General features: G+C 71.0%; 89 protein-coding genes, 10 tRNA genes, 1 other RNA gene, 3 pseudogenes and 1 riboswitch (1 of these 104 only partly in view). Of the genes and pseudogenes, 46 read left to right on the plus strand and 57 right to left on the minus strand.

Translation table 11 applies throughout. From position 1 onward, the window contains the following. The 8 genes in view from ACFZAT_RS25790 to ACFZAT_RS25825 are tightly spaced (at most 46 nt apart) and all read right to left on the minus strand, a layout consistent with a single transcriptional unit that may run on beyond the window. Positions 1-584, minus strand: partial view of a histidine phosphatase family protein gene (locus tag ACFZAT_RS25790; RefSeq protein WP_391267557.1) — the 5' portion only. 10 nt of this gene lie to the left of the window's left edge; 584 of the gene's 594 nt are visible here — the first part of the coding sequence; its start codon is at positions 582-584; its stop codon lies beyond the left edge, outside the window. Further along, positions 577-1,326, minus strand: coding sequence for an SDR family oxidoreductase (locus ACFZAT_RS25795; RefSeq protein WP_391267559.1), 750 nt, complete (start codon positions 1,324-1,326; stop codon positions 577-579). The genes ACFZAT_RS25790 and ACFZAT_RS25795 overlap by 8 nt, the downstream gene beginning before the upstream one ends. Continuing rightward, on the minus strand, positions 1,311-2,447 hold the full coding sequence (locus tag ACFZAT_RS25800) for a hypothetical protein (protein ID WP_391267560.1): 1,137 nt from the start codon (positions 2,445-2,447) through the stop codon (positions 1,311-1,313). The genes ACFZAT_RS25795 and ACFZAT_RS25800 overlap by 16 nt, the downstream gene beginning before the upstream one ends. Further along, positions 2,444-3,547 carry a glycosyltransferase family 9 protein gene (locus tag ACFZAT_RS25805; protein ID WP_391267561.1) on the minus strand — a complete coding sequence of 368 codons (1,104 nt, stop codon included), beginning with the start codon at positions 3,545-3,547 and terminating at the stop codon, positions 2,444-2,446. Before ACFZAT_RS25805 ends, ACFZAT_RS25800 begins: the two co-directional genes overlap by 4 nt. A gap of 41 nt (positions 3,548-3,588) precedes the next feature. After that, the gene (locus tag ACFZAT_RS25810; RefSeq protein ID WP_391267562.1) at positions 3,589-4,164 is read right to left on the minus strand and encodes a phosphoribosyltransferase family protein; all 576 of its coding nucleotides are present in this window, start codon (positions 4,162-4,164) and stop codon (positions 3,589-3,591) included. A gap of 46 nt (positions 4,165-4,210) precedes the next feature. Then, a complete protein-coding gene (locus tag ACFZAT_RS25815) occupies positions 4,211-6,010 on the minus strand; it encodes a DUF4254 domain-containing protein (protein ID WP_391267563.1) in 1,800 nt (599 codons plus the stop codon). Beyond that, on the minus strand, positions 6,007-6,654 hold the full coding sequence (locus ACFZAT_RS25820) for a hypothetical protein (protein ID WP_391267564.1): 648 nt from the start codon (positions 6,652-6,654) through the stop codon (positions 6,007-6,009). Before ACFZAT_RS25820 ends, ACFZAT_RS25815 begins: the two co-directional genes overlap by 4 nt. A 3-nt stretch (positions 6,655-6,657) precedes the next feature. Beyond that, positions 6,658-7,125 (minus strand): NUDIX domain-containing protein, encoded by a 468-nt coding sequence (locus ACFZAT_RS25825; protein ID WP_391267565.1) that lies wholly within the window; start codon positions 7,123-7,125, stop codon positions 6,658-6,660. A gap of 213 nt (positions 7,126-7,338) precedes the next feature. Between ACFZAT_RS25825 and ACFZAT_RS25830 the strand changes: the two are divergent. The 4 genes and pseudogenes from ACFZAT_RS25830 to ACFZAT_RS25845 all read left to right on the plus strand — a co-directional run. Next, positions 7,339-7,719, plus strand: a pseudogene (locus ACFZAT_RS25830) (helix-turn-helix domain-containing protein); the annotation flags it as partial. A 133-nt stretch (positions 7,720-7,852) separates the two neighbouring features. After that, a complete protein-coding gene (locus ACFZAT_RS25835; protein WP_391267567.1) occupies positions 7,853-8,494 on the plus strand; it encodes a hypothetical protein in 642 nt (213 codons plus the stop codon). Between the two features lie 90 nt (positions 8,495-8,584). Then, positions 8,585-8,770, plus strand: coding sequence for a hypothetical protein (locus ACFZAT_RS25840; protein ID WP_391267569.1), 186 nt, complete (start codon positions 8,585-8,587; stop codon positions 8,768-8,770). 141 nt (positions 8,771-8,911) lie between these two features. Continuing rightward, positions 8,912-10,159, plus strand: coding sequence for a hypothetical protein (locus ACFZAT_RS25845; RefSeq protein WP_391267571.1), 1,248 nt, complete (start codon positions 8,912-8,914; stop codon positions 10,157-10,159). A gap of 90 nt (positions 10,160-10,249) precedes the next feature. Here the strand turns inward: ACFZAT_RS25845 and ACFZAT_RS25850 are convergent. Beyond that, positions 10,250-10,337: transfer RNA gene (locus ACFZAT_RS25850), tRNA-Ser, on the minus strand. 110 nt (positions 10,338-10,447) lie between these two features. Here ACFZAT_RS25850 and ffs point away from each other — a divergent pair. The 6 genes from ffs (at position 10,448) to ACFZAT_RS25880 (ending at position 18,816) form a co-directional block, all read left to right on the plus strand. Further along, an RNA gene (ffs, locus tag ACFZAT_RS25855) (signal recognition particle sRNA small type) lies at positions 10,448-10,544 on the plus strand. Between the two features lie 63 nt (positions 10,545-10,607). Beyond that, positions 10,608-12,803, plus strand: a complete 2,196-nt coding sequence (locus ACFZAT_RS25860) for a DNA polymerase III subunit gamma and tau (RefSeq protein WP_391267573.1) — start codon at positions 10,608-10,610, stop codon at positions 12,801-12,803. A gap of 106 nt (positions 12,804-12,909) precedes the next feature. Then, entirely contained in the window at positions 12,910-14,178 is a 1,269-nt protein-coding gene (purD, locus tag ACFZAT_RS25865) for a phosphoribosylamine--glycine ligase (protein WP_391267575.1), read from the plus strand. A 241-nt stretch (positions 14,179-14,419) separates the two neighbouring features. Next, positions 14,420-16,138, plus strand: coding sequence for a hypothetical protein (locus ACFZAT_RS25870; RefSeq protein WP_391267577.1), 1,719 nt, complete (start codon positions 14,420-14,422; stop codon positions 16,136-16,138). A gap of 194 nt (positions 16,139-16,332) precedes the next feature. Continuing rightward, entirely contained in the window at positions 16,333-17,784 is a 1,452-nt protein-coding gene (locus ACFZAT_RS25875) for a N,N-dimethylformamidase beta subunit family domain-containing protein (RefSeq protein ID WP_391267579.1), read from the plus strand. Positions 17,785-17,901: 117 nt separating this feature from the next. Then, on the plus strand, positions 17,902-18,816 hold the full coding sequence (locus tag ACFZAT_RS25880) for a phosphoribosylaminoimidazolesuccinocarboxamide synthase (RefSeq protein ID WP_391267581.1): 915 nt from the start codon (positions 17,902-17,904) through the stop codon (positions 18,814-18,816). Positions 18,817-18,866: 50 nt separating this feature from the next. Here ACFZAT_RS25880 and ACFZAT_RS25885 read toward each other — a convergent pair. From ACFZAT_RS25885 to ACFZAT_RS25920, 8 genes are all read right to left on the minus strand, one after another. Further along, positions 18,867-18,939 (minus strand) — tRNA-Gly (locus ACFZAT_RS25885). Between the two features lie 22 nt (positions 18,940-18,961). Next, positions 18,962-19,573: a response regulator gene (locus ACFZAT_RS25890; RefSeq protein WP_391267584.1), complete on the minus strand. Its 612-nt coding sequence runs from the start codon at positions 19,571-19,573 to the stop codon at positions 18,962-18,964. 2 nt (positions 19,574-19,575) lie between these two features. Then, positions 19,576-20,907, minus strand: coding sequence for a histidine kinase (locus ACFZAT_RS25895; RefSeq protein WP_391267753.1), 1,332 nt, complete (start codon positions 20,905-20,907; stop codon positions 19,576-19,578). 19 nt (positions 20,908-20,926) lie between these two features. Further along, the gene (locus ACFZAT_RS25900; RefSeq protein ID WP_391267586.1) at positions 20,927-21,727 is read right to left on the minus strand and encodes an ABC transporter permease; all 801 of its coding nucleotides are present in this window, start codon (positions 21,725-21,727) and stop codon (positions 20,927-20,929) included. Then, on the minus strand, positions 21,724-22,668 hold the full coding sequence (locus ACFZAT_RS25905) for an ATP-binding cassette domain-containing protein (RefSeq protein WP_391267588.1): 945 nt from the start codon (positions 22,666-22,668) through the stop codon (positions 21,724-21,726). The genes ACFZAT_RS25900 and ACFZAT_RS25905 overlap by 4 nt, the downstream gene beginning before the upstream one ends. A gap of 159 nt (positions 22,669-22,827) precedes the next feature. Next, positions 22,828-22,900: transfer RNA gene (locus ACFZAT_RS25910), tRNA-Gly, on the minus strand. Between the two features lie 79 nt (positions 22,901-22,979). Then, positions 22,980-23,051 (minus strand) — tRNA-Gly (locus tag ACFZAT_RS25915). A 133-nt stretch (positions 23,052-23,184) separates the two neighbouring features. Beyond that, the gene (locus tag ACFZAT_RS25920) at positions 23,185-23,520 is read right to left on the minus strand and encodes a histone-like nucleoid-structuring protein Lsr2 (protein ID WP_391267589.1); all 336 of its coding nucleotides are present in this window, start codon (positions 23,518-23,520) and stop codon (positions 23,185-23,187) included. 386 nt (positions 23,521-23,906) lie between these two features. On the opposite strand from ACFZAT_RS25920, the gene purS reads away from it, so the two are divergent. Genes purS through purL form a run of 3 tightly spaced genes read left to right on the plus strand, consistent with a single transcriptional unit; the run spans position 23,907 to position 27,090 of the window. Further along, positions 23,907-24,167: a phosphoribosylformylglycinamidine synthase subunit PurS gene (gene purS, locus ACFZAT_RS25925; protein WP_018101738.1), complete on the plus strand. Its 261-nt coding sequence runs from the start codon at positions 23,907-23,909 to the stop codon at positions 24,165-24,167. Beyond that, on the plus strand, positions 24,164-24,844 hold the full coding sequence (purQ, locus tag ACFZAT_RS25930; protein WP_391267592.1) for a phosphoribosylformylglycinamidine synthase subunit PurQ: 681 nt from the start codon (positions 24,164-24,166) through the stop codon (positions 24,842-24,844). The genes purS and purQ overlap by 4 nt, the downstream gene beginning before the upstream one ends. Beyond that, positions 24,841-27,090 (plus strand): phosphoribosylformylglycinamidine synthase subunit PurL, encoded by a 2,250-nt coding sequence (gene purL, locus ACFZAT_RS25935; RefSeq protein WP_391267593.1) that lies wholly within the window; start codon positions 24,841-24,843, stop codon positions 27,088-27,090. Before purQ ends, purL begins: the two co-directional genes overlap by 4 nt. Before the next feature lie 123 nt (positions 27,091-27,213). Here purL and ACFZAT_RS25940 read toward each other — a convergent pair whose 3' ends face one another. Next, positions 27,214-28,773 carry an MFS transporter gene (locus ACFZAT_RS25940; RefSeq protein ID WP_391267594.1) on the minus strand — a complete coding sequence of 520 codons (1,560 nt, stop codon included), beginning with the start codon at positions 28,771-28,773 and terminating at the stop codon, positions 27,214-27,216. A 125-nt stretch (positions 28,774-28,898) separates the two neighbouring features. Between ACFZAT_RS25940 and ACFZAT_RS25945 the strand changes: the two genes are divergently transcribed. The 4 genes from ACFZAT_RS25945 (at position 28,899) to purM (ending at position 33,472) form a co-directional block, all read left to right on the plus strand. Next, positions 28,899-29,537: a TetR family transcriptional regulator gene (locus ACFZAT_RS25945; RefSeq protein WP_391267595.1), complete on the plus strand. Its 639-nt coding sequence runs from the start codon at positions 28,899-28,901 to the stop codon at positions 29,535-29,537. Between the two features lie 110 nt (positions 29,538-29,647). Then, a complete protein-coding gene (locus ACFZAT_RS25950) occupies positions 29,648-30,448 on the plus strand; it encodes a sterol carrier family protein (protein WP_391267597.1) in 801 nt (266 codons plus the stop codon). A gap of 363 nt (positions 30,449-30,811) precedes the next feature. After that, positions 30,812-32,338, plus strand: a complete 1,527-nt coding sequence (gene purF, locus ACFZAT_RS25955) for an amidophosphoribosyltransferase (RefSeq protein ID WP_073966781.1) — start codon at positions 30,812-30,814, stop codon at positions 32,336-32,338. A gap of 60 nt (positions 32,339-32,398) precedes the next feature. Then, a complete protein-coding gene (gene purM, locus ACFZAT_RS25960; RefSeq protein WP_391267599.1) occupies positions 32,399-33,472 on the plus strand; it encodes a phosphoribosylformylglycinamidine cyclo-ligase in 1,074 nt (357 codons plus the stop codon). Between the two features lie 126 nt (positions 33,473-33,598). Here the strand turns inward: purM and ACFZAT_RS25965 are convergent, their stop codons facing one another. Further along, positions 33,599-33,856: a DUF3073 domain-containing protein gene (locus ACFZAT_RS25965; RefSeq protein ID WP_073966783.1), complete on the minus strand. Its 258-nt coding sequence runs from the start codon at positions 33,854-33,856 to the stop codon at positions 33,599-33,601. A gap of 290 nt (positions 33,857-34,146) precedes the next feature. Beyond that, the gene (locus ACFZAT_RS25970) at positions 34,147-35,238 is read right to left on the minus strand and encodes a Glu/Leu/Phe/Val dehydrogenase dimerization domain-containing protein (protein WP_391267600.1); all 1,092 of its coding nucleotides are present in this window, start codon (positions 35,236-35,238) and stop codon (positions 34,147-34,149) included. 177 nt (positions 35,239-35,415) lie between these two features. Between ACFZAT_RS25970 and ACFZAT_RS25975 the strand changes: the two genes are divergently transcribed. Together ACFZAT_RS25975 and bldC are read left to right on the plus strand one after the other, a co-directional pair. Beyond that, complete coding sequence (locus ACFZAT_RS25975) at positions 35,416-36,261, plus strand: hypothetical protein (RefSeq protein ID WP_391267601.1); 846 nt, start codon at positions 35,416-35,418, stop codon at positions 36,259-36,261. 534 nt (positions 36,262-36,795) lie between these two features. After that, positions 36,796-37,002, plus strand: coding sequence for a developmental transcriptional regulator BldC (gene bldC, locus ACFZAT_RS25980; protein WP_003949541.1), 207 nt, complete (start codon positions 36,796-36,798; stop codon positions 37,000-37,002). A 778-nt stretch (positions 37,003-37,780) separates the two neighbouring features. On the opposite strand, the gene ACFZAT_RS25985 is transcribed toward bldC, so the two are convergent. The 6 genes from ACFZAT_RS25985 to ACFZAT_RS26010 all read right to left on the minus strand — a co-directional run bounded on the left by ACFZAT_RS25985 (position 37,781) and on the right by ACFZAT_RS26010 (position 43,866). Beyond that, positions 37,781-37,855: transfer RNA gene (locus ACFZAT_RS25985), tRNA-Asp, on the minus strand. Positions 37,856-37,960: 105 nt separating this feature from the next. Next, positions 37,961-41,881: an ATP-dependent RNA helicase HrpA gene (hrpA, locus tag ACFZAT_RS25990; RefSeq protein WP_391267604.1), complete on the minus strand. Its 3,921-nt coding sequence runs from the start codon at positions 41,879-41,881 to the stop codon at positions 37,961-37,963. A 103-nt stretch (positions 41,882-41,984) separates the two neighbouring features. Next, a tRNA-Phe gene (locus ACFZAT_RS25995) sits at positions 41,985-42,058 on the minus strand. Positions 42,059-42,082: 24 nt separating this feature from the next. Further along, positions 42,083-42,157, minus strand: a tRNA-Asp gene (locus tag ACFZAT_RS26000). 38 nt (positions 42,158-42,195) lie between these two features. Continuing rightward, positions 42,196-42,268: transfer RNA gene (locus ACFZAT_RS26005), tRNA-Glu, on the minus strand. Between the two features lie 80 nt (positions 42,269-42,348). Beyond that, positions 42,349-43,866: a metallophosphoesterase gene (locus tag ACFZAT_RS26010; RefSeq protein ID WP_391267606.1), complete on the minus strand. Its 1,518-nt coding sequence runs from the start codon at positions 43,864-43,866 to the stop codon at positions 42,349-42,351. A gap of 85 nt (positions 43,867-43,951) precedes the next feature. Here ACFZAT_RS26010 and ACFZAT_RS26015 point away from each other — a divergent pair, with 85 nt between their 5' ends. The 6 genes from ACFZAT_RS26015 to ACFZAT_RS26040 all read left to right on the plus strand — a co-directional run bounded on the left by ACFZAT_RS26015 (position 43,952) and on the right by ACFZAT_RS26040 (position 53,077). Next, a complete protein-coding gene (locus ACFZAT_RS26015) occupies positions 43,952-44,302 on the plus strand; it encodes a metallopeptidase family protein (RefSeq protein ID WP_018101725.1) in 351 nt (116 codons plus the stop codon). Positions 44,303-44,469: 167 nt separating this feature from the next. After that, entirely contained in the window at positions 44,470-45,051 is a 582-nt protein-coding gene (locus ACFZAT_RS26020; protein WP_391267608.1) for a hypothetical protein, read from the plus strand. A 241-nt stretch (positions 45,052-45,292) separates the two neighbouring features. Continuing rightward, positions 45,293-47,359 carry a DEAD/DEAH box helicase gene (locus tag ACFZAT_RS26025; RefSeq protein WP_391267610.1) on the plus strand — a complete coding sequence of 689 codons (2,067 nt, stop codon included), beginning with the start codon at positions 45,293-45,295 and terminating at the stop codon, positions 47,357-47,359. 268 nt (positions 47,360-47,627) lie between these two features. Next, positions 47,628-50,714, plus strand: coding sequence for an FG-GAP-like repeat-containing protein (locus tag ACFZAT_RS26030; protein ID WP_391267612.1), 3,087 nt, complete (start codon positions 47,628-47,630; stop codon positions 50,712-50,714). Between the two features lie 47 nt (positions 50,715-50,761). Continuing rightward, positions 50,762-52,891 carry an FG-GAP-like repeat-containing protein gene (locus ACFZAT_RS26035; RefSeq protein WP_391267756.1) on the plus strand — a complete coding sequence of 710 codons (2,130 nt, stop codon included), beginning with the start codon at positions 50,762-50,764 and terminating at the stop codon, positions 52,889-52,891. A 112-nt stretch (positions 52,892-53,003) separates the two neighbouring features. After that, positions 53,004-53,077: transfer RNA gene (locus ACFZAT_RS26040), tRNA-Lys, on the plus strand. Positions 53,078-53,245: 168 nt separating this feature from the next. Here the strand turns inward: ACFZAT_RS26040 and ACFZAT_RS26045 are convergent. The 3 genes from ACFZAT_RS26045 to ACFZAT_RS26055 are packed head-to-tail and all read right to left on the minus strand — an operon-like array spanning position 53,246 to position 56,701. After that, entirely contained in the window at positions 53,246-54,463 is a 1,218-nt protein-coding gene (locus ACFZAT_RS26045) for a hypothetical protein (RefSeq protein ID WP_391267614.1), read from the minus strand. A gap of 40 nt (positions 54,464-54,503) precedes the next feature. Further along, positions 54,504-56,015: a tyrosine-type recombinase/integrase gene (gene xerC / locus ACFZAT_RS26050; protein ID WP_391267618.1), complete on the minus strand. Its 1,512-nt coding sequence runs from the start codon at positions 56,013-56,015 to the stop codon at positions 54,504-54,506. Then, positions 56,012-56,701 carry a helix-turn-helix domain-containing protein gene (locus ACFZAT_RS26055; protein ID WP_391267620.1) on the minus strand — a complete coding sequence of 230 codons (690 nt, stop codon included), beginning with the start codon at positions 56,699-56,701 and terminating at the stop codon, positions 56,012-56,014. The genes xerC and ACFZAT_RS26055 overlap by 4 nt, the downstream gene beginning before the upstream one ends. A 94-nt stretch (positions 56,702-56,795) precedes the next feature. Here ACFZAT_RS26055 and ACFZAT_RS26060 point away from each other — a divergent pair, with 94 nt between their 5' ends. The 5 genes from ACFZAT_RS26060 to ACFZAT_RS26080 all read left to right on the plus strand — a co-directional run bounded on the left by ACFZAT_RS26060 (position 56,796) and on the right by ACFZAT_RS26080 (position 62,028). Next, positions 56,796-57,026 carry a hypothetical protein gene (locus ACFZAT_RS26060; protein ID WP_391267758.1) on the plus strand — a complete coding sequence of 77 codons (231 nt, stop codon included), beginning with the start codon at positions 56,796-56,798 and terminating at the stop codon, positions 57,024-57,026. Positions 57,027-57,145: 119 nt separating this feature from the next. Next, a complete protein-coding gene (locus ACFZAT_RS26065; protein ID WP_391267622.1) occupies positions 57,146-58,513 on the plus strand; it encodes a DUF3631 domain-containing protein in 1,368 nt (455 codons plus the stop codon). 185 nt (positions 58,514-58,698) lie between these two features. Further along, entirely contained in the window at positions 58,699-59,532 is an 834-nt protein-coding gene (locus ACFZAT_RS26070) for a DUF2637 domain-containing protein (RefSeq protein ID WP_391267625.1), read from the plus strand. A gap of 230 nt (positions 59,533-59,762) precedes the next feature. Then, positions 59,763-60,338, plus strand: coding sequence for a hypothetical protein (locus ACFZAT_RS26075; protein ID WP_391267760.1), 576 nt, complete (start codon positions 59,763-59,765; stop codon positions 60,336-60,338). Beyond that, the gene (locus tag ACFZAT_RS26080; RefSeq protein ID WP_391267628.1) at positions 60,328-62,028 is read left to right on the plus strand and encodes a relaxase/mobilization nuclease domain-containing protein; all 1,701 of its coding nucleotides are present in this window, start codon (positions 60,328-60,330) and stop codon (positions 62,026-62,028) included. The genes ACFZAT_RS26075 and ACFZAT_RS26080 overlap by 11 nt, the downstream gene beginning before the upstream one ends. A 133-nt stretch (positions 62,029-62,161) precedes the next feature. Here ACFZAT_RS26080 and ACFZAT_RS26085 read toward each other — a convergent pair whose 3' ends face one another. The 7 genes from ACFZAT_RS26085 to ACFZAT_RS26115 form a co-directional block, all read right to left on the minus strand. Then, entirely contained in the window at positions 62,162-62,812 is a 651-nt protein-coding gene (locus tag ACFZAT_RS26085; RefSeq protein ID WP_391267632.1) for a hypothetical protein, read from the minus strand. A gap of 50 nt (positions 62,813-62,862) precedes the next feature. Then, positions 62,863-63,285, minus strand: coding sequence for a hypothetical protein (locus tag ACFZAT_RS26090; protein ID WP_391267635.1), 423 nt, complete (start codon positions 63,283-63,285; stop codon positions 62,863-62,865). A gap of 284 nt (positions 63,286-63,569) precedes the next feature. Further along, positions 63,570-63,893 (minus strand): hypothetical protein, encoded by a 324-nt coding sequence (locus tag ACFZAT_RS26095; protein WP_391267637.1) that lies wholly within the window; start codon positions 63,891-63,893, stop codon positions 63,570-63,572. A 73-nt stretch (positions 63,894-63,966) separates the two neighbouring features. Then, positions 63,967-64,329, minus strand: a complete 363-nt coding sequence (locus ACFZAT_RS26100; protein WP_391267639.1) for a hypothetical protein — start codon at positions 64,327-64,329, stop codon at positions 63,967-63,969. 21 nt (positions 64,330-64,350) lie between these two features. After that, positions 64,351-65,256 (minus strand): radical SAM protein, encoded by a 906-nt coding sequence (locus tag ACFZAT_RS26105; RefSeq protein WP_391267643.1) that lies wholly within the window; start codon positions 65,254-65,256, stop codon positions 64,351-64,353. A gap of 711 nt (positions 65,257-65,967) precedes the next feature. Continuing rightward, the gene (locus ACFZAT_RS26110) at positions 65,968-66,450 is read right to left on the minus strand and encodes a hypothetical protein (protein ID WP_391267644.1); all 483 of its coding nucleotides are present in this window, start codon (positions 66,448-66,450) and stop codon (positions 65,968-65,970) included. Further along, on the minus strand, positions 66,447-66,710 hold the full coding sequence (locus tag ACFZAT_RS26115) for a hypothetical protein (RefSeq protein WP_391267646.1): 264 nt from the start codon (positions 66,708-66,710) through the stop codon (positions 66,447-66,449). Before ACFZAT_RS26115 ends, ACFZAT_RS26110 begins: the two co-directional genes overlap by 4 nt. A 363-nt stretch (positions 66,711-67,073) precedes the next feature. On the opposite strand from ACFZAT_RS26115, the gene ACFZAT_RS26120 reads away from it, so the two are divergent. Together ACFZAT_RS26120 and ACFZAT_RS26125 are read left to right on the plus strand one after the other, a co-directional pair. Further along, a complete protein-coding gene (locus tag ACFZAT_RS26120; RefSeq protein WP_132900362.1) occupies positions 67,074-68,420 on the plus strand; it encodes a tetratricopeptide repeat protein in 1,347 nt (448 codons plus the stop codon). 304 nt (positions 68,421-68,724) lie between these two features. Next, positions 68,725-69,523: pseudogene (locus tag ACFZAT_RS26125) on the plus strand (serine hydrolase domain-containing protein). 18 nt (positions 69,524-69,541) lie between these two features. Here the strand turns inward: ACFZAT_RS26125 and ACFZAT_RS26130 are convergent. The 7 genes from ACFZAT_RS26130 to ACFZAT_RS26160 form a co-directional block, all read right to left on the minus strand. Next, positions 69,542-69,823, minus strand: coding sequence for a hypothetical protein (locus ACFZAT_RS26130; RefSeq protein WP_391267649.1), 282 nt, complete (start codon positions 69,821-69,823; stop codon positions 69,542-69,544). 59 nt (positions 69,824-69,882) lie between these two features. Then, positions 69,883-70,242, minus strand: a complete 360-nt coding sequence (locus ACFZAT_RS26135) for an anti-sigma factor antagonist (protein ID WP_391267652.1) — start codon at positions 70,240-70,242, stop codon at positions 69,883-69,885. Then, positions 70,239-71,489 carry a SpoIIE family protein phosphatase gene (locus ACFZAT_RS26140; RefSeq protein WP_391267655.1) on the minus strand — a complete coding sequence of 417 codons (1,251 nt, stop codon included), beginning with the start codon at positions 71,487-71,489 and terminating at the stop codon, positions 70,239-70,241. The genes ACFZAT_RS26135 and ACFZAT_RS26140 overlap by 4 nt, the downstream gene beginning before the upstream one ends. After that, positions 71,489-72,298 (minus strand): alpha/beta fold hydrolase, encoded by an 810-nt coding sequence (locus ACFZAT_RS26145; protein WP_391267658.1) that lies wholly within the window; start codon positions 72,296-72,298, stop codon positions 71,489-71,491. Before ACFZAT_RS26145 ends, ACFZAT_RS26140 begins: the two co-directional genes overlap by 1 nt. 269 nt (positions 72,299-72,567) lie before the next feature. Then, on the minus strand, positions 72,568-73,611 hold the full coding sequence (locus ACFZAT_RS26150; RefSeq protein ID WP_391267660.1) for a fatty acid desaturase: 1,044 nt from the start codon (positions 73,609-73,611) through the stop codon (positions 72,568-72,570). A gap of 317 nt (positions 73,612-73,928) precedes the next feature. Continuing rightward, positions 73,929-74,789, minus strand: coding sequence for a SigB/SigF/SigG family RNA polymerase sigma factor (locus ACFZAT_RS26155; RefSeq protein WP_391267662.1), 861 nt, complete (start codon positions 74,787-74,789; stop codon positions 73,929-73,931). A gap of 1,629 nt (positions 74,790-76,418) precedes the next feature. Beyond that, the gene (locus ACFZAT_RS26160; RefSeq protein ID WP_391267665.1) at positions 76,419-77,198 is read right to left on the minus strand and encodes a response regulator; all 780 of its coding nucleotides are present in this window, start codon (positions 77,196-77,198) and stop codon (positions 76,419-76,421) included. Between the two features lie 113 nt (positions 77,199-77,311). Here ACFZAT_RS26160 and ACFZAT_RS26165 point away from each other — a divergent pair, with 113 nt between their 5' ends. Further along, a complete protein-coding gene (locus ACFZAT_RS26165) occupies positions 77,312-78,943 on the plus strand; it encodes a CHASE3 domain-containing protein (protein WP_391267667.1) in 1,632 nt (543 codons plus the stop codon). Between the two features lie 246 nt (positions 78,944-79,189). On the opposite strand, the gene ACFZAT_RS26170 is transcribed toward ACFZAT_RS26165, so the two are convergent. The 4 genes and pseudogenes from ACFZAT_RS26170 to ACFZAT_RS26185 all read right to left on the minus strand — a co-directional run bounded on the left by ACFZAT_RS26170 (position 79,190) and on the right by ACFZAT_RS26185 (position 82,520). Beyond that, complete coding sequence (locus ACFZAT_RS26170; protein ID WP_391267669.1) at positions 79,190-79,765, minus strand: rhodanese-like domain-containing protein; 576 nt, start codon at positions 79,763-79,765, stop codon at positions 79,190-79,192. 102 nt (positions 79,766-79,867) lie between these two features. Continuing rightward, positions 79,868-80,611, minus strand: a complete 744-nt coding sequence (locus ACFZAT_RS26175; RefSeq protein WP_391267671.1) for a TSUP family transporter — start codon at positions 80,609-80,611, stop codon at positions 79,868-79,870. Positions 80,612-80,778: 167 nt separating this feature from the next. Further along, positions 80,779-81,120 (minus strand): annotated as a pseudogene (locus ACFZAT_RS26180) (rhodanese-like domain-containing protein); the annotation flags it as partial. A gap of 41 nt (positions 81,121-81,161) precedes the next feature. After that, on the minus strand, positions 81,162-82,520 hold the full coding sequence (locus tag ACFZAT_RS26185; protein ID WP_391267674.1) for a rhodanese-like domain-containing protein: 1,359 nt from the start codon (positions 82,518-82,520) through the stop codon (positions 81,162-81,164). Positions 82,521-82,672: 152 nt separating this feature from the next. Between ACFZAT_RS26185 and ACFZAT_RS26190 the strand changes: the two genes are divergently transcribed. Further along, on the plus strand, positions 82,673-83,092 hold the full coding sequence (locus ACFZAT_RS26190; RefSeq protein WP_391267676.1) for a DUF302 domain-containing protein: 420 nt from the start codon (positions 82,673-82,675) through the stop codon (positions 83,090-83,092). 47 nt (positions 83,093-83,139) lie between these two features. Here ACFZAT_RS26190 and ACFZAT_RS26195 read toward each other — a convergent pair whose 3' ends face one another. Continuing rightward, complete coding sequence (locus ACFZAT_RS26195; RefSeq protein WP_391267678.1) at positions 83,140-84,564, minus strand: ATP-binding protein; 1,425 nt, start codon at positions 84,562-84,564, stop codon at positions 83,140-83,142. Next, positions 84,561-85,298 (minus strand): winged helix-turn-helix domain-containing protein, encoded by a 738-nt coding sequence (locus tag ACFZAT_RS26200; RefSeq protein WP_391267682.1) that lies wholly within the window; start codon positions 85,296-85,298, stop codon positions 84,561-84,563. The genes ACFZAT_RS26195 and ACFZAT_RS26200 overlap by 4 nt, the downstream gene beginning before the upstream one ends. Positions 85,299-85,471: 173 nt before the next feature. On the opposite strand from ACFZAT_RS26200, the gene ACFZAT_RS26205 reads away from it, so the two are divergent. The 3 genes from ACFZAT_RS26205 to ACFZAT_RS26215 are packed head-to-tail and all read left to right on the plus strand — an operon-like array spanning position 85,472 to position 88,172. Continuing rightward, positions 85,472-86,836 carry a ferric reductase-like transmembrane domain-containing protein gene (locus tag ACFZAT_RS26205; protein ID WP_391267684.1) on the plus strand — a complete coding sequence of 455 codons (1,365 nt, stop codon included), beginning with the start codon at positions 85,472-85,474 and terminating at the stop codon, positions 86,834-86,836. 12 nt (positions 86,837-86,848) lie between these two features. Next, the gene (locus tag ACFZAT_RS26210) at positions 86,849-87,292 is read left to right on the plus strand and encodes an FMN-binding protein (RefSeq protein ID WP_391267689.1); all 444 of its coding nucleotides are present in this window, start codon (positions 86,849-86,851) and stop codon (positions 87,290-87,292) included. Continuing rightward, on the plus strand, positions 87,285-88,172 hold the full coding sequence (locus ACFZAT_RS26215) for an FAD:protein FMN transferase (RefSeq protein ID WP_391267692.1): 888 nt from the start codon (positions 87,285-87,287) through the stop codon (positions 88,170-88,172). The genes ACFZAT_RS26210 and ACFZAT_RS26215 overlap by 8 nt, the downstream gene beginning before the upstream one ends. On the opposite strand, the gene ACFZAT_RS26220 is transcribed toward ACFZAT_RS26215, so the two are convergent. Continuing rightward, positions 88,126-88,530, minus strand: a complete 405-nt coding sequence (locus ACFZAT_RS26220) for an SHOCT domain-containing protein (protein WP_391267694.1) — start codon at positions 88,528-88,530, stop codon at positions 88,126-88,128. The genes ACFZAT_RS26215 and ACFZAT_RS26220 overlap by 47 nt on opposite strands. 169 nt (positions 88,531-88,699) lie before the next feature. Here ACFZAT_RS26220 and ACFZAT_RS26225 point away from each other — a divergent pair. The 4 genes from ACFZAT_RS26225 (at position 88,700) to ACFZAT_RS26240 (ending at position 92,777) form a co-directional block, all read left to right on the plus strand. Continuing rightward, positions 88,700-88,773 (plus strand) — tRNA-Met (locus tag ACFZAT_RS26225). Between the two features lie 206 nt (positions 88,774-88,979). Continuing rightward, on the plus strand, positions 88,980-90,104 hold the full coding sequence (locus tag ACFZAT_RS26230; RefSeq protein WP_391267697.1) for a SpoIIE family protein phosphatase: 1,125 nt from the start codon (positions 88,980-88,982) through the stop codon (positions 90,102-90,104). A 209-nt stretch (positions 90,105-90,313) separates the two neighbouring features. Continuing rightward, positions 90,314-90,467, plus strand: a riboswitch (cyclic di-AMP (ydaO/yuaA leader). An 11-nt stretch (positions 90,468-90,478) separates the two neighbouring features. Next, entirely contained in the window at positions 90,479-91,645 is a 1,167-nt protein-coding gene (locus ACFZAT_RS26235; protein WP_391267700.1) for a peptidoglycan DD-metalloendopeptidase family protein, read from the plus strand. A gap of 187 nt (positions 91,646-91,832) precedes the next feature. Continuing rightward, positions 91,833-92,777, plus strand: coding sequence for an aldo/keto reductase (locus tag ACFZAT_RS26240; protein ID WP_391267703.1), 945 nt, complete (start codon positions 91,833-91,835; stop codon positions 92,775-92,777). Positions 92,778-92,805: 28 nt separating this feature from the next. Here ACFZAT_RS26240 and ACFZAT_RS26245 read toward each other — a convergent pair whose 3' ends face one another. The 4 genes from ACFZAT_RS26245 to ACFZAT_RS26260 form a co-directional block, all read right to left on the minus strand. After that, positions 92,806-94,428 carry a PrsW family glutamic-type intramembrane protease gene (locus ACFZAT_RS26245; RefSeq protein ID WP_391267706.1) on the minus strand — a complete coding sequence of 541 codons (1,623 nt, stop codon included), beginning with the start codon at positions 94,426-94,428 and terminating at the stop codon, positions 92,806-92,808. Between the two features lie 50 nt (positions 94,429-94,478). Then, complete coding sequence (gene trmB, locus ACFZAT_RS26250) at positions 94,479-95,315, minus strand: tRNA (guanosine(46)-N7)-methyltransferase TrmB (protein WP_391267709.1); 837 nt, start codon at positions 95,313-95,315, stop codon at positions 94,479-94,481. Between the two features lie 50 nt (positions 95,316-95,365). Beyond that, positions 95,366-96,616 carry an L-2-hydroxyglutarate oxidase gene (gene lhgO, locus ACFZAT_RS26255; protein ID WP_391267711.1) on the minus strand — a complete coding sequence of 417 codons (1,251 nt, stop codon included), beginning with the start codon at positions 96,614-96,616 and terminating at the stop codon, positions 95,366-95,368. 112 nt (positions 96,617-96,728) lie between these two features. After that, the gene (locus ACFZAT_RS26260) at positions 96,729-98,306 is read right to left on the minus strand and encodes a sporulation protein (protein WP_391267713.1); all 1,578 of its coding nucleotides are present in this window, start codon (positions 98,304-98,306) and stop codon (positions 96,729-96,731) included. Between the two features lie 1,267 nt (positions 98,307-99,573). Between ACFZAT_RS26260 and ACFZAT_RS26265 the strand changes: the two genes are divergently transcribed. Both ACFZAT_RS26265 and ACFZAT_RS26270 read left to right on the plus strand, forming a co-directional pair. Then, a complete protein-coding gene (locus ACFZAT_RS26265) occupies positions 99,574-101,685 on the plus strand; it encodes an asparagine synthase-related protein (RefSeq protein WP_391267716.1) in 2,112 nt (703 codons plus the stop codon). Positions 101,686-101,864: 179 nt separating this feature from the next. Then, positions 101,865-105,425 (plus strand): BTAD domain-containing putative transcriptional regulator, encoded by a 3,561-nt coding sequence (locus ACFZAT_RS26270; protein ID WP_391267718.1) that lies wholly within the window; start codon positions 101,865-101,867, stop codon positions 105,423-105,425. A gap of 45 nt (positions 105,426-105,470) precedes the next feature. Here ACFZAT_RS26270 and ACFZAT_RS26275 read toward each other — a convergent pair whose 3' ends face one another. Together ACFZAT_RS26275 and ACFZAT_RS26280 are read right to left on the minus strand one after the other, a co-directional pair. Further along, positions 105,471-107,510 carry a sigma-70 family RNA polymerase sigma factor gene (locus ACFZAT_RS26275; RefSeq protein ID WP_391267762.1) on the minus strand — a complete coding sequence of 680 codons (2,040 nt, stop codon included), beginning with the start codon at positions 107,508-107,510 and terminating at the stop codon, positions 105,471-105,473. 221 nt (positions 107,511-107,731) lie between these two features. Then, positions 107,732-108,610 (minus strand): TetR family transcriptional regulator, encoded by an 879-nt coding sequence (locus tag ACFZAT_RS26280; RefSeq protein WP_391267720.1) that lies wholly within the window; start codon positions 108,608-108,610, stop codon positions 107,732-107,734. 419 nt (positions 108,611-109,029) lie between these two features. On the opposite strand from ACFZAT_RS26280, the gene ACFZAT_RS26285 reads away from it, so the two are divergent. Beyond that, positions 109,030-110,346 (plus strand): FAD-dependent oxidoreductase, encoded by a 1,317-nt coding sequence (locus ACFZAT_RS26285; RefSeq protein WP_391267765.1) that lies wholly within the window; start codon positions 109,030-109,032, stop codon positions 110,344-110,346. Positions 110,347-110,525: 179 nt separating this feature from the next. Beyond that, on the plus strand, positions 110,526-112,187 hold the full coding sequence (locus ACFZAT_RS26290) for a SpoIIE family protein phosphatase (RefSeq protein WP_391267723.1): 1,662 nt from the start codon (positions 110,526-110,528) through the stop codon (positions 112,185-112,187). A 9-nt stretch (positions 112,188-112,196) separates the two neighbouring features. Here the strand turns inward: ACFZAT_RS26290 and ACFZAT_RS26295 are convergent, their stop codons facing one another. Continuing rightward, positions 112,197-113,492: an MFS transporter gene (locus tag ACFZAT_RS26295; protein ID WP_391267767.1), complete on the minus strand. Its 1,296-nt coding sequence runs from the start codon at positions 113,490-113,492 to the stop codon at positions 112,197-112,199. A 155-nt stretch (positions 113,493-113,647) separates the two neighbouring features. Here ACFZAT_RS26295 and ACFZAT_RS26300 point away from each other — a divergent pair, with 155 nt between their 5' ends. Further along, positions 113,648-114,202 (plus strand): MarR family winged helix-turn-helix transcriptional regulator, encoded by a 555-nt coding sequence (locus tag ACFZAT_RS26300; protein ID WP_018101704.1) that lies wholly within the window; start codon positions 113,648-113,650, stop codon positions 114,200-114,202. Positions 114,203-114,554 lie beyond the last annotated feature (352 nt).

The raw sequence follows: 114,554 nt of genomic DNA on the forward strand, positions 1-114,554 counted from the left end.
TGACTTCTGAGGCGGGGTGTCGCTCGTTGAGGTGTGGGAAGAAGCCGGAGTTCGCCGAAGCGCCAGGGGACCTTCGCGGCGGTGACGAATGCGGCGGGGCCTTCTGGGATGTGCGTGAGGACGCCCAGGAAGAGGGTATGGGAGACCGCCAGGAGGGGGCCGTGGCGTTGGGCGGTGTGGTGGAGGAAAGTGGCGCAGTGGCGGGCGCGGGTGTGGAGGTCGGTGAGGCTTTCGCCGTCTTCGCAGCGTAGAGACGGGTTGGCGTGGCGTCGGGCCCGCCAGGCGCGATAGGCGGGCGGGTAGGTCTCGGCGCTGCGGCCGAGGACGATGCTCGGGGCGCGCCACTCGGCGAGGAGGCCGGAGGTGGCCACGATCGGCAGGCCCGTGAGGTGCGAGACGAGGGTGGCGGTCTGGCGGGCACGGGGAATCGGGCTGGTGACGATCGCGCTGATGCCCTGGGGGAGGGGGAGCGAGCGGCACACCTGGTTGCGGCCCTCCATGGTGAGAGCGGCCTCGTGTGGGGCGTGGTAACCGGGGCGGTGGCCCTCGTAGGCGCCGTGGCGCATGAGCCAGATGTCAGCCAAGGATCCAGCCTCCGTCGACGCGCAGGGTCTGGCCGGTGATGAAGCCGGCGTCCTCAGTGGCGAGGAAGGCGACGGCCGCGGCGACGTCTTCCGGTCGGCCCCGGCGTTGGACGCACTGGCGGGCGAGCTGGCGGACGGTCATGGCTTCCGGGTCGTCGACGACGGCGTCTTCGGCGGGGACGCGGATGGAGCCGGGAGCGACGCAGTTCGCGGTGACGCCGGCGGGGCCGAGTTCGCGGGCGAGGGCGCGGGTGAGTCCTTCGAGGCCGGCCTTGGCACTGATGTAGCCGGCGAGCTCGTGGCGGCCCGCAGCGGCGAGGACGGAGCCGATCGTGATGATCCGGCCCCAGCCGGCTGCCGTCATGCCGGGGGTGAGTTCGTGGGCGAGGAGATAGTGGCTGGTCAGGTTGGTGGCCAGAGTGTCCTCCCAGTGGGTCGGTGTCGTCTCCGGCCACGATTGGCGCGGGTAGGCGCCGGCGTTGCTGACCAGGATCTCCACCGGGCCCAGGGCCTCTTGGGCTCGACTGCACAGGGACCGTACGGCCTCGGCGTCTCGAAGGTCTGCCGAGAGGGAGATGCAAGAGGGGAGGGAGGCTGAGAGCTCTCCTGCCGTTCGGTCGTCGTCGAAGTGGGCGAGCGCGATGGTGGCGCCGTCGGCTGCGAGGCGGCGGGCGATGGCCGTGCCGAGGCCGCCGGTGGCTCCGGTGACCAGGGCGGTGCGGCCGTTCAGGGGGCCGGGCATGCCGACTCCAGGGGGCAGAAGTAGGTGGCGGGGTCGAAGGCGGGGCTCATCGCTTCGGCGAGCCGGGTGAGGAGGACGAGTCGGTCCGCTGGGGCCAGGTCGGCGAGGTTGTAGACGCCGAGGATGCGCATGGCCAGGTAGGGGCGGAGAAGGTTCGCGAGGTCCGCACCGGGCCAGAGACGGTCGGCGACCGGCCGTACGAGCTGGTTCCAGTACGTGGTCACGGCGGCACGCCGGGGAGCCGCGAGCCGTGGGGCGTAGTCGATGCGGATGGTGCTCGTGGTGTGCTCGATGTCCGCTCGTCGGATCTCGGGGGTGTTGTCCGGGACGCGGGCGAACGTGGCGGGGTGGTCGGCGAAGGCCGCCGGGTTGTACATGGGCACGAGCCAGCCGCCGAGGGCGGAGGCGTACCAGAGGAAGTTGGCGAACTCACCGGGGATGCTGTTCATCCCGGCGGTGTCGTAGTCGAACCAAGCGAGCGGGTGGGCGAGGTTGACGTCGGTGGGATCGCCCTGGGTGAGAGCTGCCCAGACCGGCTCGGTCGCGTCGAAGTGGGCCCGGAGCCAGCGGAGGGTGGCAACCCAGTCCAGGTGGTGCCGAAGGCCGTTGATGTTCAGGGTGTAGGTGTCGAGGCGGGAGACCAGGACGTCGATGAGGCCGTCGGCGATCGGGAAGTCCCTACCGCCGTAGTACTCGTCGAGTCGGCCGCCGGGGGCCGCACGGTCCCAGTACAGCTTGCGTACCACGCGTGTCGGGTCGGTGGGCCTCGCCGTCGCGAGGATGGCCTCGCGGTACGCGGCGGTGAGTTGATCCAAGTACGCGCGGAGGCCGTCGCTCGCCTGGCTCGCGTTGAGGAGGTCGAGCAGGAGCCCTCGGTCAGTGCCGCCGGGCAGACGTTCGTACGCGAGAAGCCGACCGCCCGGCACACGCAGGTGGGCGTGGAGAGTAGGCACCCGGTAGTGCTGGGCCAGACGTGCGTGCCCGCTAACCTCGGCGAGGCTTCCCACCGGGTCGCGCGTGTACTTCAGGAGCAACGGGCGGCCGAGGAGGTCGACGGGGCAGAGCAGGTTGCGAGTGAAGCGCCGCACCGGGCCGAGCCGCAGAGGGCTGCGGAGGGTCATGGCCGCACCCCGTTGAGCAGGTCGAGGCACACTCGGGCCAGTTCGGCGGGCGGGAAGGCGTCCATGTGCATGTCGACGTCCGGGGGAATGGCGTCTCGGACGGGGCAGAGGTCGCCCTGGTGCATGCGGTCGGACAGGTCGGTGGCGACGGCGTGGTGGTGGGGGAGCCCGGTGCGCCACTTGCTGTGGCTGTGGCGCGCGTACAGGCCGATGACGGGCCTCTCGGGACTGCGCGTCATCGCGGCGAGGTGGGTGAGGCCGGTGTCGTTGCCGACGACCAGGTCGCAGTGCGGGAAGAGATCGGCGAGCTGGTCGGCCGGCACCCCGTCCAGGTGGAGCACCTGAACGTGGCGTCGAGGGGCTTCTGCGCTGACGCGAAGGCCGATTTCCGCGTTGCCGCCGATGAGCAGCAGCCGGGCCCGTGCTTGCTGGGCTTCGGCGACTTGCTCGGCGAGGGCGATGTACCGCTGGGCGGTGTAGTCCTTGCGCTCCGGCCAGCTGGTGGCGGTGATGGCGGCGATGATCAGGCCGCCCAGCCAGCCCACCGATCGCAGCTCCTCCACGAGATCATTCGGGCCGGTCGCGAGGGTCGGCGCGAAGGGAGCCGTGCCGGGCAGGCGGATGCCTAGGCGGCGTTCCAGCGCCAGGTAGTGGCGGGCTGGCAGGTCCGGGTGGGCGCGGCCGTCGCTCGACCAACAGGGCGGGGCCGCTGGATCGAGTACCAGGCTCACCACGGCTTCGGAGCCGTGCGCCTCGATCCTCGCGCGGTCTCCGATCACAGCGCGTCGACCGTGGGGCGTGGTGACTGGGGGTTGAGTGATCAGCCCGGTCCGGGCGATCAGCCCTGCGTACGGCCCCACCGCCCGGACGGACGTACGAACAGACCGCAGCCGCAGCCAGTCGAGCACCGCGCGTACCCCCGACAGGGCGAGGAGGGTGTCTCCGAGCTTCCCCTCGAAGGCCACCACGACCTCGCCGCACCCGCTCAGGCGGTGGACGAGCTCGGCGGAGGCAGTCAGCGGGAGCGGCGCGCCGAGGGGGACGCTGCCACGGTCGTACCCCAGCGGGGTGGTGTGGACGGCCCCGGCGGGGACGACCACGGAACCATGGTGGAACCGGACCCCTGGCGGCGCGACCGAGCTCACGCCGGACCGTCGATCGTGGTGAGCGCGACCAGCGGCAGCTCCAGCTCGTCGAGCAGGGCGCGGGCTCCGCGCGTGGTGTCCTCCACCAGGCAGGCCGCCGCCAGCGGGACGGCGCCGGCCTCGCGGAGGCGGCGGGTGAGGTCGGCCAGGGTCCGACCGGTGGTGATCTCGTCGTCCACGATGACGATGCGCTGTCCCGGAGCGATGCCGTAGGCGAAGACGTCGGTGCGCATGGCGTGCGGCTCGCAGAAGCGGACCGCGCCGTCCAGGGGGAGGTGCAGCTTCCAGGCGATCTTGTAGGGGAGGCGGGCGGCGTCGGCCAGGGAGACGGTGGGCAGGATGCCGCCCGCGTCCAGGCCCAGGAGGAAGTCCACGGAGCCGGCGCCCTCCGGCAGCTGCTTCTGGAGCAGACGCCACAGATCGGCCCCCGTGCTGGCGAGGGTGTCGGGATGCACCGGGCTTTCCAGGCCGTCCAACGAGTGGATGACCCGCTCGCGGCGGCTCGTGGCTCCGACGCTGAGCCGCTTGACGATTCGGGCGGAGAAGGGCGGCACGGTGAGGGTTTCGGGCATGACGAAGCTCCTGTCGGTGGAGAGGGGAGAAGGAGAGGTGCCTGGTTCAGGCGGCGAGCTGGAGGGCGTACCAGGTGAGGAGCTGGTCGACCGCCGCGGTGACGGGCTTGAGCACGAGCTCGGTGTCACCGGTACGCCAAGCGTTCGCGACCTCGGCCAGAGGAGGGACCGCGAGGGCCGTCAGACCCGGCATCCGGGAGGCGGCGGCGAGGATCCGGTCGGGGCCGGACTCCCACTGGTTGTGCTCGCGCAGGAGAAGTCGGCAGGCGAGCACGAGGTGCTTGTAGAGCTGCCGCAGGGCGGGCGCCCCCTCCGCAGTACGCAGACGGCGCATGGTGAGCATGACCTGGGGCAGTTCGCGGACGGCGGCGAACGCGAGCTCGTCCCGGCTGATCGTTGGCAGTTCGAGGTCGGATGCCGCTTGCAGGACGGGGCTGCCCTGCTGGAGCTGGTGAAGGACGAAGGCCAGGCGCGGAGTGAGGCGTCGGGCGGTCAGTTCTCCGGGCGTGACGAGGGTGGGGCCGAGAGAGGCCGCATTGCCGAGGGCCGTCCGGTACTGCTCCAGGGCCTCTTGGATGCCGCCGCTGACCTCGTGCTCGGCGATCACCATGAGGTCCAGGTCGGACCAGCCGGCGATCCAGGTTCCCTCTCCGGGGCTTCCGGTCAGGGCGACGAGCCGGACGCCGGGTCCGTACGCCCGCACCGCGTCCGTGAAGTCGGCCGTCGCCGCCGCGACTGCTGCCGGAAGACCGAGCCCGTACGGGGTGGCCACGCGCAGCCGAGTCGTGGAGGGCGGGGCGGCGATGCGCCGGAGGCGGGCGCGAAGGGCTGCGATGCCGCCGGTGTTGTCGATGACGTGGTCGGCCAGAGCGGCGACCTGATGGGCGCCGCGGCTCATCTTGATCTCGTCCTTCGCGGCGACAGCCTGGGCCGGAGTGCCGGACCGCTCGACGCGTACGGCGAAGGGAGCGTCCAGGTAGACGATCTGGAGCGTGTCGCCCATGAGCTGCTTGAGCTCGGCGATCGAGGCATCGTCGTGGACGGACTCGATGGTGAACAGCTTTGTGTCGACGTGGGCGTCCGCGAAGCGGTTCAGCTCACCAAGGAGCAGTTCGGCCTGCCGACGGGCCGAGAGTGCGTACGGGTCCGCGAGCCCTTCCCGATGGGCTGCCTGCCGTAACAGAAAGCCGATCTTGAGACGTTGGGCGCCGCAGGTCCGCTGGACGAACTGTGCGCTGGTGCTCTTCCCGCACTCGCTCAGCCCACCGAAGGCGAGTACCTGGCGCAGATGGCGACTCGGCGTGATCTCCGCCGGAGCGACGTCCTCTCGCCCGTACAGCTTGAAGCGGGCCGGCACGGGGAGCCGACGACGGCCGGCGACGACATCGGAGACCAGCGCGTCGAGGGCGGCGCACAGCTCCTCACGTTGCCCGTGAAGGGCCGGGACACGTCGCGCGGCCAGCTCGTCGCGGCTCGCCGCACGCTCGCTGTGCCAGATCCGCAGCGTCAGCACCGACATGCGGTCCACGACGGAGGCGAGCGTCTCGGTGTGCAGCGGCACATCGGCACGGCCCGCGTCCACCAGCGAGCCGAGGACTTCGTCGGCGCGCTCGGCGAGAGCGTTGCGTTCGGCGTTGAGCTGGTCGATCTCTCGCTTGCAGTCGGCGACCTGGGCGGCGGAGAGCAACGTACTGCGCACCCGGTCCTCGGTGTCCCACAGACGCCCGTTGACGGTGTGGAGCCGGGTGACGGTGTCGTCCAGGCGGTGCCGGTCCTTGTCCTGGAGGGTGGCCATGGCGCGGGTGAGCCCCGGAGGCAGCACCAAGGGCGGGGAGTTCTGAGTCATCGGGGACTCCCGTCGGTGAGTGGGGTGAGGCCAAGGTGATCGAGTACGTCGCAGTGCACGTCGTCCAGGGAGCGGTTCTCGCAGTCCACGACGGCGGTGTACGTGCCGTGGCCGACCTGGTGAAGCAGAACAGCGTGCAGTGTCTTCTGGTAGGCTGGGTAGATCCCGGTCCACGGGCGGCCCTCGCGGGCGCTGGTGATGGCGTAACTGCGCTCGGCGTCGAAGGACGCGAGCAGCAGCACCGAGGTCTCCGATGCGGTGGCGCGCGAACCGGCTATTTCCGTCACGGTCTTGAACGCCTCGCCTACCGTCAGCCCGTCCTTGACCACGCATGTCGCGGTGGCCACAGCGAGGAGCATGGGCAGGCCACGGTCCAGCAGTCCCGTACGACCGGGCTCGCGTGCGACGGCTCGCCTGGCGTGACCGACGAGCAGCATCTCCGTCAGCTCGACCGTCGTGGACGTCTCGAACCACCACCGGGCGTAGTCGCCGGCGGCTACCCGCGCCCACGGCTCGGGATCGTGCTCGTGGATGGCGCCCAACGGCTGAAAGACGTGGCGACGCCCGGCCAGCCGATCGAGGTGAGTCGTCTTGCCGACGTTGTCAGGGCCGTTGAGGCTGACGAAGTCCGATAACCGCACCATCGCTCATGCCTCGCGGATCGGTGTGTCGAGGACGGAGGTGATCGCGGCGGTGTTCGTGGCGATGAACTCGGCCAACTCCGGCGGCATCAGGTTCAGCTCACGGACGGCCTGGGCGGTGAAGGGCACCCGGACCACCTCGTACCCGCCCCGCTCCGGCTTGTCGAACTCGGTGCCCGTCCGTGCGGCCAGGTCCATCGATTCCAGGCGCGCCGCGAAGATGTGCTGGACTCCGACGCCTCCCTCAAGCGCGTCGGTGATGAGGTGCACGAGCTCGGCGCGCTTCAGCTTGCCGCCCAGCTCCTCGAACACCTCCCGGTGCAGTGTCGCCTCGATGGTCGCGTCCTCTTCCTCGACGCCTCCGCCGACCGATACCCAGTACGGCTCCCTGCCGGGCTTGGTGCGCTTGATGAGGACCAGTTCGTCGCCGTCGAGAAGGATGGCGCGGGCGTTGCGCTTGACGATGTCGGTCATGCCGTTTGCTCCTTGGGTGTGTAACCGGAGAGAACGGGCGGAGGGGCGCCTTTTGGCTGTGGCCACTTTCCCCGGTTCGTGAATACAGCATGGTGCAAACTGATCGCTGAGTGTGACGCACGGGTGCTGCGGCAATGCCGCAGTAATGCCGAACAGGACTGCTCGCACAGGGTGTTTCGGCGTTTCACCAGGTGACGGACGGGGGGTACGACGGTGGTGACTGTGCAGAGATGGTCCGGCCGCGAAGCACGGCTGCTGCGCGAAGCCCTTCGCATGAGCCTGCGTGACTTCGCCGCCTACCTCGGAGTCAGCGACCGAACCGTGTCGAACTGGGAGGGTGGTGGCGCGGGTTACCAGCCGCGTGCCGAGTCTCAGGCTGTGCTCGACACCGCGCTCGACCATGCGTCGGACGACGCGCAGGCGCGTTTCGCGGCGGCACTGGGAACAAGCGGCGCTGCGCCGTCCGTGGCAGGCCGCATCGAAGTCGACTCTCACAAGTTCCTGCCAGTTTTCATCGGCGTCGAGCGCGCCGGCCGCCTCCGTGCACACATGAGACCGAGTGAGCACGGCGAGTGGCTGGAGTCCCCGACGAGTGGTAGCTGGTGCGCATGATGGACCCAGCAGGGCCCCGACCGGACAGGTCGGGGCCCTGCTGGGTTCTTCTTCACTTTGCGCCGAAGTGCGCCGAAAAACTGCGCCGAAGTGCGCCGGATATGTTTTACTTGGCATGCGGCAGGCGAAGGAGGTGTGGCACGTGACGGGATCTCAGTGGCCGGACTGGACTGACAAGAAGATGGCGTCCAAGGTGCGGACGGCTCTGTGGCTCGCCACAGAGGTGGGCGAGGGAAACGTGTACACCAAGGCGCAGCTGCGGCAGGCATTTCCCGACGTCGCAGAGATCGACCGCCGGGTACGGGAGCTGCGGGAGCACGGCTGGGTCATCGCGACCAACCGTGATGACCCAGCTCTGAGCTCCCATGAGGCCCGGTTCGTGCGGGCCGGTGATCCGGTTTGGCAGCCAGGCGTCCGTTCCCGCAGTACGCGAGAGCGCCACGCCCTGGTTCCTCTCCGGTCGGCGTCGAACGACCAGGTCCGGGAGATGCGCGTCCTGCAAGAAGTTCGGCGGGCGCCGGATCCAGAGGCGGTCTGGGAACGCCTGAAGGACCTTTCACAGGCAGAGAAGTCACTCGTCCTGGCATGGATCGCCATGGGGCGCCGCCCCAGCTCTCCTGCCGAACTCGCGTGGCGTGCGTTTCGTGGTCTGTCCGAGCGGCAGCGCCGTGAAATGGCCGTCCAGCTCGGCGAATTGGTGAGCTCCGAGCTGTACGAGGAACTGCCGGCGGCTGAAGAGCGCGGCGACGACAGCTAGCTCAAAAGCTTCCGCCGGATCCCGTGTCACCTTCCACAGATCTCCGGGGTCCGGCGGATGGTTCAACCCATCTGAACGAGGAGAAGAACCATGTCCAGTATGCGTGTCCCCGTGGTCGGAAGCGAGCGACCGCCCGGGTTCGAGATGTTCGTCGCGGCCGTCGCCGTCGGTTACGCGGCGGGATATACCACCGGTATCGGCAACGAGGCCCAGCAGGTGCTGGGACTCGTGACGGTCACGGCGATGGGGTGGCTCTGGGAAAGGTGGCGGCGCTGACCGCCTTCGGCGACTGGTGATCCAGTCCATTTCTGATAGCTGGTCCCGAGTAACGTCGGGGCCAGCTATCGGAGTTCGAGCCCCGTATGCGCCCTGTTGAGTGTCAGTGGTCGTTCTTATGGTGGAGGAATGGCTAATGGGGTGTGGCACACCGGATATGGCATAGAGATCAATCTGTCCCTGCCCGACCTCGGTCACCCGGACCGTCCCGATCTGCTCCAGGAGATCACCGCCCGCGTCTCCGAGCGCGAGCCGCAGCTGCTCGAGTGCCTGGCGCACCACGACAAGCGGGAGTGCCAGTCGGAGGGCGGTAAATCGCCCTGGATGTTCATCCGCCGAGGTCGCGTGGGTGGCCGGCGACCGCTCGTCGCCTCGCACCTACCGATCACGCACAAGGCGACACCGGCGGAGAGCGCACAGCACAAGGCCACCAAGGAGCGGATCGTCGAGACCGCCGGACGTCACGGCCTGGATGCCGAGGCCGAGGTTCCCATCGGCAACCGGCGCAGCATTTCGGACGCCGTAGTCGTCGGACCCGGCGGCACGCGGATCGGCTGGGAGATTCAGTATCACCACCTCAGCCCCAGCAGCGTCCACCGGCGCTCGGTTAACGCCGTGGAGCACGGCATCACTCCCCTTTGGGTCGCGAAGGACCGGACAGCCTCCCTGATCGATCGCGCTCCGTGGGCGCGGGTCGACGACATGCCGTGGAGGGACATCGCCGACGGTAAGGAGATGGTGATCCGCGGTGGGTACCGGCACCTCGAAGTCTGGAAGTGCGTAGCGAGCAGCGAGCGCCACTGCCTCATCAGTGAGGGTGCCGGCCACTGTGGCGCGATTCACGCGGACTGGTTCGTGCCCGCGCTGTGCCTCCCGGAGAAGAAGCCGGTCTTCATCGAGGACTTAGTCCTGCAGAGCGCCACTGGTGAGAGCGTCCCGGTCTACGTACCCAGCCGGGGAAGCGGCCGTGCCGGTCGGCATATGTGGGTCTCGGCCGACGACTGCGCGCTGTGGCAGGAGCTCATCGGCGAGAAGTCGCCTCTCCCGGCGGCCCCGGCCGAAGAGGAGGACGACGTGATCACCTTCGCCGAGCAGGAGATCGACCGCGCCTGCCGAGCAGGGGAGGAGGGCTGGTTCGTCAGCGACGGCCGGCCCATCCGTGACCTCGACCAGCCGACAGGCGGCTTCACGCTTCCCCGCATGCCGGTCCAGCGCTTCCGCGACCCGATGCGGATCACCACCGTGGAACGCGCCGCCGCCTCCGCCGCGCTGGGATGCCCGCCGTGGGAGCTCGGGCTGTGCGCCGGCTGCGGCCAGCTGATGCGACGCTACGGGCTGAACGCCGCCATGTACTGCAACGTGTGCCGGTCCGCCCTCAACGGGCGATAGCCGGGAACTGCAACCAAAACTGCAACCACATACGTCGAAGGGCCCCACCGCGAGCGGTGGGGCCCTTCGACATCGTGCCCGGTGAGGCACTGGCGGAGGATACGAGATTCGAACTCGTGAGGGGTTGCCCCCAACACGCTTTCCAAGCGTGCGCCCTAGGCCACTAGGCGAATCCTCCGCCGCAAACAATACAAGACGTTGAGGAGTGCTCGCGAACCCGTTCCCCGGGGAGGGGCCGGGGCGGTGGCCGAGGTGGACTTGTGGGGGTGGGGATCGGCTAAGGTGGGCGTCAGCCCCTCACGTGGCGCTATCTGACTGAACTCCCCCAGGGCCGGAAGGCAGCAAGGGTAGGTTGGCTCTGGCGGGTGCGTGGGGGGCCCTTGCGTGTGCGGGTGGTGCGGGTCACGGTCGGGGCCGGTTGTCAGTGCGCCCCGATAACCTCGTAGGTGTGTCGTCCCTTGCGCTGTACCGCCGCTACCGCCCTGAGTCGTTCGCCGAGGTCATCGGTCAGGAGCATGTCACTGACCCGCTCCAGCAGGCCCTGCGGAACAACCGGGTCAATCACGCGTACCTGTTCAGCGGCCCGCGAGGCTGCGGCAAGACGACGAGTGCGCGCATCCTGGCCCGCTGTCTGAACTGCGAGCAGGGGCCCACGCCCACGCCCTGCGGGGAGTGCCAGTCCTGCCAGGACCTGGCGCGCAACGGGCCGGGGTCCATCGATGTGATCGAGATCGACGCCGCTTCGCACGGTGGCGTGGACGACGCCCGTGATCTGCGGGAGAAGGCGTTCTTCGGGCCCGCGTCGAGTCGTTACAAGATCTACATCATCGACGAGGCGCACATGGTGACCTCGGCGGGGTTCAACGCCCTGCTGAAGGTGGTCGAGGAGCCGCCGGAGCACCTCAAGTTCATCTTCGCGACCACGGAGCCCGAGAAGGTCATCGGGACCATTCGGTCGCGTACGCACCACTATCCGTTCCGCCTCGTGCCCCCCGGGACCCTGCGCGACTACCTCGCCGAGGTCTGCGGCCGGGAGAACAGCCACGTGGACGACGGCGTCCTGCCGCTCGTCGTGCGCGCCGGGGCCGGGTCCGTGCGTGACTCCATGTCCGTCATGGACCAGCTGCTCGCCGGTGCGGGCGACGAGGGTGTGACGTACGCCATGGCGACGGCGCTGCTCGGCTATACGGACGGCTCCCTGCTCGACTCGATCGTGGACGCCTTCGCGGCAGGCGACGGGGCCGCGGCCTTCGAGGTCGTGGACCGGGTCATCGAGGGGGGCAACGACCCGCGCCGGTTCGTCGCCGACCTGCTGGAGCGGCTGCGCGACCTGGTGATCCTGGCCGCCGTGCCGGACGCCGGGGAGAAGGGGCTGATCGACGCGCCCGCCGACGTCGTGGAGCGGATGCAGGCCCAGGCGTCCGTGTTCGGGGCCGCCGAGCTGAGCCGCGCCGCCGATCTGGTCAACGAGGGGCTTACGGAGATGCGCGGTGCCACCTCGCCTCGCCTCCAGGTCGAGCTCATCTGCGCCCGGGTCCTGCTGCCCGCCGCCTTCGACGACGAGCGCTCCATGCAGGCCCGGCTGGACCGGCTGGAGCGGGGCGCCTCCTTCGCCACCACCGGCCCCGGCCCCGCCATGGGTTACGTGCCCGGCCCCGAGGCCCTCGCCCACGCACCGGTCCCGCCCGCCCCCCAGCCGGACGCCGGTCCCGCCGCCGCCCGCGCCGCCGTCCGGGGCGACGCGCAGCCCCCCGCCGCTCCGGCCCCGGCCCCGGTCGCGCCCCAGACACCGCCCCCCGCCCCCGTACAGGCACCGCCGCCCGCGGAGCCGCCCGCCGCCGGGCAGCGGCCCGGTGCCTGGCCCGCCGCCGCGTCCGCCCCGGACCAAGGGCGCCGGCCCGGTGGCTGGCCCACCGCCGCCGCACCCGGCCGGACCCCCGCCCCGGCCGCGGCCCCGGCTCCGCAGAGCGCGCCCGCGGCCCCCGCCGGGCCCGCCGCGCCCGAGACCGCTCCGGGCATGGCGCAGGGCGCCGGCCAGGTGCGGAACATGTGGCCGGACATCCTGGAGGCGGTGAAGAACCGCCGACGTTTCACGTGGATCCTTCTCAGCCAGAACGCCCAGGTGACCGGGTTCGACGGCAGCACGCTGCAGATCGGCTTCCTCAACGCCGGCGCGCGGGACAACTTCACGAGCAGCGGCAGCGAGGACGTGCTGCGGCAGGCGCTGGCGGAGCAGTTCAACGCCCAGTGGAAGATCGAGGCGATCGTCGACCCGTCGGGCGGCGCCGGACAGCCCCCGCAGCCCCTGTCCGGCGGCGGCCAGCGCCCGTACAACCCGCCGCCCGCCGCGCCGCAGCGCCCCGCCACCCCGGCCCCGCAGTCGTACGAGCGACCCGCCGCCCCCGCGCCCGCCCCGGCACCGGCCCCCGCGCCCGCACCGCAGCAGCCGGGCCCCGGCTCCGGCTCCCCGGCCGGTCCGCCGCCCGCCTCCTACGCGGCCCCGGAGGCGCCCAAACCGGTCGCCCCCGAGGACGACATCCCGGAGGCGGACGACCCGGACCTGGTCGACTCCGCGCTCTCCGGGCACGAGCTGATCGTCCGCGAGCTGGGTGCCACGGTGGTCGAGGAGTTCAACAACGAGTAGGCGGGTCGCCGCCCCCGTCCACGACCACGAGTAGGCGGGTCGCCGCCCCTGTCCACGGACCGGCGGCCGTCAAGGGCGCCGCGCCCCGGCGGCTAGGCTGCACCCCGTGAAGGTCCTCGTCATCGGCGGCGGCGCCCGCGAACACGCCCTGTGCCGCTCTCTGTCCCTCGACCCCGACGTCACCGATCTGTACTGCGCCCCCGGCAACGCCGGCATCGCAGAGGTGGCCGAACTGCACCCGGTCGACGCCCTCAACGGCGTCGCCGTCGCGCGCCTTGCCGCCGAGCTGGGCGCCGGGCTGGTGGTTGTCGGCCCGGAGGCGCCGCTCGTCGCCGGTGTCGCCGACTCGGTGCGCGCCGCGGGCATCCCGTGCTTCGGCCCGTCCGGCGCCGCAGCCCAGCTGGAGGGCTCGAAGGCGTTCGCCAAGGACGTCATGGCCGGAGCGGGCGTGCCCACCGCCCGCAGTTACGTGTGCACCACGCCCGCCGAGATCGACAGCGCCCTCGACGCGTTCGGCGCCCCCTACGTGGTCAAGGACGACGGTCTGGCCGCGGGCAAGGGCGTCGTCGTGACCGAGGACGTCGAGGTGGCCCGTGCCCACGCGCTGGCCTGCGACCGGGTGGTCATCGAGGAGTTCCTCGACGGCCCCGAGGTGAGCCTCTTCGCGATCACCGACGGCACCACCGTGCTGCCGCTCCAGCCCGCCCAGGACTTCAAGCGCGCGCTCGACGGCGACGAGGGCCCGAACACCGGTGGCATGGGCGCGTACTCCCCCCTGCCGTGGGCCGACCCCAAGCTGGTCGACGAGGTCATGGAATCGGTGCTCCAGCCGACCGTGGACGAGCTGCGCAGGCGAGGTACGCCGTTCTCGGGGCTGCTGTACGCGGGCCTCGCGATCACCTCGCGCGGTGTGCGGGTCATCGAGTTCAACGCCCGGTTCGGCGACCCGGAGACCCAGGTCGTCCTGGCGCGCCTGCGGACGCCGCTGGCCGGTGTGCTGCTCGGCTCCGCCAACGGCACCCTGGACCAGCTGCCGCCCCTGGCGTGGCGCGACGAGGCCGCCGTCACCGTGGTCATCGCCTCGCACAACTACCCGGGCACCCCGCGCACGGGTGACCCGATCGAGGGGCTGGACGAGGTCGCGGCGCAGGACGCCCCGCACGCGTACGTGCTGCACGCCGGGACCAGGCGCGACGGCGACACGATCGTCAGCGCGGGCGGCCGCGTGCTGTCCGTGACGGCGACCGCCGATGACCTCGCGGGCGCCCGTGAGCGCGCGTACGCGGCGGCGGCGCGGATCCGGCTCGACGGTTCCCAGCTCCGTACGGACATCGCGAAGAAGGCCGCCGAGGACGCGGCGGCCGGCGGAGCCTGAGCCGGACGCGCGGCGGGCTCCGGCCCGTACCTCGCTGACCCCCCGCACCTCAACACCTTTGACCAAAGCCATTCCATCGAGTGACGGCTGAGCCATCCGGATGACGCCCGCCGCACCCCCAACTAGGGTGCGGCGCAAGCGTTCCGGCACTTGGCCCACCGGCATTGCGATGTCAGTGGCGGGTGCCACAGTGGGGGAGTGAGCAACACCGCCGTGGGGGCAGAGGGGGTGAGGTCCAGCCGTGTCCGGTACCGGTACGGGTGAGGAGCCTGGTGCGCGGGCAGCGCGGGCCCGGGCGCTCGCCCTGCTGCGCATCCGCGGCAGGGCGACGGCGGTCGCGCTGCTGCCCGCCGCGCTGGCGGTGGTGCTGTTCGCCGCAGGCGCGCGTGGGTTCGCGGACGGCGGCGGCTGGGACGCGGCGCGCTGGGCCGTGGCGGTCTGCGCGGTCCTGGTCCTGCTGATCGCGGGAGCCGTCGCTCTCGCGGTCGTACGGGCGAAGCCGGCGGTCAGTCCGACCGTCCCGCTGAGCGAGTCGGCGGCGCCCGACCTCTACCGCCTGGTCCGCGAGCTGGCGGACCGGCTCGACGTGCCGGCGCCCTCGGCCATAGCCCTCACGCCCGACTGCGACAGCTGGCTCGAAGACCGTTCCCATCCGGCGGCCGGCGGCCCTACCCGGCGGGTGGAGGCGGCCCCCGTGCTGGTCATCGGCTCACCGTTCCTGTGGTGGATGCGGGTCGCCGAGCTGCGCGCCCTGCTCGCCCCGGTCGTGGCGGGCACCAGCGCCTCCGCCCAGTCCGACATAGCCGCCGCCCGGCGCTTCGTCCGAGGTCTGGACGGGGCGGTCGCCGACGCCGCCGCGCCCGCCCGGGGGCCGGTGCGCCGGGCCCTGCGGCTGCCGCGCGTCTTCGTCGGGCGGATCGCCCGGATACTGCTGCGCAGCTGCCGCGGTCATGCCGCGGAGATGGAGCGGGGGGTCGCCGCCGCCGCGTCCTCGCGCGCCCGGGAAGTGGACTACGGGCTGCGGATCGTCGCGCAGGAGCAGGTGGGCCTCGCCTACGCCGGCTGGGACCGGCTGCTGACCCGGGTCGCCCTCCCCGCCTGGCGGATGGGCCGCTGGCCCGCGCAGCTGGGCGCGGGCGTCGTCGCCGCGCTCACCGAGCTCTCCCGCCGCGACCGGCTGGCCGAGGGATACGCCTCCCGGCTCGGCGAGCGGCCCGCCTGCGACCTCCTGGAGGAGCCGGGGGCGGCCGACGAGGCGGCGTCCCTGCTGGCGGCCCGGCTCTTCCACGGCGGGCCCGCCGAGACCGGCCCCCACTGGGCCCCGGTGGACTGGCAGCAGTATCCGGACGAGGTGGTCGACCGGAAGTGGCGCTCGGAGGCGGCCCGGCTGCACCGCGTCCTGGACGCCATGGGCGTTCCGCCCGCCACCGCCGTCGGCGGGGTGCCCACACTGGCCCGGGTGGTCGAGCACCTGGAGGCGGGCGAGACCGGGGGCGAGGAGCTGGCGGCCGGCATCCTCGCGGCCGTGGCCCGTGAGGAGGCCGAGGCGCAGGCGCGGGAGACGACGCCGGGCGGCCCGTCCGGCCCGGACGCGGGCGTGAGCGGCCCCGGTGCCCCGGTGAGCCTGGGCGACCGGAGCGCGGGCGCCCTCGGCGACGACCTCCTCACCCTCTGGGGCACCGACCCGCTCCCCCTCTTCCCGCTCCAGCCGCCCCGTACCGGCACCGAACTGCTCGCCGACCACGTCGCGGCCATGGTCTGCTGCGCCGCCGTGGACACGGCCGGCGCGGCGCCCGGCCTGGACTGGCTCGACGGACCCGCGCTGCTGGTCGACGGCGAGCGCCGCGCGGACCTCGGCAGCCCCGTCCTGAGCCTGATCGAGGACGGCGACGCCGGACCGCTGCGGTCCTGGCTCGCCTCGGTCGGCGTACGCACCGACAAGCCCGTCCGCCTCGCCTGAAACAGGCCCCCGCCGAGATGGGGCGCGGCGGACGGGATGGCCGAGAACAACCGCATAACCGGAGCGCCAGCTTCCGTTCACGTCAATTCACGACGAACGGTGACGGAGTGCGTGCGTTATGTGATGTGCTGGGGAACGGCGCTGACAGACGGCGCACCACTGTTGATCCGGGGGCCTGAGGGAGGGGGAGCGTAATGGGGGCGGAACAGATCCGTCGGTGGGAATCGGGTGCTCTGGCGCATGCCGTGACCGACCCTTTCGGCCAGGGGCCGCTGCCCTGGCTGCGTGGCAGCGAGAGCTACTTCGACGACACCGGTCAGGTCGTGCCCTGGTACGCGGACCCCACCCTGTCCGGCGGCGGCACGCGCACCGCCGACGACGTGCGCCGGCAGATCAAGGGCTTCACCTCCACGGGCGCCGCGGCTCCCGGTGAGGCGATCGACTTCCACATCACGGTGGATCCGCCGCAGCAGTTCTCCGTGGACGTCTACCGGATCGGCCACTACGGGGGCGACGGCGCCTCGAAGATCACCACGAGCCCCCGCCTCTCGGGCATCGTCCAGCCGGCGCCCCTCACCGCCGACCGTACGGTCTCCTGCCACCACTGGTGGCTGTCCTGGCGCATGCAGATCCCCAGCTACTGGTCGCTCGGGGCGTATGTCGCCGTGCTCACCACGCTCGACGGCCACCGCTCCCACATCCCGTTCACGATCCGCGACAACCACCCGGCGGACCTGCTCCTCGTCCTCCCGGACGTCACCTGGCAGGCGTACAACCTCTATCCGGAGGACGGCCGGACCGGCGCCAGCCTCTACCACGCCTGGGACGAGGAGGGCCGGCTGCTGGGGGAGGAGGACGCGGCGGTCACCGTCTCCTTCGACCGCCCCTACGCGGGCGCCGGCCTCCCGCTGCACGTCGGGCACGCGTACGACTTCATCCGCTGGGCCGAGCGCTACGGCTACGACCTCGCCTACGCCGACACCCGCGACCTGCACGCCGGCCGCGTCGACCCCACCCGCTACCGGGGCCTGGTCTTCCCGGGCCACGACGAGTACTGGTCGGTGCCGATGCGCCGGGCCGCCGAGCGCGCCCGCGAGCACGGCACCTCGCTGGTCTACCTCTCCGCCAACACCATGTACTGGCAGGTCAGCCTGGGGCCTTCGGCGTCCGGGGTGCCGGACCGGCTGCTCACCTGCCGCAAGCGCCGGGGGCCCGGCAAGCCGGCGCTCTGGCGCGAGATCGACCGCCCGGAGCAGCAGCTGCTCGGCATCCAGTACGCCGGCCGGGTCCCCGAGCCCCACCCCTTGGTCGTGCGGAACGCGGAGCACTGGCTGTGGGACGCGACGGGCGCCGGTGAGGGCGACGAGATCGAGGGACTGGTCGCGGGCGAGGCCGACCGCTACTTCCCGCGCACCACGCTGCCGGAGCACGACAACCGCATCCTGCTCGCCCACTCCCCGTACCAGGACAGCGAGGGCGTGATGCGGCACCAGGAGACCTCGCTGTACCGGGCCCCGTCCGGCGCGCTGGTCTTCGCCTCGGGCACCTTCGCCTGGTCCCCGGCCCTGGACCGCCCCGGCCATGTGGACCCCCGCATCCAGAAGGCCACCGCCAACCTCCTCGACCGGATCTGCAAGCGCGCCTGACCGGAGGGCGGCCACTCCGCGCTTCCCCGTCCACCCGGACGGCACCCCTCCGCAGCCGGGCGTTCCCGGATACGGGACAATCGGAACGGTTCTTGGAACAACGTACGCGGAGGCAGCGTGTCCGGATTCGTAGAAAAGCCCGAGCCGGTGCAGGTGCCGGGACTCACCCACCTGCACACCGGCAAGGTGCGGGACCTGTACCGGAACGAGGCCGGTGACCTCGTCATGGTCGCCAGCGACCGGATGTCCGCGTACGACTGGGTACTGCCGACCGAGATCCCGGACAAGGGCCGCGTCCTGACCCGCCTCTCGATGTGGTGGTTCGACCAGCTCGCCGACCTCGTGCCGAACCACGTCCTGTCGACCGAGGTGCCCGCCGGTGCCCCCGACGACTGGGAGGGCCGCACGATGATCTGCACGTCGCTGCGGATGGTCCCGGTCGAGTGCGTCGCCCGCGGCTACCTGACAGGCTCCGGCCTCGTCGAGTACAACGCCTCGCGCACCGTCTGCGGCATCGGGCTCCCCGACGGCCTGGTCGACGGCTCGGAGCTCCCGGGCGCGATCTTCACCCCCGCCACCAAGGCCGCCGTCGGTGACCACGACGAGAACGTGAGTTACGAGGAGGTGGCCCGCCAGGTCGGCACGGAGACCGCCGTCGAGCTGCGCCGGACCACCCTGGACGTCTATGGCCGGGCCCGTGACATCGCTCGCGAGCGCGGGATCATCCTCGCGGACACGAAGTTCGAGTTCGGTTACGCGCCCACCGCCGACGGCGGCGAGGAACTGATCATCGCCGACGAGGTCCTGACCCCGGACTCCTCCCGTTTCTGGCCGGCCGCCTCCTGGGAGCCGGGCCACGCCCAGCCCTCGTACGACAAGCAGTTCGTCCGCGACTGGCTGACCTCTCCGGCCTCCGGCTGGGACCGCACGAGCGAGCAGCCTCCGCCGCCGCTGCCCCAGGACATCGTGGACGCGACCCGCGCCAAGTACATCGAGGCGTACGAACTCCTCACCGGCACGCCCTGGCAGTAAGGCCACACGAAGAAGCCCCCGGCCGAAAGGCAGGGGGCTTCTTTTCTCTGAGCGGACGACCAGGTTCGAACTGGCGACCTCAACCTTGGCAAGGTTGCGCTCTACCAACTGAGCTACGTCCGCAAGCGCCGAAGCGCGAGACCTACTATACCCAACCCCGCTCGCGTGCGAGACGCACTGCCGCGTGACGGTTCTCCGCTCCGAGCTTAGAGGCCGCCGACGAGAGGTAGTTCCGTACGGTCCCCTGCGAGAGCGAGGCCCGCTCGGCGATCTCCGCGACCGGTGCCCCGTCGACCGCGAGCTCCAGCACCTCGGTCTCGCGCACGGTCAGCGGCGAGTCCCCGGCCGCGATGGCGTCGGCCGCCAACTCCGGGTCCACGTAACGGTTCCCGGCCTGCACGGTGCGGATGATGCCGGCCAGCTGGCGGGCGCTCACGGTCTTCGGCACGAAGCCCCGCACGCCCGCCGCGAGAGCCCGCTTGAGATGCCCGGGCCGCCCGTGGCTGGTCACGATCATGGTCCGGCAGTCCGGCAGTTCGGCCCGCAGCGATGTGGCCACGCTCACACCGTCGGCCCCGGGCATCTCCAGGTCGAGCACCGCGACATCCGGGCGGTGGGCCCGCGCCATGGCGAGCGCCTCCGGACCCGTCGCCGCCTCCGCGACCACCACCAGGTCCTCCTCCAGGGCGAGGAGGGCGGCGAGCGCGCCCCGGATCAGATGCTCGTCGTCGGCGAGCAGTACCCGTACCGCGGTCATCGTCATTCCTCCACGAGGCCGGATCCCGGCCTCGCCATCACACCCGGGACCACCGTGGCCACGGGACTCGGGGCCAGGGGCCCGCGGCGTGCCGCCGGGACCGCCGCCAGCGGGATCGTCGCCGTCAGCCGGAACAGCCCGCCCTTCGCCGGACCCGCCTCCAGCGAGCCGTCCAGCGCGGCGAGCCGTTCGCGGAGACCGGCCAGCCCGGAGCCCGGCCCGTCGGAGGCGGGCGGGGGTGCCGTCCCGGAGGGCGTCGCGCCGTCGTTCTCCACCTGGAGCGCCACGGCGTCGGCGGTGACCCCCACCCGGATCAGGCAGTGGCGCGGGTCGCCGTGGCGCAGCACGTTGGTGGCGGCCTCCCGGACGACCCAGCCGAGCGCCGACTGCACGGGCGCGGGCAACTGCTCGCCGCTGTCGCCGGTCACCGTGCACTCGATGCCGGCGGCGCTCAACACCCCCTGCGCACCGGCCAATTCCGTGCTCAGGTCGGCCTCGCGGTAGCCGCGCACCACATCGCGCACCTCTTGTTGCGAGGCGCGCGCTATCCGCTGCACCTCGACCATCTGGTCCACCGCCTCCGGCCTGCCGCGCTGGGCGAGCTCCACCGCCAGCTCGCTCTTGAGCGCGATCACCGCGAGATTGCGGCCCAGCACGTCATGCATGTCCCGCCCGAACCGCAGCCGCTCCTCCGCCACGGCGAGCCTGGCCTGTATGCCCCGGGTCTGCTCGGCCTGCCACATCACGCTCATGCTCCAGGCGCTGGGCCGGACCGAGATCAGGACCAGCACGCAGCTGAAGAGGCTGCAGGGCACCACTCCGGCCAGGACGCCGCCCCGGACGCCGGCCACCGCGAGGGCGCCGGTGATCAGTGCGGTGAGGCAGAGGGACTCGACCAGGAAGCGGCGGACCGGCACCAGGAGCACTCGCGTGATCACGAGGGCCACCGGCGCGTTCAACGTCATGAGCAGCAGCCCCGAGCCCTGGACTCCGTCCACCCCGGCCAGGGCCGCCAAGAGCCCGACGGCCACGGCCAGAAGCACCACGGGAGCCGGCAGGCGCCGCCCCGGGAAGGCGGAGAGGCCCAAGTAGTGCGCATACGACGCGTGCAGGTTGCGGTTGCTCAGCAGGCACTGCGCGAGGCTCACCACGAGCAGCGCCAGGCCGAGGGCCAGCGGAAGCGGTTCGTGGCGGATGTCCTGGTGGAAGGGTGCCCCCTGCCAGGCCAGGGCGAAGAGCCAGGGGATGCAGGAGATGGTGAACCGCGAGTACAGGTCGATCCGCTCCATCTTGCTGCGCTCCTGCCAGCTGCGGCGCCAGCCCCGTACGCGCATCACGGTCCAACCTCCCTGTTCAGCGGCGGGGATCCCAGCGGAACCACCGCTGAACAGCAAACACGGCCAGCGCCGTCCAGACCAGCCCGGTCAACACGGCGCCGAGCAGGTCGGTGCCCCCCGGGCCGCCGAACCAGCCGGCCCGGACCAGGGTCATCACACCGGTCAGCGGCAGGTACTCGCAGACCGCCGCGAGCCGGTCGGGGAATATGTCCAGCGGGATGAAGAGGCCCGAGCCCGTCATCGAGACGAGGAACAGCGGCAGCGTCGTCAGCTGGGCGGTCTGCACGGTGCGGGTGATCACGGAGGTGACCGCGGCGAGAGCCGCCAGCAGCACCACCCCCAACAGCACCCCCGCCACGAGAAGTTCGGGGCGCTCCGGTGCGCCGAGGCCGAAGAAGGCCGCACCGGCGACGACGATCACCGCGCTCTGTGCCAGGGCGAGGGCGCCTGCGGGAAGAGCGGTCCCGGCCAGGATCTCCCCGTCGGTGACCTCGCCGGTGCGCAGCCGCTTGAGGACCAGTTCCTCGCGCCGGGCGACGTAGGCGGCGACCAGGTTCATGTAGACGGCCTGGATGAGCACCGTCCCGACGCCGCCCATGAGCGCCGCTCCGGCGACGGTCAGCCCGGTCCCGTCGAGGTCGACCTTCTCGAACGCCGACTTCATCGCCATGATCATGGCCGCAGGCATGAGGAGGGCGACGAAGACCGCCGTCCTGTTCCGGACGAGCAGCGACAGCTCGGCCCTTCCGAGGGCCGTCAGCCGGCTGGGGGCGGTCGTGCGCGCCGGACCGGCGGCGGGGGTGGTCGCGGTGGTCATGGGACGGGCACCTCTTCGGTCTCGGCGGCGGACTGCGCGATGTCGAGGAACGCCTCTTCGAGGGAGGCGGAGCGGGCGTCGAGCCCGTGGAGCCGGACGCCCGAACCGGCGGCCCAGCGGAGCAGTTCGGTCAGGGAGTCCTGGAGGCCGTGCGTCCGTATCTCGACCCGAGGGCCCTCGGCGGCGGCGCGGAGCTCCAGCGGCAGCCGTGCCGCCGGAACGCCCTCGGGCAGTTCGAAGCGGATGCGGGCGGGGCGGGCGGCCGTCACCTCGGCCGTGGTGCCCGCGGTCACGATCCGGCCCCGGTGCATGATCGCCAGCCGGTCCGCGAGGGCTTCGGCCTCCTCCAGGTAGTGCGTGGTGAGCAGCACGGTGGTGCCGCTCTCCTGGAGCCGGCGCACCAGGGCCCAGGTGTCGCGGCGGCCCTCGGCGTCGAGACCGGTGGTCGGCTCGTCCAGGAAGAGCACCTCGGGCCGGCCGAGCAGCGCCAGCGCCAGGTCGAGCCGTCGCCGCTCACCGCCCGAGAGCTGCTTGACCCGGACGCGGGCTCGGTGGCCGAGTCCGACCAGCTCCAAGGCCTCGCCGGTGGGCCGGGCGCTGCTGGTGCAGCCCGCCCACATCCGTACCGTCTCGGTGACCGACAACTCGGACGGGAAGCCGCCCTCCTGGAGCATCACGCCTATGCGCGGGCGGACCCGCGAGCGCTCCTCGTAGGGGTCGTGGCCCAGCACGCGGACCGTGCCGCCGTCGGGCCGGGCCAGGCCCTCCAGGAGCTCCACGGTGGAGGTCTTGCCGGCGCCGTTCGTACCGAGGAGGGCGAAGAGCTCACCCCGCGCCACGGAGAAGGAGACGCGGGAGACGGCCTCGAAACCGCCGGCGTAGCTGCGCCGGACGTCTTCCGCCCGGATCACGTACTCACGGGACTTGTCGTCGCTGGTCATGTCTTCAGGTTTCCGTCCGCGCCGGGCCGGGGGCAGTGCGGACTGTCACCACCACCCATGACAAACGTCATGAGTGGCACGCCGGAAGCGGGGAAGACACTTGAAGACCCGAGACACGAAGAAGCCCCCGGCCGAAAGGCCGGGGGCTTCTTTCATCTGAGCGGACGACCAGGTTCGAACTGGCGACCTCAACCTTGGCAAGGTTGCGCTCTACCAACTGAGCTACGTCCGCATTGCAACCACTCGGCTTTCACCGGTGGAGCGAGCACTACTCTACCTGATCCACCGGAGTGGTCCTGCGAGTCATGCAGAGCGGGTGACAGGAATTGCACACTGCGCCTTCCCCCTGGAAGGGGGATGTTCTACTACTGAACTACACCCGCACGCTGCGTGGGGTTCGGCCTTTTCGGCCTCGCCCCTCGGCGTGTTCCAGACTCTATCCGACCTGCGGGGGTGTCGCGCAAGTCGGCTCCTCCGCGGACCCCCCGCCGGCGCCCCGCCGGACCTGTCGCCGGGTCAACTCGCTTCCTGGAACGCCTCGTACACGCTCTTCGGGATGCGGCCCCGGGCGGGCACGTCCATCCGGTGCGAGCGCGCCCAGGCGCGTACCGCCGCGGGGTCGGGCGCGAGCGAGGTGTGCCGGTACGGAACGGGGGTCTTGCCGTGCTTGCCGGTATTTGTCTGCTTGCGGCCGGCCGCCATGTACGGGGCCAGGGCGCTGCGCAGTTTCTTGGCGTTGGACGGATTCAGGTCGATCTCGTACGACTTCCCGTCCAGGGCGAAGGTGACCGTTTCCGCCGCCGTGCCCCCGTCGATGTCGTCGGAGAGTGTGACCACTACGCGCTGCGCCACGGATATCGGTCCTTTCCTACGGCATCGACGCGTCTGACATGCGCCGATGCCGGCCTTCCGGCTGTGAGCGCGGATGCGGGCCGACTGTTGTCGGTGCTCCGGGGCAATGCTGCATTCCCCGGTAATCATTTGTACAGCGAGTGGTGCCGCATTGTGAAGCCCGTCCAATTACTTCCGCGTGTCCGCCCGCTATGTGTGCCGTTCGCGAGCATTTGTTTCGCGGCTTTTCCGCCGTCCGGCGATCGGCCGATATCCGGACGTGATCTATCCCGTTTGATATCTACCCGCGTAGAATTTCCGGCCAGGTACGCTGAGTGGACCCGCGGGGGTCCGGGGTACCCCCTCCGGAGAAACAGCCGCACCACACCACCACACCGGGAGTGCCAGTGGCACGCGTCGTAGTCGACGTCATGCTCAAGCCCGAGATCCTCGACCCGCAGGGACAGGCGGTGCAGCGCGCACTGCCCCGTCTCGGCTTCGAGGGAATCGCGGACGTACGTCAGGGAAAGCGTTTCGAGCTGCAGGTCGAGGGGCCGGTCGATGACGCCGCCCTCGCCCGTATTCACGAGATGGCGGAGACGTTCCTCGCCAACACCGTGATCGAGGACTTCACCGTGAAGGTGGAGAACGCCGAGGAGTCGAAGTGACTGCTCGTATCGGAGTCGTCACCTTTCCGGGCACGCTCGATGACCAGGACGCCCTGCGGGCCGTTCGCGTCGCGGGCGCGGAGCCCGTATCGCTGTGGCACCGCGACAAGGACCTGCACCAGGTCGACGCGGTGATCCTGGCGGGCGGTTTCTCGTACGGCGACTATCTGCGCGCCGGAGCCATCTCCCGGTTCTCGCCGGTCATGGAGACGGTGATCGAGCAGGCGAAGTCGGGCATGCCGGTCCTCGGCATCTGCAACGGCTTCCAGATCCTGACCGAGGCGCACCTGCTGCCCGGCGCGATGCTGCGCAACAACCACCTGCACTTCATCTGCCGCGACCAGACCCTGCGCGTCGAGAACGCGGAGACCGCCTGGACCTCGGACTACTCCGCGGGCCAGGAGATCTCCGTACCGCTCAAGAACATGGACGGCCGCTACACCGCCGACGAGCACACGCTCGACGCGCTGGAGGCCGAGGGCCGCGTCGCCTTCCGCTACGTGGGCCACAACCCGAACGGTTCGCTGCGCGACATCGCCGGCATCACCAACGCCGCGGGCAACGTCGTCGGCCTGATGCCGCACCCGGAGCACGCCGTGGAGCCGCTGATCGGCACCGGTCGCACCGACGGTCTCGGTTTCTTCACCTCGATCATCAAGAAGCTGGTCAACGCATGAGCCTGGACACGGTCAAGCACGCGGCCGAAACCCCGGACACCGCGCAGCCCTGGAAGGAGCTCGGCCTCAAGGAGGACGAGTACGCGCGCATCCGCGAGATCCTGGGCCGCCGTCCCACCGGCGCCGAGCTCGCCATGTACTCCGTGATGTGGTCCGAGCACTGCTCGTACAAGAGCAGCAAGGTCCACCTCAAGCAGTTCGGCGAGAAGGTCCCCGCCAACGACGCCATGCTCGTCGGCATCGGTGAGAACGCCGGTGTGGTCGACGTCGGGCAGGGATACGCGGTCACCTTCAAGGTCGAGTCGCACAACCACCCCTCGTACATCGAGCCCTACCAGGGTGCGGCGACCGGCGTAGGCGGCATCGTCCGCGACATCCTCGCCATGGGCGCCCGCCCGGTCGCCGTCGTGGACCCGCTGCGCTTCGGCGCGGCCGACCACCCGGACACCAAGCGGGTCCTGCCGGGTGTGGTCGCGGGCATCGGCGGGTACGGCAACTGCCTCGGCCTGCCGAACATCGGCGGCGAGGTCGTTTTCGACGCCTGCTACCAGGGAAACCCGCTCGTCAACGCCGGCTGCATCGGTGTGATGAAGCACGAGGACATCCACCTCGCGCAGGCCTCCGGCCCCGGCAACAAGGTCATCCTGTACGGCGCCCGCACCGGCGGCGACGGCATCGGCGGCGTCTCCGTGCTGGCCTCGGAGACCTTCGAGTCGACCGGCCCGGCCAAGCGCCCGGCCGTCCAGGTCGGCGACCCGTTCCAGGAGAAGCTCCTCATCGAGTGCACCCTGGAGATCTTCAAGGAGAAGCTCGTCGCGGGCATCCAGGACCTCGGCGGCGCCGGGCTCTCCTGCGCCACGTCCGAGCTGGCCTCCGCGGGCTCCGGCGGCATGCGCGTCGAGCTGGACACCGTGCCGCTGCGCGACTCCTCCCTCTCGCCCGAGGAAATCCTCATGAGCGAGTCGCAGGAGCGCATGTGCGCGATCGTCGAGCCGCAGCACGTCGACCGCTTCCTGGAGATCTGCGAGAAGTGGGACGTCATCGCCACCGTCATCGGTGAGGTGACCGAGGGCTCGCAGCTGGAGATCTTCTGGCACGGCGAGCAGATCGTGGACGTGCCGCCGCGGTCCGTCGCCCACGAGGGCCCGACGTACCACCGGCCGTTCGCCCGCCCGTCCTGGCAGGACGCGCTCCAGGCCGACGACGCCGGCAAGCTGGCCCGTCCGGCGAACGGCGCGGAGCTGCGCGAGCAGGTCCTCAAGCTGGTCGCCTCGCCCAACCAGGCGTCGAAGTCCTGGATCACGGACCAGTACGACCGGTTCGTGCAGGGCAACACCGTGCTCGCGATGCCCGAGGACGCCGGCATGGTCCGCATCGACGAGGAGTCCAACCTCGGCGTGGCCATGGCGACCGACGGCAACGGCCGGTACGCCAAGCTCGACCCGTACACCGGTGCGCAGCTCGCCCTGGCGGAGTCGTACCGGAACGTCGCCGCGACCGGTGCCAAGCCGCTCGCCATCTCGGACTGCCTGAACTTCGGTTCGCCCGAGGACCCGGACGTCATGTGGCAGTTCGCCGAGGCCACCCGCGGTCTCGCGGACGGCTGCCTGGAGCTGGGCACTCCGGTCACCGGCGGCAACGTCTCGCTGTACAACCAGACCGGTGAGACGGCGATCCACCCGACGCCGGTCGTGGCCGTGCTCGGTGTGATCGACGACGTCACGCGGCGTACGCCGGTCGCCTTCAAGGAAGAGGGCCAGCTCCTCTACCTGCTGGGTGACACGCGCGAGGAGTTCGGCGGCTCGGCCTGGTCCGAGGTCGTCCACAACCACCTCGGCGGCATGCCGCCCAAGGTGGACCTGGGCCGCGAGAAGCTGCTCGCCGAGATCCTGATCTCGGCCTCCCGCGACGGCATGATCGACGCGGCGCACGACCTGTCGGACGGCGGTCTGATCCAGGCGGTCACCGAGTCCTGCCTGCGCGGCGGGAAGGGCGCCCGGCTGGTCGTGCCGGACGGCCTCGACGCGTTCACGCTGCTGTTCTCCGAGTCTGCGGGCCGCGCGGTCGTCTCGGTGCCGCGCAGCGAGGAGCTGCGGTTCAACGACATGTGCGGGGCGCGCGGTCTGCCCGTCACCCGCATCGGTGTCGTGGACGGCGAAGCGATCGAGATCCAGGGCGAGTTCAGCATCCCGCTGAGCGAGCTGCGCACGGCGCACGAGGAGACGATCCCGGCGCTGCTCGCGTAGTTCCCGGACGGCACACGCCGAAACCCCCGGCCGGTTCCGCCCGGTCGGGGGTTTTCGCGTGGTGCGTGCGGGGAAGCGCTGGGCCTCGGCCGGTGGTTCGGGCCTTGCCCGTACGGGGAAGAGTCAGGCCCTTGTACGGGTGCCGGGCAGCCGGGTCGCCAGGACCAGGGCGAGGACCATCGCGCCGGTGGCGCAGGCGAAGACCACGTCCGTCGAGGAGACGAAGGCGTCCAGGGCGTGGTCGCGGGCGGTCCCGGTGAGGCGGCCGATGCCGCTGGTCGTTCCGCCGGGGCCCTGGGCGGCGTAGACCCTGCTCAGTACGGCTCCGAAGAGGGAGGCGCCCAGGGCGGTGCCGAGGGTCTGGAAGAAGCGGACCCCGGTGGTGGCGACGCCCAGCTGGGCGGGCGGGGCGGTGTCCTGGACGAGCTCGATGAGCTGGCCGATGAGCTGGCCGAAGCCGATCCCCATGAGCAGCAGCGCGCCGCGCACGGTCCACAGGCCGGTGTCCGTGTCGAGCGTGGTCAGCAGGGCGAGGGCGGCCGAGGCGAAGACGGTGCCGCTGACGACGAAGGTCTTCTGCGACCAGCCGGCCGCGACCAGGCGCCCCGAGACGAGCCCGACGACGGTCATCCCGATCGCCATCGGGACCAGGAAGAGTCCGGCCGAGGTGGCGGCGACCCCGCGGACCACCTGGAGGTAGATCATCACGTAGACGATCGACCCCATCATCGCGACCCCGACCAGGCCCTGGATGGCGAAGCCGTACCGCATGAGCCGCAGGCGGAAGAGCGAGAGCGGCAGGATCGGTTCGGCGGCCGTGGCCTGGCGCCACAGGAACAGGCCGAGCGCGACGGCGGCGGCGACGGCGAGGCCGACGATCACCGGCGAGGTCCAGTCGTGGTCCTCGCCGCCCCACTCGGTGAGCAGGAGCAGCGCGGTGGAGAAGGCGGCGGCGAGACCGGCGCCGAGGAAGTCGATGCGGTGGCGCGTCGTGCGGACGGGGAGCTTCACCACGAAGACCGCGCCGATCAGGACGGTGATGCCGACGGGCAGGTTGACGTAGAAGATCCAGCGCCAGCCCGCGTGATCGGCCAGGGCCCCGCCCAGCCAGGGGCCGAGTGCCATGCCCGCGCCCGCGATGATCCCGCCGATGCTGCCCTTCCGGTCGCCTCCCTTGGCCTTGGAGCTCTTGCCCTCCTCGCCCCTGCCCTCCTTCGCGCCGTCGCCCGTCTTCGGGCCGGCCGTGCCGAGCTGGCGGAGGACGACCATGGTGACGCTCATCAGCCCGCCGCCGCCGATGCCCTGGAAGGCGCGTGCGGCGATCAGCTCGCCCATGGACTGGGCCATGCCGCACAGCGCGGACCCGGTGAGGAAGGCGGCGAGAGCCCCGATGAAGACCTTCTTCGAGCCGAGGGTGTCGCAGAGCTTCCCGTACAGGGGCAGTGCGGCGGTCGCGGCGAGCTGGTAGGCGGCGATCAGCCACGGGATCCGGTCGACGCCGTGGACCGGATCGAGGTCGCGGACGATCGGGACGGTCGCCGAGGACACGATGTTCGAGTCCAGCACGGCCAGCAGGATCGTGACGATGCAGAGCGCCACGGCGATCTTGACGCTCCGGCCGCCGGGCGGCTGTCCGGCCGAGGCCGTCCGCTGTGGTGCGGGCGCTGTGACTGTTCCGGGCATGACTGGATCCCCCCTCCTGGGCGGTGCCGAGGCGCACCGCTGTGGTGGCTCCCACTGTTCACCGCTTTTATGTACCGAGTCAAGTTTTCATCCGAGATTAATTTTCATCCTGGTACAGTGAGGTCATGACCGAGGGGATGGGCCTGCGCGAGCGCAAGAAGATGGAAACCCGGCGGCGGCTGCTGGAAACGGCCACCACGCTCTTCTCCGAGCGCGGGTTCGATCAGGTCTCCGTCGCGGAGATCGCCGACGCGGCCGATGTATCGAAGATGACCGTCTTCAACTACTTCGACAGCAAGGAAGACCTGGTCTTCGCGCCGTTGGAGGAGCATGTCGGCGACGCGGCCCGGATCGTGCGGGAGCGCGGGCCCGGTGAATCGGCGGTCGCGGCGCTGCGGAGGCAGTTCGTGGAGGCCGTCGAGCGCCACGATCCCTCGGTGGGGATGGGGGATCAACCGTTGGCCCTCGGCATCGTGCGGCTCATCCTGGAGACGCCCGCCCTGCTCACCCGCGCGCACTCCTACTTCGTGCGTACGCAGGACCAGCTCACCGAAGCCCTGATCGAGGAGGGCGAGGAGCCGGTCATCGCGCGCATCGTCGCTTCCCAGCTCCTCGGTACGCGAAACGCGCTGCTCACCGAGAACCGCAGGCGCCTGCTGGCCGGCGAACCGGCCGCCGCGGTCGTACCCGACGCCGTCGCCCTCGCCCACCGGGGCTTCGACCTGCTGGAGAAGGGCCTCGGCGACTACGCGACGCGCACCTGACCCGGAGCTCGGCGCGCGCGGGGCGGACACCGCTCCGCGCACGCGGGCCGCCGACGCCCCGCGCGCACGCGGCCGACGCTCTGTCAGTGGCGCGTCGTAGGCTCCCCGGCATGCCGCCCTCGCAGAAGCGCCCCCGTCGTTACGACCCGGTCAGGACCCGCACCGCGGTCCTCGCCCAGTTCGCCCACGTCCGGGACGCCGTGCGCACCCTGACCCCGCAGCAGCTCGCCGCGCCGAGCGGACTCGGTGACTGGACGGTGCGCGAGCTCGCCGCGCACCTCACCATGGCCCTCTCCCACGTCAACCAGACGCTGGAGCTTCCCGCACCGGCCCTCGCCAAACCCGAGGTGTCCCTCCTGGAGTGGCCGTTCACCACGGCGGCCCGCGCCCCCCGGATCGCGGACGACACCGCCGAGCGGGCCGCCGCCGCCCCCGACCTGGACGCGCTCTACGCGGAGGTCGCCGCCCGCTTCGAGGCCCTGGTGCCTGCCGCCTCCGAGGACCGCCTGCTGGCCACCCGGGTCGGGGCGATGCGCCTCGGCGACTTCCTGGTCACGCGCACCGTTGAGCTGGTCGTCCACACCTGGGACCTCAACGAGGCGACCGGCCTCTCCGTCCCGTACGACCGGCAGGCGCTCGCCGCGTGCAGCCGACTCCTGGCCGACGCGCTGGCCGAGCGGGCGCCCGGCGGCTCGGTCGAGGTCCGGGTGCCGCCGTTCGCGGTGGTGCAGTGCGTCCAGGGGCCGCGGCACACCCGGGGCACCCCGCCCAACGTCGTGGAGACCGACCCGCTCACCTGGATACGGCTCGCGACCGGGCGTACGGAGTGGGCACCGGAGGTCGAAGCGGCGAAGGTGGCCGCGAGCGGCGAGCGCGCGGATCTCTCCGGGCTGCTGCCGCTGATGGGCTGACCGTGCCCCGGACGTCCGGCGAGCGCCCCGAGATGCCGCATACCGGGCGCCCTCGGTGTGAGGCTCGCCACGAAACGACCGGTCGGGCTGCTCGCTCCCGACGCCCGCCCAACGGCTCACGCAGCGCCACGACGGCTCTCTCGGTGGGGGATTCCGGGTGGCCGGAACCAGTCGGTCGATGGCTGGTGATCCGGGCGTCGCCTGCCCTGCGGCGGTTGCCGCGCGTAGATCCGGGAAGGGCTGCGGTGACTGTGCGTAACTGATCCGACGGGTCCGGGAGCGTGCTTCCCGGGCACTTCACCGGTGGTGGGGCGGGGGATCCCCAATTCGGACCAGTGGTCGATCTCCCCTACACTCGATGGCGTGCCTCGTGGTGATGGACGACTCAACCACGACCTGCTCCCCGGAGAGAAAGGCCCCCAGGACGCTTGCGGCGTCTTCGGTGTCTGGGCTCCGGGCGAAGAGGTCGCCAAGCTCACCTATTTCGGACTGTATGCCCTGCAGCACCGTGGACAGGAGTCCGCGGGCATCGCAGTGAGCAACGGGTCCCAGATCCTGGTCTTCAAGGACATGGGACTGGTCTCGCAGGTCTTCGACGAAACCTCCCTGGGATCGCTCCAGGGCCATATCGCGGTCGGTCATGCCCGCTACTCCACCACCGGTGCCTCGGTGTGGGAGAACGCGCAGCCGACGTTCCGTGCGACCGCGCACGGCTCGATCGCCCTCGGTCACAACGGGAATCTGGTCAACACGGCCCAGCTCGCGGAGATGGTCGCCGACCTGCCGCGCAAGGACGGCCGCGCCACCCAGGTCGCCGCGACCAACGACACCGACCTGGTGACCGCGCTGCTCGCCGGCCAGACGGACGACGACGGCAAGCCGCTGACCATCGAGGAAGCCGCCGCCAAGGTGCTTCCCGAGGTCCGGGGCGCCTTCTCCTTGGTCTTCATGGACGAGCACACGCTCTACGCCGCCCGTGACCCGCAGGGCATCCGCCCGCTGGTCCTCGGCCGCCTGGAGCGTGGCTGGGTCGTCGCGTCGGAGTCCGCCGCCCTCGACATCTGCGGCGCCAGCTTCGTGCGCGAGATCGAGCCGGGCGAGATGGTCGCCATCGACGAGAACGGTCTGCGTACCTCGCGATTCGCGGAAGCGAAGCCCAAGGGCTGTGTCTTCGAGTACGTCTACCTGGCGCGCCCCGACACCGACATCGCGGGCCGCAACGTCTACCTCTCCCGTGTGGAGATGGGCCGGAAGCTGGCCGCGGAAGCGCCCGTCGAGGCGGATCTGGTCATAGCGACCCCGGAGTCCGGAACCCCGGCCGCCATCGGTTACGCCGAGGCCAGCGGGATTCCGTTCGGCGCCGGCCTGGTGAAGAACGCCTACGTCGGCCGGACCTTCATCCAGCCGTCCCAGACGATCCGCCAGCTGGGCATCCGCCTCAAGCTGAACCCGCTCAAGGAAGTCATCAAGGGCAAGCGCCTGGTGGTCGTCGACGACTCGATCGTCCGCGGCAACACCCAGCGCGCACTGGTCCGGATGCTCCGCGAGGCCGGTGCCGCCGAGATCCACATCCGGATCTCGTCCCCGCCGGTGAAGTGGCCGTGCTTCTTCGGCATCGACTTCGCGACCCGCGCCGAGCTGATCGCCAACGGCATGTCGGTCGAGGAGATCGGCACGTCGATGGGCGCCGACTCGCTCGCGTACATCTCGATCGACTCGATGATCGAGGCGACGACGATCGACAAGCCGAACCTGTGCCGCGCCTGCTTCGACGGCGAATACCCGATGGAGCTCCCGGACCCGGAGCTGCTCGGCAAGCAGCTGCTGGAGACCGAGCTGGCGGCGGGCCCCGCGGCGACCGCGGCGTCCGACGCGCTGCGGCGTCCGTGACCCGGACCGTCCGGCAGCCCTTCCCCCAGCCCCGTATCTCCACACGAAAGATCCCAGGCAATGTCTGAGACAACAGGTGCTTCCTACGCGGCAGCGGGCGTCGACATCGAGGCCGGCGACCGCGCCGTCGAGCTGATGAAGGAGTGGGTGAAGAAGACGCAGCGCCCCGAGGTCGCGGGTCTCGGTGGCCTCGGCGGCTTCGCCGGCCTCTTCGACGCCTCGGCGCTCAAGCGCTACGAGCGTCCGCTCCTGGCCTCCGCCACGGACGGCGTCGGCACCAAGGTCGACCTCGCCCGTCAGATGGGCGTGTACGACACGATCGGTCACGACCTCGTCGGCATGGTCGTGGACGACCTCGTCGTCTGCGGCGCCGAGCCGCTGTTCATGACCGACTACATCTGTGTCGGCAAGGTGCATCCCGAGCGTGTCGCGGCCATCGTCAAGGGCATCGCCGAGGGCTGTGTGCTGGCCGGCTGCGCGCTGGTCGGCGGCGAGACGGCCGAGCACCCGGGCCTGCTGGGCGCGGACGACTTCGACGTGGCCGGAGCGGGTACGGGCGTGGTCGAGGCCGACCGCCTGCTGGGCCCCGACCGCATCCGCGAGGGTGACGCCGTGATCGCCATGGCGTCCTCCGGGCTTCACTCGAACGGGTACTCGCTCGTCCGCCACGTGGTGTTCGACCGGGCCGGCTGGACGCTGGACCGCCAGGTCGAGGAGTTCGGCCGGACCCTGGGCGAGGAGCTCCTGGAGCCGACCCGGATCTACTCGCTGGACTGCCTGGCCCTCACCCGTACGACCGAGGTGCACGGCTTCAGCCACGTCACCGGCGGCGGCCTGGCCAACAACCTGGCCCGGGTCATCCCGGACGGCCTGCACGCGACGGTGGACCGCTCCACGTGGACCCCGGGCGCGGTGTTCGACCTCGTCGGCAAGGCCGGCCAGGTCGAGCAGCTGGAGCTGGAGAAGACGCTCAACATGGGCGTCGGCATGATCGCGGTCGTCCCCGCCGAGTCCGTGGACGCGGCCCTGACGACGCTGGCCGACCGGGGTGTCGACTCCTGGGTAGCCGGCGAGATCACCGCCCGCGGTGACCACGCGACCGGCGCCGAGCTGGTCGGTTCGTACGCACGCTGAGCGGGAACACCGGTCGGGCCGACGGGCCCGGCCGGTCACCGGCGGACGCCTCGTCCTTCCCGTACGAGGGCAGCACAAAACCCGGTCCGGAGAAGCTCCGAACCGGGGTGATGTGTCAGCGCGAGGTCAAGCGCCGCGGCGCTTGGACGACGGACCGGACTGGTCGTTCTCGTCCTCGTCCTCGTCGTTGTTGTACAGATCCGCGTACTGTGCGTACGGGTCATCTTCCTCGTCGTCATCCTCGAACGGTTCCGCGTTCGGTGGCTGACTCGAAGTCGATGCGCCCAGCTCACTGGCCAGACGCGACAGGTCCGTCCCGCCGGTGCTGTATTTCAGCTGGCGGGCGACCTTTGTCTGCTTGGCCTTTGCCCGGCCGCGCCCCATGGCTCGACCCCCTCGGTGACGGGGCTCGACGGCCCCAGAGTCTTGACACGCGTTCATGTTTCAGGACGGACTCTCGGCAGAGAGACCGTGCCTGTAGAGCTTTAACGGTACCTGCTTCCGCGGCCATACGGTACGCCGCCCGCATCACGCGCCCCGGAAGAGGACCCTCGAGACGCCCCGTCCTCGCTGGTCAACTGCGATTTTAACCTCTTATCGGCAGGCGACCCGCCGACCGGCGTGAGTCTTGTCTCGCCGGTCGGCGGGCTGCGGCCCCACGGAGGGGCGCCGGCTCAGCGGCGACGCGCCTCCGCCATCCGCTGTTCGGCGATCCGGTCGGCCGCCGCGGCCGGCGGAATGCCGTCTTCCTTCGCACGTGCGAATATGGCCAGCGTGGTGTCGAAGATCCTCGTGGCCTTCGCCTTGCACCGGTCGAAGTCGAAGCCGTGCAGCTCGTCGGCGACCTGGATGACCCCGCCCGCGTTCACCACGTAATCCGGTGCGTACAGGATGGCGCGGTCGGCCAGGTCCTTCTCGACGCCCGGGTGCGCGAGCTGGTTGTTGGCCGCACCGCACACCACCTTCGCGGTGAGCACCGGCACGGTCTCGTCGTTGAGCGCGCCGCCCAGCGCGCACGGGGCGTAGATGTCCAGGCCCTCGGTACGGATCAGCGCCTCGGTGTCCGCCGCGACGGCGACCTCGGGGTGCTTGTCGGTGATCCGGCGCACGGACTCCTCGCGCACATCGGTGATCACGACCTCGGCGCCGTCCGCGAGCAGGTGCTCGACCAGGTAGTGGCCGACCTTGCCGACACCGGCGACCCCCACTTTCCGGCCACGCAGCGTCGGGTCGCCCCAGAGGTGCTGGGCCGAGGCCCGCATGCCCTGGAAGACGCCGAACGCGGTGAGCACCGACGAGTCGCCGGCGCCGCCGTTCTCGGGGGAGCGGCCGGTGGTCCAGCGGCACTCGCGGGCCACCACGTCCATGTCGGCGACATAGGTGCCGACGTCGCAGGCCGTCACGTACCGTCCGCCGAGCGAGGCGACGAACCGGCCGTAGGCCAGCAGCAGTTCCTCGCTCTTGATCTGCTCGGGGTCGCCGATGATGACGGCCTTGCCGCCGCCGTGGTCGAGCCCGGCCAGGGCGTTCTTGTACGACATGCCGCGCGCGAGGTTCAGCGCGTCGGCGACGGCCTCGGCCTCGGAGGCGTACGGGTAGAAGCGGGTGCCGCCGAGGGCGGGACCCAGGGCGGTGGAGTGGAGGGCGATGACGGCCTTGAGGCCGCTGGCCCGGTCCTGGCAGAGGACGACTTGTTCGTGTCCGCCCTGGTCCGAGTGGAACAGGGTGTGCAGGACATCGACAGGCGCGCCGGTCACATCGGTCACTGTGGTGACTCCCAAGTACGAAGCGGCGGAAAGACCCTCCTGAAGGTGGGGAGGGCCCGCCGGACCGGCCGTACGGACGGCCCGGCTGGGCAAGAGCGTAAGTCCTACCCCCACGTAGATCTGTTCCAGTGCCGAGGATCACCCCCCACCGGGGGACAGGCGTGACACGATCACCGCATGTCGGTGGTGTCTTCGGTGCTGGTTCCCTACGCGTCCTACCTCCGGGTGTACGAGCCACTGGCGGCCTTCCCGGAGGGCGAGCGCGCCCACTGGGCCCGCTACGCGGCCCGCGACCGGGTGCCCACGGCACAGGACGAACTCCGGCGCTCGCTGGCCGATTTGGCGGCGACCCCGCCCGCCGGTGTGCCGGCGCACGAGAGCGCCGACGCGTTCGTGGCCGAGGTGGACGGCGTGGTGTGCGTGTGCCCGTGGCGGACCCGGCTGCGCGGTTGGCTGGCGCTGGACGGACTGGCGGAGCTGTTCCCCGGTCCGGTGCTCGACGCGGTGCTGCCGCCGGTGGTCCGGGGCCAGGCGCTGGCCGACCACGAGCGGTGGGCGGAGCGCAATCCGGACGCGCGGCCGTGGATCAGGACGGCGGTGTGGCAGGTTCCGGTGCGCTGGTTCGTGCTGTTCGCGGACGAGGAGCGGGAGCATGTGGTGGCCGGGCCGGACGGGGAGCCTCCGGTCTTCCGGTACCGGACGCCGATGGTCGAGGCGCGGCGCCGGCTGGCCCGGTCGCTGCGGACGCTGCGGGAGACGATGGACGAGGGGCCGCTGACGACGGGGCTGGTGGACATCGGGCGGTGGCTGGAGGAGTTCCACCCGCGCTCGCTCGTGGAGCTGGACTACGGCGGGCTCGTGCACGCGCTGCCGGAGCGGGAGCTCAGCGTCGACCGGAGCGCCGCCGACGTGGCGGAGGGGATCGCCGCGCTGCGGGCGGGGGACGCGGAGCGGGCCGCCGAGGCGTATGCGCGTCTCGCGGAGCGCTGGCGGGCCGTAAGGGACCGTCAGTTCGCCAACTGACCGCCGGGACCCCCTGGACGGACGGCTCGTGAACCGGTGTCGGATGTGACACGTGTGGGTGAAGGGGCGGAAGTGTCCGAAGGGGTGGCGGGACCTACGTCCCGAACCGGGCCTTTGCCTCAACCGTGATGGATAGCACTTACGGGGCCCTTGCGCCCTTCCCTACCCCTCATGCCAAAATAGGACAAGGAGTCCGGTGAGGACTCCATCCGTCCATGTATGGGCGGATCGCTCAGCATTGCACGCTATGGGGGGTCTGATGGCTCCTGATCGCTCTGTGACTGATCGTCACGGTGGTGTGACTGTCCGCTATGGCATGGTCCATCGGCTTTCCGTCGCTGATGAACACCTGGGAGGGCAATTCCATCGGTTTGGCCGACGTGGCTGGACGGATGGTGTAGTTGTAGTGCCGAGGACAAGCCGTTCGTCCTATAACCGACTCGGCCCGCGTCCGCCATTTCGGGCAACGTGGGTCAAGGTGCAGAATTTAGAGGAAAGAACCGAGATGGTTCGGTTCTCCCGAGGAGGCCGCTCATGACCGCTCGCACCCCTGATGCCGAGCCGCTGCTGACCCCGGCTGAGGTTGCCACGATGTTCCGCGTGGACCCGAAGACGGTTACCCGTTGGGCGAAGGCAGGCAAGCTCACGTCCATCCGCACGCTCGGTGGGCATCGCCGGTACCGCGAGGCAGAGGTCCGCGCACTGCTTGCGGGTATTCCGCAGCAGCGCAGCGAGGCCTGACAAACCCCCTGTCACCCCGTCACACCTGGGCTTTTGGGTCCCCCAACCCACTTGCTCACCCATAGCTCCATATGACGGGCGCCCGCCCCAACGGGCGCCATACCTGTGTCACACGGGTCATGTCATCCGATCGCGCTGGACTCCGCCGGGTCCAGCGCGATTTTTTTGCGCCCGGACCGGCTCCGCCTTGCGTCTGTTCCCCGTCGGCTTACGGCGCCGCTTGCGCGGCCGGGCCCGGCAGCCGGGGGCCCTCGCCGCAGGGTGTCGGCGGGTGGTGCGGGGGTAACCGGAGGACATCGCTCCGGGAGGTGCAATTGCACATATTAAATTCGCTAGTTGTAGGAAGGGTGTAAAGGCCCCCCTTCTCAAAACTGATTCAGTGACACCCGTCACACCGTGCAGGTGTTGCCAACTACGAGCCTGCCACTGTGAGGAAGCCGACGGTGTCGCCGAAGGTCATGTCGTGGGAGGACTTACGTCCCCGCTTCGCGAAGCCCGCACGAGGACCTGCCGACGCCTCGTGGGCGGCTCGGGCGGTCCGGGCTCCTGTGAGGTGCCTGTAGGGCCGTCACGGGCCCCGGAGCGGCTCGCGACGGCCGGGTGTCCACCCGCGTCGGCTCCCGCCCGTGGATGCCCCCATCGCGCCACCTCCCGGTGGATGCGCGCCGCCCCGCTCCAGGAACCCCCGCGCGGCCACTGGGTTCTGAGTACTCGTCGGCGGACACCGCGGTCAAGACGCGCGAAAGCCCGGATCGATACGATCCGGGCTTTCGTTCTGCGGTCCTGACGGGATTTGAACCCGCGGCCTCCACCTTGACAGGGTGGCGAGCACTCCTAACTGCTCCACAGGACCAGGTTTCGCTGCCTTCCTTGCGTCCGGCTGCGAAAACAGACTGTACAGGAGTTCAGCGGGTGCGGTCGAACTCACTCCGGGTGGTGGGTTCGTTACGGGGACGGACTAGGGTGCGGCGGCGTCGATCGCCTTCACGATCCGCTTGTCCGAGACCGGGAACGCGGTGCCCAGGGCGTGCGCGAAGTAGCTCACCCGCAGCTCCTCGATCATCCACCGGATGTCCAGCACCTCCTGCGGGACGGGGCGGCCCTTGGGCAGCTGCTCCAGCAGCCAGGCGTACTCGTCCTGCATCTCGTGGACCTTCTCCATGCGCGTGGTGTCGCGCTGGACGTTGGTCGGCATCTGCTGGAGCCTGCGGTCCTCCGCGACCAGGTAGCGCATCAGGTCGGGCAGCCGGCGCAGTCCGGTCGCGGTGACGAAGCCGGGCGGCATCAGGCGCGCCAGGTGGTCGCGTACGTCCGTGACGTTGTTGATCAGGACCAGGCTGTTGGTGGCCTTCAGCCGGCGCTCGCACGCCTGCCAGGCCGCCAGGATCTGCTGCACCTGGCCGATCGTGCGCACGGTCAGGTCGACCAGGTCCGCGCGCACCTTGTCGTACAGCGTCCGGAACGACGCCTCGTCCCAGGCCGGGCCGCCGTGCGCCGCGATCAGCCGGTCGGCGGCCGCCGTCGCGCAGTCGTCGAACAGGGCCTGGATCGAGCCGTGCGGATTGCGGGAGAGGGCCAGCTTCTGCTGGTTCGTCAGCTTGTCCGACGCGAACTTCGCCGGGTTCACCGGGATGTTCAGCAGGATCAGCTTCCGGGTGCCCCGCCACATCGCCTGCTGCTGCTCGGCCTCCGTGTCGAAGAGGCGTACGGCGACGGTCTCGCCCTGGTCCACCAGCGCCGGGTACGCCTTGACCGGCTGGCCGGCCCTGCGCGTCTCGAAGACTTTGCTCAGGGTGCCGATCGTCCAGTCCTTCAGGCCCGAACGCTCGATGGACTCGCCGGACGGTCCCGCGGTCGCCGCCGCGGCCTTGGAGAGGGCCTGGCGGGCCTTCGGGCGCAGCCGGAGCTTCAGCGCCTCCAGGTCCTTGTCCTCGGCCACCCTGCGCCGCCGCTCGTCCACGATCCGGAAGGTGATCTTGAGGTGGTCCGGGACCCGGCTCAGGTCGAAGTCGTCCGCGGTGACCGGGACCCCGACCATCCGCTGGAGTTCACGGGCCAGCGTCACCGGCAGCGGCTCCTGGAGGGGCACGGCCCGGTCCAGGAACTTGTCCGCGTAGTTCGGCGCGGGCACGTAGTGGCGGCGGATCGGCTTGGGCAGCGAGCGGATCAGTTCGGTGACGACCTCCTCGCGCAGCCCCGGGATCTGCCAGTCGAAGCCCTCCGGCGTGACCTGGTTCAGCACCTGGAGCGGAATGTGGACGGTCACGCCGTCGGCGTCCGCGCCCGGCTCGAACTGGTAGGTCACCCGGAACTTGAGCTTCCCCTGCCGCCAGGAGTCCGGGTAGTCGTCCTTGGTGACGGCCCCGGCCTTCTCGTTGATGAGCATCGAGCGTTCGAAGTCGAGCGCTTCCGGCTCGTCGCGCCGCTTGTGCTTCCACCAGGAGTCGAAGTGGGCGCCGGAGACGATGTGTTCGGGGATGCGCTGGTCGTAGAAGTCGAACAGCGTCTCGTCGTCCACGAGGATGTCGCGGCGCCGGGCGCGGTGCTCCAGCTCCTCGACCTCGCCGAGCAGTTTGCGGTTGTCGTGGAAGAACTGGTGGTGGGTGCGCCAGTCGCCTTCGACCAGGGCGTTGCGGATGAAGAGGTCCCGCGAGGTCTCCTGGTCGATCCGGCCGAAATTGATCTTGCGCTGGGCGACGATCGGCACGCCGTACAGCGTGACCCGCTCGTACGCCATCACCGCGGCCTGGTCCTTCTCCCAGTGAGGCTCGCTGTAGGTGCGCTTCAGCAGGTGCTGGGCCAGCGGCTCGATCCACTCCGGCTCGACCTTGGCGTTGACCCGTGCCCAGAGCCGGGACGTCTCCACGAGTTCCGCCGACATCACGAACCGCGGCTGCTTCTTGAACAGCGCCGAACCGGGGAAGATCGCGAACTTGGCGCTGCGGGCGCCCAGGTACTCGTTCTTCTCGGTGTCCTTCAGCCCGATGTGCGACAGCAGCCCGGCCAGGAGAGAGGTGTGCACCGACTGCTCGGGAGCGTCGTCGTCATTGAGAGTGATGCCCATCTGCTTGGCGACCGTGCGCAGCTGGGCGTAGATGTCCTGCCACTCGCGGATGCGGAGGAAGTTCAGATACTCCTGCTTGCACATCCGGCGAAAGCTGGAGGAGCCGCGCTCCTTCTGCTGCTCGCGGATGTAGCGCCACAGGTTCAGGAAAGCCAGGAAGTCGGAGGTCTCGTCCTTGAACCGGGCGTGCTGCTGGTCGGCCTGCGTCTGCTTGTCGGAGGGCCGCTCGCGCGGGTCCTGGATGGAGAGCGCGGCGGCGATGACCATGACCTCGCGTACGCAGCCGTTGCGGTCGGCCTCGACGACCATTCGGGCGAGGCGCGGGTCCACCGGCAGCTGCGAGAGCTTGCGGCCGAGCGGGGTGAGCCGCTTCTTCGGATCCTTTTCCGCGGGGTCGAGCGCGCCGAGCTCCTGGAGGAGCTGCACGCCGTCGCGGATGTTGCGGTGGTCCGGCGGGTCGATGAAGGGGAACTTCTCGATGTCGCCGAGGCCGGCGGCGGTCATCTGGAGGATGACGGAGGCCAGGTTCGTCCGCAGGATCTCCGCGTCGGTGAACTCCGGGCGGGTCAGGAAGTCGTCCTCGGAGTACAGCCGGATGCAGATGCCGTCCGAGGTGCGGCCGCAGCGGCCCTTGCGCTGGTTGGCGCTGGCCTGCGAGATCCGCTCGATCGGCAGCCGCTGGACCTTGGTGCGGTGGCTGTAGCGGGAGATGCGGGCGGTGCCCGGGTCGATCACGTACTTGATGCCGGGGACGGTCAGCGAGGTCTCGGCGACGTTGGTGGCCAGCACGATCCTGCGGCCGGTGTGGCGCTGGAACACCCGGTGCTGCTCGGCGTGCGACAGGCGCGCGTAGAGGGGGAGCACCTCGGTGTTGCGCAGGTTCCGTTTGCCGAGCGCGTCGGCGGTGTCGCGGATCTCGCGCTCGCCGGAGAGAAAGACCAGGACGTCTCCGGGGCCCTCGCCCTGGAGCTCGTCCACGGCCTCGCAGATCGCGGTGATCTGGTCGCGGTCGGCGTCGTCGCCGTCCTCTTCCAGCAGCGGCCGGTACCGCACCTCCACGGGGTACGTACGCCCGCTGACCTCGATGATCGGGGCATCGCCGAAGTGGCGCGAGAAGCGCTCCGGGTCGATGGTCGCGGAGGTGACGACGACCTTCAGGTCGGGGCGCCTGGGCAGCAGCCGGGCCAGATAGCCCAGCAGGAAGTCGATGTTCAGGGACCGCTCGTGGGCCTCGTCGATGATGATCGTGTCGTACGCGAGCAGCTCGCGATCCGTCTGGATCTCGGCGAGCAGGATGCCGTCCGTCATCAGCTTGACGAAGGTCGAGTCCGGGTTCACCTGGTCGGTGAAGCGGACCTTCCAGCCGACGGTCTCGCCGAGCGGTGTCTTCAGCTCGTCGGCGATCCGCTCGGCCACCGTGCGCGCGGCGATCCGGCGCGGCTGGGTGTGCCCGATCATGCCCCGGAGGCCCCGGCCCAGCTCCATGCAGATCTTGGGGATCTGGGTGGTCTTGCCGGAGCCGGTCTCACCGGCGACGATCACGACCTGGTGGTCGCGTATCGCCTCCAGGATCTCGTCCTTCTTCTGGCTGACCGGCAGCTGTTCGGGGTAGGTGAGGGCGGGCAGTCGGCCGGCCCGCTGCTCAAGCCGCCCGGCTGCCTTGTCCGCCTGGGCGGCGATCTCGTCCAGCACGGCCCGCTGGGCCTCGGGCTTGCGGATGCGGCGGGCGCCTTCGAGGCGGCGGCCGAGCCGGTTCGCGTCGCGGAGCGAGAGCTGCGCGAGCCGGGACTGGAGATCGGCGAAGGAAGTAGACATACGGACCCCAGGATCTCACCCGTGCCGCAGGAAGGGCGAACCCATTTCGGGCACCCGTCCGGAACGGCGAAGACCCCGTCCGGTGGACGGGGTCTTCGGGAAGTGGCTGGGGCCGGGATCGAACCGGCGACCTATCGCTTTTCAGGCGATCGCTCGTACCAACTGAGCTACCCAGCCACAAGGTTTCACGTGAAACCTCAGCGGTCCTGACGGGATTTGAACCCGCGGCCTCCACCTTGACAGGGTGGCGAGCACTCCTAACTGCTCCACAGGACCAAGCAATGTGCGAGACAAGTCTCGCACACGTTCAAGCGTGCCCCCAACGGGATTCGAACCCGTGCTACCGCCTTGAAAGGGCGGCGTCCTGGGCCACTAGACGATGAGGGCTAAGGGCCCACCTGCGCGCCTTGCAGCGCGTCGGGGACGTGAGAAGCATATGGGATGCCGGCGGCGTTCGCCAAAACGGTTTACGGGGACGGCGTCGGGCCGGTCGGGGACGGGCTCGTGAGGGCCGGTTTCCGCTCCGGCAGATGGCGGCTGACCTCGGCCGTCGTCAGCCCGAGGCCGCCCAGGGTGATCTCGTCCCAGGCTTGCAGCCGGCGGGTGGAGCGGTCCAGATAGAGCACCGACGCGAGCACCTGTTCCGGCTTCTTGTTCTGGACGGCCCGCAGTCCGCCGCCGCCCGTGGAGCCCTCGATCATCAGCCGGGTGCCACCCTTCAGGACCTCGTTCTGCCGGTGGTGCACATGGCCCGCCAGCGCCAGCGGCACCTCGCCGTCCGTCTCCTTCACCGCCTCCGGCTCATGGGCGACGGCGATGTCGACGGGGGTGCCGGACCGCTGCTGCTCGCGCAGGGCGGCGGCGAGCGTGCGGCCGGCCACGCTCTGGACGTCCCCCGCCTGCTCGGGGCCCGTGCGGTCCGGGGTGAACTGTGGGTCCCCCACCCCGGCGACCCGCAGCCCGCCGACGGTCACGGCCCGGCCCTGGTCCAGGACGCGCACGTTCGGGAAGCGCTTCTTGTCGGAGAGGTACTTCTGGGTCACCGACGAGTCGTGGTTCCCGCGCACCCACACATAGGGGGCGCCGAGGTCGGCGATGGGGTCCAGGAAACTGTTCTCGACGGCGGTGCCGTGGTCCATCGTGTCGCCGGAGTCGATGATCACGTCGATGTCGTACTGCTCCACGAGCGAGCCGATGATGTGCCACGCCGCCGGGTTCAGGTGGACGTCCGAGACGTGCAGGACGCGCAGGGTCGCCGGGTCCGGGCTGTAGACGGGGAGCGTCGAGGTGGCGTCGTACAGCTTGGTGACGTTGGTGACCAGGCGGGCCAGCTCCTGCTGGTAGACGTCGAAGTCGCTGACGATCGAGCGGGCGTCACCGACGACCGAAGGGGCGCTGGAGAGCAGCCCGGAGAACTTGGGCTCCAGGACCGACTTCGGATTCCAGGTGGCGTACGCGCCGACGCCGGACGCGGCCAGCAGCGCGAGGGCCAGGCCCCCGGCGGCCAGGGCCCGGCGCGGCCGGCGGTAGACCGCGAGGCCCAGCGCCGTCGCCCCGGTCACCACCGCCACGCAGGAGCGCAGGGCCAGCTCGCGGGTGCCCGACGCGACGTCCGACGTGACCTCGTCCTCCAGCCCGGCCAGCCGCTCGGGGTGCTGGACCAGGGCCTGCGAGCGGACCGGGTCGAGCCGGTCCACGTCCACGTCGAGGCGGACCGGGGCGTGGTGCGAGTCCAGTTCCAGAGCGCCGAGCGGGGAGACGTTGATCTTGGTGCCGCCGCTGAGCGAGGGCCGCAGGGTCATCGTCGTGTCCATCGGCCCCACGGGCGTCCGGACGCTGCCCACCGCGAGCAGCCCGAGCCAGGCGCCGAACAGCACCACGACGACGAGTCCCAGTGCCCGGACGAACGGGCGGGGCGAGGCGAGGGGTCCGCGGGCGGCGCGGCGGGGTATCGGGCGGCGGAAGGGGAGTCGGGCGCGGGCCATTGGGTGCCCCTGCCCCAGTCGTGGTGCGGGTATGCCCGGGTGCGGGACCTGGGCGGGCGGGGTGGCCGTACGGGACAATGGCCGGGTGCTGGAGATGACGCGGGAAGCGTTCGAGGAACTGGTCGCCGAGGCACTGGACCGGATTCCGCCGGAGCTGACCCGGCTGATGGACAACGTCGCGGTCTTCGTCGAGGACGAACCGGAGTCCGACGACCCGGAACTGCTCGGGCTCTACGAGGGCACGCCGCTGACCGAGCGGGGTGAGTGGTACGCGGGCGTGCTGCCGGACCGGATCACGATCTACCGGGGTCCGACGCTGCGGATGTGCGAGACGCGCGAGGACGTGGTGGCCGAGACGGAGATCACCGTCGTCCATGAGATCGCCCACCACTTCGGCATCGACGACGAGAGGCTGCACGCGCTCGGCTACGGGTGAGCGGGGTGCGGGTGAGCCGGCTACGGGTGAGCCGGGTGCGGGGCGCCCGTGGTGAAGGAGCCGGCCCGGCGGGCGTGTCCCGGGCGGGGTCAAGGGAGTTGGGCACAACACACCCGGCTCGTTCATGTCAGGGCCCGTCCTTCCTCACGCCTCCCGGAGGTGCCCCCGTGCGCCAGTTCCCCGTTCCGGTCCGCTGGGCAGCGGTCACCGCTGTCACGCTCGCCACGTCCACCGGCTGTATGAGCGTCGGCTCCGACGGGGCGGAACCGGCACCCTCGCGGTCCGCCGAGCCGAAGGGCACCGCGGTCGAGCCGAACGGTTCCACGGTGACGGGGACCGGGCGCTCCCGGTTCGGCGGTGCCGGTGCGCAGTCGGAGCGCCGGGGTGCCGGGCCGAGCGCGTCCGCGTCGCCCTCCGGGAGCGCGCCGGCCACCGACGGGTCCGGGGCGGAGAGGGGCGCGGGCCGGGACCGGGTCGCCCGTCCCTCCGTACCGGCGGGTCCGGCCGACTCCGCGCCGCCGGAGCCCTCGGCGCCGGCCGACCCCGACCCCGTACCCGGTCCGCAGGACCCGGTGGACACGCCCGCGCCGCCGGACCCGCAGGAGCCCGAGCCGGAGCCCTCGGAGCCCGCGCCTCCGGCGCCCTCGGCTTCTCCGGCCGCTCAGTTCCGTACCGACGCCCTGGGGTGGCCGGACGAGGTGGCGGAGCTGCCCACACCGGAGGCATCACCGCAGGTGGGACCGGCCTGAGGAGAAAGGTGAGGGGAGGCGGCTTGCGCGATGTGGGTGAGAGTGCGTATGGTGGTAGATCGTTTGATCCCATTGCCCGGCGCCGACACAGAAGAGCGCCGTGTGGCGCGTACTCTCCCTTGCCGTGGCTGGACCGCATTGAGGCGGTCGACATTGCGAAATCACGGAGTTATGGGCGCGTGCCGAGACTCCGGAAGGTTTCGCATTTCGCATGTCAATTTCCAGTTCTGACCACACCGTCATGCCCGAGAACGTCGAGAACGACGAGCTCACCGCCGTCGCCGAGGCCGTCGTCGCCGAGGCCGCCGAGGCTTCTGAGCCCACCGTCACCTTCGCCGACCTGGGCCTGCCCGAGGGCATCGTCCGCAAGCTCGCGCAGAACGGTGTGACCACGCCCTTCCCGATCCAGGCGGCGACCATCCCGGACGCCCTGGCCGGCAAGGACATCCTCGGCCGCGGCCGTACCGGCTCCGGCAAGACCCTCTCCTTCGGTCTGCCGACCCTCTCCGCCCTGGCGGACGGCCACACCGAGAAGAAGAAGCCCCGCGCGATCATCCTCACCCCGACCCGTGAGCTCGCGATGCAGGTCGCGGACGCGCTCCAGCCGTACGGCGACGTGCTCGGCCTGAAGATGAAGGTCGTCTGCGGCGGTACGTCGATGGGCAACCAGATCTACGCCCTGGAGCGCGGTGTCGACATCCTCGTCGCCACCCCGGGCCGGCTGCGCGACATCATCAACCGCGGCGCGTGCTCGCTGGAGAACGTCCAGGTCGCCGTCCTCGACGAGGCCGACCAGATGTCCGACCTGGGCTTCCTGCCCGAGGTCACCGAGCTGCTGGACCAGATCCCCGAGGGCGGCCAGCGCATGCTCTTCTCCGCCACCATGGAGAACGAGATCGGCACGCTGGTCAAGCGCTACCTGAGCAACCCGGTCACCCACGAGGTCGACTCCGCCCAGGGCAACGTCTCGACCATGTCGCACCACGTCCTCGTCGTGAAGCCGAAGGACAAGGCGCCGGTCACCTCCGCGATCGCCGCCCGCAAGGGCCGCACGATCATCTTCGTCCGCACCCAGCTGGGCGCCGACCGCATCGCCGAGCAGCTCGTCGACGCGGGCGTCAAGGCGGACGCGCTGCACGGCGGCATGACGCAGGGCGCGCGCACCCGGGTCCTGGAGGACTTCAAGAAGGGTTACGTCAACGCGCTCGTCGCGACCGACGTCGCCGCGCGCGGTATCCACGTCGACGGCATCGACCTGGTCCTCAACGTGGACCCGGCCGGTGACCACAAGGACTACCTGCACCGCTCGGGCCGTACCGCCCGCGCCGGCAAGTCCGGTGTGGTCGTCTCGCTGGCCCTGCCGCACCAGCGCCGCCAGATCTTCCGCCTGATGGAGGACGCGGGCGTCGACGCCTCGCGCCACATCGTGCAGGGCGCGGGCGTCTTCGAGCCGGAGGTCGCCGAGATCACCGGCGCCCGTTCGCTCACCGAGGTCCAGGCCGACTCCGCGAACAACGCCGCGAAGCAGGCCGAGCGCGAGGCCGCCGAGCTGACCAAGCAGCTGGAGCGGGTGCAGCGTCGGGCCGTCGAGCTCCGCGAGGAGGCCGACCGCCTGGTGGCGCGTGCCGCCCGTGAGCGCGGCGACGACCCCGAGGCCGCCGTGGCCGAGGTCACCGCCGAGGCCGAGGCCGCCCTCGCGGCTGCCGCCGCCTCCGTGCCGGAGCAGCCGGCCGTGCGCGAGGATCGCCGCGACGAGCGGGGCAACTACGAGCGCCGCGACAACCGCGGTGGCTACCGGGGCAACGACCGCCGCGACGACCGGGGCGACCGGGGCGACCGTCCGTTCCGCCGGGACGACCGCCCGTCGGGTGGCTACCGGGGCAACGACCGCCGCGACGATCGTCCGTCGTTCAACCGCGACCGTCGTGACGACCGTCCGTCGGGCGGCTTCCGCTCCGGCGGTGGCGACCGTCCGTTCAACCGTGACCGTCGCGACGACCGCCCGTCCGGGGGCTTCCGCTCCGGCGGCGACCGCCGGGACGACCGCGGCGGCCGCTCCTTCGAGCGCCGCGACGACCGTCCGTCGTTCAACCGTGACCGTCGTGACGACCGTCCGTCGGGCGGCTTCCGCTCCGGCGGTGGCGACCGTCCGTTCAACCGTGACCGTCGCGACGACCGCCCCTCGGGCGGCTTCCGCTCCGGCGGCGACCGTCCGAACGGCCGCCGCGACGACCACCGTTCGACCGGCACCAGCACCGGCTCCTTCGGCCGCCGCGACGACAAGCCGCGCTGGAAGCGCAACGGCTGATCGCGCTGATTCTCTGAAGGTCTGCTGAGAGCGGGCCCGTCCTTCCCGGACGGGCCCGCTCTTCTGTTGTCCGGCGCTGATGGAAGCAGGTTTTGAACGAGTTCGAATTCCCCTGTCGGTGCCTGTGCGTCTGCTGTTAAGGTCGTCGCATTCGCATGGGGGGTTGGGGCCGGGGGGCTTTCACTTCGCACAGACCGCGGCAGATGCTGCCGCGTCCTCCCCATGCCTTTTCGAAGGTGTCCGGGAGGGACTCGGTTTGAGACGTCACATGGGTGTGCGCAGTGCGGTCGCGGTCGTTGCGGCCCTTGTCATCGGCGCGGGCTTCGTACCACTGACCGCGGGGCCGGCGCGTGCGGCGACCGGTGACGATGTGGTCTTTCCCGCAGACGTCGCCGCACAGCCGAGGACGGTCATCCCTCTGTCGGCCGGGCCGACGGGGTACCTCCGGTACGAGGAGGGACGCGGTCAGTTCTGGAGTTCGTACAGCGGTGAGAACCACATCATCTACAACGACCTCGAAGGGCCCGATGCCGATGGCACCTACGGGGCCGGGTCCGACGTCGTGGCCGCGTACCAGAGCCGGGGGATGGCCGAGAACGGCGAGATCCGGCTGTACGACGTGGCCGCAGGGACCAATTCCTACGTGGAGTTGCCCGCCGGGCACGAGTACGTGGGTACCTACGGCACGACAGTCGTGACGTACAGCCGCACGAGCGCCACGGCCGCGCCGGCGTGGCATCTGCTGCGGCTCGTGAAGGGTTCCGTCCAGGACACGGAGGTCTCCGGGTGGCCCGACGGTGCCGAGCGTCCTGTCGAGGCGGTCACCGGTGGGGCCGATGGTGTTCTCGTGCGGTACGGGCAGGAGGGCCGCCTCCGGCCGTTGTGGATCTCGCTGTCGACGGGTGAGGCCCGCCCGGTGGGTCCCGGCGTCTCCGCGGCGACGGCGTCCACGGTGGTCTCGGGCGACCACGTGGTGGAGTGGACCAAGGACGGCAAGGTGACCTTCTACGCGAAGGGCACGTCGCAGTCCGGGCCGCTGGCCGTGAGCCAGGTGAAGGACCTTCCGTACGCGGAAGGCGACAGGCTTCTCGGCGTCACCGGGCAGCACCTGGTGGTCGCACGCGCCTCCGGGCAGGGAGGCTCGACTCCGTACCGACTCGTGACCGTCCCCCTGGACGGCGGCCCCGAGGAGGTGCTCTTCGCCCATGGGCGGGCCGACGCCATGCCCACCCCGGACGGCGGGCTGCTCGTGGTGGGCGGCTCCCGTCCTGACGGGCTGGGCGTGCAGTTGGTCCGTCCCGGTGACGGCGGACCGACCGCGGGCAAGCTGGTCGACGTCACACCGGCGACGTCGCGACCGCAGGAGATGAGCTTCAGTCAGGGGCGGCTCGAATCGCTGGAGCTCCTGTCCGACCAGAGCAAGGGCTTCCGCTCGCGCACCGTATCCGTGTCGGGTCCGCTCGCCGTCGGTGGCACGGGGCCGGCCGGTGACCGCGGCTTCGACCTGGCGGAGTGCGGGGACAGCGATGGGTGCCCGACCCTGTTCGCCACAGGTGACGGGCGAACCGTGATCATGCCGGCGCCCGCGAGCGACGGCCCGCAGATGCCGTCGCTCGTGGAGCCGGGGGGTACCGAGGCCGTTCCGTTGTCGGTCCCTGGTCTTGCCTGGTTCCAGGTCAAGGATGTGTCGGGCCGTTACGCACTGGGGGGCGGTGGCCGTACCGACGGCAGCGACACCGGCACCGTCACCGTCGATCTGGACACGGGGACGCTGCTGGCGAGCATGCCGTTCAGCGCTGAGGACGCCGATCTGTACGGAGACCGGGTGTGGGGCGCGGGCCCCGTGGCGGGGACCGTGGTCGGTCGCGACGCGCGGACCGGGGCAGTGCGGCAGACGGTGGATCTCGGCACCGGGTGCAGGGCCGAGTCCATCAAGGTGACCTTGCACTGGCTCAGCTGGGACTGCGCCGGAAGCCCCGCCAGGGGCGGCGTGTTCGATCTCGAGAAGAAGACCGGTCTGACGCATCTCGACCCGGTGTCCGTGCTCGGCGACGGCTATGTCGGGTGGCGCAACGGTGACGACGTGGAGATCACCGATGTGCGGGGAGCGACCCCGGTACCGGTGCACACGTACACGATGGCCGGTGACGGTGAGCGGGAGCAGAAGTACGCCATCGACACCGGCACCGGACGTATCGCCTATCAGCGGCAGCCCGACGGGGACATCACGGTCGCCGATCTGGGGATCCCCGCCTCGCCGATGGCTCGCATCGACTCCGACGTACCGGCATCGGCGACGCTGCGGGGCGGGGTTCCGTCCTGGACGGCGCGCTGGTGGGTGTCGAAGCCTGCCGTTTCCTGGCAGCTGACGTTGAAGAACCAGGCCACGGGTGCCACCGTTCGCACTCTGACGGGCGGCGAGGCGCGCGGACTGATCACGGCCGCGTGGGACGGGAAGACCGCCACCGGCGCGTACGCCCCGAACGGCTCCTACACCTGGACGCTCACCGCTGACCCCGCCGACGGCGAGGGCGCGGCCTTCACCACGTCCGGCGCCGTCGAACTGAGCGGCGGGGCAGCCGCGCCGCGGGACTTCGTCGGCAATGACGGGTTCGGGGATCTGCTCGCGTTCACCTCGGCGGGGCAGGCCGACTGGCGGGCCGGTACCGGGACCGGGGCCGGGCGGGTCGAGGACAAGGTGTCGGGCACCGGCTGGACGGGCGGCAACACCGTGACCGCCGCCGTGCCGTTCGAGGACGTCAGCGGCGACCGGTGCAACGACGTGCTGGTCCGTACGGAGGCCGGCGAGCTGCGCGCGTACAGGCCGGGCTGCGGTGCCGCGCTCAAGCCCACCACGCCGTACACGAAGATCGGCACCGGCTGGAACATGTTCGACGCCCTGACCTCGCCCGGCGACATGTCGGGTGACGGGCGCGCCGATCTGCTCGGCCGGACGCCCGCGGGCGACCTGTACTTCTACCGGGGCAAGGGCAACGGCCTCTTCGAGCCCCGGGTGAAGATCGGCTACGGCTGGCAGGGGTACCTCCTGGCCGGCATGGGCGACATGGACGGCGACGGCAAGGGCGACCTGGTGGCCCGCGACCGCTCGGGCGACGTGTGGCGCTACCCGGCCACCGGCAAGGGCACACTCGGGACCCGTACCAAGATCGGGTACGGCTGGACCATGTACGACACCATGGTCGGCTCCGGGGACCTGAACGGAGACGGCCGCGCGGACCTGCTGGCCCGCGACACGTCCGGCGTGCTGTGGAGCTACCGCGGCGACGGCAAGGGCGCGCTGGCGGCGCGTGCCAAGGTCGGCGGCAGCTGGCAGATGTACAAGAACCTCTTCTGATCAATCGCTCGACATCCGGGCTTCCCGGAAAGGAACTTCTCTTGACCGTGTTCATACGCGGGCGCGTCGCGCTCGTGGGTGCCGTGGCCGGGGCGACCGTCCTCGCCACGGCCGCCGTACCGGCGAGCGCCGCCGACGCCGCCCCGGCCACCGTGGCGACGACCGGGGTGTACGGCCTCGACTTCGCGGGCGGACGGCTGGTGACGGCGGAGCGGAGCCCCTCCGGCGACCGCATGGTGTACGACCGGCAGGTGTCCGCAGACGCCACGACCGTGGGGGCGCGCGAGAGTCGTGCCTTCGCCGGGACGTACGCCAACGGCGCGCACCTCAGGACGGTGCCCTGCGACAACGGCGCCTGCGTCGATCTGATGGCCTCGGGCCACGGTGACGTCGGCACGGTGTTCGTCGACGGCGACGCCGCCGGCACCGAGTCGGTGAAGTTCTGGGCGCCCGGAGACGCGTACCACGGTGGCGACACCAAGTACCCCGTGGCCACCGCCAAGGTCGTGGACATGACCGGGCGTGCCTACGTCGTCAACGGAGGTTCCCCCGCCAAGCAGCGGGCGGGCATGTACCCGGGCTACACCTCGACCGCCGACCCCATCGTCCGCGCGCCGGGCGCGGCCTCCGTCTGGGGCACCGCGCTGTGGGCGGCGACCACCGCCACCGGGGCGCTCACCGCGACCGACCTGGAGACGAAGAAGGTCGTGGAGTCGGCGGCCACCGGCGCCCCCTGCGTGATCAAGGAGGTGCGCGCGGTCGGCCGCTGGCTCTACTGGAACTGCGGGGCGACCGGTGCGGCGGGCGTGTACGACCGTACGGCGAAGAAGTCGTTCACCGTGCCGTCCGGGCCCGCCCTCGTCGGCGACGGCTTCCTCGTCCGGCACGACCGGGCGGCGGGGGAGCTGCTGCTCACCGACTTCCACACGGGCAAGGCGGCCGCTCCGCGCGCGATTGCGGCGCTCCCCGCGGGGAAGACCGCCGACCAGCGGCGGCTGACCTGGGCGGTGGACAAGTTCGGCGGCGACATCGCGTATCTCGACGCCGCGCAGAACATCCACATCGTGCCCAGCGGGGTGCCCGCGCAGTCCCTCGCGAAGATCGCCTCCGATGTCGGCGACCCGTACATGGACTTCAAGGGTGTGAACGGGCTCGAGGCGTGGAACAGCACCTGGCAGTTCAGCAAGCCCGTCACTTGGACGTACACCGTCAAGGACTGGACGGGCCGTACGGTGCGCACCCTCAGGGGCGGTGAGGGGACCGAGGCGGACGTCAACTGGGACGGCCTGACGGACGCGGGCGGGCGCACGGGCAACGGCCAGCACACCTGGACCCTGACGGCGACGGCCGAGGACGGTACGGGGAAGTACACCACCACCGGGACCATCGAGGTGAGCGGTGGCGCGCAGGGCTTCCACGACCAGGGCGGCCGCAGCATCGGCGATCTCGTCACCCTCAATTCCCACGGCGACGTGACCATCCAGTTCGGGCAGACGTCCGGCGTCTTCAGTGGTAAGAAGTCCGGGACCGGCTGGCCGGCCGGCACCCTCGCCGTGCCCTTCGCGGACACCGGCAGCGACCGCTGCTCGGAGCTGCTCGTCCGGATGCCCGGCGGCGAACTGCGCCGGTACGAGGGCAGCTGCGGGACCTCCGGCTACAAGCCGACCGGCAAGCACACCGTGATCGGCGGCGGCTGGCAGCAGTACGACGTACTGACGTCGCCCGGCGACCTGAACGGCGACGGCCGGGCCGACCTTGTGGCCCGGCAGACGTCCACCGGCGACATCTACTTCTACGCGGGCACGGCCGCCGGGAAGTTCCTCCCGAAGACGAGGATCAACACCGACTGGCGGACGTACGCCCAGATCACCGGTGTCGGGGACATCACCGGCGACGGCATCCCCGACCTGCTCGGCCACGACCGCAACGGCGGCCTGTGGCGCTACAACGGCCTGGGCAACGGCCGCTTCGCCGCGCGCGTGAAGGTGTTCACCGACTGGGGCCGCTCGTACAACACCCTGGTCGGCGTCGGCGACCTGACCGGCGACGGCCGGAACGACATCGTCGTCCGCGACTCGGCGGGCAAGCTGTTCCGGAACAACGGCAACGGCAAGGGCTCGTTCGGCGCCCGTACGCAGATCGCCACCGGCTGGCAGGCGTACAAGGGGATCTTCTGAGCCCTGGGCCCTGAGCCCTTGAGCCCGCCCTCACCGAGGTGACGGGGCCGCGCCGCCGATACCCGATCGGCTGCGCGGCCGGGGCGGGCTATGCTCGGGGGTGATGTGCCGAGGGCCGTTAGCTCAATTGGTCAGAGCAGCGGACTTTTAATCCGTTGGTTGTGGGTTCGAGTCCCACACGGCCTACCGACCGCAGGGCGGGGGAACCCCCTCTGACCTGCAGCGGAGCGCCCCGTCCGGTTCTCTCCGGGCGGGGCGCTCTGACATTCGTGGGTGCTTGCGTGAGCGATGCGTGAGCGGATGCGACTTCGTGCCCTGCGACCCAGCGGGTCAGGGCTGCAGCGCTGGAACCGCTTAGGGGCGCTCTGGCTGAGCCCATCGCTTCTCGATCGCATCCACCACCTCGTGAAGATGGCGAAAGACTTGTGTGCCGCTCTTCATGCGCCTCAGGCCATGCGACAGATGCTGACGCATGTGGCGCTCGCACACCACGAAGTCGGCGTACGCGGCTGCGCACGACAGGTACATCATGTCGGTGCAGTCGTTGATACGCCACGTAGTGGCCCTATTCAGGTGCCTGGTGTGGAATACCTCCCGGAACAAGCCGAGTGACGGGAGAGAAGTGATGTCCTTCGTGGCGTTCTGCCTTATCCAGGTGTCGAACTGTGCGGGTGACATTTGCATGGCATGTGCAACCCGCGTCGCCTCCCTGCCAATATCTGAGAGGAGGAAGGCGTCGATCGATTTGCGCTTCTGCTGCGTGTCTCGAGGCTCGCCATCGAGCCAATCGCTGAAGCGCTGATTGTGAGCGGCCCAATTTCCCTCGACGCCTGGGCCCACCCGTTCCGCGTCCAGCATCGTGTCGATGGAGGCTGATGCGTTGGTGAGCGCTGTCAGCGCCAAAGCTTGCTCGGGGGGCAGACCTGCTGGGGGAACGTACCCCTGGTACCCCCGTGCTGCCGAGTACAGAGAATCCGGCGCGAGGGTGAACACCGCAGAGGCCCTCTCACTGCTTAGGTCTCCAGAGTGTCGGAGCAGCGCGGAGAGAATCTCTTGTTGCCTGACCTCTAGGGGGTCACGCATCTGCCAACCACGGCTTTGCTGGAGGATAGTCAACGCCAGCTGGTACCGCTTCTCGGTGCTGAACCGTTTCCCAGTTTCGGCGTAGTGGCCGGCTGAAGCGGGCAGAACGATGCGTCTCTCGCGCACTAGCTGAATGAGACGGGCTGCCGCGCTACGGCTGTCCGTGCTTACCTTTTCTGGCGCGTAAAGCGAGTTGGCGACCTCGCTCCACTTGTTCTGATCGAGGTACACGACGAGGCGATCCTGGAGCGGCTCGGCCCCAGCGGCTGTTGGCAGCTCGAAGGAGATCGCGTCGCCGTACGTCGTCTCCGCCACCATGACGTCGAACGCTCCAGAGACGTGCAGCTTTGTCAGAGCACTAGCCTCCTGGAACAGAGGCCGTTCGAGAGGGAAGCGAGCTTCCTTGCCGTCAGACCGAGTGAAGACGACAGTCTCAGTTTCTCGGTCGATCGTGAGCAGAACGATCTGCTCTGTGCCTTTGGCGCCCATGAGGACATCCTGCGGCAGGCCGCGGAGATTCGTTCTAGTTTTACCGGGAACGGCGGCTCCTCGGAATCAACTGCGCGGCCGCTTCGGCCACCGCGCGGTCGACTTCCGGGAGCAGGCTCGTGTACGTGTCCGAGGTCAAGGTGATTGTGGAGTGGCGCAGGGTCTCCTTGATCGTGTGGATGTCGCCGCCGGCTCCGTGGGTGAGTGTCGCCGCTACGTGGCGGAGGTCCCGCAGGGTGACGGGCGGGAGGCCGGTCGTGGCCAGGAGGCGGCGGAAGGTTTCCGAGACCGTTTCCGGGTGGAGCCAGGAGCCGTCCTCCTTGGTGAATACCTTCCCGGTCTCCTTCCAGGCGGTGCCCGCCTGCTTCCGCTCCCGCGCCTGGCGCTTCCTATGTGCGTGCAGGACGGCCACGTTCACGCTGTCGAGGGCGATCGTGCCGGCACTGCCGTCGGTCTTCGGCTCGGACTCGTACGGATCCCAGCCGTCGACGACGATCTCCTTGGCGGGGGTGATGAGGCCGGCGTCGAGGTCGGTCTCGTGCCAGTCCTGGCCGACCGCTTCGCCCCGTCGGAGGCCGCGGGTGCCCATGAGGTGGAAGACGGCGTAGAGCCGGTCTTCCTCGGCCGCGTCGAGGAAGGCTCCGAACTGCTGCGGTGTCCACACCATGACCGGCCCCGGGACCTCGCCGGTTTCCCGCCAACGACGGACGCGTTCGTCGGTCCAGAGGAGCGGCTTGGGGCGCTTGCCGGACTCCAACTCGACGTGGGCGGCCGGGTTGAAGGTGATGAGCTGCTGGGCGATGGCGGAGTTCAAGGCCGCGCGGAGGGTCCGTCGTACGGCCTGGCGGGTTGCCGGTCCGGTGACCTTCCGGAACGGCTTCATCTCCGCCAGCATGGCCCGCTCGGCGGCGAGCAGGGCCCGTTCGGCGGCGACCGGGCGGCCGGGCCGACTCGGCTTGCAGCGGGCAGTCTGCTCGCGGCGAGCCTGGTTCTCGGCGGTGATCACCTCGTTGTCGTCGGCTATCCCGTCGAACATCTCCACGAGGTGACCGACGTTGAGCCGGTCCAGGCGTATGTGTCCGATGCGAGGCTTCAGATGGACGCGGATGTGCGACGCGTACCCGTTGAGGGTGGTCCTGCGGCGCTTCTTCGAGGCGAACCAGGCGTCCAGCCACTCGCCGACCGTGAGACTGCCCCGTAGCCCGAGCCCGGCCCTGAGACGCCGCCGTGTCTCCTCGACGTCGGGTAGCGGAGCCTTCTCGTTGCCGATCTCCTCCAGGAGCGTGACGAGCCGCTGGAGGCTGTCGTGATCGTCCATGTCGGCCAGGGCGAGGAGCGCGCGGACGTGGTCGAGATTGCCCTGGGCGGCCTTGAGCGTGTCGTAGCCGGCACGGCTGAAGGAGCGGCGGGTGCCGTCTTCGCGGGGCGGGAGTTCCTGGCGGATGGAGTAGGAGCCGTGCTTGCGGCTGGTGAGCTTGGGGCACTTCTTGCCGAGCGGCTTGCCGGTGTGGGCGTCTCGGCAGTAGCAGCGGCGATGGGTGGAGCCCTTCAAATATCGATCTCCTCGGTGAGGTCGGTGTCGGGTGGGTCGATGTCGGCGAGTGGGGAGGGGAGGCGGGGCGGGGTGCCACCGGCCTCGCGGATGGCGTCGCGGTGGCGGCCCAGTTCGTACTTGGCATTGGCGGCCTGGTCGGAGTACCGGGTCAGTGCGCGCTCGGCTGCCTCCCGCTGGACGCGGTTGGGGGCGGTCCTGACTTTCCAGCGTTCGTAGTCCTCGCTCTCCACGGCGGCCAGGGCCGAGCGGAGTTCGAGATCGTGGGCGAGGAAGTGGTCGAGCATGTAGTCGGTGGCGTCTTCGGCAGATTCGTCGCCGGTGAACCACTGCAGCGCGTCCCAGGCCGGTTGCGGGTCTTCGTAGGGGAGTTGGCGGACTGTGTCGACATAGCCGACGGGGTAGATCAGGCTGATCGGGGACATGCGCAGGGCCTTGGCGAGGACCATGACCTCGACCAGGGGCAGGACGGCGCGGCGGCCGGACTCCATATTGGCGATCACGTTGCGGGGGATCGGATAGCCGATCTCCTCGCACCTGTCGGCCAGATCCTGCGCGCTCCACCGCAGTTCCTTCCGCCGTCTGCGGACCTCGCCGGCCACGGTGGCCATGACGTGGTCCTCCCATTCGAGGTCGTCGGCCTCGGTTTCTTCCTTGTATCCATGGTCGGAACGACGCTGTGTCATGAAGACACATTAACTTGCCTACCGTTGATTCCATGGCCTGGAGACGAGCGTGATCGTCGTGTTCGCCGAGGGCTCAGTCATGGATGGAGCGCGCATGCGCGAGAACGGACACGCCGACGGAGCGAGGGGCATGAGCCGGGAGGAGCTGCTGGGGCTGCCTGTGGCGGTTGACCTGGATACGGGCAATCGAGCGTTGGGGTTGGGGCGAAGCAAGGGGTACGAACTGGCGAGGCGCGGCCAGTACCCGTGCAAGGTGCTGCGGCTGGGCAGCGCCTACCGAGTGGTGACCGCAGACCTGCTGACGCTGCTCGGGCTTGCGGCGTGACGGGGCGGGAGCGTAGCGAACCGTTCTGCGCTGAGCTGACACAGAAACGCTGGACTGTTGCCGGGCTTGGACGTACGGTCCGTGTTCCCTCGCCGTGGCCTGGAGCCCGCGAGACAGGGATGGGCCCCCGGCGGTGCAACGCCGGAGGCCCGAGCAACCCCGAACGGCCCTGGAAGAACCAACCCGGCGACAAGGGCGTGCGAGCCCACCACCGCCAGACGAGGAGCTGCTCCGTGCAACAGCCCGCACTGCAGAACCATTCCAACGACGATGAGCCGAGGCCGCTGTCGACCTTGATCGAATGCGCACCGGTGGATGGAGGACAGTACACGGACGAGTGCTCCTCGGCGCGCGAGATCAAGGAGGCTTCCGGGGCGGACGTCCTTGATGAACTCCGTCGGCGCCTCCGGAAATTCGTCATCCTGCCCTCGCCGGAGGCGCTGGACGCCGCCACGCTGTGGGTGGCGGCTACGCATCTGCAGACCGCCTGGCAGCACGCGCCTCGCCTTGCGATCGTCGGGCCGGCCAAGCGGTGTGGGAAGTCCCGCCTGCTGGACGTGGTCGTCGAGACCGTGCACGACCCGTTGATCACAGTCAACGCGTCGGCTGCCGCGGTGTTCCGGTCGATCACGGAGAACCCACCGACTCTGCTGGTCGACGAGGCCGACACGCTCTTCGGTTCGGTGAAGGTGGCGGAGAAGAACGAGGAGATGCGCGGTCTGCTCAACGCCGGTCACCAGCGCAACCGTCCGACGCTGCGGGTCTCCGGCCCCAACCACGAGGTGGCGAAGTTTCCGACCTTCGCGATGGCCGCCCTCGCCGGGATCGGCGACCTGCCCGACACGATCATGGACCGGTCGGTGGTGATCCGGATGCGGCGCCGAGGGCCTGGTGAGAAGGTCGCGGAGTTCCGCTCGGTACGGGACACACCCGCTCTGCACGCAGTGCGCGACCGGCTCGTGGCCTGGCTCCGTCCCCTTCACGACACAGCCATGGACCTCACCCCGGCGATGCCGGTGGAGGACCGGGCCGCCGACACCTGGCAGCCGCTGATCGCGGTCGCCGACCTCGCAGGCGGCTCCTGGCCCGAGGCCGCCCGTACCGCCTGTATGGCCATGACGAAGCACGAGGCGGAGCAGGACCAGGACAACAGCGCCCTGAACATCCGGCTCCTCGCCGATGTTCGGCGTGCCTTCGCCGCCGAAGGCGATCCCGCCCTCCTCCGCACCGGTCGCCTGCTCGGCATCCTCAATGAGGACAACGAGTCGCCCTGGCCTGAATACAAGGACAAGGGCCTGACCGCGCGCGGCTTGCAAATCCTGCTGAAGGACTACGGCATCAGCGCCTCCAGCCACCGCTTCCCCGACGGCTTCCAGGCCAGGGGATACGCCCGGCAGCACTTCGCCGACGCCTGGGCCCGCTACTGCCCCGAGCCGGTACCGGCCGCCGAACCGCTGCCCGGGCAGGGGCCCACAGCCGACGCCTGACCCGTCGCGACCCGTCCCGACCCATCGCCTCGCAGGTCAGGGCCGGGACGGGTCATCCCCCAGTGACGAGTCGACCCGATGTCGCGAACACGACCCGCACCTGCCCTGACCAGGCCCGCGACGGGTCGCGACAGGTCACACCCTTCACGACAGAGCCGCCCTCCCACGCCTGGAGCGTCCTCCCCTTGCTTTCTCGCATCACTACCGCCCCACCCGCCACGACACCCACGTTCCTGCCCGCCCTGATTCGCGCCGGCGTGGCCCTCCTGGCCTTGGCCGCCTTCGCGCTCTCGTACGACGCCCTGCGCCAGATGGCAGCCGCCAGCCACATCCACCAGGTGCTTACGTACGCCTTCCCGCTCGTGATCGACGGCTTCATAGCCATCGGCATCGGTGCCCTGCTCGTCCTGCACACCGCGCCCTTGCGCCCGCGCATGTACGTCGCGGGCCTGGTCGGCATCGCCACCGCCACCAGTATCTGGGCCAACGTCCTGCACGCCATCCGCCTCAACCAACAGACCCACCCGGGCGGGCTCGCCTTGGACAACGTCACGGTCGGCCTCATCTCGGCGATCGCTCCCCTTGCCCTCGCCGGTGCCGTCCACCTCTACCTGCTCGTCCAGCGCCGCCCCGACCACGCGGAGCCTCGCCACGCGGGCCGCCACATCACGGCGGCCGCCACCTCAGAAGGTGGCGGGGCATCCGCCCCCACGGAACCACCGTCAGACCACAACATCGCCGAGCAGGTCGAGCAGGTCGAGCAGGCCGCTGGGCAAGTGGCCCAGCCCGCGAAGCCGTCCGCCAAGCATGGCGATCAGCAGCCGATGGCCACGTGGGAACAGGTGGTCGAGATCGGCCGTATCGCCCCCTTGGGCCGTAACGGCCGTGTCTCCCGCCGCCACATGGAGACGGCCATCCGCGACAAGGGGCTCAGGCCCGGCCGCCGCGAACGCCTGGAGAAGGCCAAGGCCCTGCTCCAAGCAGAGTGCGACCAGTCCTCCGCCGGGGTCTCCGTGTAGACCAGCCCTCCTCCACACACCGGACGCTCGCCTCGGAACTCCTCCGGGGCGAGACCACTTCCCCCGTCACCGCCTCACACGAGTCAGAGAGCCCGCGCATGCACGAACAGCCCCTCCCCAGTTCCCTGTACGCCACCCAGCAGCCGATCACCACCCCTGCCCCGGGCGGAGCAAGCTGGAGCGAACGAGCCTCTAACGAGGCTTCGTCCGCGCTTGCCCCCGCCCCAGGGGTGGCGGAGGAGAAGGCCGGGCGCCAGGGGGCGCCCGAGCCGGAGGAGGCTGCAGCCGAGACCAGCTGCCCGCCGACAGTCGACTCCATCGCCCCGAGCACTCAGCCGTCGACCGACGTCCCGCCTCCCGTCGAGCAGCCCTCTTGGCGGGATCTCGACGCCCCCGCCCTGCCTGCGCTGATGAACCGCAAGCGCACGGTGGAGAAGCGCGACCAGGAGAAGACCATCCGCTTCACGCGGACAGCGGTCGGGGTGATCAGCGCCGCCGCTCACCAGCGCGGTCAGAAGTTCGCCGGATTCGTCGGCGACGCCGCCCTCGCCGTCGCCCAAGGCAAGGCCGGGCTGGTCGGCAGCCCGGAAGACGATCCCCTCCGCCCGCTGATCGAGGCCGTCGAGGCACACACCGTCGCACTCGACCGCATCGGCAGGAACCTCAACCAAATCACCGCAGCCATCCACCGAGGAACAGTGCCCGAGCGCGCCGAGGCGGTTCTGGACCGCGTCGAGCAAGCAGCCGAGAGCTGCTACCGGCTGATCGACCAGCTCCTGACGGGAGGCACCGCGCATGGTTCCTGACGTCTCCACCGGCTCCGACACCCGCGGACTGATCGCCTACCTCTTCGGCCCCGGCCGCCGGGACGAACACACCGACCCTCACATCGTCGCCGCCTGGGACTTGGCCGGCGCCCCGGACCCCGGCCGCAACCCCGAGGCCACCTACACCCAGCTCGCCAAGCGCCTCGACGCCCACGTCGACCTGCGCACCCGCGAGCTGGGCGGCAGGAAACCACCCCAGCACGTCTGGCACTGCCCGGTCCGCACCGCGCCCGGCGACCGCTACCTCACCGACACCGAATGGGCGGAGGTTGCGCGCCGCATCGTTCACGCCGCAGGCATCGCCTCCGAGGGCGACGAGAAGGCATGCCGGTGGATCGCGGTCCGCCACGCCGACGACCACATCCACATCATGGCCACCACCGTCCGCGCCGACGGGCGCCGCCCGCGCACCCACCGCGACGGCCAGCGCGCCCAGGCGGAGTGCCGCAAGATCGAGGCCGAGTTCGGCCTGCGCCGCCTGAAATCCGGCGACCTCACCGCGCCCCGCACCCCCACCGGCGCCGAACGCGCCAAGGCCGAACGCCAGGGCCAGACGGTCACCGCACGGCACTGGCTGCGCGAGCAGGCGTACGCGGCCGCAGCCGCCGTACGAACCGAGGCCGATTACTTCACCGTGCTGCAATCCCTCGGCATCAAGGTCAAGACCCGCCTCGGCCCCGAAACCGGCTACAGCCTCGGCTACAGCCTTGCCGCCCCCGGCGACACCAACGCGGCAGGCGAACCCCTCTGGTACGGCGGCTCGAAACTCGCCCCCGACCTCTCCATCAACCGCCTACGCGAACGCCTCCCCAACCAGGAAGCGGCGGACCGCCCCCGGCACGTGGCGGACTCCACCGACCCATGGCGGCACACCACCACCGCCATACACGCGGCCCGCGCCGTCCTCGACTCCGGTGACGATGCCGACGCCCAGGGCCACCTGGCCGCCTTCGGCGACGCCCTGTACAACATCGCCAGCACCACACCCGGCCCACACAGGCCAGAACTACGCGCGGCGGCGATGGCGTTCAACCGCGCCCGCCGCTCCGCCATTCGTGCCGACCACCAGGCCGCCACCGCCCTGCGCGAGGCCGCCAGGGAACTCGCCTATGCCTCCAACGAGCCGGGCGGACTCGCCATCTCCCTGCTCTTCGCCACCGTGCACCTGGCCCGCGCCGCCGCCAATTGGCACGAACAGCGCGGCCACGAACAACAGGTGGCCGCAGCCGAGGAAGCCTTCCGCCACCTCCAGTCGGCATACCAGCAGTCCGCCACACCCGTCCTCGCGGACTTGGCCCGCCGCGCACCACGGGCCGCAACCACCCGCCGCTACGAGCAAGACGTGCGCGCGGCCCTCCCCCACCACGCCAACCGGATCCTCACCGACCCCAACTGGACCGCCCTCACCACCACCCTCGCCCACGCCGAAACCGCCGGCCACAACCCCCGACGCCTCCTGGCCGAAGTCGCCGCCCAGCGGGAACTGGACACCGCGGAGCACCCCGCCGAGGTCCTCAACTGGCGCATCACCGCTCAACCGAACCGTCGGACGCAGGCGGCCCGCAGCCGAAGCACCACCAGCGGCACCTCGCGCCTGTCCGCCACGCCACCCCTTCCCGCGACACCAGTGTCCGGGAGGCGCGAAGAGCAAAGCCAGCGGCACCGCTGAAGCGACGGGCGGCCGAGTATGCCCCCCAGGAACTCCAGTTCTGTGCGAGCGGGGAACGGTCCGAACGGAGTGGGGGAAGGGCACGTTCGGACCGGTCCAGCCGAGCCAGCAGAAACGGGCACCAGTCCGGCCCCTAGAGCGGGGGCGTCCCTTCTAGCTCGGCCGCGAGGCTGTCCGGGTCCACCACGGACACACCGTTGAGCTTGCGGAGCATGCGAACGGCGAGCATTCCCGGATAGCGCGGCTTGCTGTAGCTGCTGTAGATGTCGAACTCGGACGGAATCCATTGGTCCAGCGCTGGGGTCACCCGGTAGACGGTTCCGGCGACACCGCAAGGGACCGACTTGCGGACGCGCAGCAGTACAACCGTCTGGTCTCGTCGGAGAAACGAGCAGTGCCGCAGGGACAGGGCCGCGCATGGCGGGCACAGCGGCGGCATGTCGGTCTTGATCCGGTTGAGCTGCATCGAGCGGTCGTCGGCGTGCTGCCACTCGATGAACAGCGTTCCGCCTTCCCGCTCGGCGGGTCGCGCGCAGACTTGGCACAGCAGCCCTGCCATGCACTGTCGTTGCCGGACGGGGTCCATCTGTTCAAACAGGATGCGCCCGCCGGGAACACGCGTCACACGGCCCCACAGGTTGCCGTGTGCGTCGCGGTCACCGTGGCGGGGCTTCATGTAGGCGATGTGGGGCACGCCGTTACGCGGCACCTCCACACATAGGTCATCTTCGAAGGGCGGGAGGTCGCTGCTAAGGGCGGCAACGTACGGGACGGGAACGCGCATGGTGGGCCTTCTGTTCGATGGGCAGGGGCGGTGCCGGTCATGTAGGCCGCTCATGTCTCGCCCCGGGTGTCCCAGATGCGTTGCACTTCAGCTCGGGCACGCTCGGCCAGCACCTCGTCAAGCGGGTCCGTCACCTGCCATGAGTGGTGTGCGCAGTGCCCGACGTAGAACATGCACGCCTGCGCCCGCGTGACGGAATCGGCGTGGGCGGTCGCGGGGCACGGGGGCAGCTCGGCGAACCTGTACGTACGGGTGTCGGTCCAGAACAGCCACAGGTCGCGCATGACGGGAATCTCGGCGGTCCAGAGCTGCGCGGCGTGCTCGGCCTGGTCGTCGTGCTCGCCGAGTTCGCACAGCAGGAAGTCACAGAGGGCGAGAGCGTCCGGCGGCTGGTCGGGGCCCCCTTCCATCACGGTCAGGGCGACCAGGGCGTCAATCTCGGGTATCTCGGTGTAGGCGGTGCACTGCAACACGTCGAACGGTCCTCGGAGTGTGGGATTCGGAACAACGGAGCCCCGTCCGTGTGCCACGGGGGCAGCACACGGACGGGGCCGGGGTGTGGCACCCTCACCGCTCCTTGGGGCGAGCGGCACCCCGCATACGGGGGCGGACCGGGGCGGGAGCCTGAGCACGTCAACTCAGACGGGACACGGCCTGTCCCTACTCGGGGCTTGTCCGGTCGGGGGTGCCACCCGCCCACCTGCCTCTAGGAACGAGAGAGGCGGACGGGGCTTAGGGGGAGCGGGTCCGGCGGGGTCTAGTCGGCCGAAGGGGAGTTCAGCAACTCGTGCATCCGCTCGAACTCGGCGGCGAAGTCTTCAAGTTGCGCTGCCTTCTCGTTGGTCTCGGCGATCGACAGCGAGCCCAGCTCAAGGCGGTACGAGTCCCGGATGTTGGGGGTGCAGTTGTGGCAGACCCTTTCGGCCGAGATGCTGTCCAGATCAACACCGAACCGGCGGAGCACGTTGACGAGCCGCACACCAGCTCCCACGGCCCCGTCACGGTCGCTGTCGTCAAAGTAGGCGGCATCGACCAGGTTGTATCTGGCAAGCCCCTGCGTGGGGTCGCGTTGGGTGTCCAAAACGGTTCTCTTTCTGCCGTTTCCGTCCGGCAGCGCGAGGAAGATTCCGCGTTGCCGGACGGAACTTGGGGCCCTACCCGTTGACGTTCCCGGGCGTGCTCGGGGGTCCTGCCTGCCCTCGCAGCTCGGCCAAGGAACGCTGGTACAGGGTGTGGCCCGCGTAGTACGCGTGCGCAGGAGCCGGCGAGGCGTCCTCGATCACATGCTGTGCGGCAGCCTTGAGCACCGCTGCCCACGCCATGACGTGCTGTTGCGCGACTCGTCCGCACTGCTGCGGTTCCCCGGGCAGGCACAGCGGCAAGGCGTGCGGCAACAGCTTGTTGGCGGCGTGCCGCACGTAGCGTGCGACGTCTAGCCATTCCTCCTCGGTGCGGTGCGCGGTGGCACTGCCCGTGTCTCCGCACCACACGTTGAAGTCGTCGCCGTGATCGTTCATGGTCGCTGTCTCCTGTACCGGTTAGGCGGGTGCGCCGATGGCCGACGCCTCCGCGGTTGCCTCTCGGGGGTCACAGTGCCCCACCGACGGAACGCACGGACCGCACGGACCGCACATCGGTAGGAACTGCGGCGGCGTGCACGACTGAACTCCGTTGCCGTGCACGGCTGCGATATCGGCGGTGACCCGGGCAGCCTGCGCGCCGTTCCAGACCTCGGCAACCGGACTGGTCTTGACGTTGCCCATGGTCAGGAACCGCCCGAGTACGCACGGCCACATGTCGCCCGTGGGACCGATGGCGCACTTCTCGTGCGCGCAGTGCCCGCAGAGATCCTTGATCGTCGGCGCGGCTCCCTGACTGGCCCGTCCGAACGCCCTGGTTCGGTCCCCGCCCACCTGCGGTACGCCGAGCGACACCAGGTCCCGCGCCGCTTCCTCGACACGCTGTCCGGAGCGCACCGCGACGACCCCGCCCCGCATCGGGATGCCGAGTTCCAACGCCTTCTGGACGTTGGAACGGGTCTTGCGGTGCGAACCACGGAGCCCGGTCACCTGGTCGTGCTCGGTGGAGTTGTCCGAGTAGTACGACGTGGCGAGCTTGACGCCGTGCTGCGTGAACGCGTCCCACAGTTCCGGGCGGATGTGCGCCATGTTCGAGAACACCTCGATGCCGAGCCCCCGCCCGTGCGCGTGCCCGATCAGCTCGGACAGGTTGGGGTACAGCGTCGGTTCCCCGCCGATGAACTGAACGTCCACGGTGCCCATGTCCGCAAGCTGGTCGATGACGCTCAACCAGTTCGCGACGGTCATGGTGCCGTGCGTTCCCTGCGGTCCGCTGTCCGCGTAGCAGTGAGAACATGTCTCCTGACAAAGGCCGGTCACTTCCAGCCACGCGAACCGCAGCGCCGATAATGTGCTCTGTGCCATGAGTAATCCCCTCTTACGTCGGTGGGTTCTCTGGTGCGCGGTCCGGCGGGGAAGCAGCCACTTTCCCGCCGGACATGGGGACTTGGACCCCAGGGTTGTGCGCTGTTGCAGTGGTTCCGGCCGGCTGCCGACCGTCACGCAGACAGCCGATCGGGGTAGTGCCCGCCCCCCTCCCGCAGAGCGCGTCATGCGGCGGGGGGGGGCGGAGTCTCAGAGCTTCCGGGCCCCCGGGGGTCGGGGCCCGGGGCCGCGAACAACAGCAGCGGCGGACCGGTCGCGGACCTGAACGCCCCACCTCCCCAACTGCACCGAGAACCATCCCTGGGGGACGCGATACTCGCGGGCGAGTCGGGCAGCGGACTCGCCAGCCTCATAGCGCTCGATCACGTCGGCTCGGGCGGCGGCGCACTCGGTCTTCGCGCGTTCGATCTCTGCTGTGGTACGGCGGGGCATACGTCCTCGAAATATGTGGCCAGCGGGGCGGCGGTGGGCGTGGGATTCGTGCAGCGGGCGGCGGGGGACGCCCCACTCGGCGAAGCGGAGCCGCAACCAGGGCTCGGTAACCCGGTAGTCGGCAGCGATGCGGGCCAAGGACTCACGAGCCTTGTACCGCTCGATGATCGTTGCCGCATCTGCACGGGCAGCCTCACGCGCGGTGGCTCTCTCGGCCTCAGTCGGGCGGTGCAGTGTCGGGACGGAGTACCGCACGGCTCACCTCCACGGGCTTTCTGCGAGCACGTACAGCGGGTGGGACAGCCTGCCAACCCGGTGTGTCTGCGGCGCGGGTAACGGCTGGTGCGGGTCGCCGGCGGGGAGGGTCACCGGCCACACGGACAGGCTGTACGTACAGTCCGCATCCGGGAACGTCTCGAACAGCGGATGCCCGCCCTTGATGTGCTCGCGCGCCGTGCGGTCGCGGAACTCCGACGCCCACACGCGGAGTTCCGTGGGGCAGTCGGGGACCGGCACCGTGTCCGCGCGCATGGTCGGCTCAACCCACGCGGAACGCTCCGGGTCCGGGTCGAGCCGGTCCGCGAGGTGCAGGGCCTCACCCCGGAGCCACCGGAGCACGAGCACGGGGGAGATCGTCCGGAAGGAGCCTAAGACGTACTGCGCGGTCTCACCGGTCCCGTAAACCGGCCCTTCCGCGCGCACCTCGGCCCAGTAGCCCGCCGGCTCGGCAGCGCCAGTCATGCCGGGCCGTCCTGGTGCATCCCCCACGGCCGTATGGTCCACTCACCGAACGCCGAGTGTTCCTGGTCGGTGGACTTCCAGTGGTTGAACGCCCACCGCTGCGCGGCGTTGACATCCGCCTGCGGTCCGGACTCGGCCCCGCATTCCTTGTCGTCGTCGTCCAGGGTGTAGCAGCGAAAGGTGTGCGTCACGGCGGGGGTGTCGGGCTCGTCGTCGGTCGGCACCAACGACCAGTTCATGAGCCGGAATCGACGGGTCACAGCCGCCTCCGGCTACGCGCGTTCGCGAGGGCGACTTCGGCGCGCAAACACTGTTCCGCGGTGGCGGGCTCAACGCCCTCGGGGTCGGCGGTCCATTCCGTGCCACCACCAACAGGACGGAGCGACCACTTGCCGCACCAAACCCCGCGAAACTCGCAGACCTCGCCCCGCGCGGTGTCCACCATCAGCACGCCCACTCGGGGCGGTACCGGCTCTGTGCTCACTCGCTCGTCCCCTTCCACTGCGGTTCCGGCTGTTCGCTCTAGGCAACCGCGCGATCACGCCCAGCGGTACTGTTGGGAAGCGCACAAGGATTAAGAGCGTTAAGCGATTAACGCGACCGTGCAGGGGAGTTGAACGACCGTGGGCACCAGTGAGCCGAACACTGCGCTAGAGCGTCTGTTCCGCGAGACCGGCTGGACGCTGCGCCAGTGCGCGCAAGCGATCAACCGGGTCGGTACCGAACGGGGAACCCCCAAGCAGTACCGTGCACCTTCCGTTCACCAGTGGATGAGCGGGAGCGTTCCGCGCGAGGATGCACGGTCGCTGATCTTGGAAGCGTTCGCCCGGAGGTTGGGGCGACCCGTCACTCACGCCGAAGCTGGCTTCCCGGCCCCCGAGAGCGAAAGGGAGGCGACACCATCCAGCACGGTTGACGGGATCATTGATCTTGGAAGGCTGGACATGGACCCTTCCCGCCGTAGCGTGCTAAGCGCCGCGCTGTTCTCCGTCGCCTTGACCGTTCCGGAGTGGCCGGACGTAGTGGGGCGGATGGAAGCTGCCCAGAGAGGCATGCGAACCCGTATAGGCATGTCCGACGTGCAGACAGTAGCGGCGATGACGGAACAGCTCTCGTCCCTGGATGACCAATTCGGGGGTCGCACCGCTCGCCCATTGGCCGCAACCTTCCTCGTGAACACGGTCGCTCCGTTCCTACGGACGCCCGGCCCCGAAGACGTCCGAAAAGCCATGATGTCTGCGGCATCTGACCTCTGTTACCTCACGGGGTACATGGCCGTTGATGAGGGTCTGCATGGACTCGCACAGCGTTACTACCTCCAAGCACTACAGCTTGCGGGAGCGTCGGAAGATCATCTGACCTACTGCACGACCCTGCGCGGCATGAGCGTGCAAGCCGTTGACCTTGGCCAAGGCCCCATTGCAATGCGGCTTGCCGACTCCGCGGCGGCGTCCTCGCCGCAAGCTGGGCCGCGGATGCGTGCCTTCCTCGCGGGTCAGCAAGCGCACGCCGCCGCACAGATCGGTGACCGACGGTCTGCGCGCATGTACTTGCAGGAGGCCGAAATGGCGATGGACAAGGCGGAGTCGCGAGGCAAGGTGTTCGGTTCGTATGACCCTGCTGCACTCAACTACCACACCGGTCAGGTTCGCTTCGAGATGGGCGACGTGCACGGTGCGGTTGCCGCCTTGGAGGAATCGGATCGACTCCGATACAGCATCTATCGGCGGACGCGTGTCAAGGAGCGCGCGATCCTCGCCGAGCGCCAATTGGCCGTCGGTCATCTTGAAGCGGCTTGCCATACATGGGGGCTCGCACTGGACGACTATCCGCTTGTCAATTCGGGCCGAATTGACAAGCGCATGACGGACATGTTCAACCTGATCAGCCCGCACGTTCGGAATCACGCCGCGCAAGCGTTGTACGAACGCGCTCGGACCGTCGTGCGCCCCGAGATGGTTCCCGTCTAGCGACTGCCCCACTCTCCTCCTTGGAGCAGCGGGGTTCACTCGCACTACCGAAGGGGTATTGGGCGCCCGGCACCCCACCGGTCGAATCCGCTATGCACTGGAGAGGTTCAAGTGAGCGAGCAGCCGACCCACCGCGAGTCCTCCTACGCCGGCTCCAGCAACGACGCGTGCCTAGGTCTGGCCGGCCTCGGCCGTCAGCTCACCTGAGGCAACGCACCTGCGTCCCAGCGGCACGCCGCTGCCCGACCCGGACCCCTCACGTCATTACGCTGGCCGCCGGGATGCCCACACGAAGAGGGAGTCCATGCCGTTCGAGACCGACCGCATCGAGAACCTGCTGAGCGAAGGCGTCCGCGACAAGGTCTATCCGGGGGCCGTGTGGGCTGTCGGCGACTCCGGCGGCGTTCAGGCGTCCGGTGCCACCGGGGCCTTGGACCCCGATGAACCCGACGTGAGGATGCGGGGTTCTGCGCGAAGCCCTCAACCGGCCCCCCGGGGAAGCCGTCGAGTACACCGACCGGGCGGCCCTCATTCTCGGCTACCTCGCCGAGCACCTCTCCGGTCAACCGCTCGACCAGCTGGCCGAGAAGAGGACTTGGCGCCCGCTCGGCATGGACTCCACCCGGTACGGGCCGCTGCCCGCCGACCTCGCGGCCAAGTGCGCTCCCACCGAACTCGACCAGGACACCGACACCCACCTCAAGGGCGTCGCCCACGACTTCTCCGCCCGGCTCCTGAGCGGCGTATGCGGTATCGCCGGCGTCTTCACTGTCCTCGACGACCTAGCCGTCTTCCTGCGCTACATGGTCGCCCCGACCACGGCCCCCGCCGAGGCCGGCTTCGGCGCCGAGTGGAGCGCCCACTCCCTCACCGTGCAGACCGGCGCCCTCCAACCGGAGCGCGGCCTGTTCTGGCACCCGGCTCCCGACACCACCGACGAGCAGGACGTCTGGGTCCACTACGGCTTCACCGGCACCGGCATGTGGATCTCCCCCACGCAAGACCGATGGGCGGTACTGCTGACCAACAAGCTCTACTACACCCGCGACCGACAGCCACTGACCGACGTCCGCAACTCTTTCCGACAGTTGGCCTTCGCCTGATCAGTGGCCAGGCGGTCCTTACGCGTTGATCACAGCAGGCAGTCCCGCGAGGGCACCGGAGACTCCGGCCGGCCCGAGGCCGCCGCCCTGGGCCACCTCCGCGGAGCCGCCGCCCCGGCCTCCGAGGAGCTGCTTCACCAGCTGGGCGGCGTTCATACCGGCACCGTGGGCCGCCTTGTTGAGGGCGAGGACGAGTGCTCCGTCCACGGTGCCCACCGCGACCGCTCCCGGGGTGTCGGCGGGCAGGCGGTCGCGGACGGCCAGGGCGAGGGCGCGGGCCTCCACGGCCGGTCGGGGCACTCCGTTGTCCGGGTGCGCATGCGTGAGCGATCGCGTCCGTTGACGGAGGATCTGACGGGTCAGTCCGAAACGGTTCGCCAGGCGTTTTCGGCGTCCTGGGCGGTGGGGTGGCTGGGGAAGACATGGTCCAGACCGGTGATACCGAGGATGCGGGCGAGACGTTCGGGGATGGCTGCCAGCGCGATGGCCGTATCGGCGGCCAGAGCGTGGTTGCGGGCGGCGATGAGGATGGTGAGTCCGCTGGAGTCGCAGAAGGTGATGCCCTTGAGGTCGATGACGAGCTGTTGGCCAGGGCGCAGGGTGAGCCGGAGGAGGGCGTCGCGGACCTGGGGCGCGGTGTGGTGGTCGAGTTCCCCGGCGAGTTCCATGACCGTGCCGGCAGCGGTGGTGCGGATACTGAGGGTCAGGTGCTGGGTCACTGCTGCTCTTCACTGAGGGGTCGGGGCACGTGAACGGCGAGGACGGCGGTGTCGTCGTCCACCCCGCTGCCGAAGGTGTGGAGCAGGTCGCGGACTGCGCCGATGGTGTCCGACGCGGTGGTGGGGGCGAGTTGGCGGCCGAAGTCGAGGAGAGCGTCGTCGCCGTAGCGGTCGTCGCCTCCGGCAGCGGTGGTGTGGGCTTCGGTGAGACCGTCGGTGTGCAGGAGCAGGGTGTCGCCGGGCGCGAGGTGGACGGTGGTGGTGGCGATGTGGGCGTCGGGCAGGACACCGATGAGCTGTCCGCCCGGGGTGGGCAGGAAGTCGGCGGTGCCGACGGCGCGCATCAGCAGGGCCGGGGGGTGGCCGCCGCTGGCCAGCGTGATCCGGAAGCCGCCCCGATCGGTGTCGGGGGTGAGCAGGCCGAAGACGACGGTGCAGAAGCGGGGGTCGGTGCCCTGGTATTCGTGGTTGAGGACGGTGTTGAGATTGGCGAGTACGGCGGCCGGGTCCGGGTTGTAGACGGCGGCGGCGCGCAGGGTGTAGCGGGCCAGAGAGGTGACGGCCGCGGCGGCGGCGCCCTTGCCGCACACGTCGCCCAGGAAGAGGCCCCAGGTGCCGGCGGCGAGGGGGAACAGATCGTAGAAGTCGCCGCCGACCTCGTCGACTGAGGCGATGTGGTAGTGCGCGGCGACATCCAGGCCGGGCACGTTCGCCAGAGCGGGAGGCAGCAGTGTCTTCTGGAGCGTGGTGTTGAGGAGTTTCAGGCGGTCGCTTTCCCGGTCGGCCTCTTGTCGGGCGCGCAGTAGTTCCGTCTCGTAGGCGCGCCGGTCGCGGGCGTCGAAGAGGGTGGTACGGATCAGCAGGGGCTGCCCGTCGCTGCCGGTTTTGACCGTCGAGGTGACCATCACGGGTAGATATGAGCCGTCGGCTGCTCTGAGTTCCAGGGCGATGCCGCTGACCTCGCCCTGCATCCGCAGCAACGGGGCGAAGTGGGTCTCGTGGTAGAGCCTTCCGCCGACGGTCAGGAGGTCGGAGAAGGACATACGGCCCACCAGGTCCCCGCGCTCGTAGCCGAGCCAGTTCAGCAGGGTCGCGTTGGTTTTGGCGATGCGGCCGTCCAGCAGAGTGGAGAGGAAGCCGCACGGGGCGTGTTCGTAGAGATCCTCGGTGCTGTCTTCCAGCAGCTCGGAGAAGCGGGCCTCCTCGCCCGACGGTGCCTGGTTCTTGCTGTCCGTCGGGTCGCACATCACCGTGGCATCCTCGCGAACGCGGTGATCGCCGTGGCGGTCTCCTCGGGGGCCGACAGCTGAGGGCAGTGTCCCGTCGCGCTCAGCGTCACGAGCCGGCTGTGAGGGATCTGCGCATGAACGTACGCGCCCACCTCCGGCGGAGCGATCGCGTCGCTGGAGCACTGGGCGACCAGCGTGGGCGCCCGTACCGCGGCGAGGTCGGCGCGATTGTCGGACAGGAACGTCACCCGGGCGAAGACCCGCGCGATCTGCGGGTCCGTGCGACAGAAGCTGTTCGTCAGCTCCTCACCCAGCTCGGGCCGCTCCGGGTTGCCCATGATCACCGGAGCCATCGCGCCCGACCATCCGAGGTAGTTCGCGTCCAGCGACTCCAGCAGTTCATCGATGTCGGCGGCACTGAAACCACCCCGGTACCCGGTGGCCGGATCGTCGACGAAGCAGGGGGACGGTGCCAGCAGCACCAGCCCGGCGAACGCCTCGGGCTCGCGCGCGGCGGCCAGCACGCCCATCATCGCACTCACCGAATGCCCCACGAAGGTGACCGGTCCGACCGCCAACTCCCTTACTATCTCCAGGACATCGGCGACGTATCCGCTCATCGTTCCGTACCGCTCCTGGCTCCAGGACGAAAGGTCCGAGTTACCTGAGCCGACATGGTCGAAGAGGACGACGGTGAAGTACCGCTCCAGTGTCGGCACCACCAGACGCCACATGTTCTGATCGCACCCGAACCCGTGCGCCAGCATCACCACCGGCGCACCGGCCTTGCCGGTCACCGTCACATGGTTCCTGCTCCGCACGTCCATGTCCGCCATCCTCGCAGATGCCTCACGGGACGGTCGCGTGCCGACCGTTCCGTGCCTCAGCCCCCGCGACAGCACTCGGCAACATCCATGAGGTGTTTCACGGGATTCGCATCCCGAGGTCGGGGTCGCCGGGAGGCGCACGCCGGCCGTGGGACCGGGAGTGCGACGTACGAGCCGGTGGAGTCGTACGCCTGCCGGGCGTCGGCGGGGCGGGCGCATCACGCGGTAGCGGTGGGTGGGGGCCCTGTGGGCGAGGAGGGACACACTGATCAGACGGTGTGTGCTTCCGCGGGCCGCAGTGGAGCGCCCGCTTGGTGAAGGCTGCGGAGGGCTTGCTGGTAGGAGACGAGCAGGCTGGTCTCCAGGTAGGCGACACCCAGCTCTTCGCAGTACCGCCGGACGACGAGCCGAGCCTTGCGCAGGTTGGGGCTGGGCATGCTGGGGAACAGGTGGTGCTCGATCTGGTAGTTCAGCCCGCCCAGGACGATGTCGGTGACCCAGTTGCCGCGGACGTTGCGTGAGGTGAGGACCTGGCGGCGCAGGAAGTCCGGACGGTCGTTGCCTGTACGGATCGGCATGCCCTTGTGGTTGGGGGCGAACACCGAGCCGAGGTAGAGGCCGAAGAGGCCCTGGTGGACGGCGAGGAAGGCGATCGCCATGCCGGGCGGCAGTACCAGGAACAGCACGCTCAGGTAGACCGCGCAGTGCGCTATGAGCAGCGACCCCTCCAGCATCCGGTGCTTGAGCGAACGGTCGGCCAGCGCCCTCAGGCCCGACACGTGCAGGTTGAAGGCTTCCAGGGTGACAAGGGGAAAGAACAGATATGCCTGCGAGCGGCCGATCAGCCGGGGCAGACCCTTGGCCGACCGGGCCTGGTCCTGCGACCAGACCAGCAGGTCGGGTTCGATGTCGGGGTCGAGTGTCTCGTGGTTGGGGTTGGCATGGTGGCGAGTGTGCTTGTCCTGCCACCAGCCGTAGCCCATACCGATGCCGACGTTCGCGGCGATCCGTCCCGACCGCTCGCTGGCCTTGCGGAGCCGGAAGACCTGGCGGTGGGCGATGTCGTGGGCCAGCAGCGCCACCTGGCCGAAGACCGCGGCGAGGAAGGCCGCGACGGCGAGGTTCCACCAAGAGGCGCCGACGAGAGCGAACGCGGTCCAGCCGGCGACGTACAGGGTGCTCACGGCGACGATACGTATCGCGTAGTAGCGGGGGCGCCGGGCCATCAGACCGTGGTCGGCGATTCTCTTGGACAACCGGGCGAAATCGCTCCCAGTCGTCCGCTCGGGGAGGACGGAGGCTTCTGCGGTCATGCGTACGAACCTTTCGTGGGCGACACGGGGCTGCCGTTGCGGCGGTCGCCGCGATGGGGTGGGGCGGGCACCATCACGGCATCAGGGTGAGCCGCTTCTGGGCCCGCTCGACACTGCCGTGCCCCTTTGCGCATCACGAACTGGACGGCCGGGGTGGTGCGGAACTGATCACGGGAAAGAGACGTAGAGGTCTTTCCGTGAGGCGAGAGGCGTATATGCGCAGCTCGATGTTCGAGCCCTGGGAAGAATCTGTGAGGCGATCAAGGGCCACTTCCGTGGTCGCCCCGGGGTGGTCATGGCCGTTTGCATGACCCTGCTCAGTTCTGCGCGAGCATGCCGGTGCGGAGCCGGTCGAGGAGGTGGGCCAGGAGCCGGGACACGTGCATCTGGGAGATGCCGAGCTCCCGCCCGATCTCGGACTGGGTCATCTCCTGGCCGAAGCGCATGGTCACGATGTCCCGGTCCCGGTCGGTGAGGCTTTGGAGGAGGGGAGCCAGCGCCTGAAGGTTCTCGATCTTCTCGATGCCGGGGTCGACATCCCCTTCGACGTCGCCGTAGGTGACGGCCGACGCGCTGTTCCCGTCGCCTCCGAGGGGAGCGTCCAGCGATCCGGCTGTGTACCCGTTCGAGGCGATGAGACCGTCGATGATCTCGCCCTCGCTGAGCTGCAGATGGCGGGCGAGTTCCGGAACGCTGGGATCCCGGTCCAGCCGTCCGGAGAGCTCCTCCCTGGTCTTGGCGAGGGTGACGCGCAGCTCCTGCAGGCGTCGCGGTACGTGAACCGCCCAGGTGGAGTCACGGAAGAACCGCTTGATCTCCCCGACTATGTAGGGGATGGCGAAGGAGGCGAACTCGACCTCCCGGCTGAGGTCGAACCGGTCGATCGCCTTGATCAGGCCGACCGTTCCGACCTGGACGATCTCCTCCATCTCGCCGCTGCCGCGGTTGCGGAACCGTCGCGCGGCGAACTGGACCAGCGACAGATTCGTCTCGATCAGGGTGTTGCGCGCGTACTGGTACTCGTGCGTTCCCTCTTCCAGCACCCTCAACCGCTCGAAGAAGATGGTGCTGAGGACGCGAGCGTCCTTCGGAGCCACCTTCCGGGGGTCGCGGATCTGCGGGAGCGCCGTGAGGGGTGCCTCAGTGGCGGAGGCCGGAGCCGTCGTGGATAGCGGCATTGCGATGTTTCCCCTGCCCCAGAAGCTGCCACGGAGACCCGTCGGCATACGGGCCCACCTACCCGTATCCGGACGGTGTACGCAGATCTGGGCAAGGGGCTTAATCGTCGCGCGCTTTACCGCTGGTCTTCGCGACCCGGGTGTGCGCTGTCCCCTCGGCCGTGTCCACGTTCGGTCCGGTGGGACCCCGTGGGCCGGTCGCTCTGCTCGTACTGTGTCCGGTCCGGCTCCCCCCGCGTGGGCTCGGCGCCGTCGTCTCCCCTCGTCGGTACCGGCCGGCCGCGCGGTGCCGGTGCCGACTGCTCTTGGGACGGGCGGACGGAACGCCGCGGCGCAACGTCTCGGTCCGGGGCGCTCCGGCTGGGGCCTGCACTGACGCCGGGTCGCGCCGCGGCCCCATCGGGCCGGTCGGTCCCGCTCCCCGCTGTCATATCCCGTGCGGCCGCACCGTAGGTGTCCTGGACCCCGGTGCGGTGATGCTCTGCGTCCTCACGGTCCAGCGCGTCCTGCGCCCGCCCCTCCTGCTCACGCCGTGCACGGCGCACGGCCCTGCGCTCGCGCCCGCTCATGACGGCCGAGCCGATCAGCATGAGGAGACCACCGAGCAGAGCCAGCCCCACACCGCTGCCGAGCCCGTCGCTGTCGCCCGTCACCGTCAGGCTGCCTTGAGCCTGCGCCTGCCGGACCATCCAGAGAACGGCGAATCCGAGCGTGATGATCCCGGCGACCAGAACAAGGAGCCGGGACCGGAACGCGACGCCGAGAACGGTGAGGAGGGCTCCCACCAGGAGCGGGAGAAACATGGATGCGAAGAGGCCCGCGCCGGAATCCGTGATGCCGGCCCCGGTGAACAGCTCCCACACTCGGAAGTCGTGTCCGAGCCGCCCGGCGTACCAGTTGCGGAAGGGAGCCCAGAGCGCTGCGGCCGCACCGAGTACGGCCAGAACAAGTCCCACGGTGTTGCGGATACCCCGTACCATGCCGTGACCTCCCGGCAAGTCGGATCGGTGCACGCAGCCCTCACATGCCGTATCCCGCCCTGGCTCTCACGGTACGCCCGGCGTGAACGCCCTGCCATGCGGCTGGATCGCCCGTGGTGCGCCCCGCGTGTCGCCTCTCCAGCGGCATCTTTCCGCCCACGGGAGCCCCGCTTTCAGCGAGATCGGGCGCCAGACCCTTCCCGCTGGGGTCGGCGTCGAGCACGCCACGACGCCGTCCATGCGTGAGCGATGCGTGAGCGGACGTTCCGGTACAACCCGCTCGCGTCCGGACCACGTGGCACCGACCACCCCCTCCGACCAGTCGTCTCGGGACGCGGCGGCAGCGCCTGGCATCACCCACCCGACCCCGGCCAGGACTTTTAATCCGTTGGTTGTGGGTTCGAGTCCCACACGGCCTACCTCGCGAAAGAGGAGGGGTAACCCTCCGACCTGCAGTGAAGCGCCCCGGCCGGTGTTGGCCGGCCGGGGCGCTCCTGCACGCTCAGTCGCCTGCGTGAGCGACTGGGCCGACCCCGCACCCGGCCACTGAGCCGACTTCATCCCGCGGTTCCGGACAGATCGTTGATCTGCCGCCGACCCTCGACCGGGAGATCCGGGCACCTTCGTCCCGCGACCCGTGCGAAACGCTTTATGGCCGGGGGCGGGTGGCAGTGTCGAGGTAAAAAGCGTCGATGCTCTGTACGGCCTGCTCGAACGAGTCCAGGTTGACGGGCTTGGTCACGTAGGCGTTGGCGTGGCTGTTGTACGCGCTGGTGACGTCTTCCGGGGCGGTGGACGTGGTGAGCACGACGACGGGGATGGTCTGCAGGTCGTCGTCGGTCTTCAGTACCTTCAGCAGGTCCTGACCGTTCATACGCGGCATGTTGAGGTCGAGGACGATGAGGTCGGGCCGGACCGTGCCGGGGGAACGGAGATGTTCCAGGGCGGCGACTCCGTCGGTGACCTGGACCAGATTGCGGGCCCCGCGCTCGGAGAGGGCCTCTTCGATGAGCATGGCGTCGGCCATGTCGTCCTCGACCAGCAGGACGTCGAAGGGACGGGCAGGAGTGGTCATCGTCGGGTGCTCCGTGGGCTTTTCGTTGGAGTGGTGGAAGAGGCCCGGCCAGCGGCGCCGGGCCCCTTGGCGGGTCATGCCGCAGGCGGCGCCGATCTGCGGGTATCCGGCGCCCGCACGGGCGGCCTCCGTGGCGGCCTGCCGTTGCAGTCGCTCCGTCGCCTGCTGCAACTGGTCCAGTACGTGGAGCAGAGCCAGCGGATATGCCGGGGCGTCGCTTGCGGGGGATGCCGTGCTTTCTCGGCTTTCCTGCAGTTGGCGGGCAAGACGATGCGCGAGGTCGCTGATCCGCGCGTCCGCGATGGCGGCCGTCTGCTCAGCAGTGGTCCACAGTACGAAGTTCTTGCCCGGCATACCCGGCACTGTAGGCCCCCTGCCATCCGCACGACAACATTCGTTGTCGATCGGGTCTAGAGTGTGCTGGCCGCAGCCGACCAGAGGGGCTGCCCCAACGAGGAGCTCCCACCATGACCGGCGACGCACGGGAACCGCGCCCGCGGAGACTGCCCACCTGGACGACCCGCCGCTGGCTACGCGTGGGAGTGGCCGCCTCCCTGGTGATCCTCAGCGTGCTCGGGATCACGGGTGCCTGGGTCCTTGAGCGGACCCAGTCGATCAGCAACAACCTCACCGACGTACGGTCCCCCTCCCTCTCGACCGCCTTCCGTCTGGAGACGGCCCTGGTCAACCAGGAGACCGGCATCCGCGGCTACGGCCTGACCGGTATACCGGACTTCCTGCGTCCCTACCGGCAGGGGCTCGTGGACCAGAAGGCGTACATGCAGTCGCTGGAGGACCTGCTCCACCAAGACCGCGCCCGGCTGAAGGACCTCGACGCGGTGCGGGATGCCGTGGACAGGTGGCACGAGAGAATCGCCCGGCCCATCGCCGCAGAGCCGCCGGGCGCGCCCCCCGCGCTGGCCACGCAACGGGTGGCCGAGGGCAAAGCTACTTTTGACGACATTCGTGCGGCTCTGAAGCGCCAGCAGGAGATGTTGCGTGCGGACCGCGTTCAGGGCAGAGCGGACCTGCAGTCCACGGCGACCTTGCGAAACTGGGTGTTCGGCACCATCGCACTACTCCTGCTCGTTCTCGCCGCTCTTGTCTTCGAAGGGCTGCGTCGCGGTATCAACCGGCCCCTGGATCAGCTCGGAGCCGACGCCCGCGCCATCGCCGCCGGCGACTTCGACCACCCGATCACCCCGACCGGCCCGGCCGACCTGCGCCACCTGAGCAGTGAGATCGATCGCATGCGCCGCCGCCTCGTACGTGAACTGGCCTTCACCGAGGAGGCGCGGCTGCGGTTGGACGCTCAGGCCGCAGACCTTCAGCGTTCCAACGCCGAACTGGAGCAGTTCGCCTACGTGGCCTCCCACGACCTCCAGGAACCGCTGCGCAAGGTTTCCAGCTTCACCCAGCTCCTGCAGCGCCGCTACGGGAGCCAACTCGACGAGCGAGCCGACCAGTACATCGACTTCGCCGTCGACGGTGCGAACCGCATGCAGACGCTCATCAGCGATCTGCTCAACTTCTCCCGCGTGGGCCGCGTGCACAACGCCCACGAGAGCATCGACCTGAGTGCGGTGCTGGACGACACCCTGTCGGCGCTGAGCGTAGCCATCGAGGAGACCGGAGCGACGATCACTCACGATCCCCTGCCGACCCTGGTCGCCGATTCGAGTCAGATGGCCATGCTCTGGCAGAACCTGATCGGTAACTCCGTCAAGTTCCACCGCCCCGGAGAGGCGCCGAGCATCCACATCGGCGCGGCCCCGGAAGGTGGGCTGTGGCGGTTCACCGTCACGGACAACGGCATCGGTATCCCCGCCGAGTACGCCGAGAAGGTATTCGTCATCTTCCAGCGGCTGCACACCAAGGACGCCTACAGCGGCAGCGGTATCGGCCTGGCGATGTGCAAGAAGATCGTGGATTTCCACGGTGGCACCATCGCCGTCGACCCGGAGTACCGCGGCGGAACCCGCATGTCGTTCACCCTGGCACCCGAACCGCCTCAATCACCCGGCCTCACCACGTTGCCCGAGGCGACCCGGCCGGACGCGGAGCACCTCAATGACCGCGGCCGGGAACAACGCGCTTGAAGCCCCTTCAGGCCCATCCCGTACGAAGCGGCTGCATGCGAAGGCCGCCACTGTCACCGGCGTCATGGAGGCCGTGGAGAGCAGGCCCCTACCCTCGCCCCGCCGGGGAGGAGCATTCTCCGGCCCGCGGTGAGCGCCTCGACCGGTTCCGGTCGAGGCGCTTTCGCGGGTAGGGGGGCGCCGGTGGGTATTCCGTCCCGCGCCCGGCAGCCGTTCGTGTCCCGGTGGCCGCTGTCGTTCGTGTGCTCAGCGGGCCCGGAGTTCGGCCAGGGTGGTGTCGAGGTCGCCGGGGCGGGGGCGGTTGTGGGGGAGTTTGGCGAGCATGGCGGCCATGCCGCAGGTGTTGGTGAGTGCGGAGAAGACCAGCCCGGCGGCGATCCCCGCCGAGAGGATCTGGAACGCGGGGTGGACGAGGACGCCGAGGAGCAGCCCGATCAGGACGACGGTTCCCGCGGTGAGGCGGACCTGACGCTCCATGCCCCACGTGGCGCGGGTGCCGCGCGCGGGACGGTGCAGGTCGTGGCCATCGGCCGCCCACGCCCCGGTGCCACCGGAGAGGGTGGCGGTGCTGATGTGGTGGTCGGCGAGGACGCGGCACGCCTTCTCGGACCGCGCGCCGGAGGCGCAGACGACCAGGATGTCGCCGCGCTCGGCGGCGTGCCGGATGTCGGGCAGCGCCTGCTGGATCCGGTCGAGGGGGATGTTGAGGGCGCCGGGCAGGTGTCCGCCCGCGTACTCGCCGGGGGTGCGGACGTCGATCACGGTCAGTTCGTGCAGGCGGGTGCGTGCTTCACCGGTGCCGAGAGTGGTGGGTGCGGACATGGCGGTGTGGTCCTTTGCTGTCGGTGGGGCCCCGCGGGTGGGCTGAGTGGATATACCCCTGGGGGTATACGTGGAGGAGTGGGCAGGCCGGGGTGGCGGGCCTCAGACGAATACGTCGACGAGCATCACGGCCGCCACAGCCAGGAGGACGACGGCGAAGACGCGCTGCAGGGTCTGGCCGGTGATCTTCGACGCGAGGCGCTTGCCGTCCCAGGCGCCCAGGATCGCCGCCCCGGCGAAGGGGGCGATCACCTCCCAGCGCAGGTCCCCTCCCGTCCCGGCCCGCGCGGTGAGTGCGGCCAGTGAGTTGACGGTGATGACCAGGAGGCTGGTGCCCACCGCCTGCTTCATCCGGAGGCCGAGGACCCCGACCAGGGCCGGGACGGCGAGGAACCCGCCGCCCACACCCAGGAATCCGGTCACGGCGCCCAGCCCGACTCCCGCGCCGACGGCCTTGGCGGGGCGGACCCGGCCGGGTGGCTCCGAGGCGGCCGGGCGGAGCATCCGCAGCGCGGCGAGCGCGGCGATGACCGAGAAGGCCCCGGTGAGTGCGGCGGCCGGAAGGTGTCCGGCCGCGGCCGCGGCGAGGAAGGCGGGCGCGATGCCCGCCGCCGCGAAGAGCGTGCCGGTCCGCCAGGCGACGTTGCCGTCGCGGGCGTGGGCGTACAGGGCGGTGGCGGAGGTCGCGGCGACGATGAGCAGGGCGGCCGTGGTCGCCGACGCCGGGGAGAAGCCGAGCAGATAGATCAGTGCGGGGACCGCGAGCACGCTTCCGCCGCCGCCCAGGGCACCGAGTGCCAGACCGATGACGGTTCCGGCGACGAGGGCGAGGATGAGGGTGCTCACGCTATCGAGTCGCTGTTCTCGCGCTCGTCGACGACCGGATGTCCGGCGGCGACCCACGCGTCCAGGCCACCCTCCACGTCCACCGCGTCCGCGCCCCGTTGGTCGACGACCGGGTGTCCGGCGGCGACCCACGCGTCCAGGCCACCCTCCACGTCCACCGCGTCCGCGCCCCGTTGGTCGACGACCGGATGTCCGGCGGCGACCCACGCGTCCAGGCCACCCTCCACGTCCACCGCGTCCGCGCCCCGTTCCCGCAGGAGCGTCACGGCCTGCTGCGAGCGGCGTCCGCTGCGACAGATCACCACCAGCGCGCGCCCCTGTGCGGCGGCGGGCAGCGCCGCACCGGCGGCCAGTTCCGTCAACGGGGCGTGCAGGGAGCCGGGGGCGTGCCCGGCGTGCCATTCGGGTTTCTCCCGCACATCCAGCAGGACGGCCTTCGGCCGCTCGCCGCCGGTGCGGGCGCGCGCCTCGTCCACGGACAGGCGCGGTGCCTTGCGGTGGGTGAACATCCTCGGTCTCTTCTCTCTCGGCCTGTGGTTGTTCGGCGTCCTCAGGCGGTGACGACGGTCAGCCCGGCATCGGCGGCGGCGTCGAACCCGTCGTCCACGGCCACCACCCGGCGTCCGGCGGCGTCCAGCAGGGAGGCGGCGATACCGGCGCGCATGCCTCCCGCGCAGTGCACCCAGACGATGCCGTCCGGGACCTCGCCCAGCCGGCGGTGCACCTGGTGGACCGGAATGTGGACCGACCCCTCGATCCAGCCGTCCGCCCGCTCGGAGTCGCGGCGCACGTCCAGCACCACGATCCCGTCGCGGTCCTGGGCCGCGAGCTGCCCGAACGTGGCCCGGGGGAACGAGGCCGGGCTCTCGCCGTCCGGCAGCCAGGAGGCGGGGCCGCCCGTCGCGGCGGCGGCCGGCCGGTCGATGCCGACGCGGACGAGCTCCCGCTGGGCCGCCGCCAGTTGCCCGGCGCTCTCGGCGAGCAGGGTGACGGGCTTGCCCCACGGGATCATCCAGGCGAGGTACGTCGCGAGCTTGCCGTCCAGCTCGAAGTTGAAGGAGCCCGCCACATGCCCCTCGGCGAAGGCGATCCGGTTCCGCAGATCCACGACCCACTCGCCGGCCGCGAGCCGCGCGGCGATCTCCCGCGGATCGGCGACCGCGGGCGGAGTCATGTCGACCGGGTCGGGGCCGCCGGCATTGGCCGGTCCCATGTGCGTGTAGTAGGCGGGCACGTCCTCCAGGCCCGCGAGCAGTCCGGCGACGAACGTGTCCACGTCCGCGGTGAGCGCCGTGTTGGCCGCCTTCTCCCTGCCGATCGTCGTGGCGTCGCCGTCCGCCTGCGCGGACGAGCAGAAGCTGCCGAATCCGTGCGTGGGAAGCACCGCCGTGTCGTCGGGGAGGGTGTCGGCGAGCCGGTGCGCCGAGGCGTGCTGGGCACGGGCCAGCTGTTCGGTCAGGCGCGGTTCGACGAGGTCGGGCCGGCCGACCGTACCGATCAGCAGGGAGCCGCCGGTGAACGCGGCGACCGGCCGCCCCGCCTCCTCCAGCACGTAGGCGGTGTGGTGGGGGGTGTGCCCCGGGGTGGCGACCGCCGTGAGGGTCAGGCCGGTGTCGACCTCGACCGTGTCGCCGTCGGAGACCGGGGTCCGGGCGAAGGCGACGTCGGCTCCGGACGGCACCAGGTACACCGCGCCCGTGATCCGGGCGAGCTCCAGGCCGCCGGTGACGTAGTCGTTGTGTATGTGGGTTTCCACCACGTGGGAGATCCGCACCCCGCGCCGGGCGGCCGCGGTCAGGACCTGGTCGATGTCCCGGGGCGGGTCCACCGCCACCGCGGCCGACCCGCCGCCGGCGAGGTAGCTGCGATTGCCCAGGCCCTCCAGCTCGATCACGTCGACGAAGAACACCTCGATACTCCTTCCTGTGGAAATTACCCCCCGGGGTATGCTGCCGACTGTAACGCATGTACCCCCGGGGGTATATTTCAGAAGTGCCAGAGGTCACAGCGCCGGGCCGACGGGTGCCCGCCCCGCATGTGACCGGAGACCGAGGAGGCCCCATGTCCTACGACCGCACCGTGACCGTCACCGCCCCCTTCGACCAGGTGCAGCGGGACGTCCGCAGCGCCCTGGCCGACCAGGGCTTCGGTGTCCTGACGGAGATCGATGTGCAGGCGGTCCTCAAGGCCAAGCTCGATCACGACATGGAGCCCTACCTGATCCTCGGTGCCTGCAATCCGCCCCTGGCCCACAAGGCTCTGGAGGCCGACCGCTCCATCGGGCTGCTGCTGCCCTGCAACGTCGTCGTGCGGGCCGAGGGCGACGAGGTGATCGTCCAGGCCGTCGACCCCGGCACCATGGTCGCCCTCAGCGGCCGGGACGCCATGGTCCCCGTGGCCGACGAGGCCACCCGCCGCCTCGACGCGGCACTCGCCGCCGTCGAGGCCGCCCGGCGCGAAGGCGGGGATCGTCCGGCCTGACCCGGGAACACCCCGGCCGGGGGACCGGCACGCCGCTTCCGGGCGGCTCAGCCGGGCAGCGTCAGGCGGAAGGTGGTGCGGCCGGGCCGGCTGACGACGTGCACGGTCCCTCCGTGGGCCGTGATCACGGCGTGGACGATGGCCAGCCCGAGCCCCGTGCTCCCCGTGCTGCGCGAGCGGCCCTGGTCACCACGGACGAAGCGGCCGAACACCTCCGGCTGGAGCTCCTCGGGAATGCCCGGGCCGTTGTCGCTGACGCTGAACTCGACGCCCGCCGCGGAGGTGGTGAGCGTGAGGAGCACCTCGGTACCGGCGGGGGTGTGCGTACGGGCGTTGGCCATGAGGTTCCCGATCGCCTGCTGGAGCCGGTGGGCGTCTCCGTCGACGACCACCGGCGCGTCGGGGAGGTCGAGACGCCAGTGGTGGTCCGGGCTCGCCGCGCGCGCGTCCTCCGCGGCGTTCAGGATGAGCAGGGTCAGATCGACGGGCCGGTGTTCGAGAGGACGTCCGGCGTCCAGGCGGGCGAGCAGGAGGAGATCGTCGACCAGGCGTGTCATGCGCTCCGTCTCGCCGCTGATGCGTTCCAGTGAGCGACGTACCTCACCGGGCATGGGCTCGCGGTGGCGCAGCATGAGTTCGGCGTGGCCGCGGATGTTGGCGACCGGGGTACGCAGTTCGTGGCTGGCGTCGGCCGCGAAGTGACGGAGCCTCTCCTCGCCGGCCTGACGCCGTACGAGGGCGTCCTCGACGTGGCCGAGCATCCTGTTGATGGCCGCTCCCAGCCCGCCGACCTCCGTGCGGGGATCGGCGTCGGGCAGGGGGCCCGGCATCGCGACCTCGCCCGTGGCCAGGGGCAGATCCGCCACCTCGGAGGCGCGTGCGCCGACGCGCCGGAGAGGGCGTAGCGCGGCCCGCACCCACAGTCCGCCCGCGATGCCGGTGCAGACGATCGCGGCGGCGAACAGAGCGGCTTCGACCGCCACGAGCCGGTGCACCGTCTCCTCCACCGGACGCAGCGGAAGTCCGGTGATCAGGATGTCCCGGTCGTCCCCCCGGACCGCGGTGGCCCGGTAGGACCCGAGGCCGGAAAGGACGAGGGTGTGTCCGTGGCGGTCCGGGGGGACGCCGAGCAGCGCACTGCGGTCCTCGCTCGTGAGCGGCAGTGGCCGGTCGGTGTCGTCCTCGACGACGGCCGCCTCGCTGACCCTGCCGTTCGTGACCCGGGCTCCGAGGGTCCCTTCCGCCTGGCCCCGGGTATCCGACCGGTTGTCGGCGTCGGGTTCGTTCTCGTGCTCCAGGCTGGCGGCGAACCGGCCGCCGGACGCGTACAACTGCTCGTCCAGACGCCCCGTCAGGAAGCCGCGCAGGGCGAGCACCGTGGTGATTCCGACCGCGAGACAGGCGAGGGTGAGCAGCGTGACCATGCCCAGGGTCAGCTGGCCGCGCAGCGTGCGCGGCAGGAGCCTGTTCAAGGGGCTTCCGGCTTGAGGACGTAGCCGACGCCGCGCACCGTATGGATCATCGGGGACCGGCCGGCGTCGACCTTCTTGCGCAGGTAGCTGATGTACAACTCCACGATGTGGGCACGCCCGCCGAAGTCGTAGGACCAGACGCGGTCGAGGATCTGTTCCTTGGAGAGCACCCGCCGCGGGTTGCGCATGAGGAAGCGCAGCAGTTCGAATTCGGTCCGGGTCAGTTCGAGGGTGGTGCCGCCGCGGCTGACCTCCCTGGCTTCCTCGTCCATGGCCAGGTCCCCCACCGTGAGCCGGTGCGTCCCGGGCTCCGCCGCCATGCCGGCCCGGCGCAGCAGGCCGCGGAGCCGGGCCAGCACCTCCTCCAGGCTGTACGGCTTGGTGACGTAGTCGTCACCCCCCGCGGTGATCCCGGCGATCCGGTCGTCCACTTCGTCGCGGGCGGTCAGGAAGAGCACGCACACGCCGGGGTCGGTCCGCCTCAGGGAGCGCAGGATCTCCAGCCCTTCGGCGTCCGGCAGCATCCTGTCCAGAACCACCGCGTCGGGACGGAAGGCGGCGGCCGTCGCCAGGGCGGTGGCCCCGTCCGCAGCTGTCCGGACCTCCCATCCCTCGGCTGCCAGGGCTCCTGAGAGCACTTCGGTGACGTCGGGTTCGTCATCCACGACCAGAATGCGCACCGGTTCCCCACCGGGGCGGTGGAGCCGGGGTGCCGCATCTGTCGCTTCCTTCATGTCTCCAGCATCCCCCGGTACCGGGGGAGCGGGGGTGAGGCCTGCCTCTGAGTTTCCTCTGAATCGTCTCCGAGGACGGGCCCCGGCAGCCGGTTCAGAGGCCCCGCAGAGGTTCGCTTGTGAGGCTGGGCCGCCCAGACAGCCGTAGCCGGCTGATCCCGTCGGAGGAGTCCATGTCCACCACGCAGACCGCCGCACCCGCCCGGCGGGCCGTACGTCATCGCCTGCCCGGCCGTCCCGCCGTTCCCTTCCTCGTCCAATCGGGCATCTGGTCCGGCGCCGCCGGAGTGCTGTCCCTGTGGTGGGCGGACACGTCGTCGGTGACGGACCCCGCGGCCTGGATCACCGGCGCCGGACGCATCACGGGGCTGCTCGCCGGCTATGCCTGCGCGGTCCTCCTGCTCCTGATGGCCCGGGTGCCGCTCCTCGACCACCGCATCGGGACGGACCGGCTCGCCCGCTGGCACGCCCTGGGCGGACGCTGGACGATCTCACTGATCCTCGCGCACACCCTGCTCATCATCTGGGGGTACGCGCTGACCGCGCACACCGATGTGGTCGGTCAGACCTCCACGCTCGTCCTGCACTACCCCGACCTCCTCAAGGGCACGCTGGGCTTCCTGCTCTTCGTGGCCACCGCGTTCCTCTCGGCCCGGGCGGTCCGGCGGCGCATGAGTTACGAGACCTGGCACTACCTGCACTTCGCCACCTACGTGGCCGTCTTCCTCGCCTTCGGCCACCAGCTCTCGAACGGAGCGGACTTCGTGGGGAATCCGTGGGCCCGGGCAGCCTGGTACGGCCTCTACCTCGGTGTGGCCGGGCTGCTGGCCTGGTACAGGTTCGCGGTGCCGGTCAGGCGCGGTTTCCGCCATCGCCTCCGCGTGGCCGCCGTCCACCACGAGGCGCCGGACGTGGTCTCCGTGCATCTGACCGGCCGGCACCTGGAGGAACTGGGTGCCGAGCCCGGGCAGTTCTTCCGGTGGCGCTTCATGACGCGCGGACTGTGGTGGGCCGCCAACCCCTATTCGCTCTCGGCTCCCCCGCATCCCCGGCACCTGCGGATCACGGTGAAGACCGTGGGAGCTCACAGTGCCGCGCTCGCCCGGCTCACCCCCGGCACCCGGGTCTGGGCCGAGGGACCCTACGGTTCCTTCACGGCCGGCCGGGCGTCGGGCCGGCCGGTCCTGCTGGTCGCCGGAGGCGTCGGTATCACGCCCCTGCGTGCCCTCTTCGAAACGCTGCCGGGACAGGTGACGCTCATCTACCGGGCGCGCAGTACCGCCGGCCTGGTGCTGCGCGGCGAACTGGAACACATCGCCGCCGGCCGGGGTGCCGTCGTCCACTACGTCGTGGACGACGGGCCGTCCGGCTCCGCCCGGACCTTCAGCGCCGCGGGCCTGAACGCACTGGTATCGGATCTGGCCGCGCACGACGTCTACCTGTGCGGGCCGGACGGCATGACGCAGGCAGCCGTCGTCGCCCTGCGGCAGGCGGGGGTGCCCGGCCGGCGTATCCACCACGAGTCGTTCGCGTTCTGAGGAGGACCCATCATGCGCCGAACCCTTCTCGCCACAGCCGGAGCGAGCGCCCTGATCGTGACGCTCCTCTCGCTCAAACCGCACCACACGCCCCTCACGGCAGACGGCCCGACGCCCACCGCCCCGGCTCCTTCGGTGCCGGGAAACCGGCCGTCCGCCCGGCCGCGCGCGGCGACCGGCAGCGGCACCTTCACCGGGACCCCCGTCGACACGCCGTACGGCACCGTCCAAGTGGCCGCCGTTCTCTCCCATGGCCGTATCACCGCGGTGAAGATCCTCCGGGCACCGGACCAGAACGGGCGCGACCGGCAGATCGCCGCCCACGCGCTGCCGCTCCTCACCCAGGAGGCCGTCAAGGCGCAGAGCGCGCGGATCGATGCCGTCTCCGGTGCCAGCTACACGAGCCAGGGCTACACGGAGTCCCTGCAGAGCGCCTTGGACCAGGCTCATGGCTGAGTCGTCTTCCACGGGGCTGCGACACGTCGAGCACGTGATGGGAACGGTCTTCACCTTCGACATCCGCGACCGGCCCACCCCCGCCATCCGCCACGCGCTCACGGATGCCGTGCGACTCCTCCACCGGGTCGACGCGGTGTTCTCCACCTACCGGCCCGAGAGCCACATCAGCCGGCTGGACCGCCAGGAGATCCCCCTCGAAGACTGCCCCCCGCAGGTTCGCGAGGTGATGCGGCTCTGCGACCGGGCCGCGGCTCTCTCCGACGGCTGGTTCACCCTGACTCCCGCCGGGCGGCTGGACCCCTCGGGACTCGTCAAGGGCTGGGCCGTCGACGGGGCGTCCGGGCTCCTGAGCGACGCGGGCGTGCGGAACTCCTGCGTGAACGGCGGGGGCGACCTGCGGATACGCGGCCGGTCGGGCGGGAACGCGCCGTGGCGCGTCGGCATCGCGCACCCACTGCGCCCCCACGACCTGGCCACCGTCATCACCGTCCACCACGACCTGGCCATCGCGACCTCCGGTGTCGCGGAACGCGGCGCTCACATCCTTCATCCACTCCGCGGTACGCCCGTCAGCACCTTCGCGTCCATCACGCTCGTCGGGCCCGGTCTCACCATGACCGACGCCTTCGCCACGGCTGCCTTCGCCAGGGGGGAGAGCGCGCTCGGCTGGCTGGAGTCGATTCCCGGCTACGACGCCCTGGCGATCCTTCCGGACGGTCGCGAGGTGCGTACGACGGGTTTTCACCGGTACGAGCGAGAGGCGCGGCCTTCCGGAGAACGGGGAGCGACGGCGGGCGCTCCCCGTGCCGGTGTGGGGAGCGCCCGTCGCGTCAGACCAGGAGCTTCGACTTCGCCCGCTGGTACTCCTCCTCGGTGATCGCGCCCTTGTCCTTGAGGTCGGCGAGCTTCGACAGGTCCTCGACATGGCCGCCCTTGTGGCCGCCGCTCTCCGTACCCGCCGCGTCCCTGACGTACGCCTTGAAGGCGGCGTCGCGCTCCTTCGCCTCCTGGACGTCGCGCCTGCCCATGGACTTGCCGCGGGCGATCACGTAGATCAGCACGCCCAGATAGGGCAGTACCAGCGCCAGGATCAGCCAGCCGGCCTTGGCCCAGCCGCTCAGGTCATCGCTGCGGAAGATGTCCATGATGACCCGGAAGAGGAGGAAGAGCCACATGATCCAGAGGAAGAACCAGAGCATCGTCCAGAACAGGTTGAGCAGGGGATAGTCGTCCATCGTCCACTCCCGGAGCCGCATCGGACTGGCTGAATCTGAAAACAGTCATATCACCACATTCACCCCATTGCCCGTCGGTGTGAGCCGGGGGGAGGAGGGGTGCGCGGGCCGAGGTGCCCGGGGCGTGGTCATGAGGGCCCCGAACATGACGTAGAGTTGGGTTCACCGACGCGGGGTGGAGCAGCTCGGTAGCTCGCTGGGCTCATAACCCAGAGGTCGCAGGTTCAAATCCTGTCCCCGCTACTGAAGGATCAGGCCCGGCACGCAGACAGCGTGCCGGGCCTGATGCGTTGTCGGCTCAGATGGGTTTCGCCCCTTCGGCGGCCGAGGATTCGCCCGGTGGCCGGGCGGACGCGAGGCTGGGGGAGGTGCGCGGCACGGCCGTGGCTGCACCGGGCAGGAGACCGCAGGTGAGGAAGTGGGAGCGACGGTGGCGAGAGCTTGACGGCGTGGGTGGCCGCCGCTTCGTCCGGCTGCTGCCGGCCGCGATGATCGTCGTGGGGGTGGTCTTCGACTACTTCACCCCGCCGGCCTTCACCGCCGTTCCGATGTTCGCCGCCGCCCCGCTGATCGCAGCGCCCTTCTTCGGCCTCGGCGCCACCCTCCGGATCGGACTCGCCGGGGTCGTCGCGATCGCCGCGATGCGGCTCGCCACCGGGGACCTGCCGGGCGTGGTCCCGTTCATTGAGATGCTGACCGTGCTGACGGTCGCCTTCCAGGCCGGGGTGATCAACCGGGTCGTGCGGCGCGGGAACGAGCAGCTGGCGTCCGCCCGGATCATCGCCGAGACGGCCATGCGGGCGGTGCTGCCGACGCCGCCCGAGCGGATCGGCGGTCTCCAGGTGGCCGCGCGGTACGAGGCGGCGCAGGCCGACGAGTTCGTCGGGGGAGACCTCTTCGCGGCCGCTGACACCCCGTACGGTGTACGGCTGGTACTGGGCGATGTGCGCGGGAAGGGGCTGGAGGCGGTCGGCGCCGTGGCGGTGGTCATCGGGGCGTTCCGGGAGGCGGCCGAGCAGGAGAAATCGCTGGAGGGCGTGGCGCAGCGGCTGGAGCGCGCGCTGGCGCGCGAGTCGGTACGGCGGAGCAATCTGGACGCGTTCGAGGGGTTCGTGACCGCCGTGCTCGCGGAGATCCCGCCGGGCGCCGAGCGCGTACGGATGGTGAACCGCGGCCATCCGGATCCGCTGCTGCTGCACGGGGACGGCGCGGTGGAGGCGCTGACGCCCTCGGAGCCCGCGCTTCCGCTGGGCATGGACCTGGGGGTGCGGCCGGACCGCTCGGACGAATGGGAGCTGCCGGCCGGCGGGACGCTGCTGTTCTACACGGACGGCCTGTCGGAGGCCCGTGACGCCGACGGTGTCTTCTACGACCCGGCGGAGCGGCTGCGCGGTCGGCTCTTCCCCGGACCGGAGGAGCTGCTGTCCGCGCTGACCGACGACGTACGGCTGCATACCGGGGGCGAGTCGACCGACGACATGGCGCTGCTCGCGGTGGCCCGGCCGGCGAAGGGGCAGCCGGACCGGCGCAGGACGGTGAAGATCGTCAAGCGGGGTGACACGCTCAGTGACTGAGGTGCGCCGCTCCGCATAACAGTTGACGCAACGTCAGAAAACGCGTAGTGGCCGAACGTCGAACAACTCGCCCGATTCCACCCGGTTGTGTCCCGTAAGTCCAGGCCGGGCGTGTGAACGATCAGTGGGAACAGCTTGGAATCGGAGCTGTCTGTCTATTAACGTTCGATAACGCAGCGCGGTTGTCCCAGCCGTCGTCAGGACGGCGCCGCGCGCGTGCGCCGAATTCCGCAAGGGAACCGGGGAACCACCTACATGGGGTGAATCGGGCATCTTCGTCTTCACGAGAGGCGGAGGAACCCGTAGGAGACCTTCCTGCTCCGAACCCGTCAGCTAACCCGGTAGGCGAGAAGGAAGGAAAGGAGTGCGCCCGCGTGGCGTCCAACAAGCCTGCCCCCGAGTCACCTTCCCGGTTCGTGCCCGAGTACGGCGCCGACTTCGCATCCGGCCCCGGCACCGCGTACATCCCGGAACAGGGCGGCGACTACGCGACCGACCGGGGCAGCGGCTTCGACACCGGCGCCCACTTCGGCAGCGGCTTCCGCGACGACGCCGACTCCGAGCGGACCTGGGAGGAATGGAACCCCACCGAGGAGTCCGTCCGCCCCGTCCGTGGCAAGCACCGCGTCGCCAAGCAGCGCAATGGTCTGGCCCGCAGCTCCACCGTCCTCGGCGTCGGTGTCATCGCGGCCGTCGGTGCGGGTGGCATGGCCACCGCGCAGAGCAAGCCGCCGGTCTCCATCTCTCTTCCCGATTCCCTCGCGGACAATCTCCCCGACGCCAAGTCCCTTCCGGGCGTGGGCGCGTTGTTCTCCGGCGAGACCGCGGCCGAAGCCCCCGCGACCGCCACCGCCGCGGCCCCGCTGACCACCGCCGGCCTCACCACCGCCGAGGCGGAGCAGGGCACCACGGACGCCGGTGAGGCGCTGCGGGCCCGCATCCTCCAGCAGGCCGAGCAGCAGCAGGGCGCCGCCGACGCCGAGGCGAAGGCGGCCGAGGAGAAGGCCGCTGCCGAGAAGGCGGCCGCCGAGGCGAAGAAGCAGCAGGACGAGGCCAAGGCCAAGGCCGCCGCCGAGAAGAAGAAGGCGGAGGAGGAGGCGAAGAAGAAGGCCGAGGCCCTGCGTCTGGCCAAGCTCGCCGCCAGCTACGCCATTCCCACCTCCTCGTACACGATCACCTCGACGTTCGGCGAGGCCGGCTCGATGTGGTCCTCCGGCTACCACACGGGCCTCGACTTCGCGGCGCCCACCGGCACCCCGATCAAGGCCATCCACACCGGCACCATCAAGTCGGCCGGCTGGTCGGGCGCCTACGGCTACCGCACGGTGCTGGAGCTGGAGGACGGCACCGAGCTGTGGTTCTGCCACCAGTCCTCGATCGGCGTCACGGTCGGCCAGAAGGTCACCACCGGCGACACCATCGGCCGCGTCGGCGCGACCGGCAACGTGACCGGCCCGCACCTCCACCTGGAGGTCCACACCCCGGACGGCACCGGCATCGACCCGATGGCCTGGCTGCACGCCCGCGGCCTCACCGTCTGAGGTCTCTTACTCCGACGCCCCCGGCCCTTCCCCGCACGCGGCCTTCCGAACCCCGGCAGCCCTGACGCACCCCCCCCCCGACGTCAGGGCTGCCGGTTCGCGTGGTGCGGTCCACCGGACGTATGCGGCACGGACCGTATGTATGCGGCACGGAATAGCGAGCAGGCCCCGGGCCGTTGTTCCACCCATGACTTCACTGCGCACTCTCGGCCCGTCCGGGCTCCAGGTCTTCCCGCTCTGCCTCGGTGGAAACGTCTTCGGCTGGACCGCGGACGAGGACCAGTCCTTCGCCGTTCTCGACGCGTACGCGGCGGCCGGCGGCAATTTCGTGGACACCGCCGACGCCTACTCGCACTGGGTTCCCGGCAACGAGGGCGGCGAGTCGGAGACGGTCATCGGCAAGTGGCTCGCGTCGCGCGGCAACCGGTCCGATGTCGTGGTGGCCACCAAGGTCGGCGCCCTCCCCGGCTACAAGGGTCTCTCGGCGCCCACGATCAAGTCGGCCGCCGAGGAGTCGCTGCGCCGGCTCGGCACGGACCACATCGACCTGTACTACACGCACTTCGACGACGAGACCGTTCCGGTCGAGGAGATCATCACCGCCCTCGACGAGCTGGTGAAGGAGGGCAAGGTCCGCGAGATCGCCGCCTCCAACATCAGCGCCGCGCGGCTGCGCGCCTCGCTGGAATTCTCCGAACGCGAGGGCCTGGCCCGCTATGTGGCACTCCAGCCGCACTACAACCTCGTCTCCCGGGACACCTACGAGGGTGAGCTCCAGGACACCGCCGCCGACGAGGGGCTCGCGGCCGTCCCGTATTACGCGCTGGCCTCCGGCTTCCTCACCGGCAAGTACCGCCCGGGCACGACCGTGGACAGCGCCCGCGCCGGAAGCGCGGCCGGTCACCTGGAGTCCGAGCGCGGACAGCGGGTGCTCGCCGCGCTCGACACGGTGGCGCGGGACCGGGACGCCGAGATCGCGACGGTGGCCCTGGCCTGGCTCGCCTCCCGCGCGACGGTCGCCGCGCCGATCGCCTCCGCCCGCACGGTCGAGCAGTTGCCCGCCCTGCTGGCGGTGGCCGGGCTGCGGCTGTCGGACGAGGAGCTGTCGACGCTGACGGCGGCTTCGGCGTAGGGCCCGCGTTTCGCTCCGCCCGTACGGATCAGGCCGGCGGCCCGCCGGTGTAGGGCGGGCCGGTGCGGGGCCGTTGGCCGTAGGGCGGTGCGGTGCGGGGCTGTGCCGGATACGGGGCCTGGCTGCTGTACGGGTTCGGATTGCCGTTGTACGGGGAGGGGTTGCCGTAGGCGTACGGCGTGGGGCCGCCCGCGTACGGGGTGGGGCCGCCCGGGTGCGGCGTGGGGCCGCCCGCGTACGGCATGGGGCCGCCCGGGGGCGGTTGTCGGGGTGGCCACGCGGCTGTGTAGCCCGGTGGCCGCCGGTGCGTGGCGCGGGCCGCGTACGCGAGGGCGGGGCCCGCGATCTCACGGCGCTGCCACAGGTGGTGCAGCAGCTCCAGCTCGCGTGCCGCGAAGTCCGGGTCCGCCCTGCCCCGCCCGGCCTGCCGTCGCAGCGAGGCGAGGGACGTCGCGAACGCCTCGTACTCGGCGACCGCACGCGCCGCCGCACTGCCGCGCTCCTTCGCCTCCTTGGCGCGGACCCTCGCGTAGTCCGGGTGGTACGGGTGGCCGGAGGCGCTCACCGCGTACCGTCGGCGGGCCGCGTTCCTGGCGAGGGCGCGGGCCCGCATGGAGGCGAGGGCGCGGGGTTCGTCGGGGGTGAGCCAGCCGGCTTCGGCGTACGCGGGGAGTTCGACGGCCAGGGAGCGCAGCTCCTTGCGGCGGGCCCGGACCACCTGCCAGGTCACCAGGGAGAAGACCGGGACCATGAACGCCCCGTACACGATGTAGAAGCCATACCGGCCGAAGGTCGCCGAGCCGTTCCACAGGGCGTGCATGCCCATCGCGAGGACCAGGCCGAGCAGCGGAACGGCGATGAGCCGCACCCGGCGGCCGGGGGCGCTGCTCGCGGCGATCCCGAGACCGATGCCGGTCAGGACGGTGAAGAGCGGGTGGGCGAAGGGGGTCATCACGGCCCGGACCAGGAACGTCATCACGGTCACCGACGCGAAGCCGGAGTCCATCTGCTGGTCCTCGCCGAAGGCGTTGCCCAGATAGAGGATGTTCTCGGTGAAGGCGAACCCCGTCGCCGTGAAGCCGGCGGCGACGACGCCGTCCACGATCCCGGTGAACTCCCGCCTGCGGAAGAGGAAAAGCAGCAGAACGGCCGCCGCCTTGGCGCTCTCCTCGACCACCGGTGCGATGACCGTGGCGCCGAGGGTGTCGGCGTTCCCCGGATCGCTGTCGGCTATCCACCGGGTGGCGAACGAGTTGGCGAGGATGGCGACGAGGGCCGCCGCGCACGCGCCCCAGGCGAAGGCGAACAGCAGATTCCGCCACGGGGTCGGCTCGACCCGGTCCAGCCAGCGGAAGGCGGTCATCAGCACCGGGACCGGCAGGACGGCCAGACCCAGGCCGACGAGGAAGCCCTCGGTGCCGGTCTGGTCACGGACCAGGGCGAGGATCACCACCCCGCAGAGCGCCAGCAGCGTGAAGACGCCGACCACTCGGAACGTCCGGTTCCGCCAGAGCGTGCCGACGCGGCGCGGACGGTAACGCCACTGGGCCCGCGCCGGAACGGCGGCCAGGATCTCGCCGACCCGCTGCTCCTGGAGCACCGGGACGGCCGGCTGATCCTGCCGTTGTCGCTGAACAGACCCGTCGGACACCCCTCGACCCTAACGAGCGGGTCCGACAACGGCCATGGCGCCCTTCGGGCTCAGACGCGCGCGAAGAGCAGGTCGTGCACCACGTGGCCCTTCCCCAGACCCTGGCCCTCGAACCGGGTCCGCGGGCGGAACGAGGGGCGCGGGGCGTAACCGCCGTCGGCCACCGTGTTCTCGAAGAGGGGGTGCGCGGTGAGTACTTCGAGCATCTGCTCGGCGTACGGCTCCCAGTCGGTCGCGCAGTGCACGATCGCCCCGGACTTCAGGGGGCCCGCCACCAGGTCCAGGAACTCCGGCTGGATCAGCCGGCGCTTGTGGTGGCGGGACTTGGGCCACGGGTCGGGGAAGTAGACCCGCAGCCCGTCCAGCGAATCCGGCTCCAGCATCTCGCGCAGCAGGATGATCGCGTCACCGTTGGCGACCCGGACGTTGGCCGAGCTGTTCCGGTCGGCGAGGCCGAGCAGGTTGCCCTGGCCGGGCGTGTGCACGTCGACGGCGAGGATGCCGGTGCCCGGGTCGTCGGCCGCCATCTGCGCGGTGGCCTCACCCATGCCGAAGCCGATCTCCAGGACCACCGGGAGCCCGTCGAACATGGCCGGCAGGTCCAGGACGCTCAGCCCGTCGATGTCCAGGCCCCACTTGGGCCAGAGCCGTTCCAGGGCGTTCTGCTGGCCGGGTGTGACCCGACTGCGGCGCGGCTGGAAGCTGCGGATGCGGCGCTCGTGGTGCGAGCCGGCCGGGTCGGCCGCGGGGCCGCCGGGGAAGCGGGGCTGCTGGCGCATCCGGCGCGCGCGCTCCAGGGACGCGGCCCGCACGTCGTCGGGGATTCCGGCGGTGGTGGGCACGGTGTCGTCGGGCGTCGGGCGGGAGGGGTTCTTGGGCTCAGACACAATGCCCTGATTCTACGGGGCCGGGCGTCCCGCCACGGCGGGCGCCGGGATCACCCCGCCGCCGCCCGCTCCGGTGGCTTCCAGCCGGCCGCCCGGGCCCGGAGCAGGGCGCGACGGGCCACCTCGCGGCCGATGGGCAGCGAGGCGGTGGCGGCGGGCGACGGGGCGTTCAGCACGTGCACTGTGTGCGGGGCCTCGCGGATCAGGAAGTCGTCCACCAGGGTGCCGTCCCGCAGCACGGCCTGGGCGCGGACCCCGGCCGGCGAGGGGCGCAGGTCCTCCTCCGTGACCTCGGGCAGCAGGCGGCGGACCGCCTCCGTGAACGCGCGCCTCGACAGGGAGCGGTGCACCTCGCCCGCCCCGTACCGCCAGTGTCTGCGGGCGATGCGCCACGAGCCCGGCCAGCTCAGCGTGTCCAGCAGCTCGCCGGGCCGGACGACGGGCCAGCCGTAGCCCTCGCGGGCGGCGGCGGGCACCGCGTTGGGGCCGACGTGGACGGAGCCGTCGACGCCCCGGGTCAGATGGACGCCGAGGAACGGGAACGCCGGGTCGGGCACCGGATAGACGAGCCCGCGCACCAGCTCGGGCCGCGCCAGCTCGTAGTACTCGCCCCGGAACGGCACGATCCGCATCCCCGGGTCGTCGCCGGCCAGCCGCGCGATCCGGTCGCAGTGCAGCCCCGCGCAGTTGACCAGCACCCTGGCCCGGACCACCAGGCCGTCGGCGGTGCGCACGGCCACGCCCCAGGGGCGGCGGTCGATCGCCGTGACCTCGGCGCCGAAGCGGATCACGCCGCCCGCGCCGCGTACCTCGTCGGCGAGGCGTCCGGCGACCGCCCGGAAGTCGCACACGCCCGTCGTGCCGACCCGGATCGCGGCGAGGCCCCGCACCTTCGGCTCGTACTCGGCGATCTGCGCGGGTCCCAGCTCGCGCACCGGCAGCCCGTGCTCGCGGCCGCGCTGGACCAACGCGTGCAGCCGGGGCAGTTCGGCGCGGTCCGTGGCGACGATCAGCTTGCCGGTCACCGCGTGGGCGATGGAGTGCTCCCGGCAGAAGTCGGTCATTTCGGCGCTGCCGCGCAGCGCGTACCGCGCCTTGAGCGAGCCCGGCGGGTAGTAGATCCCGCTGTGGATCACCCCGCTGTTGCGCCCCGTCTGGTGGCGCGCCGGGCCCTTCTCCTTCTCCAGCACGGTCACGCGGGTGCCCGGCGCGGTGCGCGTGAGCGCGTACGCGGCCGACAGGCCGACGATCCCGCCGCCGATCACCAGCACATCGCAGTCGTACGCCGCGTGCGTCATCATCACGCCACCTCCCACCCCGATAGTGCACTGACCCACTGACAACGCACTCAAACCCGTGCGGCCAGCGTGGCGGTTCCCCGGAAGCGGGACTTCCATGCCGAAGCCGGGACTTTTATGCCGGGGCGACCAGAAGAGGGCGGGCGCGCTCGCGCAGTTCCACGACGCGCGGCTCGTCCCCGTACGGTTCCAGGCGGTGCAGCAGGTCGCGTACGTACTCCGTGGTCCGCGCCGACGAGATGCGGCCCGCCACCTCCACGGCCCGGGTGCCCGCCGCGCAGGCGGCGTCCAGATTCCCCGACTCCAGCTCGGCGACCGCCGACACGACGAGCCGCAGCCCGTGCGAGCGGACGAACTCCTCGGTGGGCCGGGACAGCGCTTGCTCGGTGAAGCGCCGGACCTGGCGGGGCGCCTTCAGGTCGAGATGGCACTCGGCGGCGTCGGCCGCGAAGCGGTCGTACGAGTAGAAGCCCAGCCACGCCGGGTCGGCGTCGCCCTCCCGCGAGCGTTCGAGCCAGCTCTCGGACGCCTTGAGCGCGGCCCCCGCGGCCGGCGCGTCGTTCGCCTTCGCGTGCGCGCGGGCCTCGACCAGGCGGAAGAAGCTCATCGTGCGGGCGGTCGCGAGGCCCCGGTTGCGCTCGACGGCGGCCTGCGCGAGGTCGACGCCCTCGTCGGCGAAGCCGCGGTAGGTCGCCTGGAGCGACATCGACGCCAGGACGTACCCGCCGAGCGGCACGTCGGCCGCCGCCCGCGCGAGGCGCAGCGCCTGGATGTAATACCGCTGGGCCGCTTCCTGCTGGCCGGTGTCGAAGGCCATCCAGCCGGCGAGCCGGGTCAGCTCGGCCGCCGCGCCGAACAGCGCACGGCCGACCTCGTCGCTGTACGAGCCGAGCAGGAGCGGGGCCGCGTCCACGCGTAAGCACTCGGGGACCATCGAGGAGCGCCAGTCGCCGCCGCCGTACTTGGAGTCCCAGCGGCGTGCGTCCTGGGCGGCCTCGCGGAGTTTGGAGACGTCGCTGTGGCCGACGCGCAGCGAGGAGGCGTCGCCTCCGGATTCGGGTCCGGGCTGGGCCGGGATCAGCAGGCTGTGGCCGGTGGCCGTGCCGGTCGCCTGGGCCGGTGAGGCCGGCGTGCCCGGTTGGGCGGGCGCCCCGGCCTGACCGTGCGCCCCCGGTGCGCCGTGCGCGCCGGTCGGCTGCCCCCCTGCCGTGGCCGGTGTCCGCGCGACCGACGGGTCGGCGGGGGATATCAGCCAGCGGGACGCGGGTGTGGCGTACGCGCTCACCGAGAACGAGCCCGCGAGCGACTGCCAGATCCCGCCGCTGCCCGCGCGCCGCCCGGCCAGATCCAGCCGGTACAGCTCGGTGGCGGACCGTACGGCCGCGTCCACGTCACGCGGGAACGCCAGGCCGACCTCCGGCGCCGGATCGGCGTCGGCGAGCCCGATCTCGTGCAGCGGGACGGGCCGGCCCAGCTTGGCGCCGATCGCCGCCGCGATGAGATGGGGCGCGGCGCCCTGGGGCACCATGCCCTTGGACACCCACCGGGCGACCGACGTCTTGTCGTAGCGGAGGGTCAGTCCGCGCTGCGCCCCGAGGTCGTTGACCCGCCGGGCGAGCCCGGCATTGCTGATTCCCGCGAGGGCGAGAACGGTGCCGAGCTTCTCGTTCGGTCCTCGTTGCTCCCTGGACATGGCCACCCCTCGACACACAGACGGCAGCCGCGTCACCGTCTCGGCGCGCGGCATTCGTACCGTGTTCTCCCCAGGGACGAACCCTGTCACTCCGCCCGCACACGCATTTGGCCGTGCCCCGGGGAATATGCCGCCCTGCAGAGAACATCAGTGCACCCAGCGTAGTTCGTCGCATCCCTACCGTTAAGGGCCGGACGTCCGTATGGCGGGATTGTTGTCCGTCCCGGCCACGCGCGGAGTGCTGTGGGGCGGAAGGTGACGGGAGGGGCGCGCGGGGCGGTGGAGGCGAACACGCGGCGGAGGAAGGGAAAAGGAAGGGCGGGGGAATGGCGGGGGTGCGGGGGAGGGGAAGTGGAGATCGCCGGGGCGGGGCGCGGGCCGGTGGGTGAGGGTGTGCGATTCCGCTTCACGACGGCGGTGCACGGGCTTCGTCCCGCCGCTCCGCTCGCCGTTCCTCCCGCCCGCCGACCAGCGCGGACCGGCGCGCGGGGCGTACGCGCACCCTGTCGCCGCGCTCGTCTCCGGACGGTTCGGCCGGGGTATTCCGAGGGCTCCGCGCGTGCACCCCGGTGTGTGGCCGTGCGCCCGCACGTGCGCTCTGGCCCGGCCCCGGGGGTGGCGCTTGCATGGGTGCTGCGTGGATCGGCCCGCTGCGTTCGGAGCAGGGGGCTGGGGGATATCGCCGCCTCATTCCCCGCAGGCGGTGGACCGGTCCGGGGGGCGTGGCCCGCCTCCCGGACCGTGTGTTCCTGTGGTCCCGGGGGGCGGGTCGGCGGCGCGGCGGGTGTGTCGCCGAGCGGATGCGCCGACCGGGGCGACGCTGGCCGGATCCGGGCAAATATGGGTGAACCGGCCTATGGATCATGTGGCCAACGGTTCCGTTCCACCCCGAGATTGGCCGGATGTCGACGGTCGGGTGAGGTCGGGCCGGGGGAGGCGCGGGGCGTTCCGCCGGCATGGGATCCGGTTGCGGGGACTGGCCGGAAGCGGGCCGTTCGCGCGGGACCCGACCGGGGAACGCAACGCCCGGAATTGACCATCCCGTTGACCTTCCGGGCGACGCGCGCGAGCCCTGCGCGGAACGCGCGTCCCGCCGTCCGCCCGGTGGCCTTTGCCAGGGGCGCATGCGTGCACGACGTGCGCCGTCCGTAGTCACTCCTGCGCGCCGTTGTCGTGGCAGCATGTCCGCAACGGCGCCGATCGTCACCGGAGTTCTCCGGGTGCTTGCCTGCCGCCGTTTTTTTGTCCACAGCCTGTGGAGGCGGCGATGCGTTGGTTGGTGGGTTGGAGCAGTATCGCCGCGAGCTTCGGCACGGCCGGGGCGGTCGGCGGCAGCGACGACGGGCGCACGATGCACCCGGTGGGCTCCCAACTCCTGTGGGGCGACCCCGATCCGCTCTGGGCGGTCGGCGACTGGCGGCCCGACGAGATCCGCACCGTCCAGGTGGACACCGCCGAGGGTGCCCCCATGGTCCGGCTCGCCGTCCTCGGCTGCTGCGGGGCCACCGACGAACAGCTGCGCGTCGGCCTGCTCGCCGCCCGGGGCGGCGCCCTGCGCCACCTCACCGCGTGGACCGGCAGCTACACGGTCGTCGTCCAGATCGGCCGCCGGATCACCGTCGTCGGCGACCTCGCCGGAGCCCGCCCGGTCTTCTACACGCCCTGGGCCGGCGGCACGGCGTACGCCACCGCCGCGCTCCCCCTCGCCGATCTCATCGAGGCCCAGCTCGACATCGGCCACCTGGCCGCCCTGCTGGCCTGCCCCGAGACCCCGGAGGCGCTGCGCGACGGCACCCCCTACGCGGGCGTGAAGCGCATCCCGCCCGGGCACGCCCTGATCCTCCGCGAGGGCTCGCGGGAGATCACCGGTTACGAGGCGGTGGCCTCCCTCGCCGTGGCCGCGCCCGAGCTCGACCCGGTGCGCGCGGTCGACGGGGTGCGCGACGCGCTGGTCGAAGCGGTACGCGCACGGCTCCTGGCCCCGCGCCATGCACCCGAGACCCTGCCGCCCGACCCCGGCCCGGTCCCCGGCATGGGCCCGGCCGAACGCCGGGCCGCCCGGGGCGCCCCCGTGCCCGGCATCGGCGCCGACCTCTCCGGGGGCAGCGCATCGGCGACCCTCGCCCTGCTCGCCGCCGGTCTCCCCGGGCTGCCCGGCACGATCCTGGGCCACGGCACCGGGGCCGGGGAGCGGCTGCTCGCCGTCACCTTCAACGACCTGACGACCCGCGCCCACGAACCCGAACTCGAACGGGCCCGGGCCATCGCGGCCAACCCCCGGCTCCACCACGTCGTCGTCGCGGCGGGCGAAGAGGCCCTGCCCTACGCCGAGCTGGGAGCCGGACCGCTCACCGACGAGCCGGCCCCCTCCCTCGTCCTCGCCGAACGGCACCGTCGCCGGCTCTCCGCGGGCAGCGCCGACCACTTCGTGGGCGCCGGTGCCCGGCAGGTGCTCGACGCCCACCCGGCCCGCCTCGCCGACCTCCTGATGGACCGGCGCCGCAGGCATCTGCTGCGCCCGGTCGCCGCCCTCGCCAAGGCCGAAGGTCCTTCCGCGCACTCGCTGTTCGTGCCGCTGACGGTGTACCGGGCGGCCCGCAAGCTGGCCCGTACGTCCTACCGCACCGGCCTCGAAACCGCCGCCGGACGGCTGCCCGACGCCAATCGCCTCTCGCCCGGCCTCGACACCCCGGCCGATGCCTCGCTCGCCGCGCTCGCCTGGTCGAGACCGGGGCCGGCCGCCCGGTGGCTGACCGGGGAGGCACTGGCAGAAGTATCGGTTCGCCTTCAGGAGGCGGCGATCCGCCCCTCCTCGGTCCAGCGCCCCGGCGAGGCCCGCGCGAGGGCCGCCCTCGCCCGCAGCGCCGCCGACCACCGCATCCTGGAGCAGGCCGCCGAGATCCGCAGTCAGCGGCTGCACGCCCCCTTCCTGGACAACCAGGTCGTACGCGCGGCCCGCGCCCTCCCCGAGTCCCTGCGGGTCCAGCCGGGCGCCCGTGCGGCGATCCTGCGCCGCGTGCTGGCCGGTGCGGGCATCCACGAGCTGCCTGCCGGCTGGGGCGCCCCCTCTCAGCACACCTCGACGGCGGTGACCCGGACCGGGCTGCGCGCCGCCCTGCCCGAGCTGATCGCACTCTTCGACGCCCCGCTGCTCGCCGACGCCGGCCTGGTGGAGGCCCGTGTCGTACGCAAGGCGCTGCGCGCGGCGTCCGAGGGGGAGCCGCTGCCCCTGGACGGCCTCGCCGAGCTCGCCTCCACGGAACTGTGGCTGCGCCGCCTCGTCTCCCGGCGCGGCACCTGCTGGACCGGCACGGCGGCCCCCCGGCAGCGCGCGGTGGCGGGGGGCGTGGTCCCGGCCCGGCGCTCGCTTCAGGGCTGAGACAGCGCGGGGTCGCGCCGGGGGTGGTTCGTCTTCGGGTGTCCTGAGGGCGGGGTCGTGCCGGGGACGATTCGTCTTCATGTCCCGGGGCTGGGTCGCGCCGGGGGTGGTTCGTCCTGAGGCGTCCTGGTCCGTCCGACCGCTGCTCACCGACACTTCCGCCGGGACACAATGGTGCCGTGCGGTATCTGATCCTGGGCGCCACCGAGGCGCGAGACGAGAGCGGTGGTGCGCTGCCCCTCGGCGGCAGCAGGCTGCGTGCCCTTCTCGCCGCCCTCGCCCTGCGGCCGGGACGCCCGGTGCCCGTGGCCGACCTCGTGGACGACGTCTGGGCGGACGACCCTCCGGCCGACGCGCCCGCCGCGCTCCAGGCCCTCGTCGGGCGGCTGCGCAGGGCGCTGGGCCGGGAGGCGCTGGCCAGCACGCCGGGTGGTTACCGCCTGACGGCAGGGCCGGACGACGTCGACCTCTATGTGTTCGAGCGGCTGGCCCGGCAGGGCGGGGCCGAACTGGAGGCGGGTGCGCCGGACCAGGCCGCCCGGACCCTGCGGAGCGCCCTCGCCCTCTGGCGCGGCCCGGCCCTGGCCGACCTGCCCGACGGAGACCAGGGCCACGCGCTGCGCCCCGAGGCCCACCGCCTCGCCGCCCTGGAACGCCGCATCGAAGCGGACCTGCGCCGCGCGACGAGAGGCGACGGGGGTGCGGGCTCGGATGGAGCCGGGGGCGCGGGTTTCGGCGTCGCGCATACGGTTCCACGTGCCGGGCGCACCGCGGCCGGGGGACCGGGCGGCCCCGCCGCCGAGGTCTTCGGCCTCGCGCACGCCATGGAGGCCGGGGAGGCCACGGAGTCCGCCCTTACCGCCGAGCCTGGCGAGGCCCTCGCCCCGCCCGCCGCCGCCCTGGTCGCCGAGCTGACCGGGCTGACCGCCGCCCACCCGTACGACGAGCGCTTCCGGGCCCAGCTGATACGGGCCCTGCGCGCCGACGGCCGGCAGGCCGACGCGCTCGCCGCGTACGAGGACGCACGCCGGGCCCTCTCCGACGGGCTCGGCACCGATCCCGGACCCGAACTGGCGGCCCTGCACCGCGAACTCCTCGCCCCGACGCCCGCGCCCGCCGAAACCGGGTTGTTTCACGTGAAACCCGGTCGGAGCAATCTGCGCCCCCGGCTGACCTCCTTCGTGGGGCGCGAGTCCGAACTGCGCGCCATCCGCGACGACCTGTCCCGGTCGAGGCTCGTCACCCTGACCGGCCCCGGCGGCTCGGGGAAGACCCGCCTCGCCGAGGAGTCCGCCGCCCGTCTGACCCCCGCCCCGGGCGCCGCTCCGCCGGATGTCTGGATCGCCGAACTCGCCCCCGTCGAGGACCCCGAGGCCGTCCCCGGCGCCGTGCTCTCCGCGCTCGGGCTGCGTGAGACCACCCTGCTGCGGGACACCGCCCTCGATACCGCACCCCCGCGCACGGACCCGGTCGACCTGCTGGTGGACCGTCTGGGTCATGGTGCCCGCCCCGCGCCCGTTCTCCTCGTCCTGGACAACTGCGAGCACGTCATCGGCGCCGCCGCCGCGCTGGCCGAGACCTTGCTGACCCGCTGCCCGCATCTGCGCATCCTCGCCACCAGCCGCGAACCGCTGGCGGTCCCCGGCGAGTCCGTGCGACCGGTCGGCCCCCTCCCCGCCGATCCCGCGCACCGCCTGTTCACGGAGCGCGCCAGGGCCGTGCGCCCCGGGTTCGACCCCGGGCAGGGGTCCGCGCACGACGCGGACGCCGTCGCGGAGATCTGCCGTCGGCTGGACGGGCTGCCGCTCGCGATCGAACTGGCCGCCGCCCGGCTGCGGCTGCTCGGACCGCGTCAGATCGCGGACCGGCTCGACGACAGGTTCCGTCTGCTGACGGGCGGCAGCCGGACCGTACTGCCCCGCCAGCAGACGCTGCGCGCGGTGGTCGACTGGTCCTGGGACCTCCTGGACGAGGACGAACGCACCGCCCTGCGCCAGGTCTCCGTCTTCGCGGGCGGCTGGGACCTGGCCGCCGCCGAGGCGGTGATCAGGACACCGGCCTTCCAGGGCGGGACTGCCGCCGACACAGCCGTCCAGGGCGGGGCCGCCGCCGACACAGCCGTCCAGGGCGGGGCCGCCGCCGACACCGCCGATCTGCTCGGCGCGCTGGTCGACAAGTCCCTGGTGGTGGCCGCCCCGGGCCCGGACGGCGCGATGCGCTACCGGCTCCTGGAGACGATCCACGAGTACGCCACCGAGCGGTGCGCCGAGGCCCCGGAGGTGCGCGCCGCCGCCGAGAGCGCGCACACCGCGTACTTCCTCGCCCTGGTCGAGGAGGCCGATCCGCTCCTGCGCTCCGCTGATCAGCTGCCCTGGATCCAGCGCCTGGAGACCGACCTCGACAACATCCGGGCCGTCCTCCAGCGCACCACCTCGCCCACCGCCTCCTCCGAAGCGGAGGCCGCCCGACTGGTGCTGGGCATGGGCTGGTTCTGGTGGCTGCGCAACTACCGCTCCGAGGGACTGTCCTGGACCCGGAAGGCCCGTGCGCTCGGTCCTGAGCCCACCGACGAGTCGGACCCCCGGTACTGGCCCCGGATGAACCTGCACATGCTGTGGTTCTTCTTCGCGGCGGAGAGCGGGCAGTCCGCGATGGCGCACGGCGACACCGCACTCCGCGCACTCGTGGTCGGGGTGGCCGACGCGTTCGCCACCTCACCCGCCCACAGCGTCCGGTTCCCGGGACTGCTCTGGCCGATGACCGCGTATCTCACCGGTACGCCGGAGAACGCCCGGGAGAAGATCGACGCGGCGGTCGACAACGCCCGCGAGCGCGGCGGCCCGTGGGAGTACGGCGTCATCCTGATGTTCCGCGCGCACATGATGGTCGACATGCCGGGCGGCATGCCCGGGATCGATGACGACCTGGACGAGCTGCGCACCCTGAGCCGTCGCGTCGGCGACCGCTGGATGCGCGCCCAGGTGGCGAGCGCGGCGGCCGAGGCGGGCATGATGCGCGGACGCTACGCCGAGGCCCGTACCGCGTACGAGGAGGCGCTGCTGCTCGCCCGCGAGGTCGGTGCCCACGCGGAGGCCCCGTTCCTCCTGGCCCGGCTCGCCGAACTCTCGTACCGCACCGGCGATCTGGCGGGCGCCCAGCAGCGGCTGGACAGCTCGGAGGCCGAGGCCGAGCGCCACCAGGCCCACGACGCCACCGCGTACATCCACTATCTGCGCGCCACGATGGCGTTCTACCGGGGCGACATCGCGGACGCCCGGCGGCTGCTCTCGGTCGCCCTGGAGGAGGCCGGGCGCGGCGGCCCGCCGTCGCACTTCACCGTGGCGATGGCCGGCCTGTCGGCCCGGATCTCGGTGCACGAGCCGGGGCCCGACGGCGGCCTCGTCGCCGGGGCGCACGGACTGGCCGGGTCCCTCGTCGCGGCCAAGGAGGCACAGTGCGCCGAGATCGTCACGGGGCATCTGGCGGACGGCGCGGCGTCGGTCCTGGCGGGGCTCGGTCACCACGCGGCTGCCGTCCGCGTAGCTGCCGCCGCCGACGACTGGCGGCGGACGTCGAGCCCGCGGACCGAGGGGGAGCAGGCCGAGACCGATGCGGCCCAGCACCTGTGCCGCGAGGCGCTGGGGCCCGCGCGCTACGAGGAGGAGCGGGCCGCGGGCCACGGGCTGTCCCTGGACGAGGTCATCGACCTGATGCGGGAGATCGTGGCGGACCTGCCGTGAGAAGCGCGGGCCGCCGGCGCCGGGAGGCACGGGCTTGCCCGATCCTCAGCGGCAGCTGATGCGGGACTCTGCCCAGTCCGCGAGGGCGACCCCGCCGAACGGCTGCTCCGGCTCGACCACCAGCCGAATCCGCTGCTGGCCCGCCACATTCACCCCGACCGGCACGGCGGCGTCGTTGCCCCGGACCACGGGTGACTGCCACAGCCGCTTCCCGTCCCCGCCGAACACCGAGAAGCGCACCGCGCCGAGCCCCAGGGTGAGGTCGTCCACCCCGGCCATGGCCTCGTACCGGGTGCACTGACGGTTCAGCTGGATGACCACCGAGGAACGGCTGTTGACGGTCACCCCGTGCGCGTATCGCGTGCCGCCGACCGATACGCCTGAGCGCTGCCAGACCCAGCCGCTCTCCCCGAGCACCACTTCGGGCGCGGTGTGGTCGCCGAAGAGGGAGTAGTCCAGCTCGTTGACCTGGTAGACGTCCGGGGCCGGCGCGGGAGGCGGCGGAGTCGGGGCGGGCGGGCTGGGCGGCGGCTCCGGCGGCGGGGACGTCGGCGGCGGCGTGGGGCTCGGCGTCGGTGTCGGTGTCGGTGTCGGTGTCGGCGTGGGCTTGGGCGTGGGTGTGGGCGTGGGCTTCGGTGGTGTGGGGGCCGGCGGCACGGGTTTCGGGGGAGTCGGCTCCGGCGGGTTCGGCTTCGGGGGTGTGGGTGAGGGCACCGCGGGCGCCACGGCCGGGGGCTTGGGGACCGGCTTCGCCTCGGGCCGGGGGCTGTCGTCGCCGACCAGGGCCCAGACGAGTCCGGCCGCCGCAGCGACGGCCACCGCCGCGGCGATGCCGGCCTTCGCGGGTGCGCCGAGCCCCTCGGAGGCCGCCGCACCACCCGCCGAACCCGCGGACGAGCCCCCGCCTGTCGCCGCCGCCGCGGCACTCGCCCCGGCGGCACCGACGGCGCCTCCCGCCACGATCCCGGCGGCCTTGAGGGTGTATCCGGCGGCGAACCAGCCGATGACCGCGACCGGGAGCAGCGCGGGGATACCGGCGTTGACCTGGGCCAGCTCGCCCGCCGCGACCCGGCACTTCGCGCACTCGTCCAGATGCCCCCGCAGCCCGCGCTCGGCCCGCATCCGCAACCCGCCCCGGGCATAGGCGCCGAGCCGGTCGGCGTACCGCGCGCAGTCGCCGCCGGAGGTGAGCGCCTGACTCACGTGGGCCTGGAGATACGCCTGCTTGAGCCCTTCACGGGCCCGGCTTGCCAGCACCGACGTGGCGTTGGCGGTCAGCCCGAACAGGGGCGCGATGTCGCTCGGCGACTCCTCCTCGACGGTGGTGTGCCAGAGGACCGCCTGCCAGCGCTCCGGGAGGCTGCGGAACGCCTGCATGGCCATCGACTGCTCGGCCTCGTGCATCGCGAGCACGTCCGCACCGAGGTCGAGGGTGTCGTCGTCGGACACCTCGGACGACCGCACGGCCTGGGCGGCGAACGCGGCGAAGTCGTCCACCAGTTGCTCGCGCCTCGCGGTCCTGGTCCAGGCGGCCGCCACGTGCCGGACCGCCGTCATCAGGTAGGCGCGCACCGCCTCCTCGGGCCCCTTGCCGCCCCGTACCGCCTGCAAGGTCCGGGCGAAGACCTCGGCGGTGAGGTCGTCGGCGGTGTGCGCGTCCCGGCAGCAGCTGCGGGCGTAACGGCGCACGGCCTGCGAGTGGCGCCGGAACAGCTCGTCGTAGGCGAGGTTGTCGCCCTCGCGCATGCGCTGGACCAGCTGAGCGTCCGACGGCCCCGCCGCCGCGCCGTCCGTCCCGCCGGAACCCCGCCCCGCCCGCTGCATCGGCACGGCGGGAACCGCCTCGGCGGGGACCGCGCCGGGGCTCTCGGCAGCATCCCCGGCGCCGCCGTCCTCGGCCGGTGCGGGCGGCCAGGGACCGGGCAGGACCGTTCCGCCTGGGGTGTCCGCCTCCGCTTCGACGTCCTGATGGCCGGGGGCGGCCTGGCTCGGCACCTGGTGCCCGGGTGAGCCGGACGGCTCCGTACCGCCGCCGGCGGTGGACATACCGTCGTACGACTCTTCCCTCTGCCCGTCACCACTCATCGCGGACGCCCCCGTATGCGCCATCGGACCCGAATACCGGGCAAGCGTGCCACAGAGCGCCGATGCGGCGTGCCTTCAGTCCCGCCAACCACTCGTCCGAGGCGTCCTCCACGAATCCGAGCACTGGCGGGCACTCATTCGGGGAAGGAGCAACGGGTTGGGTTGACGTGAGGGCAAGCGAGAGGCCGAGCACCGGGGCCCCGCCCCGCACCCGGCACCCGTCACTCGGGCCGCGAGCGCAGTCCCTCCAGCAGGATGTCCAGCAGCCGGGAGGAGGCCGCAGCCTGCTGGGCCGCGTCCGGCAGCGAAGGGGCGGCCGTCGCGATGACCAGCAGGACGTCCGACACCGTCACGTCGTGGCGCAGCTCGCCCGAGGTCCGCGCCCGGTCGACCAGCCGCCCCACGACCTCCAGCAGCTCGGCAGCACCGGCGCCCAGGTCCTCGCCGCCGGTCTCCGGACCGGTCCGCTGCCGGGACACCGCCCGGGGCGCGGACGTACCCGCCTCCTGCCGCTGCTGCGGGACCCGGGGCTCGTCCCCCACGGCCTCGCCGGCCTCACCGACCACGGTCGATTCCTCGGCCTCCACTCCGACCCGCAGTATCTGCGGGGGCAGGAGCCGTCCTGCCCCGGAGGCCACGGAGGTCCGCAGGAAGCGCGAAAGCGCCGACCACGGCTCGTCCTCCTGCCCGAGCGCGGAACGCGCCTGGTCGGTCAGCCGGGAGGTCTCCTCCTCGGCTATCCGGCGCACCAGCACGTCCTTGCTGGGAAAGCGCCGGTAGACCGTGCCCACGCCGACCCTGGCCCGGCGGGCCACGTCCTCCATCGGGGCCCCGTACCCCAGCTCCCCGAACACCTCGCGCGCAGCGCGCAGTACGTGTTCGAGATTGCGCTGCGCGTCCACGCGCAGCGGGGCCGACCGGGCGTGCGCCGGCACACCACCGGACTGGGCGCCGAGTCCGTTGCCCAGCGCGCTCACCGCCGCCGGAGGCGCGGCCGTGGTGGTGCCGCCCGTCCCGTTGAAGGTGCCAACTGCCCCGATGTGTCCGCTTCCTTCAGGCGCGACAGCAGTGGCCGGCCAATGCGATTCCTGAATGTCCATAACTGTTCCCCCGGTTATGACGTCTCCCCCCGGAGACTCCCGCCGTGTCCGTCGAGGGTGGACCGATGGTCACCGTCCGACACCCCGACGACATACGAACATAGTTGAGCCCGGGTCAATTCAGAAGGGGGCAGTTCCGCCCGGAGCGCCCCCCGATCGGCGCAAGGACCGGTTGGTCACCACTTGATCCCCGTCCCGGCCCCGTACCGCAATGCCTGACCTGCGGGGCTTGCGTCCCAAGGGTCCGTCCGGCACCACCGGCCCGTCCACGACCTCCGGTCACACAATTTGCCGGGGCTGTGGACAAATTCCGGTGCACGTTGCGTCATGGGGTGGTGATGGCTTCAGCTTCCGGGGGCACACCCCTCGGCCCCCCGCCGGGTGCGCGCATCCTCGTCGTCGGCGGAGGCTACGTCGGGATGTACACAGCGCTGCGTCTCCAGCGGAAGCTGAGGCAGAGACTGAGAAGCGGCGAGGCCGAGATCGTGGTGGTCGCGCCCGAGCCCTATATGACGTACCAGCCGTTCCTCCCCGAGGCCGCCGCCGGATCGATCTCACCGCGCCATGTCGTCGTACCGCTGCGTCGCGTCCTGCCGCACTGCACCATCGTCATCGGCGAGGCCGAGTCCATCGACCACACCAAGCGCACCGCGACCGTCACCACCCTCGCCAGCGGCGAGGACGGCACCGGCGCCCTGGAGATCCCGTACGACGAACTGGTCCTCGCCCCCGGTTCCGTCTCGCGCACCCTGCCGGTCCCCGGTCTCGCCGACCACGGCGTGGGTTTCAAGACGATCGAGGAGGCCATCGGGCTGCGCAACCACGTCATCGAACAGATGGACATCGCCTCCGCCACCCGCGACCCCGCCGTCCGCGACGCCGCCCTGACCTTCGTCTTCGTCGGCGGCGGCTACGCGGGCGTGGAGGCGCTCGCGGAACTGGAGGACATGGCCCGCTACACCTCGCGGTACTACCACAACATCAAGGCCGAGGACCTGAAGTGGATCCTCGTGGAGGCCACCGGCCGCATCCTGCCCGAGGTCGGTGAGTCCCTCGGCCGGTACGCCGTAAGGGAATTGCGCGGGCGCAACATCGACGTACGCCTCGACACCCGGCTGGACTCCTGCGAGGACCGCGTCGCCGTCCTCAGCGACGGCTCCCGCTTCCCCACCCGCACCCTGGTGTGGACGGCCGGCGTCAAACCCGCCCCGTTCCTCGCCGCCACCGGCCTCCCCCTGGACGCACGGGGCCGGCTCGTCTGCACCGCGAAGCTCACCGTCGAGGGCACCGAGCACGCCTGGTCGGCGGGCGACGCCGCCGCCGTACCCGACCTCACCGCCGCCGAAACAGGCCGCACGACCGCGCCCAACGCCCAGCACGCCGTCCGCCAGGCGAAGGTCCTCGCGGACAACGTCGTCGCCGCGCTCGACGGCGGACCGCTCACCGAATACCGCCACAGCTACGCGGGCTCCGTCGCCTCGCTCGGACTGCACAAGGGCGTCGCGCACATCTACGGGCGCAGGCTGAAGGGCTATCCGGCCTGGCTGATACACCGCATGTACCACCTGAGCCGGGTGCCCACCTTCAACCGGAAGGCACGCGTCCTGGCCGAATGGACGCTCGCGGGGCTCTTCAAACGCGAGATCGTCTCCCTGGGCTCCCTGGAGCATCCCAGGGCCGAGTTCGAACTCGCCGCCGGACGCCGGCCGCAGCCCGACGGAGACGACTGTCAGTAGGGTCCGACACACTGGACGTGTGACCATAGGTGGGCCCACATCTGCACAGAGTGACCCGGCCGGCAGCAACCGACAGTGACCAGCGAAGACCGCCCCAGGAGTGTCGTACGCGCCCGACGCCCTGGCACAGGAAGCACCCGCCCGAGCGGACCAGACCGACACACGAGGCCAGAAATTCCGTGAACTTCACGCGTTGGAGCGCCCGCCTCCCCGGTACGCAGCGTCGCGCCGCCCGGGAGGACCACAGCTCCGTACCGGCGGCCCGCGCCGAGTACGCCCGGGCGGAACCGGGCGCCGCCCCGCCGCAGGGCGTATCCGTCGGCGTTCCCCTGCCCTCGGCGCCCGACCTGGAGGACCTCTCCGCCCGCGACATCCTGGGCCGGCTGCCCGCCCTCGTCGCCCTGGTGCACGGCCCCGGCCATCACGTCGCCTATGTCAACGACGCGTACACCACCGCCTTCGGCCCCCGCCCCTGCGGCGTCCCGGCCGCCGAGGTGATGCCCGAGCTGACCGAGATCGGCCTGCTGCCCCTCATGGACCAGGTCCTGCGCAGCGGCACCCCGCGCACGGTCAAGTCCCGCAAGGCCGCCGACGGCCGTTCGTACACGGTGACCTGCACTCCGGTGCGTCCCGACGAGGAGAGGGGCCGCGACGGCGGAGTCCTCGTGTACGCGGCGGACGTCACCGATCACGCCGAGGCCGCCGAGCGGCTGCGCGCCAGTGAGGGCCGCCACCGCGAAACCGCCGTCACGCTCCAGCGTTCGCTGCTCCCGCAGGAGCTCGAACAGCCCGACGACCTGCGGATCGCCGCCACCTACCAGCCGGGCGGCACGGACGCCGCGGTCGGCGGCGACTGGTACGACGTCATCACCCTGGGCGCGGGCCGTACCGCGCTGGTCATCGGGGACGTGATGGGGCGCGGGGTGCGCGCCGCCGCCGTCATGGGCCAGCTCCGCACCGCCGTACGGGCCTACGCCCGGCTGGACCTCCCGCCGCACGAGGTCCTTCAGCTGCTCGACGGGCTCGCCGCCGAGATCGACGCCAGCCAGATCGCCACCTGCGCCTACGCGGTGCACGACCCCAACGAGGGGCTGCTCGTCTACTCCTCCGCCGGCCATCTGCCGATCCTGGTGCGCGACGAGGACGGCACGGTCCACCGCGCGCAGGACCCGATCGGGCCGCCGCTCGGCACCGGCGGCTGGATCCACACCTCGGGCACGATCCCGCTGCCGCCCGGTTCCACCGCCGTCCTCTACACGGACGGGCTGGTCGAGCGGCGCAGCGAGGACATCGACGAGGGCGTGGGCGCGCTGGAGCGGGCGCTGTCCGGCGCGACGGGCGCCCCGCAGGTCGTCTGCGACCGGCTGATCCGCTCCCTCAACGTCACCGCGGAACACGACGACGACGTGGCGGTCCTGGTCGTGCAGCACCCGGCGCGCACGGGCGCCGCCGCCGAACTGTTCCACAACGCCTCGCTCGAACTGCTCGGCGGCATCGAGGCGGCTCCCCGCGCCCGCGCCTTCGCTACGGGTGTGCTCGCCTCGTGGCGCTTCCCGGTGGAGCTGTGCGATCTCGGGGTGCTCGCCGCCGGGGAACTGGTCGCGAACTCCCTCCAGCACGGCACCCCGCCGATGCGTCTCGGCCTGCGCCGCACCGACCGCCGCCTGATCATCGAGGTGACCGACGGCGACGACCACCTGCCGCGCCGCCGCCGCGCCGAACCGGCGGACGAGGCGGGCCGGGGCATCTCGATCGTCGCTTCGATCGCCACGTCGTGGGGGAGCCGCCGCACGCCGGGCGGCGGCAAAGCGGTGTGGTGCGAGTTCGTCCTGCCGCGGTAGCGGCCGCGCTCAGCGCGCGGCGGCCATGGGCTCCGGCGCGCTCTCCGGCACGGAGACGGCCACCACCCGCGACGGCACGTGCGCGAGCGAGGGCTGGTCCTGTACGGGGGTGAGCCGTCGGCCGAGCCGCAGCGCGAGCGCGGTGATGCCCAGCGAGAACAGTACGAACGTCACGATGTACGGGCCGTGCAGCGAGGCCCCCATCGGACCGCCCACGGCGGGACCGACGGCCAGCGCGAGCTGCTTGCAGAGCGCGAACGCCGAGTTGTACTGGCCCACCATCGACTCCGGCGCCAGGTCCGCGACGAGCGGTGCGACGGTCGGCGACAGCATGGACTCGCCGAGCCCGAACAGCGCGTACGTGGAGATCATCGCGGCCGTCGCCATGGTCTGGCTGCCGTGCCCGAGGCCCGCGTAACCGGCCACGATCCAGGCGAAGGCCCAGATCAGACCGACGGCCGCGATGACCCGGGTGCGCCGCCGGCGCTCCACGAGACGCAGCACGACGAACTGGGCGACGACGATGACGGCGGTGTTGGCGGCCAGCGCGATGCCGAGCGTCGAGGGCTCGATGCCGGCGGCCTCGGTGCCGTATGCCGCGAGCCCGGACTCGAACTGTCCGTAGCAGGCGAAGAACAGCACGAAGCCCAGCACGCACAGCTGCACCATCGCGCGGTGCGAGAGCAGCGTCCGCAGCCCGCCGCGCGGGGCCGGCGCTCCGGCCGCCGTCTCCGGCGCGCTGACGGGGGCACCCGGCATCCGCACGGTCGCCGCGATGACGCCGAGCACCAGGAACATCACCGCTTCGATCAGAAACAGCAGCGTGAAGGATGCCGGGCTGCTCGTGTCGACGATCTGCCCGCCGACCAGACCGCCGATCCCCAGCCCCAGGTTCTGCAGGAAGAACTGCATCGCGAAGGCCCGGGTGCGGGTGGCGGGACCGGTGCACCGGACGAGCATGGTGGCGAGCGCGGGCTGCATGACGGCGGTGCCCGCGCCGAGCACGGCCGCTGCCAGGACGGCGGTGGTGACCTGCGAGGAGACGCCGAGGGCGATGGCGCCCAGGGAGGCGACGGCGGAGGCGGCGATCAGCACGGGCAGCGGCCCGCGACGGTCGATCGCCCGGCCGGTGAACGGCAGGACGGCGAGCGCCGCCATGGCGAAGACCGCCAGCACGATCCCGGCCGTGCCGGCGCCCAGATCCCGTACCTGCGCCACATAGACGTACAGGTACGGAACGGTGAACCCGAGCCCGAACGCACTCAGCGCGCTCCCCAGCTGGATCCGCCGCAGTGCTGCGCCCATTTCCCTGGTCACACTCACCTTCCTCAGGTCTAGAAGCCTCTGAGTCGTGCACATCGAACGACTCGAACCCGAAGACTTTATCACTAAAGTTAGATGTTGAACACTACGACTCGAAGGACTTCGACGGGTATGGATGGCGTGCCATACTGCGCGCCATGTCCGACACCACCGAGCCCGGACTCGATGAGCCGAGCCTCGACGAGCAGATCGCCGCCTATCAGCGCGAGTACCGCGACCTCGACCCCCAGGTCGAGCAGGTCGTCTCCGCGCTCGGCCGGCTGAACCGCCGGATGAACGTCGCGTACGGAAGACAGCTCGCCGCGCTCGGCATCAGCAACGCGGAGTGGGAGGTCCTGAAGACCCTCGTCCTGGGAGGGGAGCCCTACCGGCTCGGCCCCGGCGAGCTCGCCAAGCGGCTCGGTCTCACCCCGGCCGCGATGACGCACCGGATCGACCGGATGGCCGGTGAGGGGCTGGTGACCCGCGACCGCGACGAGAACAACCGCGTCCGCGTCATCGTGGAGCTGACGGACGAGGGCCGTACGAAGTGGCTGGAGGCGATGCGGATGGCCACGGACTTCGAGGCGGACCTGCTCCAGGACCTCGACGGCGAGGAGCGCGGGGTGCTCGGGGCGATGCTGACCCGCCTGCTGCGGAGGGTGGAGCACGCCCAGCCGGATGCCGGTGGCCGGCTCACCGACCTGGACTGAGTGGTCCTTCCGGGCCGCCGAGGAGGGGGTTGACACGCCCTGCGGCGGTCCGTAAGGTTCTTCGGGTTGCCACGGGGCCTGAACGGTTCTGCGGCAGCCGATCCCGCCGCAGCCGCGGCACACCAAACTCAGCACGATCTCCCGTTCGGGGAAATTTCGGCATGCCGAAATTCATTTCGAAGGCCCGATTATGAGTCGCCGGGAAAATCCGCTAGAGTTTTGGACGTCGGAAGGGCCCAACAGCCCGGAGGACAAGTCCCGCTGACTGGGAATCAGGCCCGAAAGGATCTGATAGAGTCGGACTCGCCGGAAAGGGAAACGCGAAAGCGAAGAACTGGAAAGCGAAAATCGC

The sequence above is a fragment of the Streptomyces sp. NPDC008163 genome, assembly GCF_042956885.1.
In the GTDB taxonomy this organism is placed as follows: Bacteria; Actinomycetota; Actinomycetes; order Streptomycetales; family Streptomycetaceae; genus Streptomyces; species Streptomyces drozdowiczii_A.

Excerpts from the sequence above, each read along its gene's own strand:
- ACFZAT_RS25795 (WP_391267559.1), bottom strand. The coding sequence starts at position 1,326 with ATGCCCGGCCCCCTGAACGGCCGCACCGCCCTGGTCACCGGAGCCACC.
- ACFZAT_RS25800 (WP_391267560.1), bottom strand. The coding sequence starts at position 2,447 with ATGACCCTCCGCAGCCCTCTGCGGCTCGGCCCGGTGCGGCGCTTCACT.
- ACFZAT_RS25810 (WP_391267562.1), bottom strand. The coding sequence starts at position 4,164 with ATGCCCGAAACCCTCACCGTGCCGCCCTTCTCCGCCCGAATCGTCAAG.
- ACFZAT_RS25815 (WP_391267563.1), bottom strand. The coding sequence starts at position 6,010 with ATGACTCAGAACTCCCCGCCCTTGGTGCTGCCTCCGGGGCTCACCCGC.
- ACFZAT_RS25820 (WP_391267564.1), bottom strand. The coding sequence starts at position 6,654 with ATGGTGCGGTTATCGGACTTCGTCAGCCTCAACGGCCCTGACAACGTC.
- ACFZAT_RS25825 (WP_391267565.1), bottom strand. The coding sequence starts at position 7,125 with ATGACCGACATCGTCAAGCGCAACGCCCGCGCCATCCTTCTCGACGGC.
- ACFZAT_RS25835 (WP_391267567.1), top strand. The coding sequence starts at position 7,853 with ATGCGGCAGGCGAAGGAGGTGTGGCACGTGACGGGATCTCAGTGGCCG.
- ACFZAT_RS25840 (WP_391267569.1), top strand. The coding sequence starts at position 8,585 with ATGTCCAGTATGCGTGTCCCCGTGGTCGGAAGCGAGCGACCGCCCGGG.
- ACFZAT_RS25875 (WP_391267579.1), top strand. The coding sequence starts at position 16,333 with ATGGGGGCGGAACAGATCCGTCGGTGGGAATCGGGTGCTCTGGCGCAT.
- ACFZAT_RS25890 (WP_391267584.1), bottom strand. The coding sequence starts at position 19,573 with ATGACCGCGGTACGGGTACTGCTCGCCGACGACGAGCATCTGATCCGG.
- ACFZAT_RS25895 (WP_391267753.1), bottom strand. The coding sequence starts at position 20,907 with ATGCGCGTACGGGGCTGGCGCCGCAGCTGGCAGGAGCGCAGCAAGATG.
- ACFZAT_RS25900 (WP_391267586.1), bottom strand. The coding sequence starts at position 21,727 with ATGACCACCGCGACCACCCCCGCCGCCGGTCCGGCGCGCACGACCGCC.
- ACFZAT_RS25905 (WP_391267588.1), bottom strand. The coding sequence starts at position 22,668 with ATGACCAGCGACGACAAGTCCCGTGAGTACGTGATCCGGGCGGAAGAC.
- purL (WP_391267593.1), top strand. The coding sequence starts at position 24,841 with ATGAGCCTGGACACGGTCAAGCACGCGGCCGAAACCCCGGACACCGCG.
- ACFZAT_RS25940 (WP_391267594.1), bottom strand. The coding sequence starts at position 28,773 with ATGCCCGGAACAGTCACAGCGCCCGCACCACAGCGGACGGCCTCGGCC.
- ACFZAT_RS25945 (WP_391267595.1), top strand. The coding sequence starts at position 28,899 with ATGACCGAGGGGATGGGCCTGCGCGAGCGCAAGAAGATGGAAACCCGG.
- ACFZAT_RS25950 (WP_391267597.1), top strand. The coding sequence starts at position 29,648 with ATGCCGCCCTCGCAGAAGCGCCCCCGTCGTTACGACCCGGTCAGGACC.
- purM (WP_391267599.1), top strand. The coding sequence starts at position 32,399 with ATGTCTGAGACAACAGGTGCTTCCTACGCGGCAGCGGGCGTCGACATC.
- ACFZAT_RS25965 (WP_073966783.1), bottom strand. The coding sequence starts at position 33,856 with ATGGGGCGCGGCCGGGCAAAGGCCAAGCAGACAAAGGTCGCCCGCCAG.
- ACFZAT_RS25975 (WP_391267601.1), top strand. The coding sequence starts at position 35,416 with ATGTCGGTGGTGTCTTCGGTGCTGGTTCCCTACGCGTCCTACCTCCGG.
- bldC (WP_003949541.1), top strand. The coding sequence starts at position 36,796 with ATGACCGCTCGCACCCCTGATGCCGAGCCGCTGCTGACCCCGGCTGAG.
- hrpA (WP_391267604.1), bottom strand. The coding sequence starts at position 41,881 with ATGTCTACTTCCTTCGCCGATCTCCAGTCCCGGCTCGCGCAGCTCTCG.
- ACFZAT_RS26010 (WP_391267606.1), bottom strand. The coding sequence starts at position 43,866 with ATGGCCCGCGCCCGACTCCCCTTCCGCCGCCCGATACCCCGCCGCGCC.
- ACFZAT_RS26025 (WP_391267610.1), top strand. The coding sequence starts at position 45,293 with ATGCCCGAGAACGTCGAGAACGACGAGCTCACCGCCGTCGCCGAGGCC.
- ACFZAT_RS26030 (WP_391267612.1), top strand. The coding sequence starts at position 47,628 with ATGGGTGTGCGCAGTGCGGTCGCGGTCGTTGCGGCCCTTGTCATCGGC.
- ACFZAT_RS26045 (WP_391267614.1), bottom strand. The coding sequence starts at position 54,463 with ATGGGCGCCAAAGGCACAGAGCAGATCGTTCTGCTCACGATCGACCGA.
- ACFZAT_RS26055 (WP_391267620.1), bottom strand. The coding sequence starts at position 56,701 with ATGACACAGCGTCGTTCCGACCATGGATACAAGGAAGAAACCGAGGCC.
- ACFZAT_RS26060 (WP_391267758.1), top strand. The coding sequence starts at position 56,796 with ATGCGCGAGAACGGACACGCCGACGGAGCGAGGGGCATGAGCCGGGAG.
- ACFZAT_RS26065 (WP_391267622.1), top strand. The coding sequence starts at position 57,146 with ATGGGCCCCCGGCGGTGCAACGCCGGAGGCCCGAGCAACCCCGAACGG.
- ACFZAT_RS26080 (WP_391267628.1), top strand. The coding sequence starts at position 60,328 with ATGGTTCCTGACGTCTCCACCGGCTCCGACACCCGCGGACTGATCGCC.
- ACFZAT_RS26085 (WP_391267632.1), bottom strand. The coding sequence starts at position 62,812 with ATGCGCGTTCCCGTCCCGTACGTTGCCGCCCTTAGCAGCGACCTCCCG.
- ACFZAT_RS26100 (WP_391267639.1), bottom strand. The coding sequence starts at position 64,329 with ATGAACGATCACGGCGACGACTTCAACGTGTGGTGCGGAGACACGGGC.
- ACFZAT_RS26105 (WP_391267643.1), bottom strand. The coding sequence starts at position 65,256 with ATGGCACAGAGCACATTATCGGCGCTGCGGTTCGCGTGGCTGGAAGTG.
- ACFZAT_RS26110 (WP_391267644.1), bottom strand. The coding sequence starts at position 66,450 with ATGACTGGCGCTGCCGAGCCGGCGGGCTACTGGGCCGAGGTGCGCGCG.
- ACFZAT_RS26140 (WP_391267655.1), bottom strand. The coding sequence starts at position 71,489 with ATGTGCGACCCGACGGACAGCAAGAACCAGGCACCGTCGGGCGAGGAG.
- ACFZAT_RS26145 (WP_391267658.1), bottom strand. The coding sequence starts at position 72,298 with ATGGACGTGCGGAGCAGGAACCATGTGACGGTGACCGGCAAGGCCGGT.
- ACFZAT_RS26150 (WP_391267660.1), bottom strand. The coding sequence starts at position 73,611 with ATGACCGCAGAAGCCTCCGTCCTCCCCGAGCGGACGACTGGGAGCGAT.
- ACFZAT_RS26155 (WP_391267662.1), bottom strand. The coding sequence starts at position 74,789 with ATGCCGCTATCCACGACGGCTCCGGCCTCCGCCACTGAGGCACCCCTC.
- ACFZAT_RS26160 (WP_391267665.1), bottom strand. The coding sequence starts at position 77,198 with ATGCCGGGCAAGAACTTCGTACTGTGGACCACTGCTGAGCAGACGGCC.
- ACFZAT_RS26165 (WP_391267667.1), top strand. The coding sequence starts at position 77,312 with ATGACCGGCGACGCACGGGAACCGCGCCCGCGGAGACTGCCCACCTGG.
- ACFZAT_RS26170 (WP_391267669.1), bottom strand. The coding sequence starts at position 79,765 with ATGTCCGCACCCACCACTCTCGGCACCGGTGAAGCACGCACCCGCCTG.
- ACFZAT_RS26190 (WP_391267676.1), top strand. The coding sequence starts at position 82,673 with ATGTCCTACGACCGCACCGTGACCGTCACCGCCCCCTTCGACCAGGTG.
- ACFZAT_RS26200 (WP_391267682.1), bottom strand. The coding sequence starts at position 85,298 with ATGAAGGAAGCGACAGATGCGGCACCCCGGCTCCACCGCCCCGGTGGG.
- ACFZAT_RS26205 (WP_391267684.1), top strand. The coding sequence starts at position 85,472 with ATGTCCACCACGCAGACCGCCGCACCCGCCCGGCGGGCCGTACGTCAT.
- ACFZAT_RS26210 (WP_391267689.1), top strand. The coding sequence starts at position 86,849 with ATGCGCCGAACCCTTCTCGCCACAGCCGGAGCGAGCGCCCTGATCGTG.
- ACFZAT_RS26215 (WP_391267692.1), top strand. The coding sequence starts at position 87,285 with ATGGCTGAGTCGTCTTCCACGGGGCTGCGACACGTCGAGCACGTGATG.
- ACFZAT_RS26220 (WP_391267694.1), bottom strand. The coding sequence starts at position 88,530 with ATGGACGACTATCCCCTGCTCAACCTGTTCTGGACGATGCTCTGGTTC.
- ACFZAT_RS26240 (WP_391267703.1), top strand. The coding sequence starts at position 91,833 with ATGACTTCACTGCGCACTCTCGGCCCGTCCGGGCTCCAGGTCTTCCCG.
- lhgO (WP_391267711.1), bottom strand. The coding sequence starts at position 96,616 with ATGATGACGCACGCGGCGTACGACTGCGATGTGCTGGTGATCGGCGGC.
- ACFZAT_RS26260 (WP_391267713.1), bottom strand. The coding sequence starts at position 98,306 with ATGTCCAGGGAGCAACGAGGACCGAACGAGAAGCTCGGCACCGTTCTC.
- ACFZAT_RS26265 (WP_391267716.1), top strand. The coding sequence starts at position 99,574 with ATGCGTTGGTTGGTGGGTTGGAGCAGTATCGCCGCGAGCTTCGGCACG.
- ACFZAT_RS26275 (WP_391267762.1), bottom strand. The coding sequence starts at position 107,510 with ATGAGTGGTGACGGGCAGAGGGAAGAGTCGTACGACGGTATGTCCACC.
- ACFZAT_RS26280 (WP_391267720.1), bottom strand. The coding sequence starts at position 108,610 with ATGGACATTCAGGAATCGCATTGGCCGGCCACTGCTGTCGCGCCTGAA.
- ACFZAT_RS26285 (WP_391267765.1), top strand. The coding sequence starts at position 109,030 with ATGTACACAGCGCTGCGTCTCCAGCGGAAGCTGAGGCAGAGACTGAGA.
- ACFZAT_RS26295 (WP_391267767.1), bottom strand. The coding sequence starts at position 113,492 with ATGGGCGCAGCACTGCGGCGGATCCAGCTGGGGAGCGCGCTGAGTGCG.
- ACFZAT_RS26300 (WP_018101704.1), top strand. The coding sequence starts at position 113,648 with ATGTCCGACACCACCGAGCCCGGACTCGATGAGCCGAGCCTCGACGAG.